The organism is Pseudomonas sp. MWU13-2105 (genome assembly GCF_023242315.1).
GTDB lineage: Bacteria > Pseudomonadota > Gammaproteobacteria > Pseudomonadales > Pseudomonadaceae > Aquipseudomonas.
In genome coordinates this window covers 57672-173014 of sequence record NZ_JALLIY010000004.1, presented here as the reverse complement: position 1 = coordinate 173014, position 115343 = coordinate 57672, and the positions used below count along the sequence as shown (strand labels likewise).

General features: G+C 63.3%; 94 protein-coding genes and 1 riboswitch. Of the genes, 47 read left to right on the top strand and 47 right to left on the bottom strand.

What is annotated here, in order from left to right:
* Window positions 1-37: 37 nt before the first annotated feature.
* On the bottom strand, window positions 38-580 hold the full coding sequence (gene orn, locus M5B96_RS07260) for an oligoribonuclease (protein WP_248796028.1): 543 nt from the start codon (window positions 578-580) through the stop codon (window positions 38-40).
* A gap of 110 nt (window positions 581-690) precedes the next feature.
* Between orn and rsgA the strand changes: the two genes are divergently transcribed.
* Window positions 691-1722: a small ribosomal subunit biogenesis GTPase RsgA gene (rsgA, locus tag M5B96_RS07255; RefSeq protein ID WP_248796027.1), complete on the top strand. Its 1032-nt coding sequence runs from the start codon at window positions 691-693 to the stop codon at window positions 1720-1722.
* Window positions 1723-1782: 60 nt separating this feature from the next.
* Here the strand turns inward: rsgA and motB are convergent, their stop codons facing one another.
* The gene (gene motB / locus M5B96_RS07250; RefSeq protein ID WP_248796026.1) at window positions 1783-2817 is read right to left on the bottom strand and encodes a flagellar motor protein MotB; all 1035 of its coding nucleotides are present in this window, start codon (window positions 2815-2817) and stop codon (window positions 1783-1785) included.
* Window positions 2818-2820: 3 nt separating this feature from the next.
* Window positions 2821-3672: a flagellar motor stator protein MotA gene (motA, locus tag M5B96_RS07245; RefSeq protein WP_248796025.1), complete on the bottom strand. Its 852-nt coding sequence runs from the start codon at window positions 3670-3672 to the stop codon at window positions 2821-2823.
* Between the two features lie 210 nt (window positions 3673-3882).
* On the opposite strand from motA, the gene M5B96_RS07240 reads away from it, so the two are divergent.
* From M5B96_RS07240 to M5B96_RS07225, 4 genes are all read left to right on the top strand, one after another.
* Window positions 3883-5421 carry an HDOD domain-containing protein gene (locus tag M5B96_RS07240; RefSeq protein WP_248796024.1) on the top strand — a complete coding sequence of 513 codons (1539 nt, stop codon included), beginning with the start codon at window positions 3883-3885 and terminating at the stop codon, window positions 5419-5421.
* 44 nt (window positions 5422-5465) lie between these two features.
* Complete coding sequence (locus tag M5B96_RS07235) at window positions 5466-6281, top strand: rhodanese-like domain-containing protein (protein ID WP_248796023.1); 816 nt, start codon at window positions 5466-5468, stop codon at window positions 6279-6281.
* A gap of 19 nt (window positions 6282-6300) precedes the next feature.
* Window positions 6301-7164: an archaetidylserine decarboxylase gene (asd, locus tag M5B96_RS07230; RefSeq protein WP_248796022.1), complete on the top strand. Its 864-nt coding sequence runs from the start codon at window positions 6301-6303 to the stop codon at window positions 7162-7164.
* 204 nt (window positions 7165-7368) lie between these two features.
* Entirely contained in the window at window positions 7369-9171 is a 1803-nt protein-coding gene (locus tag M5B96_RS07225) for a molecular chaperone (RefSeq protein WP_248796021.1), read from the top strand.
* A gap of 73 nt (window positions 9172-9244) precedes the next feature.
* On the opposite strand, the gene serB is transcribed toward M5B96_RS07225, so the two are convergent.
* Window positions 9245-10459: a phosphoserine phosphatase SerB gene (gene serB, locus M5B96_RS07220; RefSeq protein WP_248796020.1), complete on the bottom strand. Its 1215-nt coding sequence runs from the start codon at window positions 10457-10459 to the stop codon at window positions 9245-9247.
* A 133-nt stretch (window positions 10460-10592) separates the two neighbouring features.
* On the opposite strand from serB, the gene M5B96_RS07215 reads away from it, so the two are divergent.
* Entirely contained in the window at window positions 10593-12140 is a 1548-nt protein-coding gene (locus M5B96_RS07215; RefSeq protein ID WP_248796019.1) for an AhpA/YtjB family protein, read from the top strand.
* Window positions 12141-12345: 205 nt separating this feature from the next.
* Here M5B96_RS07215 and M5B96_RS07210 read toward each other — a convergent pair whose 3' ends face one another.
* The 7 genes from M5B96_RS07210 to M5B96_RS07180 form a co-directional block, all read right to left on the bottom strand.
* Window positions 12346-13050, bottom strand: coding sequence for a membrane integrity-associated transporter subunit PqiC (locus M5B96_RS07210; protein WP_248796018.1), 705 nt, complete (start codon window positions 13048-13050; stop codon window positions 12346-12348).
* Between the two features lie 177 nt (window positions 13051-13227).
* Window positions 13228-15486 (bottom strand): DNA topoisomerase IV subunit A, encoded by a 2259-nt coding sequence (gene parC / locus M5B96_RS07205; RefSeq protein ID WP_248796017.1) that lies wholly within the window; start codon window positions 15484-15486, stop codon window positions 13228-13230.
* A gap of 117 nt (window positions 15487-15603) precedes the next feature.
* Window positions 15604-17508, bottom strand: a complete 1905-nt coding sequence (gene parE / locus M5B96_RS07200) for a DNA topoisomerase IV subunit B (protein WP_248796016.1) — start codon at window positions 17506-17508, stop codon at window positions 15604-15606.
* Window positions 17509-17569: 61 nt separating this feature from the next.
* Window positions 17570-18178, bottom strand: a complete 609-nt coding sequence (locus M5B96_RS07195; protein WP_248796015.1) for a YqiA/YcfP family alpha/beta fold hydrolase — start codon at window positions 18176-18178, stop codon at window positions 17570-17572.
* Window positions 18179-18308: 130 nt separating this feature from the next.
* Window positions 18309-19127, bottom strand: coding sequence for a 3',5'-cyclic-AMP phosphodiesterase (gene cpdA, locus M5B96_RS07190; RefSeq protein WP_248796014.1), 819 nt, complete (start codon window positions 19125-19127; stop codon window positions 18309-18311).
* A 138-nt stretch (window positions 19128-19265) separates the two neighbouring features.
* Complete coding sequence (locus tag M5B96_RS07185; protein WP_121136163.1) at window positions 19266-19718, bottom strand: DUF1249 domain-containing protein; 453 nt, start codon at window positions 19716-19718, stop codon at window positions 19266-19268.
* On the bottom strand, window positions 19709-20326 hold the full coding sequence (locus M5B96_RS07180) for an NUDIX domain-containing protein (RefSeq protein WP_248796013.1): 618 nt from the start codon (window positions 20324-20326) through the stop codon (window positions 19709-19711). The genes M5B96_RS07185 and M5B96_RS07180 overlap by 10 nt, the downstream gene beginning before the upstream one ends.
* Window positions 20327-20531: 205 nt before the next feature.
* On the opposite strand from M5B96_RS07180, the gene M5B96_RS07175 reads away from it, so the two are divergent.
* The gene (locus tag M5B96_RS07175) at window positions 20532-21272 is read left to right on the top strand and encodes an RsiV family protein (RefSeq protein ID WP_248796012.1); all 741 of its coding nucleotides are present in this window, start codon (window positions 20532-20534) and stop codon (window positions 21270-21272) included.
* Here the strand turns inward: M5B96_RS07175 and cytX are convergent.
* Both cytX and thiC read right to left on the bottom strand, forming a co-directional pair.
* Window positions 21241-22530, bottom strand: a complete 1290-nt coding sequence (cytX, locus tag M5B96_RS07170) for a putative hydroxymethylpyrimidine transporter CytX (protein WP_248796011.1) — start codon at window positions 22528-22530, stop codon at window positions 21241-21243. The genes M5B96_RS07175 and cytX overlap by 32 nt on opposite strands.
* Window positions 22531-22724: 194 nt before the next feature.
* Complete coding sequence (thiC, locus tag M5B96_RS07165; RefSeq protein ID WP_248796010.1) at window positions 22725-24614, bottom strand: phosphomethylpyrimidine synthase ThiC; 1890 nt, start codon at window positions 24612-24614, stop codon at window positions 22725-22727.
* 146 nt (window positions 24615-24760) lie between these two features.
* A riboswitch (TPP riboswitch) is annotated at window positions 24761-24866 on the bottom strand.
* Window positions 24867-25053: 187 nt separating this feature from the next.
* On the opposite strand from thiC, the gene M5B96_RS07160 reads away from it, so the two are divergent.
* Window positions 25054-26493, top strand: a complete 1440-nt coding sequence (locus M5B96_RS07160) for a TolC family outer membrane protein (protein WP_248796009.1) — start codon at window positions 25054-25056, stop codon at window positions 26491-26493.
* Window positions 26494-26638: 145 nt separating this feature from the next.
* On the opposite strand, the gene waaA is transcribed toward M5B96_RS07160, so the two are convergent.
* Together waaA and M5B96_RS07150 are read right to left on the bottom strand one after the other, a co-directional pair.
* On the bottom strand, window positions 26639-27916 hold the full coding sequence (gene waaA / locus M5B96_RS07155; RefSeq protein ID WP_248796008.1) for a lipid IV(A) 3-deoxy-D-manno-octulosonic acid transferase: 1278 nt from the start codon (window positions 27914-27916) through the stop codon (window positions 26639-26641).
* A gap of 23 nt (window positions 27917-27939) precedes the next feature.
* Window positions 27940-28824, bottom strand: coding sequence for a LysR family transcriptional regulator (locus tag M5B96_RS07150; protein WP_248796177.1), 885 nt, complete (start codon window positions 28822-28824; stop codon window positions 27940-27942).
* 109 nt (window positions 28825-28933) lie between these two features.
* Between M5B96_RS07150 and M5B96_RS07145 the strand changes: the two genes are divergently transcribed.
* From M5B96_RS07145 to M5B96_RS07130, 4 genes are all read left to right on the top strand, one after another.
* Window positions 28934-29266 carry a DMT family transporter gene (locus M5B96_RS07145; protein ID WP_248796007.1) on the top strand — a complete coding sequence of 111 codons (333 nt, stop codon included), beginning with the start codon at window positions 28934-28936 and terminating at the stop codon, window positions 29264-29266.
* 177 nt (window positions 29267-29443) lie between these two features.
* A complete protein-coding gene (locus M5B96_RS07140) occupies window positions 29444-30619 on the top strand; it encodes an NAD(P)/FAD-dependent oxidoreductase (RefSeq protein ID WP_248796006.1) in 1176 nt (391 codons plus the stop codon).
* Window positions 30616-31428, top strand: coding sequence for an aldo/keto reductase (locus M5B96_RS07135; RefSeq protein WP_248796005.1), 813 nt, complete (start codon window positions 30616-30618; stop codon window positions 31426-31428). Before M5B96_RS07140 ends, M5B96_RS07135 begins: the two co-directional genes overlap by 4 nt.
* 41 nt (window positions 31429-31469) lie before the next feature.
* Window positions 31470-32435: a metal ABC transporter ATPase gene (locus tag M5B96_RS07130; protein WP_248796004.1), complete on the top strand. Its 966-nt coding sequence runs from the start codon at window positions 31470-31472 to the stop codon at window positions 32433-32435.
* A 162-nt stretch (window positions 32436-32597) separates the two neighbouring features.
* Here the strand turns inward: M5B96_RS07130 and hldE are convergent, their stop codons facing one another.
* Together hldE and msbA are read right to left on the bottom strand one after the other, a co-directional pair.
* A complete protein-coding gene (gene hldE / locus M5B96_RS07125) occupies window positions 32598-34019 on the bottom strand; it encodes a bifunctional D-glycero-beta-D-manno-heptose-7-phosphate kinase/D-glycero-beta-D-manno-heptose 1-phosphate adenylyltransferase HldE (RefSeq protein WP_248796003.1) in 1422 nt (473 codons plus the stop codon).
* Window positions 34020-34132: 113 nt separating this feature from the next.
* Complete coding sequence (gene msbA, locus M5B96_RS07120; RefSeq protein ID WP_248796002.1) at window positions 34133-35938, bottom strand: lipid A export permease/ATP-binding protein MsbA; 1806 nt, start codon at window positions 35936-35938, stop codon at window positions 34133-34135.
* Window positions 35939-36096: 158 nt separating this feature from the next.
* Here msbA and M5B96_RS07115 point away from each other — a divergent pair, with 158 nt between their 5' ends.
* Complete coding sequence (locus M5B96_RS07115) at window positions 36097-37302, top strand: O-antigen ligase family protein (protein WP_318654829.1); 1206 nt, start codon at window positions 36097-36099, stop codon at window positions 37300-37302.
* Between the two features lie 103 nt (window positions 37303-37405).
* Here M5B96_RS07115 and M5B96_RS07110 read toward each other — a convergent pair whose 3' ends face one another.
* The 10 genes from M5B96_RS07110 to glnE form a co-directional block, all read right to left on the bottom strand.
* Entirely contained in the window at window positions 37406-38029 is a 624-nt protein-coding gene (locus M5B96_RS07110; RefSeq protein WP_248796176.1) for a CatB-related O-acetyltransferase, read from the bottom strand.
* 4 nt (window positions 38030-38033) lie between these two features.
* On the bottom strand, window positions 38034-38915 hold the full coding sequence (locus tag M5B96_RS07105) for a glycosyltransferase (protein WP_248796001.1): 882 nt from the start codon (window positions 38913-38915) through the stop codon (window positions 38034-38036).
* On the bottom strand, window positions 38912-40060 hold the full coding sequence (locus M5B96_RS07100) for a glycosyltransferase family 4 protein (RefSeq protein WP_248796000.1): 1149 nt from the start codon (window positions 40058-40060) through the stop codon (window positions 38912-38914). Before M5B96_RS07100 ends, M5B96_RS07105 begins: the two co-directional genes overlap by 4 nt.
* 146 nt (window positions 40061-40206) lie before the next feature.
* Window positions 40207-41964, bottom strand: coding sequence for a carbamoyltransferase (locus M5B96_RS07095; RefSeq protein ID WP_248795999.1), 1758 nt, complete (start codon window positions 41962-41964; stop codon window positions 40207-40209).
* A gap of 180 nt (window positions 41965-42144) precedes the next feature.
* Window positions 42145-43599 carry a lipopolysaccharide kinase InaA family protein gene (locus M5B96_RS07090; protein ID WP_248795998.1) on the bottom strand — a complete coding sequence of 485 codons (1455 nt, stop codon included), beginning with the start codon at window positions 43597-43599 and terminating at the stop codon, window positions 42145-42147.
* A 39-nt stretch (window positions 43600-43638) separates the two neighbouring features.
* Window positions 43639-44445 (bottom strand): lipopolysaccharide core heptose(I) kinase RfaP, encoded by an 807-nt coding sequence (gene rfaP, locus M5B96_RS07085; protein ID WP_248795997.1) that lies wholly within the window; start codon window positions 44443-44445, stop codon window positions 43639-43641.
* Entirely contained in the window at window positions 44442-45566 is a 1125-nt protein-coding gene (locus M5B96_RS07080) for a glycosyltransferase family 4 protein (protein ID WP_248795996.1), read from the bottom strand. The genes rfaP and M5B96_RS07080 overlap by 4 nt, the downstream gene beginning before the upstream one ends.
* Window positions 45566-46627 carry a lipopolysaccharide heptosyltransferase I gene (waaC, locus tag M5B96_RS07075; protein ID WP_248795995.1) on the bottom strand — a complete coding sequence of 354 codons (1062 nt, stop codon included), beginning with the start codon at window positions 46625-46627 and terminating at the stop codon, window positions 45566-45568. The genes M5B96_RS07080 and waaC overlap by 1 nt, the downstream gene beginning before the upstream one ends.
* Window positions 46628-47662: a lipopolysaccharide heptosyltransferase II gene (gene waaF / locus M5B96_RS07070; RefSeq protein ID WP_248795994.1), complete on the bottom strand. Its 1035-nt coding sequence runs from the start codon at window positions 47660-47662 to the stop codon at window positions 46628-46630.
* A gap of 55 nt (window positions 47663-47717) precedes the next feature.
* Window positions 47718-50657: a bifunctional [glutamate--ammonia ligase]-adenylyl-L-tyrosine phosphorylase/[glutamate--ammonia-ligase] adenylyltransferase gene (glnE, locus tag M5B96_RS07065; RefSeq protein WP_248795993.1), complete on the bottom strand. Its 2940-nt coding sequence runs from the start codon at window positions 50655-50657 to the stop codon at window positions 47718-47720.
* 382 nt (window positions 50658-51039) lie between these two features.
* Here glnE and aceE point away from each other — a divergent pair, with 382 nt between their 5' ends.
* The 4 genes from aceE to msrA all read left to right on the top strand — a co-directional run bounded on the left by aceE (window position 51040) and on the right by msrA (window position 59425).
* Window positions 51040-53685 carry a pyruvate dehydrogenase (acetyl-transferring), homodimeric type gene (aceE, locus tag M5B96_RS07060; RefSeq protein ID WP_248795992.1) on the top strand — a complete coding sequence of 882 codons (2646 nt, stop codon included), beginning with the start codon at window positions 51040-51042 and terminating at the stop codon, window positions 53683-53685.
* An 11-nt stretch (window positions 53686-53696) separates the two neighbouring features.
* A complete protein-coding gene (gene aceF, locus M5B96_RS07055) occupies window positions 53697-55676 on the top strand; it encodes a dihydrolipoyllysine-residue acetyltransferase (RefSeq protein WP_248795991.1) in 1980 nt (659 codons plus the stop codon).
* 329 nt (window positions 55677-56005) lie between these two features.
* Window positions 56006-58699 carry a putative bifunctional diguanylate cyclase/phosphodiesterase gene (locus M5B96_RS07050; RefSeq protein ID WP_248795990.1) on the top strand — a complete coding sequence of 898 codons (2694 nt, stop codon included), beginning with the start codon at window positions 56006-56008 and terminating at the stop codon, window positions 58697-58699.
* A gap of 78 nt (window positions 58700-58777) precedes the next feature.
* On the top strand, window positions 58778-59425 hold the full coding sequence (msrA, locus tag M5B96_RS07045) for a peptide-methionine (S)-S-oxide reductase MsrA (protein WP_248795989.1): 648 nt from the start codon (window positions 58778-58780) through the stop codon (window positions 59423-59425).
* A 148-nt stretch (window positions 59426-59573) separates the two neighbouring features.
* Here msrA and M5B96_RS07040 read toward each other — a convergent pair whose 3' ends face one another.
* Window positions 59574-60410, bottom strand: a complete 837-nt coding sequence (locus tag M5B96_RS07040) for a 23S rRNA (adenine(2030)-N(6))-methyltransferase RlmJ (protein ID WP_248795988.1) — start codon at window positions 60408-60410, stop codon at window positions 59574-59576.
* Window positions 60411-60560: 150 nt separating this feature from the next.
* On the opposite strand from M5B96_RS07040, the gene M5B96_RS07035 reads away from it, so the two are divergent.
* Both M5B96_RS07035 and M5B96_RS07030 read left to right on the top strand, forming a co-directional pair.
* Window positions 60561-61055 carry a DUF2165 family protein gene (locus M5B96_RS07035; RefSeq protein ID WP_248795987.1) on the top strand — a complete coding sequence of 165 codons (495 nt, stop codon included), beginning with the start codon at window positions 60561-60563 and terminating at the stop codon, window positions 61053-61055.
* A gap of 170 nt (window positions 61056-61225) precedes the next feature.
* Window positions 61226-62494, top strand: a complete 1269-nt coding sequence (locus tag M5B96_RS07030) for an O-acetylhomoserine aminocarboxypropyltransferase/cysteine synthase family protein (RefSeq protein ID WP_248795986.1) — start codon at window positions 61226-61228, stop codon at window positions 62492-62494.
* Window positions 62495-62570: 76 nt separating this feature from the next.
* Here the strand turns inward: M5B96_RS07030 and putP are convergent, their stop codons facing one another.
* Window positions 62571-64055, bottom strand: a complete 1485-nt coding sequence (putP, locus tag M5B96_RS07025) for a sodium/proline symporter PutP (RefSeq protein ID WP_248795985.1) — start codon at window positions 64053-64055, stop codon at window positions 62571-62573.
* A 455-nt stretch (window positions 64056-64510) separates the two neighbouring features.
* On the opposite strand from putP, the gene putA reads away from it, so the two are divergent.
* The 6 genes from putA to trxC all read left to right on the top strand — a co-directional run bounded on the left by putA (window position 64511) and on the right by trxC (window position 78310).
* Window positions 64511-68464, top strand: a complete 3954-nt coding sequence (putA, locus tag M5B96_RS07020; RefSeq protein WP_248795984.1) for a trifunctional transcriptional regulator/proline dehydrogenase/L-glutamate gamma-semialdehyde dehydrogenase — start codon at window positions 64511-64513, stop codon at window positions 68462-68464.
* Between the two features lie 246 nt (window positions 68465-68710).
* Window positions 68711-70513 carry an acyl-CoA dehydrogenase gene (locus M5B96_RS07015; protein WP_248795983.1) on the top strand — a complete coding sequence of 601 codons (1803 nt, stop codon included), beginning with the start codon at window positions 68711-68713 and terminating at the stop codon, window positions 70511-70513.
* Window positions 70514-70615: 102 nt separating this feature from the next.
* Window positions 70616-72358 carry a potassium/proton antiporter gene (locus M5B96_RS07010; RefSeq protein ID WP_248795982.1) on the top strand — a complete coding sequence of 581 codons (1743 nt, stop codon included), beginning with the start codon at window positions 70616-70618 and terminating at the stop codon, window positions 72356-72358.
* Between the two features lie 36 nt (window positions 72359-72394).
* Window positions 72395-75745 carry a mechanosensitive channel MscK gene (gene mscK, locus M5B96_RS07005; RefSeq protein WP_248795981.1) on the top strand — a complete coding sequence of 1117 codons (3351 nt, stop codon included), beginning with the start codon at window positions 72395-72397 and terminating at the stop codon, window positions 75743-75745.
* Between the two features lie 99 nt (window positions 75746-75844).
* Entirely contained in the window at window positions 75845-77308 is a 1464-nt protein-coding gene (gene selO, locus M5B96_RS07000; protein ID WP_248795980.1) for a protein adenylyltransferase SelO, read from the top strand.
* Between the two features lie 567 nt (window positions 77309-77875).
* The gene (trxC, locus tag M5B96_RS06995) at window positions 77876-78310 is read left to right on the top strand and encodes a thioredoxin TrxC (protein ID WP_248795979.1); all 435 of its coding nucleotides are present in this window, start codon (window positions 77876-77878) and stop codon (window positions 78308-78310) included.
* Window positions 78311-78415: 105 nt separating this feature from the next.
* Here trxC and M5B96_RS06990 read toward each other — a convergent pair whose 3' ends face one another.
* On the bottom strand, window positions 78416-79189 hold the full coding sequence (locus M5B96_RS06990) for a ParA family protein (RefSeq protein WP_248795978.1): 774 nt from the start codon (window positions 79187-79189) through the stop codon (window positions 78416-78418).
* A 362-nt stretch (window positions 79190-79551) separates the two neighbouring features.
* Between M5B96_RS06990 and M5B96_RS06985 the strand changes: the two genes are divergently transcribed.
* The 21 genes from M5B96_RS06985 (at window position 79552) to M5B96_RS06885 (ending at window position 97684) form a co-directional block, all read left to right on the top strand.
* Window positions 79552-80271: a beta-ketoacyl synthase chain length factor gene (locus tag M5B96_RS06985; RefSeq protein ID WP_248795977.1), complete on the top strand. Its 720-nt coding sequence runs from the start codon at window positions 79552-79554 to the stop codon at window positions 80269-80271.
* Window positions 80247-81065, top strand: a complete 819-nt coding sequence (locus tag M5B96_RS06980; protein WP_248795976.1) for a lysophospholipid acyltransferase family protein — start codon at window positions 80247-80249, stop codon at window positions 81063-81065. Before M5B96_RS06985 ends, M5B96_RS06980 begins: the two co-directional genes overlap by 25 nt.
* Entirely contained in the window at window positions 81034-81306 is a 273-nt protein-coding gene (locus M5B96_RS06975) for a phosphopantetheine-binding protein (RefSeq protein WP_248795975.1), read from the top strand. The genes M5B96_RS06980 and M5B96_RS06975 overlap by 32 nt, the downstream gene beginning before the upstream one ends.
* Before the next feature lie 9 nt (window positions 81307-81315).
* A complete protein-coding gene (locus M5B96_RS06970; RefSeq protein ID WP_100940447.1) occupies window positions 81316-81570 on the top strand; it encodes an acyl carrier protein in 255 nt (84 codons plus the stop codon).
* Entirely contained in the window at window positions 81567-82112 is a 546-nt protein-coding gene (locus tag M5B96_RS06965; protein WP_248795974.1) for a hypothetical protein, read from the top strand. The genes M5B96_RS06970 and M5B96_RS06965 overlap by 4 nt, the downstream gene beginning before the upstream one ends.
* Entirely contained in the window at window positions 82109-83779 is a 1671-nt protein-coding gene (locus M5B96_RS06960) for an AMP-binding protein (protein ID WP_248795973.1), read from the top strand. The genes M5B96_RS06965 and M5B96_RS06960 overlap by 4 nt, the downstream gene beginning before the upstream one ends.
* Entirely contained in the window at window positions 83772-84506 is a 735-nt protein-coding gene (locus M5B96_RS06955; protein ID WP_248795972.1) for a glycosyltransferase family 2 protein, read from the top strand. The genes M5B96_RS06960 and M5B96_RS06955 overlap by 8 nt, the downstream gene beginning before the upstream one ends.
* Window positions 84503-85441: a glycosyl transferase gene (locus tag M5B96_RS06950; RefSeq protein ID WP_248795971.1), complete on the top strand. Its 939-nt coding sequence runs from the start codon at window positions 84503-84505 to the stop codon at window positions 85439-85441. The genes M5B96_RS06955 and M5B96_RS06950 overlap by 4 nt, the downstream gene beginning before the upstream one ends.
* A complete protein-coding gene (locus M5B96_RS06945; protein WP_248795970.1) occupies window positions 85422-86966 on the top strand; it encodes an HAL/PAL/TAL family ammonia-lyase in 1545 nt (514 codons plus the stop codon). Before M5B96_RS06950 ends, M5B96_RS06945 begins: the two co-directional genes overlap by 20 nt.
* Window positions 86959-87384 (top strand): acyl-CoA thioesterase, encoded by a 426-nt coding sequence (locus M5B96_RS06940; RefSeq protein WP_248795969.1) that lies wholly within the window; start codon window positions 86959-86961, stop codon window positions 87382-87384. The genes M5B96_RS06945 and M5B96_RS06940 overlap by 8 nt, the downstream gene beginning before the upstream one ends.
* The gene (locus M5B96_RS06935; RefSeq protein ID WP_248795968.1) at window positions 87381-88088 is read left to right on the top strand and encodes an outer membrane lipoprotein carrier protein LolA; all 708 of its coding nucleotides are present in this window, start codon (window positions 87381-87383) and stop codon (window positions 88086-88088) included. Before M5B96_RS06940 ends, M5B96_RS06935 begins: the two co-directional genes overlap by 4 nt.
* Window positions 88072-90486, top strand: a complete 2415-nt coding sequence (locus tag M5B96_RS06930; RefSeq protein WP_412548588.1) for an MMPL family transporter — start codon at window positions 88072-88074, stop codon at window positions 90484-90486. The genes M5B96_RS06935 and M5B96_RS06930 overlap by 17 nt, the downstream gene beginning before the upstream one ends.
* Window positions 90473-91720, top strand: a complete 1248-nt coding sequence (locus M5B96_RS06925) for an NAD(P)/FAD-dependent oxidoreductase (protein WP_248795967.1) — start codon at window positions 90473-90475, stop codon at window positions 91718-91720. Before M5B96_RS06930 ends, M5B96_RS06925 begins: the two co-directional genes overlap by 14 nt.
* Complete coding sequence (locus M5B96_RS06920; RefSeq protein WP_248795966.1) at window positions 91717-92451, top strand: class I SAM-dependent methyltransferase; 735 nt, start codon at window positions 91717-91719, stop codon at window positions 92449-92451. Before M5B96_RS06925 ends, M5B96_RS06920 begins: the two co-directional genes overlap by 4 nt.
* Window positions 92448-92930 (top strand): DUF3261 domain-containing protein, encoded by a 483-nt coding sequence (locus M5B96_RS06915; RefSeq protein WP_248795965.1) that lies wholly within the window; start codon window positions 92448-92450, stop codon window positions 92928-92930. Before M5B96_RS06920 ends, M5B96_RS06915 begins: the two co-directional genes overlap by 4 nt.
* Window positions 92927-94123 carry a beta-ketoacyl-[acyl-carrier-protein] synthase family protein gene (locus M5B96_RS06910; RefSeq protein ID WP_248795964.1) on the top strand — a complete coding sequence of 399 codons (1197 nt, stop codon included), beginning with the start codon at window positions 92927-92929 and terminating at the stop codon, window positions 94121-94123. Before M5B96_RS06915 ends, M5B96_RS06910 begins: the two co-directional genes overlap by 4 nt.
* Window positions 94120-94584 (top strand): hotdog family protein, encoded by a 465-nt coding sequence (locus M5B96_RS06905; protein WP_248795963.1) that lies wholly within the window; start codon window positions 94120-94122, stop codon window positions 94582-94584. The genes M5B96_RS06910 and M5B96_RS06905 overlap by 4 nt, the downstream gene beginning before the upstream one ends.
* Window positions 94577-95305, top strand: a complete 729-nt coding sequence (locus M5B96_RS06900) for a 3-ketoacyl-ACP reductase FabG2 (protein ID WP_248795962.1) — start codon at window positions 94577-94579, stop codon at window positions 95303-95305. Before M5B96_RS06905 ends, M5B96_RS06900 begins: the two co-directional genes overlap by 8 nt.
* Window positions 95305-96531, top strand: a complete 1227-nt coding sequence (locus M5B96_RS06895; RefSeq protein ID WP_248795961.1) for a beta-ketoacyl-ACP synthase — start codon at window positions 95305-95307, stop codon at window positions 96529-96531. The genes M5B96_RS06900 and M5B96_RS06895 overlap by 1 nt, the downstream gene beginning before the upstream one ends.
* 26 nt (window positions 96532-96557) lie before the next feature.
* Window positions 96558-97001: a hypothetical protein gene (locus tag M5B96_RS06890; RefSeq protein WP_248795960.1), complete on the top strand. Its 444-nt coding sequence runs from the start codon at window positions 96558-96560 to the stop codon at window positions 96999-97001.
* A 335-nt stretch (window positions 97002-97336) separates the two neighbouring features.
* Window positions 97337-97684 (top strand): DUF6124 family protein, encoded by a 348-nt coding sequence (locus M5B96_RS06885; RefSeq protein WP_248795959.1) that lies wholly within the window; start codon window positions 97337-97339, stop codon window positions 97682-97684.
* A gap of 161 nt (window positions 97685-97845) precedes the next feature.
* Here the strand turns inward: M5B96_RS06885 and M5B96_RS06880 are convergent, their stop codons facing one another.
* A complete protein-coding gene (locus tag M5B96_RS06880; RefSeq protein ID WP_248795958.1) occupies window positions 97846-98124 on the bottom strand; it encodes an addiction module antidote protein in 279 nt (92 codons plus the stop codon).
* Window positions 98125-98257: 133 nt separating this feature from the next.
* Complete coding sequence (locus M5B96_RS06875) at window positions 98258-99157, bottom strand: LysR family transcriptional regulator (RefSeq protein WP_248795957.1); 900 nt, start codon at window positions 99155-99157, stop codon at window positions 98258-98260.
* 118 nt (window positions 99158-99275) lie between these two features.
* Between M5B96_RS06875 and M5B96_RS06870 the strand changes: the two genes are divergently transcribed.
* On the top strand, window positions 99276-100553 hold the full coding sequence (locus M5B96_RS06870) for an MFS transporter (protein WP_248795956.1): 1278 nt from the start codon (window positions 99276-99278) through the stop codon (window positions 100551-100553).
* A gap of 55 nt (window positions 100554-100608) precedes the next feature.
* On the opposite strand, the gene gspM is transcribed toward M5B96_RS06870, so the two are convergent.
* The 15 genes from gspM to M5B96_RS06795 all read right to left on the bottom strand — a co-directional run bounded on the left by gspM (window position 100609) and on the right by M5B96_RS06795 (window position 115326).
* Window positions 100609-101073, bottom strand: a complete 465-nt coding sequence (gene gspM, locus M5B96_RS06865; protein WP_248795955.1) for a type II secretion system protein GspM — start codon at window positions 101071-101073, stop codon at window positions 100609-100611.
* The gene (gene gspL / locus M5B96_RS06860; RefSeq protein ID WP_248795954.1) at window positions 101070-102173 is read right to left on the bottom strand and encodes a type II secretion system protein GspL; all 1104 of its coding nucleotides are present in this window, start codon (window positions 102171-102173) and stop codon (window positions 101070-101072) included. Before gspL ends, gspM begins: the two co-directional genes overlap by 4 nt.
* Window positions 102170-103030 (bottom strand): type II secretion system protein GspK, encoded by an 861-nt coding sequence (locus M5B96_RS06855; RefSeq protein ID WP_248795953.1) that lies wholly within the window; start codon window positions 103028-103030, stop codon window positions 102170-102172. Before M5B96_RS06855 ends, gspL begins: the two co-directional genes overlap by 4 nt.
* A complete protein-coding gene (gspJ, locus tag M5B96_RS06850) occupies window positions 103027-103584 on the bottom strand; it encodes a type II secretion system minor pseudopilin GspJ (RefSeq protein WP_248795952.1) in 558 nt (185 codons plus the stop codon). Before gspJ ends, M5B96_RS06855 begins: the two co-directional genes overlap by 4 nt.
* A complete protein-coding gene (gene gspI / locus M5B96_RS06845) occupies window positions 103577-103942 on the bottom strand; it encodes a type II secretion system minor pseudopilin GspI (RefSeq protein WP_248795951.1) in 366 nt (121 codons plus the stop codon). Before gspI ends, gspJ begins: the two co-directional genes overlap by 8 nt.
* Window positions 103932-104402 carry a type II secretion system minor pseudopilin GspH gene (gene gspH / locus M5B96_RS06840; protein WP_248795950.1) on the bottom strand — a complete coding sequence of 157 codons (471 nt, stop codon included), beginning with the start codon at window positions 104400-104402 and terminating at the stop codon, window positions 103932-103934. The genes gspI and gspH overlap by 11 nt, the downstream gene beginning before the upstream one ends.
* A 3-nt stretch (window positions 104403-104405) precedes the next feature.
* The gene (gene gspG, locus M5B96_RS06835; RefSeq protein ID WP_248795949.1) at window positions 104406-104846 is read right to left on the bottom strand and encodes a type II secretion system major pseudopilin GspG; all 441 of its coding nucleotides are present in this window, start codon (window positions 104844-104846) and stop codon (window positions 104406-104408) included.
* 4 nt (window positions 104847-104850) lie between these two features.
* Window positions 104851-106062, bottom strand: a complete 1212-nt coding sequence (gene gspF, locus M5B96_RS06830) for a type II secretion system inner membrane protein GspF (protein WP_248795948.1) — start codon at window positions 106060-106062, stop codon at window positions 104851-104853.
* Window positions 106063-106064: 2 nt separating this feature from the next.
* Window positions 106065-107528 (bottom strand): type II secretion system ATPase GspE, encoded by a 1464-nt coding sequence (gspE, locus tag M5B96_RS06825; RefSeq protein ID WP_248795947.1) that lies wholly within the window; start codon window positions 107526-107528, stop codon window positions 106065-106067.
* Window positions 107525-109435: a type II secretion system secretin GspD gene (gene gspD, locus M5B96_RS06820; RefSeq protein WP_412548587.1), complete on the bottom strand. Its 1911-nt coding sequence runs from the start codon at window positions 109433-109435 to the stop codon at window positions 107525-107527. Before gspD ends, gspE begins: the two co-directional genes overlap by 4 nt.
* Window positions 109436-109975, bottom strand: a complete 540-nt coding sequence (locus tag M5B96_RS06815; protein WP_248795946.1) for a type II secretion system protein N — start codon at window positions 109973-109975, stop codon at window positions 109436-109438.
* Window positions 109972-110466 carry a cytochrome b gene (locus M5B96_RS06810; protein WP_263859470.1) on the bottom strand — a complete coding sequence of 165 codons (495 nt, stop codon included), beginning with the start codon at window positions 110464-110466 and terminating at the stop codon, window positions 109972-109974. Before M5B96_RS06810 ends, M5B96_RS06815 begins: the two co-directional genes overlap by 4 nt.
* A gap of 99 nt (window positions 110467-110565) precedes the next feature.
* Complete coding sequence (locus tag M5B96_RS06805) at window positions 110566-112023, bottom strand: lytic polysaccharide monooxygenase (RefSeq protein ID WP_248795944.1); 1458 nt, start codon at window positions 112021-112023, stop codon at window positions 110566-110568.
* A gap of 663 nt (window positions 112024-112686) precedes the next feature.
* Window positions 112687-113754 (bottom strand): uroporphyrinogen decarboxylase, encoded by a 1068-nt coding sequence (hemE, locus tag M5B96_RS06800; RefSeq protein ID WP_248795943.1) that lies wholly within the window; start codon window positions 113752-113754, stop codon window positions 112687-112689.
* 153 nt (window positions 113755-113907) lie between these two features.
* The gene (locus M5B96_RS06795) at window positions 113908-115326 is read right to left on the bottom strand and encodes an FAD-dependent oxidoreductase (RefSeq protein ID WP_248795942.1); all 1419 of its coding nucleotides are present in this window, start codon (window positions 115324-115326) and stop codon (window positions 113908-113910) included.
* Window positions 115327-115343 lie beyond the last annotated feature (17 nt).

Sequence of the window (115343 nt, the reverse complement as noted above, 5' to 3'; positions counted from 1 at the left end):
AGCTCCGCGCCCACACACAACAAGACCCGCCAAACGATCAGAACTTGATGAAGTGCTTGCGGTAGTGCTGCAACTCGGCAATCGACTCGCGAATATCGTCCAGCGCCAGGTGCGTGCTGCCCTTCTGGAAGCTGTCACGCACTTCCGGTGCCCAGCGTGCGGCCAACTCCTTCAAGGTCGACACGTCCAGGTTGCGGTAGTGGAAATAGTTTTCCAGCGCTTTCATATGACGGGCAAGAAAACGCCGGTCCTGGCAGATGCTGTTGCCACAGATCGGCGACTTGCCCTTGGGCACCCATTGCTCCAGGAAGGCGATGGTCTGCGCCTCGGCCTCGGCCATGTCGATGCGGCTGTCGCGCACGCGCTGGGTCAGCCCCGAGCCGCCATGCTGGCGGGTGTTCCACTCATCCATGCCGGCGAGAATTTCATCGCTGTGATGGATCGCGATCACCGGGCCTTCCGCCAGGGTGTTGAGGTCGCTGTCGGTGACGATAGTCGCCATTTCGATGATGACGTCGGTGTCCGGGTTCAGGCCGGTCATCTCCAGGTCGATCCAGATCAGGTTCTGTGGGTTTTGCATGGGTTGGCTCCTCGGCATAGCCGCACAGTTTAGCGCAGGCCGCGCTTGCCGGGCGTGCTAAACTCGCCACCGCTTGACCCTCCCCGCCGATTCAACGACACGGAACACCCATGGCCAAACGCCAGCTCAACCGCCGCCAGAACTGGCGCATCGAAAAGATCCAGGGCGAACGCGCCGCGCGCGCCGCGAAACGCGAGTCCCAGGCCGTGGAAGCGCTTGAAGGCGGTGACCTGGGGGCCGAACAGACGGGCCTGGTGATCGCGCACTTCGGCGTGCAGGTCGAAGTCGAGGCGCTGGAGGGTGAGCTAAAGGGACAGGTGTTCCGCTGCCACCTGCGGGCCAACCTGCCGGCGCTGGTGACCGGCGACCGGGTGGTCTGGCGTGCCGGCAACCAGGGCATCGGGGTGATCGTCGCGCAACTGCCGCGCAGCACCGAACTGAAGCGCCCGGACAGCCGTGGCCAGCTCAAGCCGGTGGCCGCCAACGTCGACATGATCGTGATCGTCTTCGCCCCGCTGCCCGAGCCCCATGCCAACCTGATCGACCGCTACCTGGTCGCCGCCGAACACGCCGGCATCCGCCCGTTGCTGCTGCTGAACAAGTTCGACCTGATCGACGAGCAGAACGCCCCGGCGCTGAATGCGTTGCTGGCAGTCTACCGGCAGTTGGGCTATCCGCTGCTGGAAGTCTCGGCCCACCACGGCAACGGCATGGAACAGTTGCAACAACAGCTGGACGGGCACATCAGCGTGTTCGTCGGCCAGTCCGGAGTCGGCAAGTCCTCGCTGGTCAACAGCCTGCTGCCCGAGGTGGACACCCGCGTCGGCCCGCTCTCCGAGCTGTCCGGCCAGGGTACCCACACCACCACCACCGCGCGGCTGTTCCACTTCCCCGGCGGCGGTGAGCTGATCGACTCCCCGGGGATTCGCGAGTTCGGCCTGGGCCACGTGAGCCGCGCCGATGTCGAAGCCGGCTTTATCGAGTTCAACGACCTGATCGGCACCTGCCGCTTCCGCGATTGCAAACATGACCGCGAGCCCGGCTGTGCCCTGCTCAAGGCCCTGGAAGATGGCCGTGTGCAACAACAGCGGATGAACAGCTACCGCTCGATCATCGCCAGCCTGCCGCAAGACAGCTACTGAAGCGCCCGACCGGGAGATAGAAACAACAAGGCCGCGATCATCGCGGCCTTGTTGTCTGGCTTATGAGCCCGTCTTGGGCTTGCCCGGCTCGTCCATCTTCAGCACCCCGTCCTCGAAGATGTTCAGGCGTTGCCGCACCTCATGGGCCGGCAATGGCTGCTTGTCGGCCGGCAGCGCGTTCGGGTCCGCCGGCACCTCGCCCGGCGCACCTTGCCCTCCGGTCGGCGCCGGCTTGGCCTCATCCCCGCCCTGTTCGCCTTCGATGGCCTTCTGCGCCTTCTTGGTCAACACCACGATATCGATGCGGCGGTTGACCGGATTGAACGGATCGGCCTTGTCGAACAGCGACGACGAGGCGTAACCCACCACCCGCGCCACCTGTGAGTCCGGATAGCTGCCGGCTACCAGGGCCCGCCGGGCCGCGTTGGCGCGGTTGGCCGACAGTTCCCAGTTGCTGAAGCCACCGGTGCCGGCGTACTGCTTGGCATCGGTGTGACCACTGACACTGATCTTGTTCGGCACCGCCTTGATGGTGTCGGCCATGGCCAGCAGGATGTCTTCGAAGTAAGGCTTCAGGCGCGCACTGCCGGAGTCGAACATCGGCCGGTTTTCCGCGTCCATGATCTGGATACGCAGGCCATCCGGGGTGATCTCGAACTTGATCTGGTCCTTGAACTTCTGCAGTTCCGGGCTCTCGTCGACCTTTTTATGCAGCTCTTGCATCAGCAGTTCCAGGCGCTCTTTCTCCACCTGCTCGGCCATGCTCTCGACCTGATCGGTGTCGACCGTGACCTTGTCCGGCTGCGGCTGGGATTTGACTTCCGGGCTGAGGGTCTTGTCCGGTGCCAGCACCGGCGAACCACCCAGGTCGATGATGTAGGGCGTACCGCTCTCGGAGAAGCCGATCGGGTCCTTGAAATAACCGGCGATGGCGATCTTCTGTTCCGGGGTCGCGGTGGACAGCAACCACAACACCAGGAAGAACGCCATCATCGCCGTCGCGAAGTCGGCGAAGGCGATTTTCCAGGCGCCGCCGTGATGCCCGCCGGCAAAGCGCTTGACGCGCTTGATTATGATCGGCTGATTGTTTTCCATGACTCAGCGACCGCGAACCGCTTGTTCCAGCTCGGCGAAGCTGGGACGGTGCTTCGGATACAGGACCTTGCGCCCGAACTCCACCGCCAGCGAAGGCGGCATGCCGGAAGCCGAGGCCACCAGGGAAGCCTTGATCGCTTCGTAGGTGTTCAGCTCTTCCTTGGCATCGTGGGTCAGGGAAGTCGCCAACGGACCGAAGAAACCGTAGGCGGCGAGAATACCGAAGAAGGTCCCGACCAACGCTGCACCTACGTGCAGGCCGATGGATTTCTGGTCGCCTTCACCGAGGGAGGCCATGGTCACCACGATCCCCAGTACCGCCGCGACGATACCGAAGCCGGGCATGGCATCGGCGACGCCGGTCACGGCATGGGCCGGATGCTCCAGCTCTTCCTTCATGGAAAACAGCTCCATGTCGAACAGCCCTTCCAGTTCATGGGGGGCCATGTTGCCGGAGGACATGATCCGCAGGTAGTCACAGATGTACGCCGTCATGCGCTCATCCTTGAGCACGGCCGGGTACTTGGCGAAGATCGGGCTGGCGGCGGCGTCTTCGATATCACCCTCGATCGCCATCATGCCTTCGCGGCGGCTCTTGTTGAGGATCTCGTAGATCAGCCCCAGTACCTCGAGGTAGAAGGTGTGGGTAAAACGCGAACTGAACATGCCCAAGGACTTCTTGACCACGTGCATCGTCATGTAGCCCGGGTTGGCCTGCAGGAACGCACCGAAGGCCGCACCGCCGATGATCATCACCTCGAAAGGCTGGATCAACGCGGCAATCTTGCCATGGGAAAGCACGTACCCGCCGAGCACGCTCGCGAATACGACAATGATGCCGATAATTTTAGCCATAGGTAGAGAGCACTTACTGAGTCGGGTTCAAGGTCATATTCGGAAGTTAATAAATCTCTTCTTCTACTTATCGGCAAAACTGCGCCAGACTATAGCCAGTTCAGGCGAAAAGCCAGAAAACCGGCCATGCGCCACCTTGTACGGCCGATTGCGCAGCGCCTGCCCAGCCCTTTACGGGCCTGTTAACAGTGATGGTGATCGCGTCCGAATATGGCTAATGAAACGACTGTCCCCACGCCAAGACCCAACACGCTGCAGGGCTGGATCAAGCTGCTGCAAGCCGTGCGCTTGCCCGTCCCCCAGGACAGTCACGACCGTGTCTGCCGTGCCATCCGTGACAGTCGCAGTTCACTGCGCGATATCGCCGAACTGATGCAGGACAGCCCGGCCCTGGCGCTGAGCGTGATCTGCGAAGCCAACCAGCACACCCATGGCAGCATGACCGAACCGGCGGAAAACCTTGAGGTGGCGATCAATCGCCTGGGGTTGAAGCGCACCGAGGAACTGCTGGCGCGCCTGCCGGCCAAGGCACCGGAAGAGATTCCCGTCGCCTTGCGCCAGCTCCAGCTGATCAGCCAGCACGCCAGCCAGCAGGCCAATGGCCTGTTCGCCGCGCGCCTGGCACGCCTCTGGCAGGACATCCATTGGGGCAGCCTGCTGTTTCTCTCACCGCTCTGGCCGCTGGCCCTGACCCACCCGAACCTGCTCGAGGACTGGGAATTGCGGGTGATTCACAAGAGGGAGTCGGCCGCCGCCGTCGAGCAGGAACTGTTCGGCGTGCGCCTGCTCGACCTGTGCCAGGCAATGGCGGATATCTGGCGCCTGCCGAACTGGGTCACCCAGGGCTATCATCTGCTGAAAACCGAATTGCGTACCCTGGCCAGGGCGCTGCACATCGCCCGTGACAGTGAGCACCGCCTGCACCAGCAACAGAGACTCGACGCCGATCCAGAGCTACGCCGCTGGCTGAACCAGCCCGCCAATACGGTGCTGCTGGCCAACGGCCTGGCCCTCTCGGCGCAACAGGCCTGGGACAGCCCGCACCACCTGCGCTGGCAATACCTGACCAGCCTGTACCTGCAACAGCCCATGGACGAGTTGCAGCAGCAACTGCACCAGCAGGCGGCGCAGAGCGCCAACCAGCACAGCATGCCGGATCTCTGGCACCCGGCCGAAGCCCTGATCTGGCGCGGCAGTATGCGCCGGGTCCACAGCGGCCTGCTCCCGGCGGCGGATCCCTCCCCCGAGGCCCTGGCGCTCTGGCGCAAACACTGTGCCGAGCTGCTCGCCGAGCCCAGCCGGTTCACCAACGCCATGCACCTGACCGGGGTCGCCCGTGACGCACTGAGCACCTGTGGCCTGCGCCGGGTGATGATCCTGATGGCCGACCGGACCCAGAGCACCTTGCGGGTGCACCAGATCGCCGGACTGGCGAAGGAGTCGGCGGGCCTGGTCCTGCAAGTCAGCTCGAGCCCGGTCCTGCAACGGTTGCTCAGCCAGCCGGCGCAGATCCGCCTGACCCCGGCCAACAATGCGCAATTCTCGGCCCTGCTGCCCGGCAACCTGCGGGCACAGTTCCGCGGCGAACACCTGCTGCTACGCTCCCTGAGCAACAATGGCCGGGTGGTCATGCTGGTACTGGCCGACCAGGGCGGCGGGCCCTTTTCGGAAAAGACCGTGCAGGCCTTCGGCAAAACCGCACAGTGCATCGAGAAGGCACTGCATGCCTTTACCAACCGTGGCACCTGACGCTGCGTTACAATCCTCCCTTTTTTGCGCCCTGGAGACCTCACATGCCTGACTTCTCTGGCTTGCCGCTGGTGATCGAGCCCGGCGACCTGCTGCCTCGCCTCGATACACCCGAACTGATCCTCGTGGACCTGACCAGCAGTGCCCGCTACGCCAGCGGACATATTCCCGGCGCACGCTTCGTCGATCCCAAGCGCACCCAACTGGGCCAGCCGCCGGCACCCGGCCTGCTGCCGCCGAAAGAACTGCTCGAAGCGCTGTTCGGCGAACTGGGGCATAACCCGAACGCGGTCTACGTGGTCTATGACGATGAAGGTGGCGGCTGGGCCGGACGTTTCATCTGGCTGCTGGACGTGATCGGCCACGCCCGTTACCACTATCTGGACGGCGGCCTGCACGCCTGGCTGGGCGAAGGCCTGCCTGTCGACAGCGACACCCCGGCCGCCGTCGGTGGCCCCGTGGCCCTGACCCTGCACGATGAACCCACCGCCACCCGCGCCTACCTGCAAAGCCGCCTCGGCGCCGCCGACCTGGCGATCTGGGACGCCCGCGGGCCGTTGGAGTACAGCGGCGAGAAAGTCCTCGCGGCCAAGGGCGGACACATCCCCGGCGCGGTGAACTTCGAATGGACTGCCGGCATGGACAAGCAGCGCCAGTTGCGCATCCGCCACGACATGCCACAGATCCTCGCCGAACTGGGCATCACCCCGGACAAGGAAGTGATCACCCACTGCCAGACCCATCATCGTTCTGGCTTTACCTATCTGGTCGCCAAGGCGCTCGGTTACCCGCGCGTCAAAGGTTATGCCGGCTCCTGGGGCGAATGGGGCAACCACCCCGACACCCCCGTAGAGATTTGAGATTTTCCAAGGATCATTGATGAAAAAGCGTTTGTTCATCCTCAGCCAGTACCTGCTGCCCCATCACCTGCTGTCGCGCCTGGCCGGCTGCATCGCCGAATGCCGCGTGCGCTGGTTCAAGAACGCCTTTACCGCCTGGTTCGCCAAGCGCTACCAGGTGGACATGTCCCAGGCGCTGGTCGAGGACCTGACCGCCTATGAGCACTTCAATGCGTTCTTCACCCGCGCCTTGAAAGACGGCGCGCGGCCGCTGGATGAGACCCCCGGGGCGATCCTCTGCCCGGCGGACGGCGCGGTCAGCCAGCTCGGTCCGATCGAACACGGCCGGGTGTTCCAGGCCAAGGGTCACAGCTACAGCGTCCTGGAGCTGCTCGGTGGCGACGCGGCCGCCGCCGCACCGTTCATGGGCGGCGACTTCGCCACCATCTACCTGTCGCCCAAGGACTACCACCGGGTGCATATGCCCCTGGCCGGCACCCTGCGGGAAATGGTCTATGTGCCAGGGCGGATCTTCTCGGTCAACCAGACCACCGCGGAAAACGTCCCGGAGCTGTTCGCCCGCAACGAGCGCGTGGTCTGCCTGTTCGACACCGAGCGCGGACCAATGGCCGTGGTCCTGGTCGGCGCGATGATCGTCGCCTCGATCGAAACCGTCTGGGCCGGCTTGGTCACACCGCCCAAGCGCGAACTGAAAACCGTGCGCTACGACGAAACCGCCCGCCAGCCCATTCATCTGGAAAAAGGCGCGGAACTGGGGCGTTTCAAACTGGGCTCCACCGCCATCGTGCTGTTCGGGCCACAGCAGGTACAATGGATTGAAGGGCTGGTCGCGGGCACGCCCGTGCGCATGGGCCAAGGCCTCGGCGCTCCCACCCAGGCTTGATGCACATCGGCTGTTGCGGACGCGCGGATTATTCGCGGGCCCGCAAGACCGGGACAGGGACAACGGGCCAGCGTCGGATTGGACCGGCAAGGCTGCAGCTGTCCCGCAACCCTGCTAGAGTCAAGGCATTATTTTGCCATCGTTTTTTGTCATCCTGGCCCGTCGTCGGCCCAGGTTGTTTCGCTGCCGGAGCTGGACCGCTACATGAGCAATCCGAGTCCCCATCTGTTGTTGCGCGCACCGACGCCCACGCAGTTGAGCCTGTCTTTCTGCGATGCGACACCGCGCGACCTGAAGCGCTGGATCGCTGGCCTGCCGAAAGCCAATCTCGGGGAAACCGCTCGCCTGCTGTATCAGGGCCTGGGCGAACTCAACCTGTTGCTGACCCCCAGCGAGAACCGCCTGCAACTGCTGGAACTGCTGCGCCCCGAGGTGTACTACGTCTGCAAGCACCTGGAACGGCACTTTCTCAACCAGTCCATCGTCCTCGATGAACGCCCGAGAAAAGTCGCCAACCTCTGCCAGGCCCTGCAAAACCACCTGGCCATCGGCTACAAGCAGATCGCCATGCGCGTGGCCTCAAAGGGTGGCAAGGACCGTACCCTGCTGACCACCGCCATCCAACGGGCCCTGCACTGCCTCAACGGCCCGCTGGTGCGTGCCAGCCAGCTCTACTGCCCGGTGCCGGAAGGTCTCTGGTTCGAGGTGCACCAGCTCTATCAAGTGGCCCTCGTCCATCAGGTACACAGCACGCCGGTGTTCGACGAGCAGGCCAGCCAGGCGCTACCGCTGAGCATCGAGAACACCTACGTTGTCGCCTTGCTGCTGGGATGCGCGCGCAGCAACCAGATGCGCCAGAACAACATTGCCCGACTCGCCGAAGTCCTCGAACCCTGGAGTGTCCAGGTCCGGCTGCAAAGCGCCGAGCAGGCGTCCAGCCTGTTCGCCGTGGCACCCGGCAGCGATACCCCGCCGCGCTATACGTCCTTGTTCAGCGCCGAACAATTGCCGGGCCTGATCGGGATCGACACCCTGGCCCTGGTCGAAAGCATCAAGCAATACCTCGAACTGCCCGCCGACCTGCGCAGCCAGTCGCGCCTGCAGGTCCCCAGCGGCTTGAGCCTCGACGTCCTGCAGCACCTCAGCGCCGCCTGGGGCGAAGCCGCCGAACGCACCTTCCAGCGGACCCCGGGCCAGGGCAACCTGACCTTGTGTGTCGGTATGAGCGCACTGCACTTCTACCTGGGCGGCCAGCGCTCCTTCAGCGATATCCTCAAGATCCCCTCGGCCAGCAAGGCGGCGCAATTCGCGGCGCTGTTGTCCAGCAGCGCCGAGAAGGATGCCTGGAGCCATGCCTTCGACGCCCAGCGCGCGGGCAGCGCCGACACGCTGCTGCCCTACGAAGAAATCCAGTATCAAACCAGCGATGTCGACAGCAGTCAGGCTGCCTTCAATAGCGTCGAGGACTTCCCCACCCATGCTCTGCTGATCATCAATCACAGCCCCGGCGGTTACTGCCTGGCCTGGCCCAAGGAGGTACCGGCACAGTTGCAGGCCGGCGAGATGGTCGGGGTCCAGGATCCGTCAAGCCAGGGCTGGAGCGTCGCCGTGGTGCGCTGGATACGCCAGGTACGCAGTGGCGGCACGCAGATGGGCATCGAACTGATCGCCCCGCATGCCCAGCCTTGCGGCCTGCAACTGGTACGCGGTGGCGACGGCAATAGTCAGTACCTGCGGGCCCTGCTGCTGCCGGAAATCAGCGCCATCGGCGTACCCGCCACGCTGCTGGCGCCGCGCCTGCCGTTCCAGGAAGGGCACAAGGTGATCATCAACAGCAACGGTGAGGAGCGCCGCGCCGGACTGAGCAAGCGCCTGAGCAGCACCGGCAGTTTCAACCAGTTCGAGTACCGCCTGCTCGAACAGCCGGTAATGCCCAAGACCGATCCAAGTGCTGGCGGCCTGGGCGTGGCCGAGGATGATTTCGGCTCGCTGTGGAAGATACTCTAACCAGGCCACTATCTTGTTGGAGCAGAGCCTGCTTCATTGCCAGTCAAGGCCGACACGATCCTTGAGCCTGGCTTCAGCGCGTCCCGTCGTGGTCACGCACCCCCAGCAGATACAGCACCCCATCCAGGCCCAGGGTCGAAATCGCCTGCTTGGCCGAATGCCTGACCAAAGGCTTGGCCCGGAACGCCACACCCAGACCGGCAATCGCCAGCATCGGCAGGTCGTTGGCGCCGTCGCCGACCGCAATGGTCTGCTCCAGGCTCAGGCCTTCCTTCGTCGCCAGCTCACGCAACAGATCGGCCTTGCGCTGGGCGTCGACAATCGGCTCGATGGCCACGCCCGTGCATTTGCCATCCACCACTTCCAGTTCGTTGGCGAAGACGTAATCGATGCCCAACTTCACCTGCAATTGCCTGGCGAAATAGGTGAAGCCGCCCGACAGGATCGCTGTCTTGTAACCCAGGCGTTTCAACTCGGCGAACAGCAATTCGGCACCTTCGGTCAGGCGCAGTGAGGCGCCGATGGCGTCCAGCACACTGACGTCCAGGCCCCTGAGCAATGCCAGGCGCTCCTTGAAACTGGCGCGGAAATCCAGCTCGCCAGCCATGGCCCGCTCGGTGATGGCCGAGACCAGCTCGCCGACGCCGGCCGCCTTGGCCAGTTCGTCGATCACTTCGGCCTCGATCAGGGTCGAGTCCATATCGAACACCGCCAGGCGCCGGTGACGCCGGTACAGCGAATCTTCCTGGAGGGCGATATCGGCATTCAGTTCCTGGGCCGCGTTGAGGAACTCGCGACGCAAGGCCTGCGGATCCGTGAGTTCGCCGTGCAAGGAGAGTTCGAAGCAGCTCTTGCCCAGGCCCGACGGCACGTCAGACGCTGCGTGCGCCGACAGACGGTCGATCCGCTCGACCTCCAGGCCGTGGCGCGCGGTGATCGACGTCACCCGCTGCAACTGCTCGGCGTTTACCTGGCGGCTCATCAGGGTCACGACATGACGCTTGCGCGTGGCGCTCGCCATCCAGTCCCGGTGCTCGGCCTCGGAAACCGCGGTGAAGCGCACCTGTTGCGCCTGCCCCGGGGCACTGGCTTCAATGTCCTTGCGGGCCGCCGAGGACTGCTCGGCATCGGTGAATTCGACCAGGATGCCGAACGCCAGGCTGCCATGGATAACCGCCTGGCGGATATCGAGAATGTTCACAGCAGCTTGTGCCAGCACGCCAGTCATGGCCGCGGTCAGACCCGGACGGTCCTCTCCGGTGATGCTGATCAGGACGATTTCGCGCAAAGCGCACCCCCGCTCGTTAAAAAAAACGCATTCTACCCACTTTCACTGACCATCGGGCACAGCCAGCGCTTTGCCGGTCTAGGGCCTCTCGTTATACTGCGCGTCAACTTCACGGACAAAAGAGCCGCGCTCAGTGAACCGGCCCACGCCAGTCAAAACCGATAACTTCTTCCTGCTGATCTTCCGGGCCTTGCGTCACCGCCGTGTACCGCTCGCCTTGCGCATTGCCAGCCATAACGTGATTCTCGTCGCGTTGGCGCTGGTGATCTATGCCTGCGTGATGGGATTGCAGTTCAAGGAAGCCATGCACCAGCAGGCCGATGCCCTCGGCCAGAGCCTGACCACCCAGACGGCCACCTCCGCCACGGAACTGCTGGTGTCCAACGACATACTCAGCCTCAACGTGCTGCTGAACAACCTGACGAAGAACCCGTTGGTGGCCCATGCGGCGATCTACAGCGTCGACAACCGCATCCTCGCCGAGGCCGGCCAGCGCCCGAAAAACGGCCTGCTGGGCGAAGCCGAAGGCTTGTACCAGACCAAGATCACCTTCCAGGACGTGACCGCCGGGCACCTGCGCATCAGCCTGGACATGGCCCAGTTCCAGCAACCGATGACCATCAGCCTGCAAAGCATGGGCATTCTCAGCGCGATCCTCCTGGCCCTGGCCCTGGCCTTGAGCCTGCGCCTGGGCCGGCATATCTCCACGCCGCTGCTGCAACTACGGGTCTGGCTGCGGGACATGGACGAACACACCCCGGCCACCCAGCGCCAGGATGAAATCGGCGACCTCGCGCGCCAGCTGCATTCGCGCTTCGCCCCGGTCAAGGCGGAGCCCGAGCCCGAGCCGGAAATCGACTACGATGAGCACGACTACGTCGAGGAAGAGGAGGCCGAAACGGCCTTCCAGGTCCGCAACCTGCGCGACCCGAGCTTCGACGAGACAGCGGCGGCGCCGACGCCCAAGCCGGCACCCCGACATATCGTCAGCAACGTGGAAGATGAGCTGGACGACGACGAAGACCCGTTCGCCGACCTGCGGGAAAGTCCGCGGGCCACGAGCAGCGCGACAGTGAAGCCACAGCCGGTGGTGCCGAGCCAGCCACAGCACAGCGCGGTGCTGGCAGTGCAGCTGGGTGCCCAGGACCAGTTGCGGCGCCTGCCGCGCGCGCGCCTGACGGAGCTGCTCGACCGTTACCGCGACTGCCTGGACCAGGCCGCCTCATTGTATGAAAGCGAGCTGCACACCCTGAACGACGGCAGCACCCTGATGCTCTTCCATACCGAAGACAGCGGTGATGACTACCTGACCAACGCCATCTGCTGTGGTGAGCTGCTCCGGGCGCTGGGCCACCAGTTGCAGATCGAAGTGGCTGACAGCGGCATTACACTGCAACTGCAGCTTGGCCTGACCTTGGGCGACGAGTTGTTCGGTCTGAGCCAGATCGACCTGCTGCTGACGGAAACCGCCCAAGATGCCCTGGCCCTGTCGCAACACAGCCGCAACCTGCTGCTGGTCGAGCGACGTATCAGTGATGACCCGCTGATTCGCCAGCGCGCGCGGATTCGCCCGATCGCCAGTCCTGAGGGGGCTTGCTGCGTGGAACGCCTGATGGAGCCGTATCCGTCGATGCTCGAGCGCCAGCTGGCGCGGATGCACGAGACCCGGGCCAAGAACTGATCGAGTGACGATCCGCCCCTGGACACTACAAAATCTGTGGGAGCCGGCTTGCCGGCGATAGCGCCTGCTGGATCACCGCACGGCTCACGCCCCTCATCGCCGGCAAGCCAGCTCCAGGGGCGAGGCATGACGATAGTCCGGCGTGAACACACAAACCCCAATAAAAAGCCCGCATCGAATGCGGGCTTTTTATTGGCTGGCTGTCTCAGAAGCGAAACACTTCCATATCCGTGCGAATCGGCGAAGCCATCGGGATCTTCGGCTTCTCGGGCCCGGCCTGCTTGGCCGGTGCCGGGGCTGGCGCCTTGCGGTTTTCCACCAGCGGTTGATTGGCCAGTGGCTTGAGCGCCACGCTCAACTGCTCGGCCAGGCGCTGCAACAGCTCGCCCTGGGCCTGCACCTGTGCCGCCGACGTACCGGTGTGCTGTTGCTCCAGGTGGACGATGCGGTTATCCCGCACCTGCCCGCGACGGTCGAGCAAACGCCACTGCGCATCGAGGATCGCCGGTTGCCGGGTACCCGAGTCCAACCGGGTAATCGACAACAATACCTGCACATCCGGGGTGCTCCCGGCAATCGCCGGGGCCAGGACCACGCGTTGGCTGTCCAGGCGCCAAGCCAACTGGCGTACCAGCAACTGATTGATATCGGACGACAGGCTCCCAGCCCAGCGACCGTCGGTCGCCGCCGTCAGGCTGCCATCGGGCTGGCGCTGCAGCAGGGTTTCACGTTGCAGGTAATCGGCCAGGGAGATCGGCCCGAGCACCACCGACATCCCCGCGCTTTGCTGAGGCTGGCCGGGCGTGCCGCTGTCCAGCTGATACAAGGAAACCGGCTGGTGCACGCTGCATCCGGCCAGGCCCAAGAGGCCCGTCAACAGCACAATAAAAGGAAGGCGCAGAACAGTCATCATCCCATCCAGGTGGCCGCCACAAGGCCCTGCCACAGTCTGATCCAAAAATTCGTTTGGGCACGCCGCCAGGCGGGTGCCGCAAGAGGCGCATATCATCCGTGAATATGCGCCCTGACTCCAGTGCCGTAGTAGCGATCTTCCTGCTAATAGGCTGAACGAACGCTCTAAACCGCTTTAACTGAGACCTTCTACCAACAAGGCATCGACCCGTTGGAAGCCCCGTGGCAGCTTGTTGCCGCGCCGGCCACGCTCACCCTTGTAGTGCTCCAGGTCGTCGGCCTTGAGCGACAAGGTGCGCTTGCCCGCCTGCAACACCAGGGTCGCGCCGTCCGGAATCACCGCCAGGTCAGTAACGTACTCCTCGCGGCTGGCCACGCGCTCACCGGGAATGCCGATGATCTTGTTGCCCTTGCCCTTGCCCAGTTGCGGCAGGTCGCTGATCTTGAAGATCAGCAGCCGGCCTTCGGTGGTCACCGCCGCCAGCCAGTTCTGCTCACGGTCGGCCACCGGTTTGGGCGGCATGACCTTGGAGCCGTTCGGCAGGCTCAACAGGGTCTTGCCCGCCTTGTTCTTGGCCTGCAGGTCTTCACCCTTGACCACGAAACCATACCCGGCATCGGAAGCGATGACATACAAAGCCTCGTCTTCGGGCAGCAGCACGCATTCGAAGCTGGCCCCCGGTGGCGGTGTCAGACGACCGGTCAGAGGCTCGCCCTGGCCTCGGGCCGAAGGCAAGGTATGCGCTGCCACCGAGTAGCTGCGCCCGGTGGAGTCGATAAACACCGCGAACTGGTTGGAGCGCCCCGCGGCCGAGGTCTTGAAACCGTCACCGGCCTTGTAGGACAGGCCCGTGGCATCAATATCATGGCCTTTTGCACAGCGAACCCAACCTTTTTCCGACAGAACGACCGTCACCGGCTCGGTCGGCATCAGTTCGTTTTCCGACAGGGCCTTGGCTTCGCTACGGGCAACAATCGGCGAACGCCGGTCGTCGCCGTAGGTTTGCGCATCGGCCAGCAGCTCGGTGCGGACCAGCTTCTTCAGCTTGGCTTCGCTGGCCAGCAGCGCTTGCAGCTTGGCCTGTTCCTTGAGCAGTTCATCCTGTTCGCTGCGCAACTTCATCTCTTCCAACCGCGCCAACTGACGCAGGCGGGTGTCGAGGATATAGTCGGCCTGGATCTCGCTGAGGTCGAAACGCGCGATCAACTCGGCCCGCGGGTGTTCCGCGGTACGGATGATGTGGATCACTTCATCCAGGTTGAGGTAGGCGATCAGCAAGCCGTCCAACAGGTGCAGGCGCTTCTCGACCTTGTCCAGGCGGAACTTCAGGCGCCGGCGCACGGTGTTGACGCGGAACGACAACCACTCCACCAGCAAGGTCCGCAGGTTCTTCAACTGCGGCTTGCCGTCGAGGCCGATGATATTGATGTTGACCCGGTAGCTGGACTCCAGGTCGGTGGTGGCGAACAGGTGTTGCATCAGTTCGTCGAGGTCGATCCGGTTCGAGCGCGGGATGATCACGATCCGGCACGGATGCTCGTGGTCGGATTCATCGCGCAGGTCGGCGACCATCGGCAGCTTCTTGGCCTGCATCTGCGCGGCGATCTGCTCCAGTACCTTGGCCCCGGAAACCTGGTGCGGCAAGGCATGCACGACGATATCGCCGTCTTCGATGCGATAGACCGCGCGCATGCGCACCGAGCCACGCCCGGTTTCGTAGATTTTCAGCAGGTCGGCTTGCGGGGTGATGATTTCCGCTTCGGTCGGATAATCCGGGCCCGGGATGAACTTGCACAGGTCCTCGACGCTGGCGCTCGGATCATCGAGCAGGTGCACACAGGCGCTGGCGACTTCCCGCAGGTTGTGTGGCGGCACGTCGGTGGCCATGCCCACGGCGATACCGGTGGTACCGTTGAGCAGGATATTCGGCAACCGCGCGGGCAACACCGCCGGCTCGTCGAGGGTACCGTCGAAGTTCGGCACCCAGTCCGCCGTGCCCTGGCCCAGCTCGCTGAGCAGCACTTCGGAATAGCGCGACAGCCGCGACTCGGTGTAGCGCATGGCCGCGAAGGACTTCGGATCGTCCGGCGCCCCCCAGTTGCCCTGGCCGTCGACGAGGGTGTAGCGATAGCTGAACGGCTGCGCCATCAGCACCATGGCTTCATAGCAGGCGGAGTCGCCGTGGGGGTGGAACTTGCCGAGCACGTCGCCGACGGTACGCGCGGACTTCTTGTGCTTGGCGTCGGCATCCAGCCCCAGCTCACTCATGGCGTAGATGATACGCCGCTGTACCGGCTTCAGGCCGTCGCCGATATGTGGCAGCGCGCGGTCCATGATCACGTACATGGAGTAGTTGAGGTAGGCCTGTTCGGTGAAGTCAGCCAATGACCGGCGTTCTACGCCATCCAGGCTGAGATCAAGGGAGTCGCTCATGCGGGCCTCATCAGTTCGTAGTCTGGCGCGGCGGCTGTAGCGCCGCGCAGGTGAATTCGGGGGTATTCAACAGGTGCGGGGCCGACAGCCGTGGTTCGCCGCCGGGGCAACCGCGCATCAGGCCAGGACCTCGGCCAGGTCGCCCTTGGATTCCAGCCAGGTCTTGCGATCGCCGGCACGCTTCTTCGCCAGCAACATGTCCATCATTTCCGAAGTGGCTTCGAAATCGTCCAGGGTCAACTGCACCAGGCGCCGGGTGTTCGGGTCCATGGTGGTTTCCCGCAGTTGCGGCGGGTTCATCTCGCCCAGGCCTTTGAATCGGGTGACCTGTGGCTTGCCGCGCTTCTTCTCGGCCACCAGCCGGTCGAGAATGCCATCACGCTCGGCTTCGTCGAGGGCATAGAAGATCTCCTTGCCCAGGTCGATGCGATACAGCGGCGGCATCGCCACGTAGACGTGACCGGCATCCACCAGCGGGCGGAAATGCTGGACGAACAGGGCGCAGAGCAGGGTCGCGATGTGCAGGCCGTCGGAGTCGGCGTCGGCGAGGATGCAGATCTTGCCATAGCGCAGTTGGCTCATGTCCGCCGCACCCGGATCGACGCCGATGGCCACGGCGATGTTGTGCACTTCCTGGCTGGCAAGCACTTCGCTGCCATCGACTTCCCAGGTGTTGAGGATCTTCCCGCGCAGCGGCAGGATCGCCTGGAACTCCTTGTCCCGCGCCTGCTTGGCAGAACCGCCGGCGGAGTCACCCTCCACCAGGAACAGCTCGGAACGCATCGGGTCCTGCCCGGCACAGTCGGCCAGCTTGCCCGGCAGCGCCGGCCCTTGGGTGATGCGCTTGCGCTCGACCTTCTTGCTCGCCTTCAGGCGTCGACCGGCGTTGTTGATCGCCAGCTCCGCCAGTTGCATGCCCAGCTCGGGGTTGGCATTGAGCCACAGGCTGAAGGCATCCTTGACCACTCCGGAAACGAAGGCGGCCGCTTCACGGGAGGACAGCCGCTCCTTGGTCTGGCCGGAGAACTGCGGTTCCTGCATCTTCATCGACAGGACAAAGGCAATCCGTTCCCAGACGTCTTCCGGCGCCAGCTTGACCCCGCGCGGCAGCAGGCTGCGGAACTCGCAGAACTCGCGCATGGCATCGAGCAGGCCTTGGCGCAAGCCGTTGACGTGGGTCCCGCCCTGGGCCGTGGGAATCAGGTTGACATAGCTTTCCTGGACGCTGTCGCCGCCTTCGGGCAACCACAACAAGGCCCAGTCCACCGCTTCCTTGTTACCGGCGAGGCTGCCGCAGAACGGCTCGTCCGGCAGGCGCTCGAATTCACTGACCGCGTCCACCAGGTAGGAACGCAGGCCGTCTTCGTAATGCCATTCGACCTTCTCGCCGGTGGCCTTGTCCTCGAAGCTGACCAGCAGCCCCGGGCACAATACCGCCTTGGCCTTGAGCACATGCTTGAGGCGGCTGACGGAGAACTTCGGCGAATCGAAATACTTCGGGTCCGGGGCAAAGTACACGCTGGTGCCGGTGTTGCGTTTGCCGACGCTACCGATCACTTCCAGCTCGGTGGCCTTGTAGCCGTCGGCGAAGGTCATCTGGTATTCGTTGCCGTCGCGCTTGACCCTGACCCGCACCTGGGTCGACAAGGCGTTGACCACGGAGATCCCCACGCCGTGCAGGCCGCCGGAGAACTGGTAGTTCTTGTTGGAGAACTTGCCGCCGGCATGCAGCTTGGTAAGGATCAGCTCGACGCCCGACACGCCCTCTTCCGGGTGAATATCCACCGGCATGCCGCGACCGTCGTCGGACACTTCCAGGGAATGGTCGGCGTGCAGGATCACCTGCACCGATTTCGCATGCCCGGCCAAGGCTTCGTCGACGCTGTTGTCGATGACTTCCTGGGCAAGGTGGTTCGGCCGACTGGTGTCGGTGTACATGCCCGGGCGTTTGCGCACCGGGTCGAGGCCCGAGAGGACTTCGATGGCGTCTGCGTTATAAGAGCTAGCGCTGGGAGTGGCCATGGGGTCTCGTCGTCAGTCGTCTATGAATGGGGTCATTCTCAAGGCTCCGTGCGTCAGGGCATCAGAGCAGCGAGAAATCGATCGCCTGGTATGTATCGGCACCGATGCCGGCAAAGCTGAGCAAAGCCGGCAATTGTTGGGCAAAGCCCTGGAAACTATGATCGCCGCCGGCCTGGATACGCAAGGCACAGGCCCGGTAATACTGCTGGGCGGCACGATAGTCCAGGGTTTCGTCGGCAGTCTGCAGCCAGACCTGGAAACGTTGCGGGTCCTGGGGGGCCGGGACTTCCAGTTCGGCCAGGGCCGTCACGTGATCGACGGTAAGGTCCCAGGTCTCGCCGCTGTAGAGGTTCTGCTGCGGACCGAGGTAGCCGTCGAACATCCGGTGCGGCGCCACCGCCGGGTTGACCAGCAACGCCTTCAGGCCATGGCGCTCGGCCAGGCACGTCGCATAGTAGCCGCCGAGCGAGCTGCCGACCAGCAGTGGACGACCGAGTTCGGCAATCGCCGTTTCCAGCTGGAGCATCGCCTGTCGCGGATGGTGATGCAAGGCCGGTACCCGCAGCTGCGCGTCCAGGCCCAGGCGTTCCATCAGTTGGATCAGCTGAGTGGCCTTCTTCGACAGCGGCGAGCTGTTGAAACCGTGGATATACAGGATCGAACCGGACATCTGATCTCTCTCCATTGGCTGGCTCCCGCACACAAGGGCCAGGCAGCGCACAGGCAAAGACGCGCAGTTTAGCCTGACTCCGGCGCGCTGACTCGCCTTGAGACGTTTCCTACCTGTTAAGCAGAAGTGATCAGTAGCCGGTACCGCCGTAATCGACCTCGAAATCGAAGCCGCGGACCCGCGAAACCGCCGTCTCCAACCGTCCGTCCGGATGCAGGCGCAGCCAGCGATAACCTGGCGCCTGGTCATCGACCTTGAAATTCTCGCTGCCCGGCGTGAACTGCACGCAGGTGGAGGGTGAGGCCAGCAGACGTACGCCGTTGCGCTCGCGGTCCAGTTCCTGGTGGATATGCCCCCAGAGCAGCGCGCGAACCTGGGGAAAACGGTCCAGCACGGCGAACAGCGCCTCGGGATTGCGCAAGCCGATGGGCTCCATCCAGGCACAATCGATGGGAATCGGATGGTGATGGAAACACACCAGGTGATGGCGCTGCGGCGCTTCGCTCAGCGATTGCGCCAGCAACTGCAGCTGTTCGTCCTGCAGATAGCCCGGTACCGAGCCCGGCACGGCGGAGTCCAGCAGGATGATCCGCCAATTGCCGATATCCACCACCGGTTCGAGCAGGTCGCTGTGATGAGCAGCCGCGGCCATTTCCGGTAACTCGTCGTGATTACCTGGGAGCCAGCGTGCCGGTGCGCCGATCACCTCGCTCAGCTCGCGGAACTGCCGATAGGAGGCCACCGTGCCGTCCTGGGACAAGTCACCGGTGGCCAGCAGCAGATCGACCCCGGGCTGTTCCGCCAGCACGCAGTCGATGACCCGTTGCAGGCTGTCGCGGGTATTCATGCCCAGCAGCGTGCCGTCCGCCTCGGCAAACAGATGGCTGTCGGACAGCTGCACCAGCAGCACGGTGTCCGCCGGGGTCGACTGGGTGGATAGGCTCGGCAAGAGGCTCTCCTGCAAAATACTGAGGGGGGCGTATTGGACGGTTCGGTTAGGAAATCGCGCCGCAGGCAATTATGGTCGGGGAATCGGCAAAGAGGAAATGGCTGAACCGGACACACTTCACATTTAACCGGATACAACCTAACGAACCGCCTCGAATTCATGGCCGCAAGCCAGGCAGTGACTCAACCACTCGCCGAGAAACACATTGAGCTGGGCTTTTTCGTCCGGCTGGTGCATGGCCGAGTTCGGATACGGATAGATACTGCGAAAGCGCCGGGCGTGCTCGGCACTGATCACCTCGGCCATGCGCGCGTCGTGGTAGACCTGCACCTGCAACTGTGGCACCGGCAACCACGGCAGGCTGTGTTCCTGGCGCACCAGCAAGGTGGTGGTGTAGGGATTATCCTGCAACACCTCCAGCGCCAGCACGCCAAGCATCTGCTCCCCCTGGGTCATGGCAATGCGCCGCGCGCGCTGCTGCTCGCGCATCTGCGGCAGCAACCGCATCAGGCGCGCATAGTTGGCCTCGCAGGCCGCTTGCAGCCCCGCCAGGTCAACCCGATAACGCTCGCGCAACAGACTTACGACCATAACCCCCTCACTTCAGCGCGGTTCAGTGCCAGCCATTGCAAGGCAATGATCGACGCCGCGTTGGCAATTCGTCCATCGCGCACGGCTTGCAGGGCATCTTCGAAGGCCCAGACCGTGGCACGGATATCCTCATTTTCTTCTGCCAGCCCATACAGGCCGCCAGCCCCTTCGGTGTCGCAACGCCCCAGGTACAGATGCACCAATTCGTTGCTGCCCCCCGGCGACGGAAAGTACCGCGAGATCGGCCACAAGGCCGTCAGGTTCAGGTCAGCTTCCTCCTGTGCCTCGCGGTGGGCAACCTCTTCCGGTTCTTCGTCCTTGTCGATCAGACCGGCGACCAGCTCGATCATCCAGGGATTCTCCGCCTTGCCCATGGCGCCGACCCGGAACTGCTCCAGCAGCAGCACTTCATCGCGCCGGGCATCGTAGGGCAGGACACACACCGCATCATGCCGGACAAAGACTTCGCGATTGATCGTATTGCCCATGCCGCCGTCAAAAAGCTCATGGCGCAGGTGCAACCGATCAAGTCGGTAGAAACCCTTGAAGCAGTTCTCCCGCAGGATGACCTCGACCGTGGTCGGGCTGGTCTTGGCGCTGTCCGTCATCATCTTCCCCATTGCGATAGCGAGGCTGTCCCTCGACTTCGCGCCATCCTAACGCGCCGAAGTGCCATGATGCAGCCCCTTTCCCCTCGCCGGGATAGACGGGCGCCCCTGAAACCTACTCTAATTAGCTTAGTGGCGAACCGAGTACGCCGCTGACAGTCGAAGCACGATCACTTGACCTTTCTTTCGCTGACGAAGGACACCCATGTCGTTTTTTAAAATCGCCGCGCTGACGGCCATCGCCTTGACCCTGGGCGCCTGCCAGAGCCTGTTCCAGCCGAGCCTGAAGACCCCGTTGAACGTCAAGAGCGACCCCTCCGAACAGATCAAGCCGGGCTGCAACAATCCGGATTGCCCGCTGGTGAACATCGATACCGTGCATTTCCCCGATGAGCCGCAACTCGACGCCGCGGTAGAGCGGGCATTGCTGCAAATGGGCCGCACTTCCGCCAACGGGCCGCTGCCGGCTTCGCTCAAGATCTATCGCGAAGAGTTCCTCGCCAGCGCCGCAAGCGGCCACAGCAGCTATTTGCAAGCCAAGGTACGCGAGCAGCATGACGGCTTGGTGATCGTCGAGCTCTCCAGCTACCTGGACGACGGCGGTGAACATGGCATGCCGGGGCGCGGCTTTCTCACCTGGTCGCGTCAGGAACAAAAGGTCCTGGGCTTGCAGGACATGCTGCTGCCGGGCGAGGAGGAAACATTCTGGAAGCTGGCCAAGGTGGCCCATAACAACTGGCAGATCAACAACCGGCTGGACCAGGACTTCATTGCGTCCTGGCCCTTCCAGAAAACCCCGAACGTCACCCTGGCCAGCGACGGCGTGATCCTCAAGTACAACGTGACGACCATCGCCCCTTACGCCATGGGCCTGATCGAACTGAACATTCCGTACCAGCGCCTCAACGGCGTGCTCAAGCCCGAGCGGTTCCCCGCCCGACGCTGAACGCCCGGCCGAGCAGCCCTTGCAGCAGCCCGGCCAGCAGCAGTGACGGCAGGGTAGCGCCCAGCTCCGGATGGAAGTTGGCCAGCAGGTGGTAGGTCGACACGCCCCCCAGCCAGGCCAACAGCGCCGGCCAGCGCAACAACGACGAAGCGCCCGTGGCGCTACGCGCGCGCAGGATGAAGTGATCCACCAGCACCACGCCGAACAGCGGCGCGAACACCGAACCGATCAACAGCAGGAAGTTCTGGTATTGCGCCAACGGCGCGAAGCAGGCAATCAGGGTGCAAAGCACGCCGATGGCCAGGGCCAGGTGTTCGACCTTCCAGCGCAGCAGGATGCCGCTGGAGACAGCCGCCGAGTGGATGTCGGCAAAAGCGTTTTCCGACTCGTCGAGCAGGATCAGCAACAGCGGAATGCCCAGCCCGGCACCGGCCAGGGCCAGCAACAAGGCATTGGTTTCACCGCTGGGGGCGAATGCCAGGGTGTAGGCCACTCCCAGGCTCATCAGCCAGAAATTGCCGATCAGAAAGCCCAGCGCGGTGCCGCCGAACACGCTTTTCGCGCGCTTGCCGAAGCGCGAGTAGTCAGCGATCAACGGCAGCCAGGACAGCGGCATGGCAATGGCGATATCGAAGCCCACGGCAAACGGCATCGAGCCGTCCCCGGCCTGGGCCCACAACGCCGCCAGGTCGGCCTTGGCGAACAGGTTCCAAGTCAGCCACAGGCAGGCCGCCAGCAACAGCCAGATACCCCATTTACGCAGGATCTTGCGCACAAAGGTCAAAGGACCGCTGACCGCCAGCAAGGTCGCCAGCGCGCCGAACACCAGGGTCCAGAGCAGCGGGTTGGCCAGCGGGCTGTCCACGCTGAACGCCCGGGCGCCCAGCAGGCTGGCGGCATCGCGCATGACGATGATTTCGAACGCGCCCCAACCCACCAGTTGCAGCAGGTTGAGCAACGCCGGCAGGCTCGCGCCGTAGTGGCCAAGGCTGAGCTTCAGCGCGGCCATGGAGGACAGGCCGGTGTCGCTGCCGATCACGCCGACCGCGGCCAGCAACAGCACGCCGACCAGGGTGCCGAGGAGAATCGCCAGCAATGCGCCGGACAGGCCCAGCCCCGGTGCCAGCAGGGCACCGGTTTGCAGGACCATCAGGCCGATGCCGAGGGAGAACCACAGGGAAAACAGATCGCGCGCGCCGAATACACGCTTGTCGGCGGGGACCGCGAGATCGGGTGAGTAGGTGCTGGGAGTGTTCAAGAGGGTTGGCCCAAGGGAAGGAGATAGGTGTTTTTTATCGTGAGAGCGTCCTTGCCCGTGCTATTGCCTTCGTGGGCAAGCTCCACTCCCACAGTTTTCCGTCGAGCACAAAACTCAGGCTCGACTCAAATCCTGTGGGAGCGGAGCTTGCCCGCGAAGAGGCCCTTACAGGCGCCCTATTACTTCAGGTCGCGTCAAACCTTCTGGTACAACTGGCTTCCTTCACGTTTAAAGCGCTCCGCCTGCTCCGCCATACCCTGGGCGGCCTCCACATCAACCGCTTCGATCCGCTGGTTGGCCGCGTATTCACGGACTTCCTGGGTAATCTTCATCGAGCAGAACTTCGGCCCGCACATCGAGCAGAAGTGCGCGACCTTGGCCGAATCCTTCGGCAGGGTCTCGTCGTGGTAGGCCCGCGCGGTGTCCGGGTCCAGGCCGAGGTTGAACTGATCTTCCCAACGGAACTCGAAGCGCGCCTTGCTCAAGGCGTTGTCGCGGATCTGCGCGCCCGGATGGCCCTTGGCAAGATCGGCGGCATGGGCGGCGATCTTGTAGGTGATGATCCCGGTCTTCACGTCATCCTTGTTCGGCAGGCCCAGGTGCTCCTTGGGCGTGACGTAGCAGAGCATGGCGCAACCGAACCAGCCGATCATCGCCGCGCCGATACCCGAGGTGATGTGGTCGTAGCCCGGCGCGATGTCGGTGGTCAGCGGGCCGAGGGTGTAGAACGGCGCCTCGTCGCAGCACTCCAGCTGCTTGTCCATGTTCTCCTTGATCAGCTGCATCGGCACGTGCCCCGGGCCTTCGATCATGCATTGCACGTCGTGCTTCCAGGCGATCTTGGTCAACTCGCCCAAGGTCTCCAGCTCGCCGAACTGCGCTTCGTCGTTGGCATCGGCAATCGAGCCCGGACGCAGGCCGTCGCCCAGCGAGAAGCTGACGTCGTAGGCCTTCATGATTTCGCAGATTTCGTCGAAATGGGTGTAGAGGAAGTTCTCTTTATGATGCGCCAGGCACCACTTGGCCATGATCGAGCCGCCCCGGGAAACGATCCCGGTGACGCGCTTGGCGGTCATCGGCACGTAGCGCAGCAACACACCGGCGTGGATGGTGAAGTAGTCGACGCCCTGCTCGGCCTGTTCGATCAGGGTGTCGCGGAACAGCTCCCAGGTCAGGTCCTCGGCCACGCCGTTGACCTTCTCCAGCGCCTGATAGATCGGCACGGTGCCGATCGGTACCGGCGAGTTGCGGATGATCCACTCGCGGGTTTCATGGATGTGCTTGCCGGTGGACAGGTCCATGACCGTGTCTGAGCCCCAGCGGATGCCCCAGGTCAGCTTGGCCACTTCTTCCTCGATCGAAGAACCCAGGGCGCTGTTGCCGATATTGCCGTTGATCTTCACCAGGAAGTTGCGGCCGATGATCATCGGCTCCAGCTCCACGTGGTTGATGTTGGCCGGGATGATCGCGCGACCGCGGGCGATTTCCTCACGGACGAATTCGGCAGTGATCTGTTTCGGAATGCTCGCGCCGAAGCTGTGCCCCGGATGCTGCTGGTTGAGCAGGCCGGCGGCGCGGGCCTCCTCCAGCTTGAGGTTCTCGCGGATGGCGACGTATTCCATCTCGGCGGTGATGATGCCCTGGCGCGCGTAGTGCATCTGGCTGACGTTGGCTCCGGCCTTGGCCCGGCGCGGGTTGTGCACGTGGGCGAAACGCAGCTTGGTCAGTTCAGGATCGGCCAGGCGCTGCTGGCCGAAGTTCGAGCTCAAGCCGGCCAGGCGCTCGGTGTCGCCACGGCTGTCGATCCAGGCCGAGCGCACATCGCCCAAGCCCTTGCGCACATCGATGGTCACGTTCGGATCGGTGTAGGGGCCGGAAGTATCGTAGACCAGCACCGGGGCGTTGATCTCGCCGCCGAAATCGGTCGGGGTCACATCCAGGCTGATTTCACGCATCGGCACGCGGATATCCGGGCGCGAGCCCTGCACGTAGATTTTCTGCGAACGGGTAAACGGCTGCACCGATTGCTCATCGACCTTGGCTGAATCGCTGAGGTTGGCGGTATCTTTTGCTTTTGTACTCATCACGGCTCTCCAGACGGTATCCAGGGGGATTGTCGGGACGAACCTGAAAGGCACGGACACACCAGGACTGGTGCTGTGCTCGGTCCTGGCAAACGCTGTTCGATTGTCGAACAACATCCCGGACAAAGCACAAGAGGACTCGCCGGGGGACGAGAAATCTTGTTCCCTACGCAGGCGCTAACCTGATCAGGTTCAACGGGATCCGGAATTATCCGATCTCAGCCTCATAGCAAGGCACCCCGACAAGAACCAGCCGAGTGTAGAGAAGACTGCGACATAATGCCATCTCGCCCTTATTCGTCTGGATAAATGGCAGATATGCAGGATTGTTGCCGAGCCGCCCCCGGCACTACACTCGCTACTTCTTGACGCTGGGCAAGCCGGGCAGTAGCCTCGGCCATCGCATTACCACCGTAATATTTACTCTAGGAATTGCCTCATGCTGCGCAAACTTTCACTGGCCCTGGCCGTGTCTTGTGCGACCAACGGATTGGTCTGGGCAGCTGAAACGCCCCTGACGGCCAAGACCGATCTGGTCAGCGTGTACCAGGAAGCCGTGGGCAACAACGCCGACCTGGCCGCCGCCCGCGCCAACTATGACGCGCAAAAGGAAGTCGTGCCCCAGGCTCGCGCCGGCCTGCTGCCGAACCTGTCGGCCGGTGCCAGTACGAACAATGTCCAGACCTCCATCGACCAGCCGTCGATGAACCTCAACCGCAGCGCCACGACCTACCAGGCGACCCTGTCCCAGCCGCTGTTCCGGGCCGACCGCTGGTTCCAGTACCAGGCCGCCAAGGACGTCAACGAACAGGCCGCCCTGCAACTCTCGGCGACCGAGCAGAACCTGATCCTGCAAAGTGCCGAAAGCTACTTCGCGGTGCTGCGCGCCCAGGACACCCTGGCCTCGACCAAGGCCGAGGAAGCGGCGTTCAAGCGCCAGCTCGACCAGTCCAACGAGCGCTTCGACGTCGGCCTGTCGGACAAGACCGACGTGCTGCAATCCCAGGCCAGCTACGACACCGCGCGGGCCAACCGGATCGTCGCCCAGCGCGCGGTGGCAGACGCCTTCGAAGCCCTGATCACCCTGACCAACCGTCAGTACAACGCGATCCAGGGCATCGTCCATACCTTGCCGGTGCTGGCGCCGACCCCGAATGACGCCAAGGCCTGGGTCGACACCGCGGCCCGGCAGAACCTCAACCTGTTGGCGAGCAACTACGCCGTCAGCGCCGCCGAGGAAACCCTCAAGCAGCGCAAGGCCGGCCATGCCCCGACCCTCGATGCGGTGGCCAAGTACGAGGCCGGCGACAACGACGGTTTCGGCCTGGGCAACCCCAATGCGCTGGGCCAGAGTTATGCGGGACCGGTGAAGCAGACCACCATCGGCCTGCAATTGAGTGTTCCGCTCTACAGCGGTGGCCTGACCAGCTCGCAAGTACGTGAATCCACTTCGCGCCTGAGCCAGACCGAGCAACAGCGTGAAGCCCTGCGCCGCCAGGTGGTGGAGAACACCCGCAACCTGCATCGCGCGGTGAATACCGATGTGGAACAGGTGCAGGCGCGCAAGCAGTCGATCATCTCCAACCAGAGTGCGCTGGAAGCAACCGAAATCGGTTATCAGGTGGGCACGCGCAATATCGTCGACGTGCTGGATGCCCAGCGCCAGCTGTACACCTCGGTGCGCGACTACAACAACACCCGCTATGACTACATCCTCGACAACCTGCGCCTGAAGCAGGCGGCGGGCACCTTGAACCCGGGCGACCTGAGCGAGCTGCAGCGCTACCTGAAGGCCGACTACAACCCGGACAAGGACTTCCTGCCGCCGGATCTGGCGAAGGCCGCCGCGGCCAATCTCAAGAGTAATCCGAAGAATTGATCGGGACCTTAAGAACGCCACGAAACCTGTAGGAGCAGGGCTTGCCCGCGAAGGGGCCTTACTGGCGCCAAAAGCTTCGCGGGCAAGCCCTGCTCCTACAGGACGTATTGCGGCCACAAAATCGTGTTCATCCTTGATTGAGGATCTAGCGCGACAGCAAGCGCCCCAACCCATCCAGCAGGCGCTGCAACGCGCCCTGGTTGGCCTTCATCACCTTCAGCCCCGCCTCGCCCATCTTCTGCGCATCACGCGGCAATTCGAACAGACGCTGCACCGCCACCGCCAGCCCTTCGGCATCCTCGACTTCCTGCAACGCCCCGGCCTCGCGCATCAACGCGGCGATCTCGAGGAAGTTGAACAGGTGCGGTCCGCTCAACACCGGCTTGCACAGCGCCGCCGGCTCCAGCAGGTTATGCCCGCCATTGGGGACCAGGCTGCCGCCGACGAAAGCGCTGTCGGCCAAGGCGTAGAGAAACAGCAACTCGCCCATGGTGTCACCGAGCAACACCGCGGTTTGCGCACCGACCGGCTCGCCACTGGAACGCCGCACCGTCGCAAAGCCCTGCTCCTGGCACAAGGCGAACACACTGTCGAAGCGCTCCGGATGACGCGGCACCAGAATCAACAAGGCGTTCGGATAGCTGTCCAGCAATTGCCGATGAGCCGCCAACACCACCGCGTCCTCACCCTCATGGGTACTCGCGGCGATCCACACCGGCCGTTCCTGCGCCTGCCATTGCCCACGCAGCTCGGCGGCGCGCACCAGCAGTTGCGGGTCGATGCTCAAGTCGAACTTGATCGAGCCCGTCACCTCGACACATTCGGGCCGCGCGCCCAGTTGCCGGAAACGCTCGGCTTCGGCTTCGGTCTGCACCGCGATGAGGCTCATTTCCTCCAGCATCGGCCGGGTCAGGCGGGCGAAGCGCCCATAGCCCCTGGCCGAACGCGCCGACAGCCGCGCATTGGCCAGCGCCACCGGAATCCCGCGCCTGGCGCACTGATGGATATGGTTGGGCCACAACTCGGTCTCCATGATCACCGCCAGCTTCGGCCGGGCCGCATCGAGAAAGCGCGCCGCCGCCCACGGCAAGTCGTAAGGCAGGTAGCAATGCTGGATCCGCGGCTCGTCGGCGAACAGCGCCTTGATCCGCTCGGAACCGGTGGGCGTCATGCAAGTGACCGTGATCGGCAGCTGCGGATACTTCGCCAGCAAGGCGCGGATCATTGGCGCGGCGGCAATGCTCTCGCCGACCGATACCGCGTGCACCCAGATCCCCTCCGGGCGCAGCGCCGGCAGGCCACGGGCAAAGCGCTCGCCGACGCGCCGGGCATAAGCCGGCGCCTTGCGCGCCCGCAGCCATAGACGCAACGCCACCAGTGGCAGCCCCAGATGAAACAACAAGCTGTAGAGAGTTCTATTCATGGCGACGGAGTTTATCGGCTTTTTCAACCAATCGCCTGCAAGTGCTCGGCAAAGCGTTCGGCCAACCAGCGCGCCGCCGGCCCCAGGGGTTCGTCGCGACGCCAGACCAGTTCCACCACCAGCGCCGGCGGTGTCCATTCGCTGCTCAGCTCGACCATCTGGTTCTGGTACGCCGGGTATTGCACCACGTGGCGCGGCAGCCAGGCCCAGCCCAGGCCGCGCATCAGCAGTTCGGCCATCACATAGAAGGAGTCCGCCCGCCAGACCTGCGGACTGAGCTGTTCTCCACCGGGATAACCGCTCTGTTGCGGGGCAATGAGCAATTGCCGGTGCCGGGCCAGTTGCTGGCGGTTGACTCGCCGCTGCGCGGCCAGCGGGTGATTGACCGCACACACCGTGACCATTTCGACACTGCCCAGCGCACGCCGCTCCAGGGTCTGCGGCATCTGGTCATGGTGGAACAGCAGGCCGAGGTCCGCGCGCCGCTCCACCAGCTTGCGCGCCACGTCGCCCTGGGCGCCGCTGGCCAGTTGCACCTCGACGCTGGGGTAATGCTCCGACAGCGCTTCCAGGCTGTCGAGCACCGGCTGATAGGGCATGGCCTCGTCCTGCGCCAGGCGCAAACATGCTTCTTGACCGCGCATCAAGGCCAGCGCCCGGCCATTGAGGCGATCGCACTGGCGCAAGACTTCCCGCGCCTCTTCCAGCAAGGCGGCCCCGGCCTCGGTCAATTTCGGCTGGCGACCGCTGCTGCGTTCGAACAGCGTCACCCCCAGATCGGTTTCCAACAGGGCGATTGCGCTGCTGACCGCCGACTGCGCCTTGCGCTGCTCGCGCGCCACGGCGGAAAACGAACGCTGCTCGGCAACACCGACAAACAGGCGCATCTGCTCCAGATTCCACTGAATACTCACGGGCAACCCATCTTATTTTCAGATAGGTAATGACTTTACCCCATCTGGTGAGTCTCTAGAATGCCCACCTTATCAGCAGGCCCAAATACGAGAGATCGCCCCCATGCATGCTTACTACTACCTGGCCATCGCCATCTGCGCCGAAGTCATCGCCACCGTCTCCATGAAAGCGGTCAAGGGCCTGAGCACACCGCTCCCCTTGCTGCTGATCATCGTCGGTTATGCCATCGCGTTCTGGATGCTGACCCTGGTGGTGCGCACGGTGCCGGTGGGCGTCGCCTACGCGGTCTGGGCCGGGATGGGCATCGTGATGGTCAGCGTCGCCGCGCTGTTTCTCTACGGCCAGAAGCTGGATATCCCGGCCATGCTCGGCATGGCCCTGATCGTGCTCGGGGTGGTAGTGATCCAGCTGTTCTCGAAGACCGCCGGGCACTAGGCCGTCACCAATGCCAATCGCTCAGAAAACCTGAAGCCGAGTGCGCTCTTGTGGCGAGCGGGCTTGCCCGCTCACCACAGGACCTTGCGCGACCTCAACTACCCGCACACAGCCCGGGCATGCTCTCTTCATGAGCCTGTATACTGCGAGCCTTGTCTTGAACACCGAGGTCGCCGCATGTCATCCGCTCTGTCCACCGATGTCCTGATTGTCGGCGCCGGCGTTGCCGGTCTCTGGCTCAACGCGCGCCTGCACCGCCAGGGCTTTTCGACGGTATTGGTGGAAAGCGCCAGCCTCGGCGGCGGGCAGAGCGTCAAATCCCAGGGCATCATCCACGGCGGCGCCAAGTACGCCCTGCACGGTGCCCTGAGCGGTGCCTCGGAAGCCATTGCCGACATGCCGCGGCGCTGGCGAGAAGCCCTGGCCGGCAACGGCGAGCTCGACCTGACGGGCGTGCGCCTGCTGTCCGAAGCCCACTATCTCTGGTCCCCCGGCACCCTGGCCGGCAACCTCACCAGCTTCTTCGCCAGCAAGGCGGTGCGCGGCCGGGTCGATCAGGTCAAGGGCGAGCAACTGCCGCCCGCCCTGCAAGACCCGCGTTTCAAGGGCAAGGTCTATCGCCTGGCGGAACTGGTGATCGACGTGCCGAGCCTGATCGCCCGCCTGGCCGAACTGGCCGGTGACGGCTTGCTCGCCGGCCACGCTATCGAGCCGCTGCTGGACAACCAGCAACTGGTCGGCCTACGGGTCGACGGCCGGGAGATCCACGCCCAGCGCATCGTGCTCAGCGCCGGTGCCGGCAACGCCACGTTGCTCAAGACCCTGGGCCTGAGCCAGCCGGCCATGCAGACACGACCCTTGCACATGGTGCTGGTCAAGGGCCCGAGCCTGAAACCGCTGTACGCCCATTGCCTGGGCGGCGGCCCCAAGCCGCGCATTACCGTGACCACCCATCCGGCGGCCGATGGCCAGTGGGTCTGGTACCTCGGCGGTGATATCGCCGAAGCCGAAGGCGTCGCCCGCGAGCCCGCCGCGCAGATCGCCAGCGCCCAGAAGGAGCTGGGCAACCTGCTGCCCTGGGTCGACCTGAGCCAGGCGCAATGGGCGACCTTGCGGGTCGAGCGCGCCGAACCGCTGCAATCGGGCCTGAGCCGTCCGGACAATGCCTTCCTCGCCGAGCAGGATCGCCTGTTGGTGGGCTGGCCGACCAAGCTGGCCCTGGCGCCGGACTTCGCCGACCGGGTACTGCAGAGCCTGGAACGCGACGGTATCCGCCCGGGCCCGGCAACCCGCTTGCCCGAACTGCCGAAGCCGAGCATCGCGCAAACCCCCTGGGAGCAACTGCTACCATGAGCCAGCCGACCCTGCACGACCTGCATCGAGCCCTCGGCAGCACCGGCCTGCGGGTCTCGCCCCTGGGCCTGGGCACGGTCAAGCTCGGCCGCGACCAGGGGGTCAAATACCCCCGCGGGTTCCAGATTCCCGACGACCAGCAAGCTCGCCACCTGCTCCAACTGAGCCGCGACCTGGGCATCAACCTGATCGACACCGCGCCGGCCTATGGCCGCAGCGAGGAACGCCTCGGCCCGCTACTGCGCGGACAACGCCAGGAGTGGGTGATCGTCAGCAAGGTCGGCGAAGAATTCGAAGCCGGCCAGTCGAGCCATGACTTCAGCGCCGCCCACACGCGGTTTTCCGTGGAGCGCAGCCTGCAACGTCTGGAAACCGACTTTATCGACCTGGTGCTGGTGCACTCCGACGGCAACGACCTGGCGATCCTCGAACACAGCGAGGTCTACCAGACCCTCGCGGCCTTGAAGGGCGAAGGCAAGATCCGTGCTTTCGGTTTTTCCGGAAAAACCGTCGAAGGCGGCCTGAGGGCCCTGGAACAAGGTGATTGCGCGATGATCACCTACAATCTGAACGAACAGGGCGAGAAGCCGGTCATTGACTATGCTGCCAGCCATGGCAAGGCGATCCTGGTGAAAAAAGCCCTGGCCAGCGGCCACGCCTGCCTGGCGCCGGATATCGACCCGGTGCGGGCCAGCTTCGAACTGCTATTTGCACAGCCCGGCGTTGCCAGTGCTATTGTCGGCACCATCAACCCGCTGCACCTCGCCGACAACGTGGCGACAGTGGCCCGGGTCATTCGCCAAAACTGATGCCGCCCAGGCGGCCGACCCCGACGCAAGAAGGAGCCGAGATGCCGCGGACGCTGATACGCAAGAACCCCAGCGACTTCAAGACCCTGCCGTTACTCGTCGAGGCGACACCCGAAGGCTTGTGCTACCAGAGCGTCGGGATGCCATTGAACTTTGCGCAAACCTTGCACAAGCGCAAACCGGTCACGGTGGACAACCCCGAGCGCTTCGCCCTGGAACTGGCCAATCTTGGCGTCTCGGTGCGGCTGACCCTGCACTGGCACAACCGCGATTACTGGGTGCTGGTCCGCCAGCGCCGCCAGGACCGCGGCGATGTGGTGCTCAAGCTGATTTCCGGTTATGTGCCGGCCCATGAACTGGCCATTCCGCTACTCACCGCGATTGCCGAAATCGCCGAGGAGTGCCTGCTGGAAACCCCGGAAGGTTGGCTCGGTGGCCGCTTCAACGACACCTGGTTGCCGACGCCCTACTCGGCTGCCCTGCATTACCGCGAAGCCCTGCCCTTTCGCCTGACCCCCTTGTCCGGCGCCGCGCGACCGGTACGCTGCGGTGCACAGCAACTGATGGAACGCCCGCGGACCTACGTGCACCTGCCCACGGCCTCATTGCAACTGATCTATGACCTGCGCCTGGATGTCCCGCGCGAAGCCAAGTCCCTGAGCCTGTTCCATGTCGACGAACGCCTGGAAAACGATCAGTTGGTGGCACGCCTGGACCGCGGCCGACCCGACCTGTACCTGATGCCACTCAAGGACGGGCAACCCTGTGCCGAGCTGTACACGCTGAAAAAGGATCAACTGTATCCGGCCAGCACCCGTGGCCTGTACCTGGCGGAAAGCTTTGCCCGACAGGAAGGCTGGGTGGTGCGCGAGGAGCGGATTCGCTGGAAGGACTGGGTCCGTCAGCAAGGGCTGGGAGAGCCGGAGAAAGATTCGAAAATCAAGCGCTTGACCGGCAAGGCCCGGCAGATCCTGCGCAAGATCGTGCCGCTGAAAACCGGGCGCTGACCATACACGGGAATCGCAAGACTCGACAGTCTCTACGCGGGTAAGCCCTGCTCCTGCAACCCTCTGTCGCCCACCCATTTCGGGTACGACAACATATTGTAGGAGCAACCGCGGCGAAGGCGTCGGCACGGGCCCGTGCGTATCGAACGGGCCTGACGCTTGTCAGTTGTTGCGGATCTTCTCGACAATCGCCGTGGTCGAGCTGTTTTCCACCAGCCCAAGCACCTTCACCGCACCGCCATAAGCCGTCACGATTGAGGCACCGACCACCTGGTCGATCCCGTAGTCCCCACCCTTGACCAGCACATCCGGCTTGACCTGGGCCAACAGGTTTTCCGGGGTGCCTTCAGGGAAGCTGATAACCCAGTCCACGGCCCCCAGGCCGGCCAGCACGGCCATGCGCCGATCAACGCTGTTGATCGGACGGCCAGGACCCTTGAGGCGGCTCACCGAGGCATCGTCGTTGACCGCGACGATCAACCGATCGCCCTGGGCCCGCGCCTGCTCCAGGTAAGTCACGTGACCGGCATGGAGAATGTCGAAGCAACCGTTGGTGAAGACGATCTTCTCGTTGTGCGCCCGCGCATCGTCGACCGCCAGCAGCAATTGCTCGAGGCCCAGCACACCGCGCTCGGAACCTTCCTCGCGCTGGATCGCCCGGCGCAATTCAGGCGCACTGATGGCCGCCGTACCCAGCTTGCCGACCACGATGCCGGCGGCCAGGTTGGCCAAGGCCACCGCGTGGGGCAGCTCTTCGCCGGCGGCAATGGCCGCTGCCAGGGTCGAGATCACCGTATCGCCGGCACCGGTCACATCGAACACTTCACGGGCCCGGGCCGGCAGGTGCAACGCCGGATGATCGGGGCGCAGCAGGGTCATGCCATGCTCGCCACGGGTCACCAGCAAGGCACCGAGGTCCAGCTCATGCATCAACTGGGCGCCCTTGGTCACCAGTTCATGCTCGTCGACGCAACCGCCGACAATGGTTTCGAATTCGCTGAGGTTCGGCGTGATCAGGCTCGCGCCACGGTAGATCGAAAAATCCTTGCCCTTGGGATCGGCCAGCACCGGAATGCCTCGCGCCCGAGCGGCCTGGATCAGCGCCTGGTGATTCTTCAAGGCGCCCTTGCCGTAGTCGGACAGCACCAGCACCTTGACGCCTTCGAGCAAGCCGTCGACTTCAGCCGCGAGGGCCAGGGCATCGGTGGCGAAGGGTTCTTCAAAGTCGATCCGCAACAACTGCTGGTGGCGGCTCATGACCCGCAGCTTGACGATGGTCGGCTGGTGCGCAATGCGCTGGAACAGGGCCCGGACCCCAGCCCCCTCGAGGCTGTTGGCCAGGCTGTCGGCGGCCTCATCGTCACCGGTGACCCCCACCAGCGATGCCGGGGCGCCGAGGGCGGCGATGTTCAGCGCAACGTTGGCGGCGCCGCCAGGGCGGTCTTCGATGTGCTCGACCTTGACCACCGGTACCGGTGCCTCAGGAGAAATCCGTGAGGTACCACCATGCCAGTAACGGTCGAGCATGACATCGCCGACCACCAAGACAGGGGCTTGATCGAATCGCGGCATGGACAACTTCATGGAGCAACCCACATAAAAAATGAACAGGGGCGCGATATTAACACAGGGTTAGCGAAGGCTTGCCTAGACAAAAACCGGGCGCAACGATCAGCATCGCGCGCCCTGCCAACGGATCAGATGATCCCGACGTGTGCCGGTTCGTCCAAGCCCATGGCATTGAGCCGGGCGTAGTAACCATTCTGGGCCAGCAGCTCGGCATGGGTGCCGCGCTCGACGATACGGCCCTGGTCCATGACCAGGATCAGATCGGCCTTCTCGATCGTCGACAACCGGTGGGCAATCACCAGGGTGGTGCGCCCTTGCATGGCATGATCCAGCGCAGCCTGGATATGCCGTTCAGACTCGGTGTCGAGGGCCGAGGTCGCTTCGTCGAGGATCAATAGCGGGGCGTTCTTGAGCAGCGCCCGGGCGATTGCCAGACGCTGGCGCTGACCACCGGAAAGCAGCACGCCGTTCTCACCCACGAGGGTGTCAAAGCCCTGCGGCAGTTGCTCGACAAAGTCCTTGGCATAGGCGTCCGCCGCCGCGGCCTCGATATCGGCCCGGGGAGCGCCGGCCAGATCACCATAGGCGATATTGTTCGCCACCGTGTCGCTGAACAGCGTGACATGCTGGGTCACCTGGGCAATGTGTCGACGCAGGTTCAGCAGTCGATAGTTTTCGATCTCCACGCCATCGAGAAGAATCTCCCCGCTGTCATGGTGATAGAAGCGCGGGATCAACGCCGCCAGGGTCGACTTGCCGCTGCCGGAGCGGCCGACCAGGGCGACCATCTGGCCCGGCGCGACACTGAAGCTGACATTGTCCAGGACCTGACGCTCGGTTCCTGGATAGGTAAAACTCAGGTTGCGTACTTCCAGACGGCCACTGACCGACTCGCGCTCCACGCTACCGGTGTCCACTTCCGGGGTAACGTCGAGTTGCTCGAAGATACTTTCAGCACCGGCCACACCCTTCTGGACCGTGGAGCTGACTTCGGACAACTGGCGAATCGGCTTGGGCAGCAAACCGGCCAGGGTGATGTAGGCGATCATGTCGCCGGCCGAGGCATCGCCGCGCAGGTAAAGCACCAGGAACAACAGCACCGCCATGGCGCTGTAGATCACCATTTGCAGCATGGGCGTATAGATCGCACCGGTACGGGTCATGCGCAGCTGCCGGTCGGTGTTGCTCAGGCTGGCCTTGAGGAAGCGTTTCTGCTCATAGGTTTCACCGCCGAAGCTGCGGACCACGCGATAACCCTGGATGGTTTCCGAGGCGACGTGCGTGACATCGCCCATGGCGACCTGGATTTTCTTGCTCTGTTTACGAAATTTCTTGCTCGATGTGCTGACCATCACTGCAATCAACGGCAGGATGGCAACCATCACCAGGGTCAGGCGCCAGTTCATCCACAGCAGCGAGAGAAACAGGAAGACCACGGTCATGCCTTCGCGGATCACCACCTTGATCGCGTCGGTCACCGCCCCGGTGACCATGGTCACGTTGAACGTAATGCGCGAGATCAGGTGCCCGGAGTTGTGGGTGTCGAAATAGCGATTGGGCAAGGTCAGCAGATTGTTGAACAGCTCCACCCGCAGATCGTGGACCAGCCCCAGGGACACTTTGGCCAGGAAGAAGTTACCCAGGTACGAGCCCAACCCTTGCCAGGCGGCGATCAGCACCAGCAACAGCGGCACCGCCTGCAGCAACTGCAGGTCGCGCAGGTAAGGCACCGAGGGAAACAGCGCCGCTTGCGGATCGGACAGGCCGTCGACGAAATATTTCAGAATATAGCCGAGCATCGGCTGGGTCGAAGCGAATATCAGGAAACCCACGATACTCAGGGCGAACATGCCGATATAAGGCCGTACGTAGCCGAGTAGGCGGAAGTATACTTTCAAGCTCGAGGGGCTTGCGCTGAGACTGGATTCGGTCATATTACGCGGCGATTATGAAAAAGGAGGCTGACTTTAGCACAGCTTCCCGGCTGTACCCGCACATGGCACAAGCAACAGTCCTGGGCCTCGACCAATGACATTGAAATGCCACCCACTTATGATGGGCGGTGATCACTCTTGTGGAATGACTTTCCTGCATGCAATCCAATCGCCTTACCTCTGCCTCAAACCGTATTTTCGACTTCCTGTGTCAATGGGTTCTCCCGCTGGGATTGCTGATCTTGCTTTCAGGGATGTTCTATCTCAAAAGTCGTAGCACGCTGGCTTCATTTTACCTCGGGCTGTTCGGTATTCCCTCGCTGCTGATGCTTTGCCTGCGCCCGAGGGAAATCAAGACCCTGCTGATGGAGCCGATTATTGTCGGGTTCCTGGCGCTCTGTATCTGGGTGTGCCTGAGCCTGCTGTGGAGCCCTCCTGAGAATCCGGATTTCGGATTAATGAAAATCCCCTTGCAACCCCTCATGCTCTTCGCCGGTTGCGCCATGCTGCTCCAGTACCGTGGCGAGGCCCTGAAACCCCTGCTGTTCTGCGCGGCGATCATTGCCCTGATCGCCACCATCAGCTACCTCGTGCTGTTTATAAGCACCTATGCGCCAGGTAAGCGCATGGTCGGAGGCGGGGCCTTCACCAACCCGCTGCTGAGTTCTCACCTGTTCGGATTTTTCTGTATTTACTGGCTGCACACCTGCATTACCAGCCGGCGCCTGTCAGTCCTCTGGTTCAGTGTACCGGCCATGGCAGTCATGCTGGCTGCGGTCCTGGCAACGGGTTCGCGAACACCTCTGGTGGCGCTTGCCCTGTCCATCGTGTGGCTCGGTGTTGTCAGCCGCAATCGAAGGGCCTTGGCATTAATCACCGGAATGCTGCTGTGTTCAGCAGCCATTCTGCTGTTATTCCCGGAGATACTGGGCGACCGCGGCAGCTCCTACCGACCACAGATATGGCAAATTGCCATAACGCGAATCGCCGAGCATCCCTGGATCGGTCATGGATACGACGCCGAGCTGAGCATCGATGTCGGCTTGGGATATCTGCTGGCGGAGCCCCACAACTTTGCTCTAGGAGTTCTCTACTACGTCGGTATTATCGGCATGATCCCCTGGGCCTTCGTGTTACTGTGGGGCCTGTTCAGCAGCTACCGGCAGCGTTTCCAGCCGCTGTTCGTCCTCGCCTCCAGCCTGCTGGTCTACGGCATTGGTGCCGGCCTGACCGAAGGCGGCGCAGTACTCACACGGCCGCGTGAACACTGGTTCCTGCTGTGGATCCCCCTGGCCCTGATCGCCGCGCTCAGCATCGCCAACCGCCGCCAGCAGCTGGCAAAGGACAAACAAGCTCAAATTTGAGTCACGCCCTGTTCGCTGGCAATCTGGCCGTTGTTAGCCATGGACGGCGAGAGGGAGCGACAAGTGAGCACGGGGCGTCAGGAAGATGTACGCCCCTCGCTATTCAAGAAGGCGTGCGTTGCCCGGCATAAGCCAGGAATCCAGCGATGTCGTCGCTACAGAGCTTTTCGGCCAGCCTCTGCACTTCTTCCTTCGGCCAACTCCACCAGGCACTTTGCAATAATGCCAGGCGCTGATCCTCGGAAAAACGCCACTTCACAAAGCGTGCGGGATTGCCAGCCACCACGGCATAGGGCTCAACATCCCGGGTCACCACCGCACCGGCGGCGACAATAGCACCGTCACCGATGGTGACGCCTGAAAGCAGCGTGCAATTGGAACAGAGCCACACATCGTTGCCGACCCTGACATCACCACGGGAACCGCCATAGTCGGCAATCCGCGAGGCCTGCGGCAACACGGCGGGGAACGGGAAAGTCGTCACCCAATCGGCGCGATGATGGCCGCCGAGAAAAATCTGTACGCCACCGGCGATCGAACAATAGGCACCGATACTCAAGGTCGTACCTTCATGCCAATCATGAACCTGCGGCACGCCATAGCTGCCGTAGCCATAATCATAGTCAGGGTACTGAAGGCGGAAGCGAGCGCCGCCCTGCTCGATCTTCGGCAGTTTGCGAATCGCACGCTTGGCGCGTTTTTCCCGATAGCGTTCAAGCCAGCCCACGCCGTTATCCCCTGTGTTGTCGCGAGAAAAACAAGCGACCCAAACCACGCCAGGTCTTGCGATCAAAGTATTTGAACGGAAGCTGCTTGAGCAACTCGCGAGCCAACGCCCTATCTCGATTGGCGGTTTTGACAAACATCGAATTCAGGAATTTATAACGGGCGATATCGTAACCGGGATGATCGCTGAACAGCCCATAGGTCTTGAGGATGTTGTTGATCATGAACCGGTGGTTCTTGTATGAGTTGGTCGCATGCTGGCGGTATTGGGCCATGACCACATTCAGCACATCGATGTAATAACCGGCATGGGTGATCTTGAGTTCGATGTACAGGTCCTCCAGGGGGATCTCCGGATCGAAGCCGCCGACCTTGTCCAGGGCCTCACGACGCAGCATCAGCGTCGGTGCTGGCGGAAACGGTTTGAGCCCCATGAACATTTCATCGAAGTTCAGGCGCCGGAACGGCAGGTCACGGTGCTGGCGCTTTTCCGACATCAGTTCGCCATTACTGTCGATGATTTCCATATTACCGGCGCAGATACCCACTTCAGGCTTATCGGCCATATAGGCAACCTGCGTGGCGATCCGCCCGGGAAACATGATGTCGTCCGAGCCGAAGGACACAATCAGGCTACCTTTGGTTCGGGCAATGGCACCATTGAGGGTGCGCGTCAGCCCCTGGTTCTGCTGAGTCCGGAAATCAAATCCATGCTCGGCCTGCAGCCGCGTAATGCGCTCGACGCTATCGTCCGTCGAACCATCGTCGACCACCAACAGCTCAATATTCGGGTATGTCTGGCCCAGCACGCTCAGAATGCTCTGCTCGATGTAGGGCCCATGGTTATAGGAAGCGATGACAACCGAAACCAGTGGCTGCTGACTCATGCCCGCCCCACCTCGCGCAGACTGCTTTCAATCAGGTCCTGGTACTTTTGCCGGAACTCCGTCAGGGTGTGATTCTCCTCCAGGTAACGGAAGACCTGCTCGCCCTTGGCGCGCAGTTGCTCGTCGCTCATCGCCAGATAGGTATCCAGCGCCGCAGCCAATTGCTCCACATTGCCCGGATCATGGGACAGGCCACCGGCGCCCTGCACCAGCGGCAACATCGCCGGAACGTTGGATGCGATGACCGGCAAGTGCCCACTCATGCCTTCCAGCAACGCCAGGCCCAAGCCCTCGGTCAGCGAAGGCATGGTCCAGATATCAAACGCCCGCACATACTTCATGGCGTCCTCGCGAAAACCGGTCAAATGCGCGCGCCCGGTCAGCCCCAGGCGCTCGATCTCGGCCCGCAAGTCCGCTTCGGCGCGCCCGGAACCGATAATCGCCACCTGCGCGTTCGGGTACTTGTCCTTGAGCAAGGCAAAAGCCTGTAGCAAATGGTCGTGCCCCTTGATCGGCACCAGGCGACCCAACGCGCCGATGATCCTCGGCTCGAGCGCAAGGCCCAACGCCTCGCGGGCCTGATCGCGAGGCAATTGCAACCTCTCGGACTGCTCGATATCGATGGCATTGGTGACAAACGTGGTGTTCTGCCGTGTAAAACCACAGTTCAGCCCCACGAGATAGTCCCTGACCGCCGCCGAAACCCCGACAAATCGCCAGTTCGGAGTGACCCAACGCCGATGGTGAAGTCGACGATAGAGGCGATCATACTCCTCAAAACCGTGGGCGATCCCGATGCACAAGGGGATTTTCAGCCAGCGATTGAGCACCAGCATCATGTTCAATGACTTGAACCGGTTGCAAATCACCACATCGAATTTTTGCTCGCGGCAGTACTTGTAGATCTGCCACATAGCTTTCAGGCGCAAGCCCTTGACAGCCTTATAGGGAAACTCGAAGTACTTGGAGTGATCCGCCACGCTCAAGGGCTGTCCGGGAGCCGGACGCCCCCGCAGAAACGCTGAAGTCACCTCGAAGCGCTCGGCCGGAAGCGATTTGATAATCTGCTCGGCCAGGTCGGCGAAGTCATTTTCCTTTACGTTGTAATCCGGCTGTAGCTGCAAGACCTTGAAACGAGACTTCATAATTCTCCATGCTGCGATGGTAGTGGCTCAGCGGCCCGGGAAGTGGATCAACAACGGCAACCTGCCGGCCTCACTGGGCCGGCAGCTCTGCTCGAGCCTACTGTGCAAGCGGCTGAGCACCCAGCAGCCGCCCAAAGCAGGAGATATCAACCCAGCGCGTCATAACCATTGGCGCCATCCTTGACCACCAGAATGTCTTCCATGATCAGGTACTGCAGGTCCGAACCGAAGAACATGTTCAACGCATCGGTGGGCGAACAGATCATCGGTTCGCCGCGACGGTTCAGCGAGGTGTTCAGCGATACGCCATTGCCGGTCAACACCTCCAGCGCCTTCATCATGTCGTAGTAGCGTGGATTGTATTCGCGCTTGAGCACCTGGGCCCGCGAAGTGCCGTCCTCATGCACGACTTCCGGCACGCGGGCCTTCCACTCTTCAGCCACTTCGAAGGTGAAGGTCATGAACGGCGCCGGGTGATCGATCTTGATCATCTGCGGCGCAACGGTGTCGAGCATCGACGGGCAGAAAGGCCTCCAGCGCTCGCGGAACTTGATCTGGTGGTTGATCCGATCCGCCACGCCGGCGATGCTCGGGCAACCGATGATCGAACGCCCGCCCAGGGCCCGTGGACCGAACTCCATGCGGCCCTGGAACCAGGCCACCGGGTTACCGTCGACCATGATCCTGGCGATCTGCTCCGGCATGTTCTCGAGCTTGCGCCACTTCGGCGCGTTCTCGTGACGCGCGCAAGCGGCGATCACGTCTTCGTTGCTGTAGGACGGGCCGAGATAGACATGCTCCATCTTCTCCACCGGCACACCGCGAGCATGGGACACATAGGCTGCCGCGCCCACCGCCGTACCGGCATCGCCGGAAGCCGGTTGCACGAACAGTTCCTTGACGTCGTCACGGGCAATGATCTTCTGGTTCAGCTTGACGTTCAGCGCACAACCGCCGGCAAAGGCCAGCTTGCCGGTGTCCTTGAGAATATCGCCCAGGTAGTAGTCGATCATCTGCAGCGAGATCTTCTCGAACAGCGCCTGCATGCTCGCGGCATAATGGATGTAGGGCTCGTCGGCAATATCGCCTTCGCGCTTGGGACCCAGCCATTCGATCAGCTTCGGCGAGAAGTAGAAGCCCTTGCCCTTTTCCTTGTAGCGGCGCAGACCAACGACGTTAGCGTAGTCGGTGTTGATCACCAGCTCGCCGTTTTCGAACGAGGCCAGGCGCGAGAAGTCATACTTGCTGGCATCGCCGTAAGGGGCCATGCCCATCACCTTGAACTCGCCGTCGAGCATTTCAAAACCGAGGAACTCGGTGATCGCGCCGTACAGGCCACCCAGGGAGTCCGGATCGAAGAACTCCTTGATCTTGTGGATCTTGCCGTTTTCGCCGTAGCCGAAGAAGGTCGTGGCGTACTCGCCCTTGCCGTCGATACCGAGGATCGCGGTTTTCTCTTTGAAACCGGAACAGTGGTAGGCGCTGGAGGCGTGGGCCAGATGGTGCTCGACCGGCTCGATCTTGACTTTCTTCGGATCGAAGCCCAGTTGCTCCAGGCACCAGACGATCTTGTTGCGATAGCGCTTGTAGCGGCGGTTACCCATCAGGATCGCGTCAAGGGCGCGATCCGGGGCGTACCAGTAACGCTTGGCGTAGTGCCAGCGGGCCTTGCCGAACAGGCTGATGGGGGCGAACGGTATCGCTACCACATCAACGTCGGACGGCTTGATACCGGCCTGTTCCAGACAGAACTTCGCCGACTCATAGGGCATGCGGTTCTTTGCATGCTTGTCGCGTACGAAGCGTTCTTCTTCGGCCGCCGCAATCAGCTTGCCGTCGATATACAGCGCTGCGGAGGGATCATGACTAAGGGCGCCGGACAGGCCGAGAATCGTCAATGCCACAGGGGTCTAGCCTCTCAAAGTCTACATGCAGGCGACAAGGCGCCCGAAAAAATCTGTTCCCACCAAAGGGGCGGCAAACAACTAAAGGGCGGGATTATAGCAAGGATTATCAATGCGCAGCTGACACAGGGCAGATGATCACCTGGTTTCATCTGCCCGCTTTGTCCTGCCGCCGACTCATCAGCCCTGGCGGAGCTCGGCCGCACGAGGCAAGCGCTGATCGACCAACTGATACAAGGCACTGTTCGCTGGCCAATTGCGCATGAAGCGCGCCCGATCACGGGCATAGGCCTTGGCGAAGCTGCGCAGCGAAATATGCTGGCGCATCGAATCCAGGTCGATCAGGGTCCAACGGCCGTCCTGCCAGAACAGGTTGTGCCCCTTGAAATCACCGTGGCTGATCCGCTCGCGGATCAACTCGGCAAACAGCTGTTCCAGTGCCTCGAGCTCGGCCGGCGGCACTTCGCCCGATTCCACGTACGGCGCAAAGCGTTCAATCACATCCGGCCCGGCCAGATGCTCGGTGAGCAGATAGGCGCGACTGCGCAACCAGAAAAACCGCCGCTCCAGCACGGCGAGCGGCTTCGGCGTAGCGATCCCGAGGAACGCCAGGCGATTGCCTTCACGCCAGGAATGCCAGGCCCGGCTCGGGCGCCAGAAACGCTTGAGCCAGTGACTGAAGCCCTTGATGTTGTAGCGCTTGAGCACCAGCGGACGGCCGCCGACATCGACCCGCCCCACCGTGGCCGTACCACCGTTCTTGTACAGCGGGCCCTGGGCAAGCAGTGCATCGGCTTGCTCCAACACCGGCGCCAACGCCGCTTCTTCTTCGCGACGAATCACCCGCAGGCCAAACGCCCCACGACGGACACTGAACAATGAGCATTCGCGGGCGACCTTGCGCATAAAATCCTTCAGGCGCCAGCCACGGACCTTGTCCACTTGCTTGAGCAAGGCCTCCAGCGGTAACGCATGCTCGCCATTGCCGAGCAGGTAATGCACCAGCAGTTCTTCGATAAAGGGTTCGATCGCCTTGGGCAACTGGGCAAAGAACACCCCGAGGTTTTCCAGCACTTTCTGCCGTGACAACGGCTGGCCTGCCTGCTCGACCTGAATCCCGGCACCGTCGATCAGATACAGCTTGCCGTCATGGCGCAGCAGATTGTCCAGGTGCAGGTCTTCCTGCCACAGGCCCTTGCCGTGCATCTGCGCAATGACGCCCAGCGCCTCGGCCAGCACCTGTTGCTGCTCATCGGCCAACAACGGCAGCGACTCGACCTTGCTCCAGGCCTCCCCCAGGCTCTCGGCGCCCTCGAGAAACTCGAACAACAACCAGCCGCCCTCGCCTTCTTTCAGGCCGTCGACCAACAACAGCGGCGTGCCCAGGCCCTGCTCGGCCAACAGCCGCACGCCGCGCAATTCCCGCTGGAAGTGCCGTGCCGCCTTGCCGCCCACCAGCAATTTGGCCAGCACCGTACGCCCACGCCAGACCCCGGCACCGACATAACGCTGACCGGGCAGCACCCGCAACAGGCTCAGCAACTGCAACTGCGCACTGCCGGCGGCGTCCGCCAGCTCAAGGTCCAGGGGCAATGCCGGAGCCCGTCCGGCGCTTTTCAATTCAGATAAACGCATCAACCACTTCCTTCGCCAACCGACACAAGCGCAACGACATCAGAGCGCGCCGCCGTAGCGCAGTTTGCGCCGGTAAAGTTTTTCCGCCTTGCGCTCCAGCAAGGCCAGCAGCCGCGCTTCATCGCGCAGGATCTGGCGCAACGGCTGGCGGAAATAGCCCTTCAGGAAGCGCAACCGGTCGCGCCGGGTCAGGCCGATATCCAGCACCGAGAAATAAAGTGCCGCCAGATCCTTGTTACGCCAGCGCGCAGGGATGGCCGCGCGGGTCTGGGCACGGTGCAGGTCGATGACCGAGAGCTTGAGGTCCTCGGCCGTCACCGGTTTGTCGGTATGCAGCAGGAAGTGGCAGATATAGCAATCGCGATGGTTGACCCCGGCGCGGTGCATCATGCCGGTCATGCGCGCCACCTCGGCGATCAGCGCGCGCTTGAGCCGCGGCGCCGGTGGCTGCTTGGGCCAGTCCATGCTGAAGTCTTCGAGACTGATGGTCGGCGCCAGTTCTTCGGTGACGATAAACGAATGCTGGTCCGCCGGGTTGCGGCCACGCTCGCCATAGGCCACGGCGGTCATGGTCGGCACCGCGACTTCCTGCAGGCGCTGGATCGCCCGCCACTCCTGGCCTGCGCCGAGGACCGGCAGCTTGGCAGTCAACAGGTTCTTGAAGATCTCGCGCCAGCCGATGCCACGGTGGATCTTGACGAAATAACCACGACCGGCGACTTCCGTACGCAGGGTACGTCGCGCCTCCAACTCACGGTAAACCACACCTTCCAGGCGCTCGACCTCGGCGAACGCATCGCGTCCGGCCCACAAGCGCTTGAACGGTTCGGCCAGGATCAACTTCATTGCGGTAGCTCCCCCAGGATCACATCCGCCGCGTACTGCGGCATGCTGTACAGGTCGGCCGTGTCGGCATAGACCAGGCCATGCTGGCTCCACGCCTGGCGCGCGGCCTGGTCGGACAACATCCGCTCCAGGTATTGATTGAGCTGGGACTGCTCGAAAGGCTCGTCCAGCACCAGGCCGCAGTCGGCCTCGGCAATGTAACGGGCATAACCGCAGACCGCGCTCACCAGCACTGGCAAACCGGCCACCAGGGCCTCAAGCAGCACCGTGCCGGTATTTTCGTTGTAGGCCGGGTGAATCAGCAGATCGGCGCCCAACAGGAAACGCGGGATATCGCTGCGCCCCATGAGAAACCGCACCTGCTCGCCCAAGCCCAGGGACGCACTCTGCATCTGGAAGGCCTTGGGGTCGTCCTGGCCGATGACAAACAGCCGGCTGCGCTCCTTCAACGCCGCTGGCAACGCGGCCAGGGCCTTGAGACTGCGATCGAGGCCCTTGGTCTTGAAGCCGGAACCGATCTGCACCAGCAGCAGCTCATCGTCCGCCAGCTTGAACTCACGGCGAAACTCGGCGCGGATCTCGGCGGCATTCGCCGGCGCCCGACGATCCAGGGCAATCCCCGGTGGCAACAGATGGAAGCGCTCCGGCGGGGTATCGTAATGTTTCATGAACAGCGGCTGCTGGACTTCGGAGATCATCAGGATTTCAGTCTTCGCGTCCCTGGTGAACACCGCCCGCTCATACTCGGCGAAATGCCGGTAGCGGCCCCAGAAACGGTACAACGAATGCCGCTGGTTCTGCGCCTTGTCTTCATAGCAACCGTCGGCGGCATAGTAGACATCCAGATCGGGCATCTTGTTGAAACCGATCAGCCGCGCCACCGGGCGCTTGGCCAGGTCATCCTTGACCCAGGCGCTGAACCTGGCGTAACGCCGATGATTGAACAACGCATTGACCGGCACCATCACCACTTCAAAGCCAGGCGGGATATCGCCCTCCCAGAACAGGCTGTAGACGCGGATCTGATGCCCACGCCGCTGGCATTCCAGGGCAATGCGCATGAAGTCACGCTGCAATCCGCCAAACGGAAAGTACTTGTACAGAACAAAAGCCAATTGCATCAGTGCCGCTCCTCAGCCATTAACAGCGCGCTCAATCGGCTTGCCACACGTTCGGGATTCAAGCGTGTGAAGCACAGAGGCAACTCGCGTTTCAGATCGAAGCGCTGCAGGTCCTCCGCTGTCGGAACGTAGGTGCATTTCTTTTGAAGACAAGGTGCGCAGGGAAAATTGCTCGCCAGATGGATCTGCGACCGACCATAGGCACCGGTCAGGATCGAGCTGGTCGGCCCGAACAGCGACAGCGTCGGCACATCCAGCGCGGCGGCCAGATGGCCGAGGCCGGTATCCACCGCCACGCAGGCCGTGGCATCGGCCAGTACCCTGGCGACCCCGGCCAGGTTCAGCTTGGGCAGCACCAGGACATGTTTCAAATTGCGCGCAATCCGCTCGGCCCGGGCCTTTTCCTCGGCATTGCCCCAGGGCAGCTTCACCGGCACGCCCAATTGCCCCAGGCGCACGGCCAACTCGCGCCAGTAGGCTTCCGGCCAATGCTTGGTGTCCCAGGTGGTGCCATGCAGGAACAGCACGAAAGGCGCCTTGCGCGGCAACTCGACCAGTTTGTCGACATCCAGGCCATAGTCGCCCATGCCCCTGGGCAGGTCATAGCCCAGCGCCAAGGCGAACAACTGGCGCATGCGATCAACCGCATGTTGATTCCGCGCCACCGCCAGGCGCCGCGAATAAAAACGGCTGGCCAGGGGTTCGCGGGCCGACTGTTTGTCCGGGCCGGCCACCGGGGCCTTGGCATAGCGGGTCAGCAAAGCGCTTTTCACCAGGCCCTGGGCATCGATCACCAGATCGTAAGGCTGGGCGCGCAAGCTCTCCTTGAACCGCCGCCACTCACCACTCTTGATCGTCTGCCAGATATTCTTGCGCCAGCGGCGGATTGCCACCGGAATCACCTTGTCCACCGCCGGGTGCCAGCTCGGCAGTTCAGCGAAGCCTTCCTCGACCACCCAGTCGAATCGGATACCGGGAATCGCCCGAGCAGCATCGGTGAGTGCCGGCAAAGCGTGAATCACATCGCCCAGGGAGGAGGTCTTGACCAGCAATACGCGCAATTAGTGAACCTCGACCGCAGTGCCGTGCAACCGTTGCAAGGCTTCGTTCACCGGGGTCGGCTCGAGCTGACGCAGGCAGTTGTAATGGCCGAAGCGGCAGGTCCGGTCGAAGCAGGGACTGCACTCCAGGCCCAGGCGGACGATTTCCACCCGGTCCGCCAACGGCGGGGTGAAACCCGGCGACGTCGAGCCGTAGACCGCCACCAGTGGTCGGTTCAATGCGGCGGCGACGTGCATCAGCCCCGAGTCGTTGGAGACCACTGCATCGGCACAGGACATCAGGTCGATGGCCTCGGCCAGGGACGTCCCGCCACTGAGGTTTACCGCCTCTTCCCGCAGTCCGGGAATCAGGCGCTGACGAATGTCTTCACCGACCGCATGATCGTTCTTCGAGCCGAACAGCCAGACCTGCCAACCCTCGCGAATCCGCGCCTCGGCGACTTTCGCGTAATGCTCGGACGGCCAGCGCTTGGACTCGCCGAACTCGGCTCCCGGGCACAGCGCCAGTACCGGACGGTCCAGGCTCAATTCGAACTTGGCCAGCGCGGCATCGCGGCTGGCCGGGTCGATCCGCAGGCTCGGGCGCGGATACGGTGTCGGCAGGCTCTCACCCGGTTCATAGGCCAGGGCCATGAAACGCTCGATCATCAACGGATAACGTTCCTTGTCCAGCTTACGCACATCGTTGAGCACGCCGTAGCGAAACTCGCCGCGCCAGCCGGTACGCTTCGGCACGCTGGCAAAAAACGGCACCAGCGCCGATTTCAGCGAGTTGGGCAGCAGGATCGCCTGGTCGTACTGGCCGGCCAGCGACTTGCCGATACGCCGCCGCGTGGCCAGTTCCAGGGCGCCGTGGCCGAGCGGAAAGCTCAAGGCAGCCCGGACCTCGGGCATGCGCTCGAGGATCGGGCGACTCCATTCCGGCGCCAGCACATCGATCTCGCACTGCGGATGACGCTGCTTCAGGCACTGGAAGAGTGTCTGAGCCATCACCATGTCACCGACCCAGCTGGGCCCAACGATCAGAATATTCATAGGCTTCCACAAACGATGCGGGGAGGCTTATGCCTCCCCGCCTCTAAAAGATCAATCAGCTTAGCCCCAGCTCGGTCCATATCCGCATGACGTCGCGGCGTTCGACCGCGAACTGATCGCCAGCGATCACCCCCGCCTCTTTCTGCAACGCCTGGCGGTGGGCGGCGGAACGATAGGCCTTGTAGGCCTCGCGCAGCAGGTTGGCATCCGTGGCGGGAATCAGCCCGGCCTGCTCCAGCCCTTCGAGAATGCGGATATTATCGGTATAGCGGAGTAACGCCGGGTGTGCTTTCGACCAAGCCAATGTCGCGTATTGCACCATAAATTCAATATCGACGATACCACCGGCATCCTGCTTGATATCGAAGGGCGCCGTGGCCTCGAAGGCATTGGCCGCCGTGCCCGCCGCGGTGGCCTTGCTCCCCAGGTTGTCGCGCATCTTGGCGCGCATCTCGCTGACTTCCTGACGCAAGGTCGGCAAATCCCGCTCGCGCCCCAGCACCGCCGCCCGCACCTTCTCGAATGCCGTGCCGACTTCCTTGCAACCCACCAGCACCCGGGCGCGGATCAGCGCCTGATGCTCCCAGGTCCAGGCTTCGTTCTGCTGGTAACGCTCGAAGGCACCCAGGGAGCTGACCAAAAGGCCCGATGCCCCGGATGGGCGCAAGCGCATGTCCACTTCATAGAGCTGGCCGGAGTTGGTCTGGGTGGTCAGCAGGTGAATGATCCGCTGGCCCAGGCGGGTGAAGAACTGCGCGGTATCGATGGGCTTGGCGCCGTCGGTCTCGGCATTCGGATCGCCGTCGTGGATAAACACCAGGTCCAGGTCAGAGCCATGGCCCAGCTCGATGCCGCCGACCTTGCCGTAGCCGACAATAATAAAGCCCGGATCGCACAAACTGCCGTCGACCCGGCGCGGCGAGCCGTGGCGGGCAACGGTCTGGCGCCAGGCCAGGGCCAGCACCTGCTCGAGAATCGCCTCGGCGAGCCAGGTGAGGTAATCGCTGACCTTCATCAACGGCAAGCTGCCGGAAATTTCCGAGGCCGCGACCCGCAGGCGATGCGCCAACTTGAAGTGCCGCAGGGCCTCCATCTGCTGTTCGAGGTCATCTTCCGGAATCCGCGTCAGGCGCTCACGCAGTTCAGCGGCCAACTCCGGCGCCAGCGGCGGCTTGAACAACCGGCCTTCGTTGAGCAACTCGTCGAGCAGCATCGGGAAGCGGGTGATCTGTTCGGCAATCCACGGGCTGGCGGCACACAAGGTCAGCAAGCGGCGCAGGGCACCAGGGTTTTCCGTGAGCAGCACCAGGTAGGCCGAACGCCGGGCCACGGCTTCCACCAGGGGCAGCACGCGTTCCAGCACCAGGTCCGGATCGGCATGTTCCACCGCCTGGGCCAGCAGCCGCGGGATAAAGGCATCGAGCCGCTCCCGCCCGAGACGCTGCATGGCGCGCAACTGCGGGCTGGTGCGCAGCGCCGCGAGTTGCTTCAGGGCCTTGGCGGCATCCTTGAAACCGCCTTCCTGCAACTGCCGGCAGGCCGCCTCTTCGTCCTGGGACTCTTCCCACAGCGGCAGCCATTCGCCGCCGACCATCACCTCGCCCTCGGCACCATCCTCTTCGTCCGGGTCGGCGATCACCTGGCGAAAATGCCAGTCGACCCGCCCGCGCCAGTGCATCAGCCGCTCATGGAACGCCGCCCAGCTGTCGAAGCCCATCATGAAGGCGATGCGCGCGCGGTCCTTTTCATCATCAGGCAGCATCTGGGTCTGGCGATCGGCAATCGCCTGGATCGCATGCTCGGTATAACGCAGGAATTCATAACCGCTGCGCAATTCGCCGATCACCGCCGGCGGCAGGTAACCCTGGCCTTCCAGGGTGCCCAGCACCTTCAACAACGGCCGTTGCTGCAGGCTCAGGTCACGCCCGCCGTGAATCAGCTGGAAGGCCTGGGCAATGAACTCGACCTCGCGAATGCCGCCGGAGCCCAGCTTGATATTCTCGGCCATGCCCTTGCGCCGGACTTCCTGCTGGATCAGCTGCTTCATGGTGCGCAGCGCCTCGATGGCCGAGAAGTCCAGGTAACGCCGATAGACGAATGGCCGCAGCAACTCCAGCAACTGCGCGCCCGCCACCTGGTCGCCGGCCACCACCCGCGCCTTGATCATCGCGTAGCGCTCCCAGTCACGCCCCTGATCCTGGTAGTACTGTTCCAACGCGTTGAAGCTCAACACCAGCGCACCGGCCGAGCCGTAGGGGCGCAAGCGCATGTCGACGCGGAACACGAAACCGTCGACGGTGATCGGGTCCAGGGACTTGATCAGGCGCTGGCCCAGGCGGATGAAAAACTCCTGGTTGTCCAGCGCGCGCTTGACCCCGACCGTCTCGCCACCTTCCGGATAGGCAAAGATCAGGTCGATATCCGAGGACAGGTTCAACTCCACCGCGCCGAGCTTGCCCATGCCGAGGATGACCATCGGCTGCGGCTCGCCGCTGCGCCGCCCGGTGGGCGTGCCGAACTGCTGGCAATGCCGCGGGTACAACCACTGATAAGCCTGATCGATGCAGGCGTCGGCCAGATCGGAAAGGTCGCGACAGGTCTGCACCAGGTCCGCCTGGCGCGTCAGGTCACGCCAGATGATCCGCACCTGCTGGCGCGTGCGCTGGCGGCGCAAGGCGCGACCCAGCTCATCCTCGGTTTCGACCGGTTGCAGCGCCGCGGCGACCTGCCCGCACATCTCCCCCGGCGCAAAACCGCGATCAAGGTCGCCGAACTGCGCCAGCTCCAGCAACATCAAAGGGTCACGCAGCGATTGTTCAATAAAGAAGTCGCTGGCCGCGCTGACCCGGGCGAACTGCGCCCAGCGTTGCGTGGTCCACTGGGCCAGCCCGTGATCATCCTCCAGGACGGCGACGGCGGCACGAAACGACTGCTCGGCGCGACTGGCGGCAGGCAGGAGAATGGCCGGCAGGTCGGCCAACGTTGGAAGGCTCATGGTCTATCCTTGGTGATCGAACAATCAGCCGCAGTCTGTGATAGCGAGAAACACGCTCTGGAAAGGACTGTCGAACAAAAGTTAGAAATAGCTGATAATGGTTATTTTTTGGCAGCGAACCCCAAAAAGATGCTCACCTTGATTATTTTAAAACCAACAATATCGATTACGTTCACAACATAGCAGGAAGTTTTCACGCGTCGATCTGTAGTTTTACTACTCGTCTATACATTCGAAAGGCTGAAATGGCCGACGATTTGTAGTAAAACTACAGGACTCCGGTACAACCTCCGGACATCCAAGAATTTATGTCGTCTGCCCACAAGGCCAGTCGCAAACTCAGGCAACCGATTCTGGAAGCCTTTCCGCCCTGGAGCAAGCCATGCAAGACCTCGATCCCGTCGAAACCCAGGAATGGCTGGACGCCCTGGAATCGGTTCTCGACAAAGAAGGCGAAGACCGTGCTCACTACCTGATGACCCGTATGGGCGAACTCGCGACCCGCAGCGGCTCGCAACTGCCCTACGCCATCACCACGCCGTACCGCAACACGATTCCCGTCACCCACGAAGCACGCATGCCTGGCGACCTGTTCATGGAACGCCGCATTCGCTCGCTGGTGCGCTGGAACGCGATGGCCATGGTAATGCGCACGAACTTGAAAGATTCTGACCTGGGCGGTCACATCTCCAGCTTCGCCTCCAGCGCCACCCTGTATGACATCGGCTTCAACTACTTCTTCCAGGCCCCGACCGACGAACACGGCGGCGACCTGATCTACTTCCAGGGCCACACCTCGCCAGGCGTCTACGCCCGCGCGTTCATGGAAGGCCGCATCAGCGAAGAACAGATGAACAACTTCCGCCAGGAAGTCGACGGTCAGGGCCTGTCGTCCTACCCGCACCCTTGGCTGATGCCTGACTTCTGGCAGTTCCCGACCGTCTCCATGGGCCTGGGTCCGATCCAGGCGATCTACCAGGCACGCTTCATGAAGTACCTGGAAGCCCGTGGCTTCATCCCGGAAGGCAAGCAGAAAGTCTGGTGCTTCCTCGGCGACGGCGAGTGCGACGAGCCGGAATCCCTCGGCGCGATCTCCCTGGCCGGCCGCGAGAAGCTGGACAACCTGATCTTCGTCATCAACTGCAACCTGCAGCGCCTCGACGGCCCGGTTCGCGGCAACGGCAAGATCATCCAGGAACTCGAAGGCGTGTTCCGTGGTGCCCAGTGGAACGTCACCAAAGTCATCTGGGGGCGTTTCTGGGATCCACTGCTGGCCAAGGACGTCGACGGCATCCTGCAACGCCGGATGGACGAAGTCATCGACGGCGAGTACCAGAACTACAAGGCCAAGGACGGCGCGTTCGTGCGCGAACACTTCTTCAACTCGCCGGAACTCAAGGCGATGGTTGCCGACCTGTCCGACGACGAGATCTGGAAGCTCAACCGTGGCGGCCACGACCCGTACAAGGTCTACGCGGCATACCACGAAGCGGTCAACCACAAGGAACAACCGACCGTCATCCTGGCCAAGACCATCAAGGGTTATGGCACCGGCGCCGGCGAAGCGAAGAACACCGCGCACAACACCAAGAAGGTTGATGTTGAAAGCCTGAAGCTGTTCCGCGACCGTTTCGACATCCCGGTCAAGGATGAGCAACTGGAAAACCTGCCGTTCTTCAAGCCGGAACCCAACAGCGCCGAAGCCCGCTACCTCAGCGAGCGTCGCAGCGCACTGGGCGGTTTCGTGCCGCAGCGCCGTGCGCAAAGCGTCAACATCCCGACCCCGCCACTCGATACCCTCAAGGCTATCCTGGACGGCTCGGGCGACCGTGAAATCTCCACCACCATGGCCTTCGTGCGGATCCTCGCGCAGTTGGTCAAGGACAAGGAAATCGGCTCGCGCATCGTCCCGATCATCCCGGACGAAGCCCGTACCTTCGGTATGGAAGGCATGTTCCGCCAGTTGGGCATCTACTCCTCCGTCGGCCAGCTCTACGAGCCAGTCGATAAAGACCAGGTGATGTTCTACAAGGAAGACAAGAAGGGCCAGATTCTCGAAGAAGGCATCAACGAAGCGGGCGCCATGAGCTCCTTCATCGCCGCCGGCACTTCGTACTCCAGCCATAACCAGCCGATGCTGCCGTTCTACATCTTCTACTCGATGTTCGGCTTCCAGCGTATCGGCGACCTGGCCTGGGCTGCCGGCGACAGCCGTACCCGTGGCTTCCTGATCGGCGGCACCGCCGGCCGGACCACGCTGAACGGCGAAGGCCTGCAGCACGAAGACGGCCACAGCCACATCCTCGCGGGCACCATCCCGAACTGCCGTACCTTCGATCCAACCTACGGCTATGAGCTGGCGGTGATCATCCAGGACGGCATGAAGAAGATGACCGAAGAGCAACAGGACGTCTTCTACTACATCACCGTGATGAACGAGTCCTACCAGCAGCCAGCCATGCCGGCCGGTGTCGAGGACGGCATCATCAAGGGCATGTACCTGCTCGAGGAAGACACCAAGGAAGCGGCTCACCACGTGCAACTGATGGGCTCCGGCACCATCCTGCGCGAAGTGCGTGAAGCGGCGAAGATCCTGCGCGAGCAATTCAATATCGGCGCCGACGTGTGGAGCGTGACCAGCTTCAACGAACTGCGTCGCGACGGCCTCGCCGTGGAACGCAGCAACCGCCTGCACCCTGGCCAGAAGCCGAAGCTGAGCTACGTCGAAGAATGCCTCAACGGCCGCAAAGGTCCGGTGATCGCCTCTACCGACTACATGAAGTTGTTTGCCGAACAGATTCGCCAGTGGGTCCCATCCAAGGAGTTCAAAGTCCTGGGTACCGACGGTTTCGGCCGCAGTGACAGCCGCAAGAAGCTGCGTCACTTCTTCGAAGTCGACCGTCATTTCGTGGTGTTGGCAGCCCTGGAAGCCTTGGCTGACCGTGGTGAGATCGAACCCAAGGTGGTGGCCGACGCCATCGTCAAGTTCGGGATCAACCCGGAAAAACGCAACCCACTGGACTGCTGAGGAGACACCCTGTGAGCGAACTCATTCGCGTACCTGACATCGGCAGCGGTGAAGGTGAAGTAATCGAACTGTTTGTGAAGGTCGGCGATCGCATCGAAGCCGACCAGAGCATCCTGACGCTGGAATCGGACAAGGCGAGCATGGAAGTGCCCGCGCCGAAAGCCGGTATCATCAAGAGCCTGAAAGTGAAGCTGGGCGACCGCCTGAAAGAAGGCGACGAGCTGCTGGAACTGGAAGTCGAAGGTGCCGCAGCCGCGGCCCCCGCGGCTGCACCAGCGCCTGTCGCCCAGGCCGCCGCGCCAGTTGCCGCTGCCGCACCGGCTGCCGCGCCAAGCTCCGCGCCGGCCGCCGCCACGGCCCAGCAAGTGCACGTGCCGGACATCGGTTCGTCGGGCAAGGCCCAGATCATCGAGATCTCGGTCAAGGTCGGCGACAGTATCGAAGCTGATCAATCCTTGATCACCCTCGAGTCCGACAAGGCCAGCATGGAAATCCCATCGCCGGCCGCCGGCGTCGTGGAAAGCATCAACGTCAAGCTCAACGACGAAGTCGGCACCGGTGACCTGATCCTGGTCCTGAAAGTCGCCGGCGCCGCGCCAGCCGCGGCTCCTGCCCCGGCCCAGGCAGCCGCCGCGCCGGCTGCCGCTGCAGCACCAGTTGCTGCAGCAACTGCTCCGGTTGCCGACAGCGTCCAGGACATCCACGTGCCGGATATCGGTTCGTCGGGCAAGGCCAAGATCATCGAAGTCTCGGTCAAGGCCGGCGACACCGTCGAGGTCGATCAATCGCTGATCACCCTCGAATCCGACAAAGCCAGCATGGAAATCCCGTCGCCGGCCGCCGGCGTGGTGGAAAGCGTTTCCATCAAGCTCGACGACGAAGTCGGTACCGGCGACCTGATCCTCAAACTGAAGGTCAAAGGCGCCGCGGCCCCAGCGGCCCCAGCCGCTCCAGCCGCTCCAGCCGCTCCGGCGGCGGCAGCTGCCGCACCGGTCAAGGCTGAAGCGGCACCTGTTGCAGCAGCGGCCCCGGCTGCCGCTCCGGCAGCCGCCCCAGCCAACCCGGGCGCCAAGGTTCACGCCGGCCCGGCGGTACGCCAACTGGCTCGTGAATTCGGCGTCGAACTGAGCGCGGTCAGCGCCAGCGGTCCGCACGGTCGCATCCTCAAGGAAGACGTGCAGGTCTACGTCAAGGCGATGATGCAGAAGGCCAAGGAAGCACCGGCCGCCGCGGCTGCCGGCGCAACCGGCGGGGCCGGCATCCCGCCGATCCCGGTGGTGGACTTCAGCCGCTTCGGCGAAATCGAAGAAGTGCCGATGACCCGTCTGATGCAGGCTGGCGCCGCCAACCTGCACCGCAGCTGGCTGAACGTGCCGCACGTGACCCAATTCGACTCGGCGGATATCACCGAGCTGGAAGCGTTCCGCGTGGCCCAGAAAGCCGTGGCCGAGAAGGCTGGCGTCAAGCTGACCATCCTGCCACTGCTGCTCAAGACCTGCGCCCACCTGCTCAAGGAACTGCCGGACTTCAACAGTTCGCTGGCGCCAAGCGGCAAGGCGATCATCCGCAAGAAGTACGTCAACATCGGCTTCGCCGTCGACACGCCGGATGGCTTGCTGGTCCCGGTGATCAAGAACGTCGAGCAGAAGAGCCTGCTGCAACTCGCTGCCGAAGCCGCTTCCCTGGCGGAAAAAGCCCGGACCAAGAAGCTCTCCGCCGACGACATGCAGGGCGCCTGCTTCACCATTTCCAGCCTCGGGCACATTGGCGGCACCGGCTTCACGCCGATCGTCAACGCACCGGAAGTGGCGATCCTCGGCGTTTCCAAGGCCACCATCCAGCCGGTCTGGGACGGCAAGGCCTTCCAGCCCAAGCTGATGCTGCCGCTGTCGCTGTCCTACGATCACCGGGTGATCAACGGCGCGGCCGCCGCGCGCTTCACCAAGCGCCTGAGCGACCTGCTGGCGGACATCCGCACCATCCTGCTGTAACCGCGATCCCGGTCTCTTCCCACGGAGAGACCGGAACCGTGCATCGATTTCCGAGCGCCACGCTCGTACCTCAACCCCGCCTCTTGGCGGGGCTTTTTTTGCTCGCTTTCCAAGCAATCCCGCAAACGATTCAGCAAACGCCACGCCTCCCGCGAAATACACGGGTTGCGAAGCCCGCTTATTGAAGAAATCGCCCCTTCTGCCGATACATTGAAGGCACGGAGCCACTGTTGTGCTTGTCAGCCTGACCCGCTTAATGCAACCTTGCCCAACACGCCAGAAAAACGGTCTTGACCCAGCGTGACCCGTACTCTTGAAGCGAGCTCTTAATGAAAAGCCAACCGGATGTCGCCAATAGATTGGCGGCCGAGGTAGTAACGCAATTGCCGGTGCCCTCGCGGCTCGGCATGCTGCGTTTCGAACGGCTGAATGAAGCAAGCTGGGCACTGCTGTTCCTCGACCCCAATTGCGAACGCCAGTTCGGCCAACCGGCCATCGAACTGTGCGCCCTGGTCGGCTCGCCCTATGCCAGCCTGATGGAGCCCGAAGCCCGTTACCGGCTGCACGACACCATCCAGCAGCAACTGGTCGACAGCCCGCACTACCTGATCCGCTACACCCTGCACACCACCCAGGGCCCTTTGAGCCTGCTGGAAGTCGGCGAGGCCTACAAGCAACACAACCGTCACCTGCTGCGCGGCTACCTGCTGGTGGTCGAAGGCCTGCTCGGCCAGGAGCCGACCCTGCCGACCAGCGACCTGGAGACCCAGAACAGCCGCCTGCAGATTGCCCTGGAACTGAACCAGCGCGCCCAGCAGGAACAGTTGCAACACCTGGACCGGGTACGCGCCCAACAGGACCTGATCCTGCGCCTCGCGCGCCAGCGCTACAGCGCGGGCAAGTCCCTGCTCGAAGCCGCCGAACTGATCACCCGTTGCGCCTGTGATATCTACGAAATCGACAGCGCGAGCATCTGGAACCTGGAAGGCGATCGCCTGGTGCCGATCTGCGCCTATCACCGTGATCGCCAGCAATACGTAGTGCCCGATATCATCGACGCGAGTGGTTTCCCCAATTACCTGGAAGCCCTGCACACCAGCCGCGCCATCGACGCGCACAACGCGATACATGACCCACGCACCCGAGAAATGGCCGAGAGCCTGAGGCCTCGCGACACCAACGCCATGCTCGACGCCAGTATCCGCATCGACGGCCAGGTGGTCGGCGTGCTGTGCCTGGAGCAGACCGGCAAGACCCGCGCCTGGCAGTCCGATGAAATCGCCTTTGCCGGCGAACTGGCCGATCAATTCGCCCAGGTCATCAACAATCACAACCGACGGGCCGCCACCAGCGCCCTGCACCTGTTCCAGCGCGCCGTGGAGCAGAGCGCCAATGCCTTCCTGCTGGTCAGCAGCGAAGGCGTGGTGGAATACGTCAACCCCAGCTTCACCGCCATCACCCAGTACAGCACCGAGGAAGTCCACGGCCAGAAGCTCTCCGAGTTGCCGGCCCTGGAGAACCTCAGCGAACTGCTGTTCGACGCGCCCTCGAGCCTGGCCAAGAGCAACAGCTGGCAGGGCGAATTCAAGAGCCGGCGCAAGAACCTGGAACCCTACTGGGGCCAGTTGTCGATTTCCAAGGTCTATGGGGACAATCGCGAACTGACCCACTACATCGGCATCTACGAAGACATCACCCAGACCAAGCTGGCGCAACAGCGCATCGAACGCCTGGCCTACACCGACAACCTGACCAACCTGGGCAACCGCCCGGCCTTCATCCGCAACCTCGACGAGCGTTTCGCCCGCGACAGCGACTCGCCCATCAGCCTGCTGCTGGTGGACATCGACAACTTCAAGCGGATCAACGACAGCCTCGGCCACCAGACCGGCGACAAGCTGCTGATCAGCCTGGCCCGGCGCCTGCGCAACAGCCTGAGCCCGAGCGGCAGCCTGGCGCGCTTCGCCAGTAACGAATTCGCGGTGCTGCTGGACGATACCGACCTGGAAACCGGGCAACAGATCGCCAGCCAGTTGCTGACCACCCTCGACAAGCCGATGTTTGTCGACAACCAGTTGATCAGCGTCACCGGCTCCGTGGGGCTCGCCTGCGCGCCGCTGCACGGCCGCGACCCGCAGACCCTGATGCGCAACGCCGGCCTGGCCCTGCACAAGGCCAAGGCCAACGGCAAGCATCAGGTCCAGGTCTTCACCGAAGCGCTGAATGCCGAGGCCAGCTACAAGCTGTTCGTCGAGAACAACCTGCGCCGTGCCCTGACCCAGAACGAGCTGGACGTGTTCTACCAGCCCAAGCTGTGCCTGCGCAGCGGCCGCCTGCTGGGCATGGAAGCACTACTGCGCTGGAATCACCCGGAACGCGGCATGATCCGCCCGGACCAGTTCATCAGCGTCGCCGAGGAAACCGGCCTGATCATCCCGATCGGCAAATGGGTCGCGCGCCAGGCTTGCCGCATGAGCAAGCAACTGACCGCCTCCGGGCTGGGCAAGCTGCAGGTGGCGATCAACCTGTCGCCCAAGCAGTTCTCCGACCCGGACCTGGTGGCCTCCATCGCCAGCATCCTCAAGGAAGAACAGCTGGCGCCGTCCCTGCTGGAGCTGGAGCTGACCGAAGGCCTGCTGCTGGAAGCCACCGAAGACACCCACCAGCAACTCGACCAGTTGAAAAAACTTGGCCTGACCCTGGCCATGGACGACTTCGGCACCGGCTACTCGTCCCTGAGCTACCTGAAGAAATTCCCGATCGACATCATCAAGATCGATCGCAGCTTCATCCATGAGATCCCGGACAACCAGGACGACATGGAAATCACCTCCGCGGTGATCGCCATGGCCCACAACCTGAAGATCAAGGTAGTGGCCGAAGGGATCGAGACCTACGAGCAACTGACCTTCCTGCGGCGCCATCGCTGCGACGTCGGCCAGGGCTACCTGTTCGACCGCCCGATCCCCGGCATCGAACTGATCCAGCAGCTCAAGCGTTACCCGCGCGGCCCTTTGGCCTGACAGCGCTGTAACACTCGGGCACACTGTTGGTCTATCTTCCTGTATCGCTTATCCCAACCTGACTGAGAGGACTGCGACATGGTCTTGCGCTCGGAAATACTGGTGAACAAAAACGTGCTCCCAACCAAAGAACAAGCTCTGCCTGGCCGCGAAACCCCAATGAGCGTGCCGGAAAAACATTTCGTCAATGGCAACCCGCTGCTGGGTCCGTTCCCTGGCAACGTCGAATTCGCGATCTTCGGCCTCGGCTGCTTCTGGGGCGCGGAACGGCGCTTCTGGCAACGCGAAGGGGTATATAGCACTTCGGTGGGTTACGCCGGCGGCTTCACCCCGAACCCGACCTACGAGGAAGTCTGCTCGGGCCTGACCGGCCACAGCGAAGTGGTGCTGGTGGTGTATGAGCCGGAAATCGTCAGCTACGAACAGTTGCTGGCGCTGTTCTGGGAACTGCACGATCCGACCCAGGGCATGCGCCAGGGCAACGATATCGGCAGCCAGTACCGCTCGGTGATCTACGCCACCAGGCCGGACCAGCTGGAAGCGGCACTGAAGAGCAAGCAGCTGTTCCAGGCCGAACTGAGCAAGGCCGGCCACGGCGCTATCACCACGGAAATCGACGAAGCGCCGACCTTCTACTATGCCGAGGCCTATCACCAGCAGTACCTGGCGAAGAATCCCGAGGGCTATTGCGGGATTCGCGGCACGGGCGTGACCTGCCCGATCTGATTGAACGCCCCCCTGTGGGAGCGGAGCTTGCCCGCGAAGCTTTTAGCGCTCTCACGGGCCTCTTCGCGGGCAAGCTCCGCTCCCACACAAGCCCTGCCCCCCACAGATTCCGATGCGCTCACGAGAGCGGGAAACCCCAAAGTCCGAGTTACTCGGCAATCAGCCAATCCATCCGCCAGTCGCCCTGGGTCTGCCCCAGCTTCTGCGCCAGCCACGGCAGCAACTCCCGCAACTCTTCCTCCAGCCCCCACGGCGGATTGGCAATCGCCAAGCCCGAACCGTTCAGGCTCGCCGGCGTATCCAGCGGATGCACCAGCAACTCCACCCGCAGCAACTTCGGCGCGCCGCTGCCCGCCAGGTCCTGATAGAAACGCTTCAGCGCGCGCTGGTCCTTGATCGGATACCAGATCGCCGCCACCGTCTGGCGCATGCGCCCGATGGCCTCCTTGAGCGATGCCGCACAACGCTGCATTTCATCCAGCTGTTCGAACGGCGGATCGATCAGCAGCACCGCACGCTTTTCCGCCACCGGCAGCAACGCCCGCGCCACATGCCAGCCTTCGCCCAGGTGCACCGCCACACGCCGGTCGCCCTTCATGTTGTCCTTGAGCAGCTTGCCGTCTTCCGGATGCTTCTCGTTGAGCAGGAGACGCTCGCGCTCACGGGTCAGGCGCCGCGCCAGCTCCGGCGAGCCGGGGTAGTAGCGCAATTCGCCATCCGGGTTCATCTCGTGCAGCACGCGCATGTAATCGGCGGTCACCGCGGGCAGGTCAGGCTCGCCCCACAAGCGGGCGATCCCTTCCAGGTATTCGCCGGTACGGCTGGCCTGGTCACCCTTGAGGTCGTACAGGCCGATGCCGGCGTGGCTGTCGAGATAGGCGAACGGCTGCTCCTTGCGTGCCATCAGGGCGATCAGGCGGGTCAGGATCAGGTGTTTCAAGACGTCGGCGTGGTTGCCGGCGTGGAAGGCGTGACGGTAGTTCATGGCGACTCCTGCGAAGGAGGCGAAGTTTACCTTGTGCCCGGGCCTACGTCAGGTCGCAGCGTACCGGTGGCATCGGAACTGTCCGACATATTCCCGGGGCGGCGCAGTGATAAGGTCGCTTTCCCGCCTATCGGAAGAAGGATCCGAGTCATGCCCGCCCGCTACGCCAAGATTGCCCTCACCCTGGCCCTCGCGGCCTTCGCTCTCATGGTCACCTTCAACAACATCACCGACTATGGCTCCAACTTCGCCTTTGTCCGCCATGTGCTGAGCATGGACACCACCTTCCCGGACAATGCCGCGATGTACCGCGCAATCAGCAACCCCGCGCTCTGGCATGCCGCCTATTGGCTGATCATCTTCGGCGAAGGCCTGAGCGCGCTGTTGCTGAGCTGTGGCGCGTGGTCGCTCTGGCGAGCGCGCAGGGCCGATACCATCAGCTTCGGACAGGCGAAGAAATGGGTCATCGGCGGCGCGACCGTGGGTTTCCTGGTCTGGTTCTTCGGTTTCATGGTGGTCGGCGGCGAGTGGTTCCTGATGTGGCAATCAGCGACCTGGAATGGCCAGGAGCCGGCCTTCAAGTTCTACATGGCGCTCCTCGGGGTGCTGATCTTCGTCAATCAGGCGGACAACGAGCTGACTTAAGCTGGGTCGCTTGCCGATTGCGCGCCAGTATCGGACACTGGCGCGCCGGTTTGCGGTCCGACTGCGGGCACGAAACCCAAGGTCATTGGCGACTCAGACACACGAGACCATTAAGCGACCGCACCTGCCTGGCAGTGCTCATTAATGGAATTCCACTGAGTCGAGACTTTATGAAAGACGCAACGATTGCGCTCCACCACGGTTTCAAGTCGGACCCGACCACCAAGGCCGTGGCCGTGCCCATCTATCAGAACGTCGCCTTCGAATTCGATAACGCCCAGCACGGCGCCGACCTGTTCAACCTGGATGTCCCGGGCAATATCTACACCCGGATCATGAATCCCACCAACGACGTGCTGGAGCAGCGACTCGCCGCCCTTGAAGGCGGCATCGCCGGACTGGCGGTGTCCGCCGGCAGCGCTGCGATCCACTACGCGATCCAGACCCTGACCCGCGCCGGCGACAATATTGTCTCCACACCGCAACTCTACGGCGGCACCTACACCCTCTTCGCCCATCTGCTGCCGAGTTTCGGTGTCGATGTGCGTTTTGCCCGCGACGACTCCGCCGAAGCCATCGCCGAACTGATCGACGAGAACACTAAACTGGTCTATTGCGAAAGCATTGGCAATCCGGCGGGCAATATCGTCGATCTCCAGCGCTTCGCCGAGGTTGCCCATCGGCACGGTGTACCCCTGATGGTCGACAACACCGTGGCGACGCCGATCCTGTGCAAGCCGATCCAGTTCGGCGCCGATATCGTCGTGCATTCGGTGACCAAGTACGTCGGTGGCCACGGCAACTCCCTGGGAGGGGTGATTGTCGATGCCGGCACCTTCCCCTGGGCCGACCACCCGGAAAAATTCCCCGGTCTGAACACCCCGGAAGCCGCCTATCACGGCGTGGTCTACACGGAAAAATTCGGTCCGGCGGCATTTATCGCCCGCGCCCGCACCGTACCGTTGCGCAACACTGGAGCGGCCCTGGCGCCAATGAATGCCTTCCTGCTGCTGCAAGGCCTGGAAACCCTGGCCTTGCGCATGGAGCGACATACCGAGAACGCACTCAAGGTGGCGCAGTTCCTCAAGGCCCACGAACACGTCGCCTGGGTCAGCTACGCCGGCCTGCCGGACCACCCGCACCATGAACTGGCGCTCAAGTACATGCAGGGCAAGCCTTCGGCGATCCTTTCGTTCGGCCTCAAGGGCGGCTATGAAGCCGGAGTACGCTTCTATGATGCGCTGCAGATCTTCAAGCGCCTGGTGAATATCGGCGACGCCAAGTCCCTGGCCTGCCATCCGGCCTCCACCACCCACCGGCAAATGAACGAAGCCGAACAGGCCAAGGCCGGAGTGAAGCCGGAAATGATCCGCTTGTCCGTTGGCATCGAGGCGATCGAGGACATCCTCGAAGACCTGCAACAAGCGCTACGGACCTGAAGCAAGACGGCCCGCCTCCAGAGGAGACGGGCCGTCTTCCGATCGACCGATATTCAGGGCCTCGGGCCCTCCTCGATCAATGCTCCAGGCGGAATTGTTTCTCCGCCGCATCGAAGCGTTGCAGCATCAGCGCCGAGGGCGTACCCATCCGGCTGACGATATAGATCGCCAGGCTGGCGAAGATAAAGCCCGGAATGATTTCGTACAGCCCCAGCAGGTTGAAGTGCTTCCAGACGATCACCGTGATCGCCCCCACCAGAATCCCGGCCAGCGCACCATTGCGGGTCATGTCCTTCCAGATCACCGAGATCAGCACCACCGGGCCGAACGCCGCGCCAAACCCGGCCCAGGCATAGCTCACCAGGCCCAGCACGCGGTTTTCCGGGTTGGCCGCCAGGGCGATGGCCACCAGCGCCACCAGCAACACCATTGCGCGGCCGACCCAGACCAGTTCCGACTGGGAAGCCGATTTACGCAGGAAGGTCTTGTAGAAGTCTTCGGTCAGGGCACTGGAACAGACCAGCAACTGACAGCTCAAGGTACTCATCACCGCCGCCAGGATCGCCGACAGCAACACCCCGGCAACCCAGGGATTGAACAGGATCTTCGCCAGCTCGATAAACACCCGCTCGTGATTCTCACCGACGGGACCGGCCACCTCGGGATGCGCCGAAAAGTAGGCAATGCCGAAGAAGCCCACCGCCACGGTACCGCCCAGGCACAGGATCATCCAGGTCATGGAAATACGCCGGGCCTTGGCGATCGACTTGACCGAGTCCGCCGCCATGAAACGCGCCAGGATATGCGGCTGGCCGAAATAACCCAGGCCCCAGCCCATCAGCGAGAGGATGCCGACAAAGGTGGTGCCCTTGAGCATGTCGAAGTTGGCCGGGTCCTTGGCTTCGATGGCGAGGAAGGTGGTGTCGACGCCGCCGGTGGCCAGCAGCACGATGATCGGCGTGAGAATCAGCGCAAAGATCATCAAGGTGGCTTGTACGGTATCTGTCCAGCTCACCGCCAGGAAACCGCCGATAAAGGTGTAGGCAATAGTCGCCGCCGCACCAGCCCACAGCGCGGTCTCATAGGACATGCCAAAGGTGCTTTCGAACAACCGCGCCCCGGCAACGATGCCCGACGCGCAGTAGATGGTGAAGAACACCAGGATCACCAGCGCCGCAATGATCCGCAGCAGGCCGCTGTGATCCTCGAAGCGGCTGGAGAAATAGTCCGGCAGGGTCAAGGCATCGCCATTGTGTTCAGTCTGTACCCGCAGGCGCCCGGCGACGAACAGCCAATTCAGGTAGGCCCCGACGATCAGGCCGATGGCGATCCAGCTTTCCGACAGACCGGACAGATAGATCGCGCCAGGCAAACCCATCAGCAACCAGCCGCTCATATCGGAAGCGCCAGCCGACAGCGCGGTCACCACGCTGCCAAGGCTGCGCCCACCGAGAATGTAATCGGAGAGGTTGTTGGTCGAGCGATAGGCCATCAGGCCGATCAGCACCATGGCGGCGATATAGATCACAAATGTGATCAGGGTTGGGTTGCTTACACTCATTGAAAAATCCCTGGCATTGTTTTTATTAAGCGCCGGTCCGACCGACGCAGAGAATGATGTTTGTCAGACGATTAAACGAGAAAGGCATTTATGACCGATATTTCCTCAGGAAAATCGCCGGCCCCGACCTACAACACATAGGAGGTTGCACTGCGGCGACGAATGCTATTCAACAAGGCGAATAAGGTGCAACCCATTTCTCCAGAATAAGTTGCACCTATTGGATTTTGCGTATTTTCCGACGCTTTCACGCCCCTTTTCAGTGCGAAAAATTCCCGGGACGCCCGGAAAAGCCCGAACCAGAGGCGACAAATACAAACGGGAAAATAATTCCTGATCTGCCGCCGTTTTTTCCTGCAAAAAATAGGTTGCACCCGGTTGCACCTAGGCCGAGCCAGCGCTACTCTTTCCGCCAGCTGATGCCACGCCATCGTGGTAACCATGAGGATAAGAAAATGGCTACGACCACCCTTGGGGTCAAACTCGACGACCCGACCCGCGAGCGCCTGAAGGCCGCGGCCCACTCGATTGACCGCACCCCCCATTGGCTGATCAAGCAAGCCATTTTCAACTACCTGGAAAAGCTCGAGAGCGGTGCAACCCTGGGTGAAATCAACGGTTCGTCCCGTGGCGACGCCGAAGACAGCGGCGAAGCCCCGAGCGACCACGCCCATCAGTGCTTCCTCGAATTCGCCGAAAGCATCCTGCCGCAATCAGTGCTGCGCGCCGCCATCACCGCCGCCTACCGGCGCCCGGAACCGGAAGTGGTACCGATGTTGCTGGAGCAGGCGCGCCTGCCGGCCGCCATGGCCGAAGCCAGCCACAAGCTGGCCGCCTCGATAGCCGAAAAACTGCGCAACCAGAAGAGCGCCGGCGGCCGCGCCGGGATCGTCCAGGGCCTGCTGCAGGAGTTCTCCCTGTCGTCCCAGGAAGGTGTCGCGCTGATGTGCCTGGCCGAAGCCCTGCTGCGCATCCCCGACAAAGGTACCCGCGACGCCCTGATCCGCGACAAGATCAGCACCGGCAACTGGCAACCGCACCTGGGCAACAGCCCCTCGCTGTTCGTCAACGCCGCCACCTGGGGCCTGCTGCTGACCGGCAAGCTGGTCGCCACCCATAACGAAACCGGCCTGACCTCATCGCTGAGCCGGATCATCGGCAAGAGCGGCGAGCCGATGATCCGCAAGGGCGTCGACATGGCCATGCGCCTGATGGGCGAACAGTTCGTCACCGGCGAAACCATCGCCGAAGCCCTGGCCAACGCCAGCCGCTTCGAAGCCAAGGGTTTCCGCTATTCCTACGACATGCTCGGCGAAGCCGCACTGACCGAGCACGACGCACAGAAATACCTGGCCTCCTACGAGCAGGCCATCCATTCGATCGGCAAGGCCTCCCACGGGCGCGGCATCTACGAAGGCCCGGGCATTTCCATCAAGCTGTCGGCCCTGCATCCGCGCTACAGCCGCGCCCAGTATGAACGGGTGATGGACGAGCTGTACCCGCGCCTGCTGGCGCTGACCCTGCTGGCCAAGCAATACGATATCGGCCTGAACATCGACGCCGAAGAGGCCGACCGTCTCGAACTGTCCCTGGACCTGCTCGAACGCCTGTGCTTCGAGCCGCAACTGAGCGGCTGGAACGGCATCGGCTTCGTGATCCAGGCCTACCAGAAACGCTGCCCGTATGTGATCGACTACGTCATTGACCTGGCCCGTCGCAGCCGCCATCGCCTGATGATCCGCCTGGTCAAGGGTGCCTACTGGGACAGCGAGATCAAGCGCGCCCAGGTCGAAGGCCTGGAGGGCTACCCGGTCTATACCCGCAAGGTCTACACCGACGTGTCCTACATCGCCTGCGCACGCAAACTGCTGTCGGTGCCGGAAGTCATCTACCCGCAGTTCGCCACCCACAACGCCCACACCCTGTCGGCCATCTACCATATCGCCGGGCAGAACTATTACCCGGGCCAGTACGAGTTCCAGTGCCTCCACGGCATGGGCGAACCACTCTACGAGCAGGTAGTGGGCAAGGTTTCCGAAGGCAAGCTGAACCGCCCATGCCGTGTGTACGCGCCGGTCGGCACCCATGAAACCCTGCTGGCCTACCTGGTCCGGCGCCTGCTGGAAAACGGCGCCAACACCTCCTTCGTCAACCGTATTGCCGACCAGTCCATCTCGATTCAGGAACTGGTGGCCGATCCAGTAGCCAGCATCGAGCAGATGGCAACCCTGGAAGGTGGCTTCGGCCTGCCGCATCCGCGTATTCCGCTGCCGCGTGACCTTTACGGTCGCGACCGGGCCAATTCCGCCGGCATCGACATGGCCAACGAACATCGCCTGGCATCGCTGTCCTGCGCCTTGCTGGCCAGCGCCCACAACGACTGGAAAGCCGCGCCGCTGCTGGGCTGTGTCGCCAGCAGCGAACCCCCGGTAGCAGTGCTCAACCCATCGGACCATCGCGACCTGGTCGGCTATGTCCAGGAAGCGACCGTCGAAGACGCCGACAACGCGGTGCAGTGCGCCCTGAACGCCGCGCCGATCTGGCAGGCCACCCCGCCGAGCGAACGCGCCGCGATCCTGGAGCGCGCCGCCGACCTGATGGAAAGCGAGATCCAGCCGCTGATGGGCCTGCTGGTCCGCGAAGCCGGCAAGACCTTCGCCAACGCCATCGCTGAAGTCCGTGAAGCCGTGGACTTCCTGCGCTACTACGCGGTACAGGCGCGCAACGATTTCAGCAACGACGCCCACCGCCCACTGGGCCCGGTGGTCTGCATCAGCCCGTGGAACTTCCCGCTGGCGATCTTCAGCGGCCAGGTCGCCGCGGCACTGGCCGCCGGTAACCCGGTACTCGCCAAACCCGCCGAACAGACTCCGCTGATCGCCGCCCAGGCCGTGCGCCTGCTGCTCGAAGCCGGGATTCCCGAAGGCGTGGTGCAACTGCTGCCAGGCCGTGGTGAAACCGTCGGCGCGCGCCTGGTGGGCGACGAACGGGTCAAGGGCGTGATGTTCACCGGCTCCACCGAGGTGGCGCGCCTGCTGCAACGCAATGTCGCCGGTCGCCTCGACAACCTGGGCCGACCGATTCCGCTGATCGCCGAAACCGGCGGGCAGAACGCGATGATCGTCGACTCTTCGGCCCTGACCGAACAGGTGGTGATCGATGTCGTGTCCTCGGCCTTCGACAGCGCCGGCCAACGCTGTTCGGCCCTGCGTGTGCTGTGCCTGCAGGAAGATTCCGCCGACCGCGTGATCGAAATGCTCAAGGGCGCCATGGCCGAATGCCGCCTGGGCAACCCGGAGCGCCTGTCGGTGGATATCGGCCCAGTGATCGACGCCGAAGCCAAGGCTGGCATCGAGAAACATATCCAGGGCATGCGCGACAAGGGCCGCACGGTCTACCAGGTGGCCATCGCCGATGGCGAGGAATGCAAGCGCGGCACCTTCGTGATGCCGACCCTGATCGAACTGGAAAGCCTCGACGAACTGCAGCGGGAGATCTTCGGCCCGGTGCTGCACGTGGTGCGCTACAAACGCAAGGACATCGACCCGTTGATCGCGCAGATCAATGCCTCCGGCTACGGCCTGACCCTCGGCGTACACACCCGCATCGACGAGACCATTGCCAAGGTGATCGACAATGTCCATGCCGGCAACGTCTATGTGAACCGCAATATCGTCGGCGCCGTGGTCGGCGTGCAACCGTTCGGCGGCGAAGGGCTGTCGGGCACCGGGCCGAAAGCCGGCGGGCCGCTGTACCTCTATCGTCTGCTATCGACCCGGCCTGCGGATGCCATCGAACAATCCTTCGCCCGTGGCGACGCCCTCGCCGCACCGGATGTGCGTCTGCGCGAAACCCTGCTCAAGCCGCTCAATGTCCTGCAAGCCTGGGCCGAGAGCCAGAAGCTGGCGGACCTCGGGGCGCTGTGCACGACCTTCGCGGCGCAGTCGCAAAGCGGCATCACCCGCGTACTCAACGGTCCGACCGGCGAGCGCAACAGCTACGCCATCCTGCCCCGCGAGCATGTGCTGTGCCTGGCAGAGATCGAAGCCGACCTGTTGACGCAGTTGGCGGCGGTATTGGCCGTGGGCGGCTCGGCGGTCTGGCCGGAAGGCGAGTCGACCAAGGCGCTCTGCGGGCGCTTGCCGAAAGAAGTGCAGGCGCGCATCCAGCGCGTGGCCGACTGGAGCAAGGACGAGGTGCTGTTCGATGCGGTGCTGCATCACGGTCATTCCGACCAACTGCGCGGAGTCTGCCAGCAGATCGCCCAACGCAGCGGGGCGATTGTCGGCGTGCAGGGCCTGTCCCAGGGTGAAACCGGCATTGCGCTGGAGCGCCTGGTGATCGAGCGGGCGTTGAGCGTCAACACCGCGGCGGCGGGCGGTAATGCCAGCCTGATGACCATCGGTTAAAACATCTGGCAGATGTGTCGAGCGGAAGATCGCCTTCGCGGGCAAGCTCCGCTCTCACAGGTTCAGTGCCAGGCCACCCTCTCTCTGACACGATAAAAACCCGTGGGGGCGGAGCTTGCCCGCGAAGAGGGTCGCCCAGGCAATACACCTCCCTGAATTCTGCCCCTCCATCACCCACATCAATCTTGCTAGGCAGCGCTTATTCAGCCACCTAGACTCGGCCCATTCCCCAACAGGTAGGCCGCCATGTCCGAGATGCTGCTCAGTTCCCGCAATCTGGCTTTTGAGCTGTACGAAGTCCTCGACGCCGAGGGCCTGACCCAGCGCGAGCGATTCGCCGAGCACTCCCGGGAAACCTTCGACGCAGCCATCGGCACCGCCCGCAACATCGCCGAAAAATTCTTCGCCCCACACAACCGCAAGAACGACGAAAACGAACCGCGCTATGAAAACGGCGAAGCGATCCTGATCCCGGAAGTGAAACCCGCCGTCGACGCCTTCCTCGAAGCCGGCTTTCTCAACGCCGCGCGCAGCTTCGAAGCTGGCGGCATGCAACTGCCGACCCTGCTGTCGCAAGCCTGTTTCGCCCACTTCCAGTCGGCCAACGCCGCCTCGACCTCCTACCCGTTCCTGACCATGGGCGCAGCGAACCTGATCGAAAGCTTCGGCAGCGACGAGCAGAAACGCCGCTTCCTGCAACCGATGATCGACGGCCGCTTCTTCGGCACCATGGCCCTGACCGAGCCCCACGCCGGCTCTTCGCTGTCCGATATCCGCACCCGCGCCGAACCGGCCGCCGACGGCAGCTACCGGCTCAAGGGCAACAAGATCTTCATTTCCGGCGGTGACCATCCGCTGTCGGAAAACATCGTGCACATGGTCCTGGCCAAGCTGCCGGACGCACCGCCCGGGGTGAAGGGTATTTCGCTGTTTATCGTGCCCAAGTTCCTGGTCAACGACGACGGCAGCCTCGGCCCGCGCAACGATGTGCTGCTGGCCGGGCTGTTCCACAAGATGGGCTGGCGCGGCACCACTTCCACGGCGCTTAACTTCGGCGATAACGGGAACTGCGTCGGCTATCTGGTGGGCAAGCCGCACCAGGGCCTGAGCTACATGTTCCAGATGATGAACGAAGCGCGGATCGGCGTCGGCATGGGCGCGGTCATGCTCGGCTACGCCGGTTACCTGTATTCCCTGGAATACGCCCGGGAGCGTCCGCAGGGTCGCCTGCCCGACAGCAAGGACCCGACCACCGCACCGGTTTCGATCATCCAGCACGCTGACGTCAAACGCATGCTGCTGACCCAGAAGGCCTACGTCGAAGGCGCATTCGACCTCGGCCTGTACGCCGCACGGCTGTTCGATGACACCACCACGCTGAGCGCCGAGGCCGAGCGTCGACAGGCCCATGAACTGCTCGACCTGCTGACGCCCATCGTCAAATCCTGGCCCTCGGAGTTCTGCCTCAAGGCCAACGAACTGGCGATCCAGATTCTTGGCGGCCACGGCTACACCCGCGAATACCCGGTGGAACAGTACTACCGCGACAACCGGCTGAACCCGATTCACGAAGGTACCCACGGCATCCAGTCCCTCGACCTGCTGGGGCGCAAGCTGGCGCAGAACGGCGGGGCCGGCCTGAAGCAGTTGATCCGACTGATCGCCGACACCGCGCAACGCGCCGCCGCCCATGCCGCCCTGGATGCCCTGCGCCAACCGCTGGAGGATTTGGTAGCGCGCCTGCAAAGCGTGACCATCGGCCTGCTGACGGACCTGGCCCAGGGCAAGGTCAACAGCAGCCTCGCCAACTCGGCGCTGTACCTCAAGGCCTTCGGACATACGGTCATCGGCTGGCGCTGGCTGGAGCAGGCGGTGCGCGCCGAGGAAGGCTTGGCCAGGGGCAACCCGGCGGACCTGGACTTCTACAAGGGCAAGCTGCAAGCCGCACGCTACTTCCTGACCTGGGAAGTACCGGGCTGCCATCACGAGCTGGCCATTCTCGAAGCGCGCGACGATACCTGCCTGTCGATGCAGGACGCCTGGTTCTAAAGCTTTTGACAGCGGTACATTTCAACAGGTTAGAATCGCTGGCACGCAGACTGCATGGTCAGTCTGCGCCCAGCCTTTGCAAGCTTTCCTGGAGTACTGCCTTTGAATGCGACGACCATCAACAGCCTGTTCTTGATCGGCGCGTTGCTGGTAGGCGCAAGCATCCTGGTGAGCTCGCTGTCCTCGCGCCTCGGCATCCCGATCCTGGTGATCATCCTCGCGGTGGGCATGACCGCCGGCGTCGACGGTGGCGGTATCATCTTCGACAACTACCCCACCGCCTACCTGGTCGGTAACCTCGCCCTCGCCGTGATCCTGCTCGACGGCGGCCTGCGCACGCGGGTCGCGAGTTTCCGCGTGGCGCTCTGGCCGGCGCTGTCGCTGGCCACGGTCGGGGTGCTGATCACCACCGGCCTGACCGGCATGGCCGCCGCCTGGCTGTTCAACCTGAACATCATCCAGGGCCTGCTGATCGGTGCCATCGTCGGCTCCACGGACGCCGCCGCGGTGTTCTCGCTGCTCGGCGGCAAAGGCCTCAACGAACGGGTCACCGCCAGCCTGGAAATCGAGTCCGGCAGTAACGACCCGATGGCGGTGTTCCTTACCGTGACCCTGATCGACATGCTCGCCAGCGGCCAGACCGGCCTGCACTGGAGCCTGCTCGGCCACCTGATTCGCGAATTCGGCATCGGCGGCATCATCGGCCTGGCCGGCGGCTGGCTGATGCTGCAACTGGTCAACCGCATCAACCTGGCCAACGGCCTGTATCCGATCCTGGTGATCAGCGGCGGCCTGGTGGTGTTCGCCCTGGCCAACGCCCTGCACAGCAGCGGCTTCCTCGCCGTGTATCTGTGCGGCCTGGTGATCGGCAACCGCCCGGTGCGCAGCCGTCACGGCATCCTGCACATGCTCGACGGCATGGCCTGGCTGGCGCAGATCGGCATGTTCCTGGTGCTGGGCCTGCTGGTCACCCCCCATGACCTGCTGCCCATCGCCCTGCCGGCCCTGGGCCTGGCACTATGGATGATCCTGTTCGCCCGGCCGCTGTCGGTGCTGGTCGGCCTGCTGCCGTTCAAGGCCTTCCATGGCCGGGAAAAGGCGTTTATTTCCTGGGTCGGCCTGCGCGGCGCGGTACCGATCATTCTCGCGGTGTTCCCGCTGATGGCCGGCCTGCCTCATGCGCAGCTGTACTTCAACCTGGCGTTCTTTATCGTACTGGTGTCGCTGCTGGTGCAAGGGACCAGCCTGCCGTGGGTGGCCAAACTGCTGAAAGTCACGGTCCCGCCGGAGCCCGCGCCGATCTCCCGCTCCGCCCTGGAAGTGCATGTCACCAGTGAGTGGGAGCTGTTCGTCTATCGCCTGGGCGCGGAAAAATGGTGCATCGGCGCCGCCCTGCGCGAACTGAAAATGCCTGAAGGCACGCGTATCGCCGCGCTGTTCCGCGGTCAACAACTGCTCCATCCGTCGGGTAGTACCACCCTGGAAGTCGATGACCTGCTCTGCGTGATCGGTCACGAACACAACCTGCCGGCCCTCGGCAAGCTGTTCAGCCAGGCACCGCAGCGCGGGCTCGACCTGCGCTTCTTCGGCGACTTCGTACTCGAAGGCGACGCCCAGCTGGGCGCGGTCTCGGCGCTCTATGGCCTGAAACTCGAAGGCGTCGACCCGAATACCCCGCTGGGCAGCTTCATCGCCCACAAGGTTGGCGGCGCGCCCATCGTCGGCGACCAGGTGGAGTGGAACAACACCCTCTGGACCGTCGCGGTCATGGACGGGAACAAGATCGCCAAAGTCGGCGTCAGATTCCCCGAAGGAAGTCGCCCGGGTCCGGGTCTCTTCCTCTAAACTGCCCACTTTCTTCACGTTGCTTGACCGGTACCTATGTCTTCCTTGCGCACTTTTCTTGTCATGGCCCTGCTGGGCCTGAGTCTTTCCGTCGGCGCGCTGCAAGCGGCCGAGCCGCCCACCCGTGAATCGGTCCAGCAAAGCCTGGACAAGATCGCCGACCGCAAGCTCGCCGACGCCGATCAAAAGGCCCTGCAGGCCGTACTGCAGCAGACGCTGACCTGGATGTCGAACCAGGACGACTATGAAAAGCGCCTGGCCGCGACCAAACAGCAGGTCGCCGATGCGCCGCGCCAGACCGTTGAAAACCAGCGCGAACTGGCGCGCCTGAAGGTGACCAAGGTGGTCCCGGTGGCGCAGCGTTATGCCAACCAGTCGGTGTCGCAGCTGGAACAACTGCTGACCGAGCGCACCACCCAACAGGGCGACCTGCAAAAAGCCCTGGCCGATGCCAACAGCCTGATCATCACCGCCCAGACCCGCCCCGAGCGCGCGCAGTCGGAAATCAGCAGCAGCCAGACGCGCATCCAGCAGATCAACAGCACCCTCAAGCAGGGCAAGGACAACGGCAAGACCCTCAACGCCGACCAGCGCAACCAGCTGAATGCCGAACTGGCCTCGATCAACGCGCTGATCCTGTTGCGCCGCCAGGAATTGGCCGGCAACAGCCAGTTGCAGGACCTGGGCAACAGCCAGCACGACCTGCTGATGGAAAAAACCGCACGCCTGGAGCAGGAAATCCAGGACATGCAGTCGCTGATCAACCAGAAGCGCCTGGCCCAGTCCCAGCAGACCGTCACCCAGCAATCCATCGAAGCGCAGAAGGCTGGCGACAGCAGCGTGCTGGCCACCGAAAGCGCCACCAACCTCAAGCTCTCCGACTACCTGCTCAAGAGCACCGACCGCCTCAACGAGCTGACCCAGCAGAACCTGCAGACCAAACAGCAGCTCGACAGCGTGACCCAGAGCGACCAGGCCCTGGACGAGCAGATCAGCGTACTCAAGGGCAGCCTGTTGCTGTCGAAGATTCTCTACAAGCAGAAACAGGCCCTGCCGCGACTGCAAGTGGACAAGAACCTGGCCGATGAAATCGCCGATATCCGCCTCTACCAGTTCGAGGTCAACCAGCAGCGCGAACTGATCAGCAGCCCGGCCACCTATGTCGACAACCTGCTGGCGACCCAGCCGCCGGAGCAGGTCAATGCGCAACTGCGCAGGACCCTGCTGGACCTGGCGGTAACCCGCAGCGATCTGCTCGAACGCCTGAACCGCGAACTGAGCGCCCTGCTCAACGAATCCATCACCCTGCAACTGAACCAGAAGCAACTGCTCAGTACCGCCCAGAGCCTGCGCGCGACCCTGGACGAGCAGATGTTCTGGATTCCGAGCAACAAGCCCCTGGACCTGGACTGGATCGAAAGCGTGCCGGCACGCCTGCAAAAGCAGCTCACTACCCTGCCCTGGGCCTCCAGTTTCAGTGAACTGACCGATGGCCTGGCACAACATCCGCTGCTGTTCCTGCCCCTGCTGCTGTTGATCGGTGCCCTGCTGTGGCGGCGCAAGTCGCTGTATGCGCGCCTGAGCAAGGTGCACAAGGATATCGGCCACTTCAAGCGCGACAGCCAGTGGCACACGCCGCTGGCGATCCTGGTCAACGTCGCCCTGGCGATGCCGATCACCCTGGCACTGGCGCTGTGCGGTTACGCGCTGCAGATCGACGCCCGCGGCCAGAACGCCAGCCTCGGGGCCGCGCTGCTGCAAATCTCCCTGGCCTGGCTGGTGTTCTACACCGCCTACCGGATTCTCGCGCCGGGCGGCGTGGCGGAGCTGCATTTCCGCTGGGAAAAGCCCCAGGTCGATTTTCTCCAGGGCTGGATTCGTCGACTCGGCTTCGTGGTCCTGGCACTGGTGGCCATCGTTTCCGTGGCTGAGCTGCAACCGGCCTCACTGGCCGACGATGTGCTCGGCATCGCCGTGGTCCTGACCTGCTACGGCCTGATGGCCTTGCTGCTCAGTCGCCTGCTGCTGGGCACGCCGAACCACGGCAGTGCCTCGCTGTTTCGCAAACTGATCGGCGTGCTTTTCACCGCCATGCCCATCGCGCTGTTTATCGCCGTGTGCTTCGGCTACTACTACACGGCCCTGAAACTCAGCGACCGGCTGATCGAGACCCTTTACCTGCTGATGCTCTGGCTGGTGATCGAGGCGACCTTCGCCCGCGGCCTCGGGGTCGCGGCCCGGCGCCTGGCCTACCAGCGCGCCTTGAGCAAACGCCAGGCGGCCAAGGAAGCCGGCGATGGCGAACTGCAGATCGAAGAGCCGACCCTGGACATCGAACAGGTCAACGAACAATCCATGCGCCTGATCCGCCTGGCCCTGCTCGGCGGCTTCGTCGCGGCCCTGTACTGGGTCTGGTCGGACCTGATCAGCGTATTCTCCTACCTGGACAACATCACCCTCTACGAATACACCAGCGGTACCGGCGCGACCATGAGCATGGTGCCGATCAGCATCGGCAACGTCATCGGTGCCCTGGCGATCATCGGCATCACCTTCGCCCTGGCGCGCAACCTGCCAGGCCTGCTGGAAGTGCTGGTGCTGTCCAAGCTCGAACTGGCCCAGGGCAGCGCCTACGCCACCACCACCCTGCTGTCCTACGTGATTGCCGGTATCGGCTTCGTCTCCACCCTCTCAACCCTCGGCGTGAGCTGGGACAAGTTGCAATGGCTGGTAGCGGCGCTGTCGGTGGGCCTGGGTTTCGGCATGCAGGAAATCTTCGCCAACTTCATCTCCGGCATCATGATCCTGTTCGAGCGTCCAGTGCGGATCGGCGACACCATCACCATCGGCACCCTGTCGGGCACGGTCAGCAAGATCCGCATCCGCGCCACCACCATCACCGACTTCGACCGCAAGGACATCATTGTCCCGAACAAGACCTTTATCACCGGGCAACTGATCAACTGGTCGCTGACCGACACGGTTACCCGCGTCACCCTCAAGCTCGGCGTCGACTACGGCTCGGACCTCGACCGGGTCAAGGAGCTGCTGCTCAAGGCCGCCCGGGACAACCCGCGGGTACTGAAGGAGCCCGAACCCCACGTGTACTTCCTGAATTTCGGCGAAAGTACCCTGGACCACGAACTGCGCATGCACGTGCGCGACCTGGGCGACCGCAACCCGGTGGTCGACGAGGTCAACCGCTTCATCAACCGCGAGTTCAAGAAAGAGCACATCAACATCTCGTTCCGGCAGATGGAGGTCTATCTCAAGAACCTGCATGGTCAGGAATACAAGCTGGTGCCGGTGGAAGGCGAAACGCCGGCTCCCGTGTCGACGGCGCCGGCCAAGCCGGAGCAGTTGCCGCCACCGGACAAGCTTGACTGAACGCCGGCCCACGCGGCGCTCATGCCGTTTGCATGAGGCCGCTGGCGTCTGCCGGCTAATCCCAGCAGAATACTCGGACATACTGCTGGAGCCGGCCGTTTGAAAGCCCTCGACGAACTGACCTTCGATAACCGCTTCGCCCGCCTGGGCGACGGGTTTTCCACCCATATCCTGCCCGAGCCCCTGGACAACCCGCGCCTGGTGGCGGTGAGTCCGGCGGCCATGGCCCTGCTCGACCTGGACCCGGCCATTGCCGGGGAACCGGTATTCGCCGAGCTGTTCGGCGGGCACAAGCTCTGGGCCGAAGCCGAGCCTCGGGCGATGGTCTATTCGGGGCATCAGTTCGGCTCCTACAACCCGCGCCTGGGTGACGGTCGCGGGCTGTTGCTGGGCGAGGTCTACAATGACGCGGGCGAACATTGGGACCTGCACCTCAAGGGTGCCGGGCAAACGCCGTATTCGCGCATGGGCGACGGCCGCGCGGTGCTACGCTCCTCGATCCGCGAATTCCTCGCCTCCGAAGCCCTGCATGCCCTGGGTATTCCCAGCAGCCGCGCGCTGTGCGTGATCGGTTCCGACACGCCGGTATGGCGCGAGAAACAGGAGCGCGGCGCCATGGTCCTGCGCATGGCTCCCAGCCATGTGCGCTTTGGCCACTTCGAGTACTTCTACTACACCAAGCAACCGGAACAGCAGAAGCAGCTTGGCGAGCACGTGCTGGCGCTGCACTTCCCCGAGTGCCTGGAACAGCCGGAGCCATACCTGGCGATGTTCCGCGAGATCGTCGAACGCAATGCCGAACTGATCGCCAAGTGGCAGGCCTACGGTTTCTGCCATGGCGTGATGAACACCGACAACATGTCGATCCTGGGCATCACCTTCGACTTCGGCCCGTTCGCCTTTCTCGATGATTTCGATGCGCACTTCATCTGCAACCACTCCGATGACCAGGGCCGCTACTCGTTCAGCAACCAGGTGCCGATCGGCCAGTGGAATCTCAGCGCCCTGGCCCAGGCCCTGACGCCGTTCATCAGTGTCGAGGCGTTGCGTGAGGCGCTGGCCCTGTTCCTGCCGCTGTACCAGGCCCACTACCTCGACCTGATGCGCCGCCGCCTCGGCCTGACCAGCGCCGAAGACGACGACCTGAAGCTGGTGGAAAACCTGCTGCAACTGATGCAGGCCGGCGGGGTCGACTACAGCCTGTTCTTCCGCCGCCTGGGGGATGAGCCGGCCGCACTGTCTACCGCGCGGCTGCGCGATGACTTTATCGATCTCAAGGGGTTCGACGCCTGGGCCGAACGCTACAAGGCCCGCGTCGCCCGCGAAACGGATCAGGACGAGTCCCGGCGCAAAGCGCGGATGCACGCGGTCAACCCGCTGTATATCCTGCGCAACTACCTGGCGCAGAAGGCCATTGATGCGGCGCAAAGTGGCGATTACTCAGAGGTTCGGCAACTCCACGAGGTGCTGAGCAAGCCGTTCGACGAGCAACCGGGTATGGAACGCTACGCCGAACGGCCACCGGAGTGGGGCAAGCATCTGGAGATCAGTTGCTCGTCGTGAGGGCTCATGCCTCTGGCTCGATAGCGCTGACGACCCGGCAAACGATGTCCATCATGGTGACATCGTCCAGCCGCTCTATGAACTTGGCGGAACCGTCTCGAACGCGCTGTTCGATATCGAAACTGCGCACTTGATTGCAGACGGCGACGCCGTTGGTTTTGCCTACGCACCATCAACCTATCTCCCCTCCGACCGGATCGCCTTCGCGAGCCCATGCAGTCTCGGCATTCAACTCAACGATCTCCTCGGAACCTTGAAGCAGCTCGTCCAGGGAATAGCGTTTACGAACCGGATGAACCATCGGCCTTGCGACCAACTCACCGTCGACCACTGTCAGCTCAAGCTGCGCTCCTTGGCCTCCCAAATGCGTTTCTCAGCAATGACACCCATGCAATGCCCTTATCGCAATTTGCCATTGGTCAACTCGACTGACGGTACGCCCTCTCATACTGGATTCGCGGGTCGAACACCGGCGGCTAAAAATGTCAGGGCATGCAACAAAGCTTGATAAAACCAACTCCCGGCTCCAGATAGAGAGCATTGGCCACTTCCCTGGAGCCCTCGCTCATGCCCGATTCCCTGTTGATCCCCTGCCCCCACTGCAACGGCCTCAACCGCATCCCCGCCGAGCGCCTGGGCGACCAGCCGAAATGCGGGCGCTGCAAAGCCGCGGTCTTGCTGGACAAACCGTTCGAATTGAAACAGAGCGACTACGCCAGCCAGATCAAAGGCGATCTGCCATTGCTGGTGGATGTATGGGCGGACTGGTGCGGGCCGTGCAAATCCTTTGCACCGGTGTTCGAACAGGCGGCGGCCCAACTGGCCGGCAAGTGCCGCCTGGCCAAGCTCGACAGCGAGGCCAACCAGCAGTTGTCGGCACAGCTGGGGATTCGTTCGATTCCCAGCCTGATCCTGTTCAGAAATGGCCGGGAAGTGGCGCGCCAGAGTGGCGCCTTTCCCTTGCCACAGCTGATGGCCTGGCTGCGCAGCCAGGGCGTCTGAGAGCCGCACGCCCACTGTCGGCTTGCCCGCGAAACTTTTAGTGCTCTCACGGGCCTCTTCGCGAGCAAGCTCTGCACATTCAGCCTTGGCGGGCGGGTATTGGCATCAAGCGTTGTTTTCCAGCAATGCGTGCAACTCGACGAACTGCTGGGTCAGCTTGTGCCGCGGATCGAAGTGGATCAGTGGCTTGTTGGCCTCGTGGGACTCGCGCATTTTCACCGAACTGGCCAGATACACCGGTAACACCGGCAATCCTTCGGCGATCAGGCTGTCGAGCATCTGCTGCGGCAGGCTCGCCCGTGCCTGGAACTGGTTGACCACGATCCCTTCCACCTGCAGGCCTTCGTTGTGGTCTTCCTTCAACTCTTCGATCTCGGCCAGCAGGCCATACAGCGCCTGGCGGGAAAAGCTGTCGCAATCGAAGGGAATCAACACGCGATCGGCGGCAATCAACGCCGATATCGCGTAAAAGTTCAGCGCCGGCGGCGTATCCAGGTAAATGCGGTCGTAATCTTCGGACAACTCATCCAACAGTTTGCGCAGCTTGTTGATCTTGTGCTTGGCTTCAAGTTTGGGCTGCAGGTCAGCCAGTTCGGCCGTGGCCGTGATCACGTGCAGGTTGTCGAAGGGCGTCTCGTAGATATCCACCTGGTTTTTCTTCGAGAACGGCCCGGACGAGAGGATCTGCTTGAAGAAGTCGGCGATGCCCATGGGGATGTCGTCGCCGGTGAGCCCGGTGAGGTATTGCGTGGAGTTGGCCTGGGCATCGAGGTCCACCAACAGGGTCCGATAGCCCTCGCTGGCGCTGACCGCCGCCAAGTTGCAGGCAATGCTCGACTTGCCGACCCCGCCTTTCTGATTGAACACCACACGCCGCATGACAAGACCTCCGTGTATCAATGGATCACCGAGTGTAGAGGGCTTGGCCGCTGCCGCGCCACCTTGGCGGGACAAGGATGACCTATCAGTTCGTCATAACGTCACGAATTCAGGGTAATTCCCCTATAAGTCGCGAAATCACTGACAGACGTATCAAAAAAACTACGAATAATAGCCAGTTGCTAGCCCACCCTTCGCATTTGGCAAATTTAATCGTGCAAAATGTGACCAAAAATTTGCTACAGGCCTTGCGCACCGGGATAATGCGCGCCACTCGGCCATCGCGCCACGCCAGGGTTGGTAGGGGTTCAAGGATCAACCATCAGCGTTCAAGGAAGCCCGCAGGGGCGGGAAGACATTCAGTGATCAACTTCAACATCGCCCAATGGCGCGCCTGGGCCCCGGGCCTGGAAAGTGCGGACGACTGGCAGGCCTGGAGCCGCCAGCCCTGCGTACCCGCACCCAGCGATGCGGCACCGGATGTGTCCTTCCTCCCAGCCATGCAGCGCCGCCGCCTCAGCCGCCTGGCGCGCATGGCGTTCAGCGTCGGCTGGCCGCTGGCCGAGGGGCACGCGCAACTGCCGCTGGTGTTCATCTCCCGCCACGGCGAAACCCCGCGTACCTTCGAGATCCTCTGCGACCTGGCGGCCGATCAGCCATTGTCGCCGACCCAGTTCAGCCTGTCGGTGCACAACGCGGTGATTGGCCTATGGTCGATCCTGCGCGGAGAAACCAGCGAAATGACCGCCCTGGCCGCCAACGGCGACGGCCTCGAGCACGGCATGCTCGAAGCCGCCGCGCTGCTCGCCGAAGGCGCCCCGGCGGTCCTGCTGGTGATCACCGAAGAACAACCGCCCGAAGCCTACCGCCACTGGATCGACGACGTGCCGTTCCCCTACGCCCTCGGCCTGCTGCTGACCCCAGGCGACGAGTGGCAACTGTCCCTCGAAAGCGGCGCGGACGAACAGCGCCACAGCGAGTGGCCCCATGCCCTCGATCTGTTGCGTACCCTGCTCGGTCAACACACCTCCTGCCAACACCGATGGAAGACCCGGGTATGGAACTGGCAACGCCGAGCATGAGCAAGCCCCGCGACGCCTACTACTGGCGCTTGCTGGCCACCGCCTTGAGCTTCGCCCTGTTCGGGCTGGGCGGCCTGTGCCTGCGTCTGGTGATATTCCCCTTGCTCGGCTGTCTGCCGGGCAATGCCGAACGCCAGCGCCAGCGCGCGCGACAAACGGTCAGCCGGCTGTTCTGGCTGTTCATCCGTTTCATGGCTCGCAGCGGCGTACTGACCTATGAAGTCGAAGGCGCGGAAAAACTCGGACGTCCCGGGCAGATGATCATCGCCAACCACCCGTCGCTGATCGACGTGGTGTTCCTGATCGGCCTGGTGCGCCACACCAACTGCGTGGTCAAGCAGAGCCTCTGGCAAAACCCCTTCACCCGCGGGCCGCTGCGCGCCACCGAATACATCAGCAACGACGGCAGCCTGGACATGCTCGACGCTGCGGCCGGCGCCCTGCAAGACGGCCAGACCCTGATCGTTTTTCCCGAAGGCACCCGCACCACCCCGGGCGCGGCACCCGCCTTTCATCGCGGCGCCGCCGCGATTGCCCTGCGGGGTGCGAGAATCATCACCCCGGTCGTGATCAAGGTCAGCCCCACCACCCTGACCAAGGCTGAACCCTGGTATCGGATTCCGCAACGCCGGGTGCACTTCAGTTTCCGGGTCGGCGCCGATATAGACCCACAAGACTTTGCCGCGCAGGGCCCCGCGCCCCAGGCCTCGCGCAAACTCAACGATTATCTGCACCATTACTTCATTAAGGAGCTCGCCTCAGATGAGCGATCCAACCCCTGCCCTGCACCTTGAGATCAAAGAGCTGATCATCGAGGCCCTGGGCCTGGAAGACATCAGCGCGCAAGACATCGGCAACGAGCAAACCCTGTTCGGCGAAGGCCTGGGCCTGGATTCGGTGGATGCCCTCGAACTCGGCCTGGCAATCCAGAAGCGCTACGGCATCAAGATCGATGCGGACGCCAAGGACACCCGCGACCATTTCTCCAACGTGGCCAGCCTTGCGGCTTTCGTCACGGCAAAACAGGCAGCGTGAGGCCGTACCATGCAAACCCGTGACGACATCTTCAACACCCTGCGCGATGCCCTGGTCGAACTCTTCGAACTGGAACCCGAACGCGTCACCCTCGACAGCAACCTGTACCAGGACCTGGAAATCGACAGCATCGATGCCGTTGACCTGATCGACCATATCAAGCGTCAGACCGGCAAGAAAATCGCCGCCGAGGAGTTCAAGTCAGTGCGCACCGTCAACGATGTGGTCGAGGCGGTCTTTCGCCTGGTGCAACCGGCCGCATGAAACGCCTGATCGGCCTGGGCCTGCTGCTGGCGGGCCTGCTGTACCCCTTTGCGGTGTATTTCGGCATGGAGCATTTCGCCCCCTGGCAGTTCGGGCTGTTGCTCGGCGGCCTGTGGTTGGCCCGAGCCCTGACCAGCAAGCGGCGCCCCGGAAGCCTGTGGATGGCCCTCTGCGCCATCGCTTTCTGCGGCCTGCTCGCGGTACTGAACAGTCCGCTGTTGCTGCGCTGGTACCCGGTGCTGATCAGCGCCTTCATGCTCGGGCTGTTCGGCCTGAGCCTGAAAATCGGCCCGCCGATGGTCGAGCGGCTGGCCCGTTTGCGCGAGCCGCGGTTGCCGGAGGTGGCCATCCACTATACGAGGCAGGTGACCCGCGTCTGGAGCCTGTTTTTTCTTTGTAACGGTCTGATTGCCGCCGCCCTGACCCTCTGGGCGCCGCTGAGCTGGTGGACGCTGTACACCGGCCTGATCTCCTATGGGTTGATGGGTTTGCTGTTCGCCATTGAGTGGCTGGTACGACAACGGGTAAGAGGCCGCGCATGAACTGGATAAACCTTGAGCAGTTGTTGCTCAAGTCGCACGAATCGCGGGCAGTCACCCTGGAGCCGCCGCTGGATCATGCCGGTCTGGCGCAGCGGGCGTTGAGCCTGGCGGCCGGCTTGCAGGCCCGTGGCGTGAAGCATATTGCCGTGCATCTGGAAGATGCCGGGGAACTGGCCGTCGCCCTGCTCGGGGCCTGGCGCGCCGGTGCCCGGGTGCTGTTGCCCGCCGACTTGCAAGAACAGACCCGCCAGCGCTGGGCAGCGGATGTCGACCTGTGGCTGAGTGACAGCCACGCCCTCGAAGACCTCTGCCGCGAAGCGCTGAGCCCGGCCGCGCTCGATCTCGATGAGTGCCGCCTGAGCCTGTGTACCTCAGGCTCCAGCGGCGAACCCAAGCGCATCGACAAAAGCCTGCGCCAACTGGCCAATGAAGTCCTGGCCCTGGAACAACTGTGGGGCGCCGACCTCGACCAGGCGTGCATCATCGGCAGCGTCGCCACCCAGCATATCTACGGTTTGCTGTTTCGCGTGCTCTGGCCGCTGTGCGCCGGCCGCACCTTCGTGCGCAAGCAACTGGCCTTCCCGGAAGACTTGCAGCGCGCCAGCCGTGAACAGCCGCAGTTCGCCTGGGTCGCGAGCCCGGCCCTGCTCAAGCGCATGGGCGACAACCTCGACTGGCCGGCCCTGAGCCTGGTGCGCCGGGTGTTTTCTTCCGGCGGCGCGCTCCCGCCCGAGGCTGCGTCCGGCCTGCGGCAACGCTTGCGGCAATGGCCGACGGAAATTCTCGGCAGCTCGGAAACCGGCGGTATCGCCTGGCGCCAGGGTAACCCGCTGTGGCGTCCCTTCGCCGATGTGCAACTGAGCCAGGATCCGGACGGTGCCTTGCGGGTGGCGTCGCCTTACCTGCCGGCCGGTCATGTCGAGCAAACGGCGGACGCGGCACGCTTCGAAGCCGACGGTCGATTCGAACTGCTGGGACGACTGGACCGCATCGTCAAACTGGAAGAGAAACGCATCTCCCTGCCGATGCTGGAACAGGCCCTGATGGAACACGAGTGGGTCGCCGAAGCGCGCCTGGGCGTGGTGCAGGAAAACCGCGCCTACCTCGGCGCGCTGCTGGTGCTCTCCGACCAGGGCCTGCACAGCCTGCGCAACCAGGGCCGGCGGGCATTGACCGAGGCCCTGCGCAAACACCTGCTCAAACATTGTGAAGCCCTGGCGCTGCCACGCCGCTGGCGTTTGCTGCGGCAGATGCCACTGAATTCCCAGGGCAAATTGCCGCAAGCCGAAGTCCAGGCCCTGTTGCAGGCCCCGCGCCCCAAAGGCCCGGAACTGCTCTCACAACACGAGATGGACGGAGAATGGCTGTTGCATTTGGTCGTCCCGCTGGACCTGGCCTACTTCAGCGGCCACTTCCCGACGACTCCGGTGCTGCCCGGCGTGGTGCAAGTGGATTGGGCGCTGGAGCTGGGTCGCCAGCGACTCGAGCTGCCGGAAAAATTCGCCGGCATGGAAGTGCTGAAGTTCCAGCAACTGGTGCGTCCGGGCGACAGGCTCGAACTGAGCCTGCGTTTCGACCGTGAACGCAGCAAACTGCATTTCGCCTTTCGCAATGCGGCCGCCGCCTGCTCCAGCGGACGCATTGTGCTGGAGGCGGCCCATGCATAAGCCCTGCGCAATCATCCCGGTTTACAACCATGAAGCCGCCGTACCCGCGGTAATCGAAGCCCTGCTGCGCATCGGTTTACCCTGCGTGTTAGTGGACGACGGCAGCAGCCCGGCCTGCGCGGCGGTGCTGGAACGACTCGCCGAACACGAACGCATCACCCTGGTGAAACTACCGGTCAATCGGGGCAAGGGCGGTGCGGTCATGGTCGGGCTGCGGGAAGCCACGCGCCTGGGCTTCAGCCACGCCCTGCAAGTGGACGCCGACGGCCAGCACGACCTGAGCGACGTCACGAGCTTCCTCGACGCCTCGCGCCGCCATCCCGAGGCGCTGATCTGTGGCTACCCGCAATACGACGAGAGCGTGCCCAAGGGCCGGCTCTACGCCCGCTACCTGACCCACGTATGGGTCTGGATCAACAGCCTGTCGTTGCAGATCCGCGACTCCATGTGCGGCTTCCGGATCTACCCGCTGCCACCGGTACTGGCGTTGATCGACTCGGCGAAGCTGGGCAAGCGCATGGACTTCGACTCGGAAATCCTCGTGCGCCTGGCCTGGCGCAACCAGCCCATGCGCTGGCTGCCGATCAAGGTGCATTACCCCCGGGACGGTCTCTCGCACTTCCGTATGTTCCACGACAACGCGCTGATTTCCAGCATGCACACCCGGATGTTCTTCGGCATGCTGGTGCGCCTGCCGAGCATCCTCTGGCGACGGTGGCGGGCATGAGCGAAGCAGACAAACACTGGGCCGACCATCAGGAGCGCGGCAGCTTCTGGTTGATGAAACTCACCGCCTTCGGCGTCAGGGTCCTCGGCCGCCGGGTGCTCAGCCCGGTGCTGCACGGCATCGTCCTGTACTTTTTCCTGTTCGGCCGCGATGCCCGGCAGAGTGCCTGGCACTACCAGCAGCGCCTGGCTGACTGGAGCGGCCAAGGCGCCCTGCGGCCGACCCGCATGAAGGTCTTCCGGCAGTTCATGGCCTTCGCCGACTCGCTGCTGGACAAGCTCGACGTGTGGAACGGCAAGCTGCGCCTCGAGCAACTCGAGATCATCGATCCGGCACGGCTCCGCGATCAGTTGCGCGGCGCACGCGGGCAGATGCTGGTGGGCGCCCACCTGGGCAACCTGGAAGTCTGCCGCGCGCTCGCCGAACTGGGGGAAAAGGTCACCATGAACGTGCTGGTGCACACCAAGCACGCCGAGCGCTTCAACCGCCTGCTGGGCGAGGCCGGCGCGAGCAACCTGCGGCTGATCCAGGTCAGCGAGCTGGATCCGGCGATCATGCTGCAACTGAGCCAGCGCCTGGAGCGTGGCGAGTGGCTGGCGATTGCCGGCGACCGCGTACCGCTGCATGGCGGGCGCCACGTGCGGGTGGATTTCCTCGGCCAGCCCGCCGCGTTCCCACAAGGCCCGTGGCTGCTGGCCGGATTGCTGAAATGCCCGGTCAACCTGCTGTTCTGTGTGAAACTCCGGGGTCGCTACCGCATCACCCTCGAAACCTTCACCGAGACGGTGCAGTGGAAACGCAGCGACCGCGAACAGGTGATCGCCCACTGGGCCGCCCGTTACGCCGAGCGCCTGGGCCAGTACTGCCTGCAGGCACCGCACCAATGGTTCAATTTCTACCCTTTCTGGAAATCCGATGACAACGCATCCGCTTGAGCCGGTCACCTTCGGCGAACTCCCGCTGCGCATCGAAGACGTGCTGGCCCTGGCCAACCGTCAGGTGCCGACGCAACTGCAAGGCGACCCGGCGTTCCGTCGGCGCATTGCCAAGGGCGCGCAGTTCCTTGACTCGCTGCTGGACAAGGAAGGCGTGATCTACGGCGTCACCACCGGCTATGGCGACTCCTGCGTGGTGGCGGTGCCGTTGCAGCATGTCGAGGCCCTGCCACGCCACCTCTACACCTTCCACGGTTGCGGCCTCGGCGATCTGCTCGACCCGCAGGCGACCCGCGCGGTACTGGCGGCGCGCTTGCAGTCGCTGTGCCACGGTGTGTCCGGCGTGCGCGTGGAACTGCTGGAACGCCTGCAGGCCTTCCTCGACCTGGATATCCTGCCACTGATTCCCGAAGAGGGCTCGGTTGGTGCCAGCGGCGACCTGACGCCGCTGTCCTACGTGGCCGCGACCCTCTCCGGTGAACGCGAAGTACTGTTTCGCGGTGAACGCCGCCAGGCCAGTGACGTGCACCGGGAACTCGGCTGGGACCCGCTGGTGTTGCGGCCCAAGGAAGCCCTGGCGCTGATGAACGGCACTGCGGTGATGACCGGCCTGGCCTGCCTGGCCTTTGCCCGTGCCGACTACCTGCTGCAACTGGCGAGCCGCATCACCGCCCTCAACGTGGTGGCGCTGCAAGGCAATCCGGAGCACTTCGACGAGCGTCTGTTCGCCGCCAAGCCGCACCCGGGGCAGATGCAAGTGGCCGCCTGGTTGCGCAAGGACCTGGCCATCGACGCGCCAACCGCGCCGCTGCACCGCCTGCAGGATCGCTACTCGCTGCGTTGCGCACCGCATGTGCTCGGCGTGCTGGCCGACAGCCTGGGCTGGTTGCGCGCATTTATCGAAACCGAACTGAACAGCGCCAACGACAACCCGATCATCGATGCCGAAGAGGAGCGCGTGCTCCATGGCGGGCACTTCTACGGCGGGCATATCGCCTTTGCCATGGACAGCCTCAAGACCCTGGTGGCCAACGTCGCCGACCTGCTTGATCGGCAGCTCGCGCTGCTGGTGGACGTACGCTACAACCACGGCCTGCCGAGCAACCTGTCCGGCGCCAGCGCCGAACGCGCGATGCTCAACCATGGTTTCAAGGCCGTGCAGATCGGCGCCAGCGCCTGGACCGCCGAGGCGCTGAAAAACACCATGCCGGCCAGCGTGTTCTCGCGCTCCACCGAATGCCACAACCAGGACAAGGTGAGCATGGGCACCATCGCCGCCCGCGACGCGATCCGCGTGCTGGAGCTGACCGAACAGGTCGCCGCTGCCACCTTGCTCGCCGCCAACCAGGGTGTCTGGCTGCGCAGCCAGGCCAGCGATGCGCGGCCGCTGCCGCCGGCCCTGGCGGCGATGCACCAAGCCCTGGCCAGGGACTTCCCGCCGGTGATCGAAGATCGCGCCCTCGAAGCCGAACTGCGCCTGTGCCTGAAACGCATCGCCGAGCAACACTGGAGGCTGCATGCGTAGCCGCGGCGTACTGCATGTCGATACCGAGATCCTGGTGCCGTTCTTCGACGTCGACAGCATGCATGTGGTCTGGCACGGCCATTACGTGAAGTACCTGGAAGTCGCCCGCTGCGCCCTGCTGGACCATATCGGCCATAACTACACGCACATGCTCGAATCCGGCTACGCCTGGCCGGTGATCGACCTGCAACTGCGTTATGTGCGCGGGGCGGTGTTCGGCCAGAAGATCAATGTGCGGGCCAACCTGGTGGAGTGGGAGAACCGCTTGAAGGTCAACTACCTGATCACCGACCTGGCCAGCGGCGAACGCCTGACCCGCGCCAGCACCGTGCAGGTGGCGGTGGAGATCCAAAGCCGCGAGATGCAACTGGCCTCGCCAAAAATCTTCGTCGCCGCTGTCGAAAAGGTGCTGGCATGAACATCCAGGTACGCCACAAAACCTGTAGGAACCGGCTTGCCGGCGATGGCGTCGGCAGGCTCACTACAAGGCTCAAGGGCCTTATCGCTGGCAAGCCAGCTCCTACACGGTTCGCTTGCCTGCTGAGCCTGCTGTTCTGCCTGGGCCTGCCCGCCCACGCCTCGGCCTTCGACCTGCAGCAACTGAGCGAGCAACTGGCCAGGCCCTCGGTGATCCACGGCAACTTCATCCAGGAAAAACACCTGCGCGCCCTGCCGCAACCGCTGACCAGCAAGGGCAGCTTCGTCCTCGCCAAGGACCACGGCCTGCTCTGGCTGCTCAAGACCCCGTTGCAGCAGGACTACCGCATCAGCACCAAGGGCATCGCCCGCCGCGACCCCAGCGGCTGGCAAATGGTCCCGAACAAAAGCGCCGGGGCCGAGCAGAACCGCCTGTTCATCGCCGTACTGCAAGGCGACAGCACTGGCCTGCAACGGGATTTCGAACTGCAACTACAAGGCGAGGCCCGGCACTGGCAACTGACCCTGATTCCGCGCTCGGAGCTGCTCAAGCAGATCTTCACCCGGATCAATATCGACGGCGGCGAGCTGGTGCAGCGCATCGAACTGCTGGAAACCCAGGGCGACAGCACGCTCCTGCGCATGCAGGACAGCAGCGCCGACCAGCCCCTGAGCGACGCGGAGCAGCATGACTTTGCCGAGTGAACGCCTGCTCCCGCGCCTGTTCCTGATCCTGCTGCTGGCGGTGTTGGCCCTGGCTGGCTGGCAATGGCGCCATGGCGCGCCGCTGTCGGCCGACCTCATGGAACTGGTCCCGGGCTCGGCCCCCAATGCCCTGGAGCTCAAGGCCGAACAGCGCATGCAGGAACCCTTGAACCGGCAAATGCTGGTGCTGGTGGGCCAGGCCGACCGCCAGAAAGCCATTGCCCTGGCTCGGCGCCTGGGTGAGCGCTGGCAGGCCAGCGGACTGTTCGAAAGCGTGCAGTGGAGCTTGCAGGCCGACCTCCCGGCCTTGCGTGCACAACTGCTGGCCAGCCGCCTGGCGATGCTCGCCCGCGCCGACCGGCAACAACTGATCGACCAGCCGGCGGCGTTTATCCAGCAACGGGTCCAGGCGCTGTTCGATCCCTTTGCCGGGATCAGCCTGGTACCGAGTCAGGATGACTGGCTCGGCCTGACCGGACGTATCCAGGACAGCCAGCCGAAACCCGGCGCGGTGCAATTCGATATCGGCAGCGGTGCGCTGATCGCCGAGGCCGATGGCAAAAGCTGGGTGCTGTTGCGCGCCCACACTCGCGGCAACGCCTTCGACATGAAGCTGCCGGCGCAGGTCGCCGAACTGCTCAAGCAAGGTCGCGAAGAGGCCGCGCGCGATGACGCGCAACTGCTCGCTGCCAGCGGCCTGCTGTATGCCGCCGCCGGCCAGCAACAGGCGAGCCGGGAAATCACCTGGGTCGGCGGTGGCGCCACCTTCGGCATTCTCCTGCTGTTGTTGCTGGCCTTCCGGCGCTGGCGGGTATTGCTGGCCTTCGTCCCGGTACTGGTGGGCATGCTGTTCGGCACAGTGGCCTGCGTGGCGCTGTTCGGTCACCTGCATGTGATGACCCTGGTACTGGGTGCCAGCCTGATCGGCGTGGCCGTGGACTACCCGCTGCACTATCTGTCCAAGAGCTGGAGCCTGAAGCCCTGGCACAGTTGGCCGGCCCTGCGTATCACCCTGCCCGGGCTGAGCCTGAGCCTGGCCACCAGTTGCATCGGTTACCTGGCCTTGGCCTGGACACCGTTTCCGGCCCTGACCCAGATCGCCGTGTTCTCCGCCGCCGGCCTGCTCGGCGCCTACCTGACCGCCGTCTGCCTGCTGCCGGCGCTGCTCAAGGGCGCCGACCTGCGTCCAGCGCAATGGCCTCTACGACTTTGCGAAGTCTTGCTGAAGGTACGTGAAGCGCTGCTGCGCAAGGTCGGCAGCCGGCTGCTGCTGGCGCTGCTGATGCTGTTCTGCGCCGCAGGCCTGTGGCAGCTGACGAGCAAGAACGATATCCGCCAATGGGTCGCCGCGCCGCCGCAACTGTTGGCCGACGCCCAGGCGGTCGCGCGGATCACCGGCTACCAGCCCACCAGCCAGTTCTTCCTGGTGCGCGGCGCCGATCAACAACAATTGCTGGAGCGCCAGGCCGCACTCGGCGAACGTCTCGCGCAACTGGTGAGCCAGGGCAAACTGCAGGGCTATCAGTCGCTGGACCAGGTGGTCAGCCTGCCCCGGGAACAGCGGCAACTGCAGGACTCGCTCAAGCAACTGGCGAATTTCTGGCAACCCTTGCTCGACCTCGGCGTGCCGGCCGCGGCCCTGCAAAACGAATTGGCCCAGTTGCAAGCCCTGCCGATCCAGGATATCGACAGCGCCCTCCAGGGCCCGCTGTCCGAACCCTGGCGCCTGCTCTGGCTCGGCCCGCAGGCCGACGGCGTGGCCGGCATGGTCAGCCTGCGCGGCCTGAACAACCCCGAGTTGTTGCGGGCGCAAGCCGTGGATCTGCCGGGGGTGCAACTGGTGGACCGGCTGGGCGACTTGAACAAGGTCTTCGCCGCCACCCAGGTCAGCGCCGCTGAACTGAAACTGGCTTCCTGCGTGCTGATCGTGCTGCTGCTGATCCTGCCGTTCGGCCTCGGCGGCGCCCTGCGGATCGTTGCCCTGCCGCTGCTGGCGGCCCTCTGCAGCCTGGCCAGCCTCGGCTGGCTCGGCCAGCCGCTGACGCTGTTCAGCCTGTTCGGCCTGCTGCTGGTGACCGCCATCAGCGTCGACTATGCGATCCTGATGCGCGAACAGATCGGCGGTGCCGCCGTCAGCCTGCTCGGCACCTTGCTGGCCGCCCTGACCACCTGGCTGTCGTTCGGCCTGCTGGCGATTTCCAGCACGCCAGCGGTGAGCAACTTCGGCCTGGCGGTGAGCCTGGGACTGGCCTTCAGCTTCCTGCTCGCGCCCTGGGCCGCACGCCCGACCGACCTGACCGCGACACCGCAAGCCGATCACTCGGACACCACTGTCGAGTCGAGCCCTATCCCTTCGAAACCATCGAACCCCGCAAGGAGCCTGTGTGCCAATGATTGATATGGAACGTCGCGAAGTCGTGGTGATTGGCGCAGGCCCTTCCGGCGCCATCGCCGCCGCCTTGCTCAAACGCAACGGCCACGACGTGCTGATCGTCGAGCGCCAGCACTTCCCGCGCTTTTCCATCGGAGAAAGCCTGCTCTCGCATTGCCTGGACTTCGTCGAAGAAGCCGGCATGCTCGACGCCGTCAACGCCGCCGGGTTCCAGCTGAAGAACGGCGCGGCCTTTGCCTGGGGCGAACACTACAGCGCCTTCGATTTCGGCAAGACCTTCAGCAATGGCAAGCCGAGCACCTTCCAGGTCCAGCGTGCCGACTTCGACAAACTGCTGGCGGACCAGGCCGCCCTGCAAGGTGTGGAAATCCGCTACGGCGAGGAAATCGTCAGCGTTGATTTCGACCTGCCACAACCGCAGCTGCGGGCCCGTCGCGAAGACGGCGGCGAATACCTGATCGAAGCGCGTTTCGTCCTCGACGCCAGCGGCTACGGCCGGGTGCTGCCGCGCCTGCTCGACCTCGAAGCGCCGTCGAGTTTCCCGCTGCGCCAGGCGGTCTTCACCCACATCGAGGACCGTATCGAACATCCCGCTTTCGAGCGGGAAAAGATCCTGATCACCACCCATCCGCAACAGCGCGATATCTGGTTCTGGACCATCCCCTTCAGCAACGGCCGCTGCTCCCTCGGCGTGGTCGCCGCCGCCGAGCATTTTGCCGGACGCAGCGAGGACCTGGATGCCTGTCTCAAGGGCTTCGTCGCTGAAACCCCGAGCCTGCAAGCCGTACTGGAAAACGCCGTATGGGACACCCCGGCACGGACCATCGGCGGCTACTCGGCCAACGTAAAAACCCTGCACGGCCCGGGCTTCGCCCTGCTCGGCAACGCCGCGGAATTCCTCGACCCGGTGTTCTCCTCCGGCGTGACCATCGCCATGCGTTCGGCGAGCATGGCCGCCGGCCTGTTGCATCGTCAGTTGCAAGGCGAAAGCGTCGACTGGCAGACCCAGTTCGCCGAGCCGCTCAAACGTGGTGTCGACACCTTCCGCTGTTACGTCGAAGGCTGGTACGCCGGGACCTTCCAGGATGTGATCTTCCATCCCGGCAGTTCGCCGGAAATCCGCGCCATGATCAGCGCAATCCTCGCCGGCTATGCCTGGGACGAGCGCAACCCCTTTGTCAGTGAACCCCGGCGCCGTCTGCGGATGCTGTCGGAAATCTGCGCGAGCACCCCGACATGAGCCCCCCTTACCTGAGCGACACTTACGTCGAGGAAACCCGTTTCGGCTTCTGGTTCCTGCGCAGCCACACCTGGCAACACCACGTACTGCGGGTGGCGATCAACGACCTGCGCGGCCTGTTCAGCGAGGCCCTGCCGACCAACCCGGTGATACTCGATGCCGGTTGCGGCCAGGGCAAGTCCTTCCAGTATCTGCAGCAGGTCTTCGCTCCGGCGCGACTGATCGGCCTCGACGCCGATCCCCACAGCCTGAAACTGAGCGGCGAAGAGGCGCAGCGCCGTGGCCTGGAAGTCGAGTTGATCGGCAGCGACTGCGCGACCCTCGAGGTGCCGTCGCAAAGCGTCGATCTCCTCTTCTGCCACCAGACCTTCCATCACCTGGTGCAGCAGGACCGCGCCCTGGCGGAGTTCTATCGGGTGCTCAAGCCGGGCGGTTACCTGTTGTTCGCCGAGTCCACCGAAGCCTATATCGATACCTGGGTGATTCGCTGGCTGTTCCGCCACCCGATGCATGTGCAGAAAAGCGCGGCGCAGTACCTCGACATGCTCCGCGACCAGGGTTTCGAATTCACCCCGCGGAACATCTCCTACCCTTACCTGTGGTGGAGCCGGGCCAAGGACTTCGGCCTGCTGGAACGCCTGCGCCTGAAGAACCCACCGCCACCGGGCCAGCGTGAGGAGACCCTGGTCAACGTGGTCGCGCGCAAACCCTTCGGCGAGTGCGGCGAATGATCCGCGCCCTGTTGCTGGGCTGCCTCCTGCTGCTGAGCGCCTGCGCCAGCCGCGCGCCGCTGCCCGTGCACGCACCGAGCCTGGCCTTGCCGCTGCAATTGCATATTGAGCGCGAACAGGCCGGACAGCGCCAGGACTGGCTGCTGGTGATCCAGCGCGAGGCCGGCGGCCTGCGCTGGTCACTGATGGACCCCTTGGGCATTCCCCTGGCCCGCCAACGCCTGTCGAACGGCGAATGGCAAGCCGACGGACTGTTACCGCCCAATCCCCAGGCGCGTGAATTGTTCGCCGCATTGCTGTTTGCCCTGACCCCGGATGCCGAACTGACGGGTAACTACCCGAGCGCGCAACGCCAAGCCACGGAGCGCGTTCTCGATGCCCGCTGGCGAGTCAGTTATCGCCAGCCGCTGGAATTCACCCTGAGCCTGCCGGACACTCTGCACTACCGAATCAGTCCGTTGAGCGAGGCTGCCCCATGACCGCCTATCTGAACGCCCTCGGCGTGATCTGCGCGCTGGGCCGCGACAAGTCGAGCGTGGCACGCAAGCTGTTTGCCGGCGACTGCTCGGGCATGCGCCCGGAAAGCGGCTGGGTGCCCGAGCGCATCCTGCCGGTGGCCGCCGTGCAAGGCGAACTGGCTGCGATTCCCGTCGAACTGAGCGCCCAGGCCAGCCGCAACAATCAACTGCTGATGGAGGCCACGCTGCAAATCGCCGGGCCGATCCGGCATGCCATCGACACCTATGGTCGCGAACGCATCGGCATCGTCCTGGGCACCAGCACCTCGGGCATCGACGAAGCCAGCCATGGCATCGCCAGCTACATGAACGAGGGGCACTTCCCCGATGGCTACGACTACCAGCAACAGGAACTGAGCGCCCCGGCGACCTTCCTCGCCGACTGGCTGCAACTGCGCGGCCCGGCCTACGTGATCTCCACCGCCTGCACCTCCAGTGCGCGGGCACTGATGAGCGCCCGGCGCCTGCTCGACCTCGGCCTGTGCGACGCCGTGCTGTGCGGCGGGGTCGACAGCCTGTGCCAGCTGACGCTCCGCGGCTTCAGCTCGCTGGAAGCGGTGTCGGCGCAACGCTGCAATCCGTTTTCGCTGAACCGCAACGGCATCAATATCGGCGAAGCAGCGGTGCTGTTCCTGATGACCCAAAGCGCCGACAACGGCCCGGCCATTGCCCTGCTCGGGGCCGGGGCCAGTTGCGACGCCCACCATATTTCCGCCCCTGACCCGACCGGCCAGGGCGCCGTGCAGGCCATGGGCAAAGCGCTGAAGCAGGCCGGCCTGCAACCGCAAGACATCGGCTATATGAACCTGCACGGCACCGCCACGCAGCACAACGACGCCATGGAAAGCCTGGCGGTGTCCAGGTTGTTCCCGGCCAGCCTGCCCTGCTCCTCGACCAAGCCGATGACCGGCCACACCCTCGGCGCCGCCGGCGCACTGGAAGCAGCGTTCTGCTGGTTGAGCCTGAGTGCCGACAACCCGACCGCCGCCCTGCCGCCACACATCTGGGACGGCCAGGCCGACCCGGCACTGCCGCCCCTGAACTGGGTCAAGCCGGGCGATTGCCTCCCCCCCCATCCACCGCGCCGCCTGATGAGCAACTCGTTTGCCTTCGGCGGCAACAATGTCAGCCTGATTATCGGAGACGCCCCATGATCGATTGGCCGCTCGCCGAATTGCTGCCCCATGCCGGGGACATGATCCTCATCGACCAGGTCCTGTCCTGCGACGAAGAACAGATCCACACCCGCCTCACCGTGCGCCCGGACGGCCTGTTCAACCGCGAGGACGGCAGCCTGCCGGCCTGGGTCGGGATCGAACTGATGGCCCAGAGCATCGCCGCCTATGCCGGCTGCCGCGCCCGTGGCGAAGGCAAGCCGGTGGAGCTGGGTTTCCTGCTCGGCACGCGCAAATTCGACTGCAACGTGGAACACTTTCCCGCCGGCAGCGAACTGCGCATCCATGCCCTGCGTTCGCTGCAAGACGACAACGGCATGGGCGTGTTCGAATGCCACCTGACCGGTCCCGACATCCATGCCAGCGCGCGCTTGAACGTGTTCCGACCGCCCCAGGCCGCCGCTTATCTATCCGAATCACAGGAGTCGCGTCATGACTGAATCCATCCTGGTCACCGGCTCCAGCCGCGGTATCGGCCGTGCAATCGCCCTGCGCCTGGCCCGTGCCGGTTTCGACCTGGTGCTGCATTGCCGCAGCGGCCGCGCCGACGCCGAAGCCGTGCGGGTCGAAATCGAAGCCTTGGGGCGCCAGGCCCGCGTGCTGCAATTCGATGTGTCCGACCGTGAAGCCTGTCGCACCCGCCTGGAAGCCGACGTCGAAGAACATGGCGCCTACTACGGTGTGGTACTGAACGCCGGCCTGACCCGCGACGGCGCTTTCCCGGCGCTCTCCGAAGAGGACTGGGACCTGGTCCTGCGCACCAACCTCGACGGTTTCTACAATGTGTTGCACCCGGTGATGATGCCGATGATCCGTCGTCGAGCCCCTGGACGGATCGTCTGCATCACCTCGGTGTCCGGGCTGATCGGCAACCGTGGGCAAGTCAACTACAGCGCCTCGAAGGCCGGCCTGATCGGCGCCGCCAAGGCCCTGGCCATCGAGCTGGGCAAACGCAGGATCACCGTCAACTGCGTCGCCCCGGGCCTGATCGACACCGCCATGCTCGATGACAACGTGCCGGTCGAAGAGCTGTTGAAAATGATCCCGGCGCAACGCATGGGCTCCCCGGAAGAAGTCGCCGGCGCGGTGAACTTCCTGATGTCCGCGGAAGCCTCCTACATCACCCGGCAAGTACTGGCCGTCAACGGAGGCCTGTGCTGATGAAGCGCGTCGTCGTCACCGGCATGGCCGGCATCACCTCCCTGGGTAGCGACTGGGCCAGCATCGAGGCCAACTTCCGCGCCAACCGCAGCGGCATCCGCTACATGACCGAGTGGGAGCGCTTCACTGAACTGAACACGCGCCTGGCCGGGCCGATCGATGATTACGCGGTGCCGTCGCACTGGACCCGCAAGCAGCTGCGCAGCATGGGCCGGGTCTCGCGCTTCGCCGTCGGCGCGGCGGAAATGGCCCTGGCCGACGCCGGCCTGCTGGGCAACGAGATCATCCGCGACGGGCGCATGGGCGTGGCCTGTGGCTCGTCCACCGGCAGCACCGACGAGATCAAGGCCTTCGGCATGATGCTGATCAACTCGGTGGCCGAGGGGCTCAACGCCAACTCCTACGTGCGCATGATGCCGCACACCACGGCGGCGAATATCAGCATCTTCTTCGGCCTGACCGGGCGCCTGATCCCCACCTCCAGCGCCTGCACCAGCGGCAGCCAGGGCATCGGCTATGCCTACGAGGCGATCAAGTTCGGACGCTTGCCACTGATGTTGGCCGGTGGTGCCGAGGAGTTGTGCCCCACCGAAGCCATGGTGTTTGACGCGCTCTACGCCACCAGCCTGAAAAACGCTGCGCCGCAGAGCAGTCCGCGGCCCTACGACAGCGACCGCGATGGCCTGGTGATCGGCGAAGGCGGCGGCATGCTGGTACTTGAAGAACTGGAACATGCCCTGGCCCGCGGCGCGCATATTCATGCGGAAATCGTCGGCTTCGGCAGCAACGCCGACGGCCAGCATGCCACGCGCCCCGAGCAGAGCACCATGCGCCGGGCCATGGAGCTGGCCCTGGAAGACGCCGGCCTGACGGCGGACGCCATCGGTTATGTGAACGGCCATGGCACCGCCACCGAACAGGGCGATATCGCTGAAACCCTGGCCACCAGCAGCCTGTTCGGCAGCCGCATGCCCATCAGTTCGCAGAAGAGTTTCCTCGGCCACACCCTGGGCGCCTGCGGGGCGCTGGAATCCTGGTTCAGCATCGAGATGCTGAACCGTGACCACTACATCCACACCTTGAACCTCGACCAGATCGACCCGCAGTGCGGCGAGCTGGATTATTTGCGCGGCGAGTTCCGGCAGATGAGCAACGAGTATGTGATGAACAACAACTTTGCCTTTGGCGGCGTCAACACCTCCCTGGTGTTCCGACGCTGGCGCTGATCTTTTGACCTACTGGAGAAAACGGAATGTCTTCCCTGCTTCGTGCCGCACTTGTCACCCTGGCCCTGCTGACCCTGGCGGGCTGTACCAGCAAACCCATTGTCAACCCGAGCCGCACCCTCACCCCAGAGGTCCAGGCCAGCCAGGACCAGGTGAAACAAGCGATTGTCACGGCCCTGGGCAAACGTGAGTGGAGTGTACAGCGCGTCAACCCGGGCCAGGTCCAGGCCGAGATCACCGTGCGGGAGAAATTCCACGTCGAGATCGACATCAACTACAGCGCCAGCGGCTACACCATCGTCTACCGCGACAGCAGCGGCATGGGCTACCAGGACGGCAAGATCCACAAGAACTACCTGCGCTGGGTGCGTTTTTTGGACCAGGACATCCTCGCCGAGCTGCGTGCCCATCATGACCAGCCGTCGGCGCGTGCGATGGGTGTTGGCGAGGCGCAGCCGCTTTCCCAGTAATGGTGTTGAGGGATAATCTGGCGAAGGTTCAGTCAGCTGAAACCTGCTGGTTGAGCTGAGCACGCGCCCCCTTTAGGAGCCGGCTTGCCGGCGATTGCGATGTGACAGACAGCATCGCTATCGCTGGTTGGCCAAGATCCTATGGGCTAGGTTGTATGCAGTGGCGCTCTTGAGGACGCCATCGCCGGCAAGCCGGCGCCTTGGTGGCTGTGCGCGGGTGGCCTTCGGGCCAGCCGATGTCCCTGACATTTCGGTCTTGCAGGCCCGCGTACAGCTGCCACCCATCATCTGCAAGTGATGTTTAGGTAGCTCCATTTTTTGTCAGTAGCTTGACCATGAGCAAAACCACTCCCGCACCACCTGTCCAAGATCCCAACGCTTTCCCTTCTGCCGACCGGTTCAAGGATCAGGCCGCCATCCAGCGGGCTCTTGATCACTATCTGCCCAACCCAGCACCGGCATCTCCGGATACTATCCGGCTATCCAACACCAAACCTGGTCGAACCTTGGAGGAATCCCTGGTTCACGTCTCCGAGCTGCTGACCTGCGCGGCGGCCACTGCCTACGAGTCCGGCGATGGACTCAGTGGCTCCAAACGAGCGCTGGCGTTCTCGGCCATGCATCTGGTGGAAATGGCGAAAGCCGAGCTGGATCAGTCATTGGACAATCTGCCACTGCACTAGACGGTTACACCCTTGTGGCGAGCGGGCTTGCCCGCGTTGGGGCGCGAAGCGGCCCTAAAACCGGCGGACTCGGTGTATCAGGCAGTCCGAGATAACCGATTTTGCGACTGCTTCGCAGCCGAGCGCGGGCAAGCCCGCTCGCCACAAAACCGCGCTCGGCTTCAAACCTTCCTAACAACGGATACCTGAAGCTTGAATCCCAACGCCCGTATGACCTGCAAAAAGGTCCAGAACTCAAGTTCACCCTCTTCCGATAGCAACAACCCCGCGCCCTGCGCGATCTGCGGCATACCGCACGCCCGGGCCAGAACGACCAACGCATCGGCCATGAACACAGAGTCATCACCCGCCTCTTCCAGGCAGGCACTCAAGTAATTCGCTCTGTCCTGCGGGGTCTTGAGATAGTCAGCAGAGTCCCATTCAGAGAATTGCCCAACCATGTGTTTTGCTCCTTCGTCAGTCGTCGCCCGCGCAACGGTGTTGGAAAAACGACCGAACTATGCAATCCACAAACAACAAGCTGATAGCGCAAAACTGTAAGCAAAAACTCTTTGCTGAATCCCACTTCAGATCTCAGACCTGTGGCACCGCTCGACGCGTCAGCAACTCGATAAATGCCTTGGCCATCGGTGATTTCTGGTCCTTGCGCTGCACCAGCCACACCGCCGACACCGCATCCGGGTCAAGCAAGGGCCGATAAACCACTCCGTCGATCCGAATCCGCTGATAGGACGCCGGCAGCACCGACACCCCCAACCCCGCCGCCACCAAGCCAATGATGGTCATCGCCTCCCCCGCCTCCTGGGCAAAGTGCGGGCTGAATCCTGCCTGTCGCGCCAAGGTCAGCAACTGCGCATACAAACCACTGCCGTAACTGCGTGGAAAAAATACAAAGGGCTCCAACGCCAGCTCGGACAAATACATCCCCTCCTCACTGCCGCCGGCCAACGGGTGCTTGGCACTGAGCACCGCCACCAACGGCTCATGCATCAACTCCACGACACTCAAGGCCTCCGGCAGCGCCAAAGGCCTCATCAAGCCCACCTCGATGGACTCGTCCATCAAACCATCGGCAACCGTCTTGCTGCTCATCTCCCGCAGGTTCAAATGCACCGCCGGGAATGCCTGGCGAAAGGCAAAGATCGCCTGGGGAATGGTCGAGTTGAACGGTGCCGACGAAGTAAACCCGATCTTCAATTCCCCCAGCTCCCCCAACTGTGCCCGCCGCGCCACATCCGCCGCCTTGTCCACCTGCGCCAGCACCAACCGCGCCTCTTGCAGGAACAAACGCCCCGCCTCGCTCAGCTCGACCCGACGATTGGTCCGGTCAAACAGCCGCGCCCCCAGCTCCTGCTCCAGCGCCTGGATCTGCTGGCTCAGCGGCGGTTGGGAAATCCCCAGCACCTCGGCGGCGCGACCAAAATGCAGTTCTTCGGCCACCGCGATGAAGTAGCGCAAATGCCGCAATTCCATGAACACCTCATCAAGTCGTAAAACCTATCAAACAGGTCGAACAATATATTGGAAAGAATAGTTAGCCAGCTATATGCTTTTTCCATTGCCTGACCGGCTGCTCCCTCCGAGGTCCCCCGTGAAAACTGCTGTTGCTCCCCTCGCCCACGAGATTCCCCCCAGCGCGCTGGACGATGTGGTCGCCGAACTCAACGAAACCTATATCGAAAAAGGCACCCCGGCATTTATGCGCACGGTGCTGGCGCTGTTCTCCGGCGGCTTCGCGACCTTTGCCCTGTTGTACTGCGTACAGCCGATGATGCCGGTGCTGTCCAAGGAGTACGGGATCAATGCCGCCCAGAGCAGCCTGATCCTCTCGGTGGCCACCGCCCTGCTCGCCATCGGCCTGCTGATCACCGGGCCGATCTCCGACAGCCTCGGGCGCAAGCCGGTGATGGTGGTGGCGTTGTTCGGTGCAGCCTTGTTCACCATACTCGGCGCATTGATGCCCAACTGGCAGGGCGTACTGGTAATGCGGGCCCTGGTGGGGCTTTCCCTCAGCGGCCTGGCGGCGGTCGGCATGACCTACCTGAGCGAGGAGATTCACCCCAGCCACATCGGTCTGGCGATGGGCCTGTATATCGGCGGCAATGCCATCGGCGGGATGAGCGGGCGCCTGATCACTGGCGTGCTGATCGACTTCGTCAGCTGGCACACCGCGATGCTGGTGATCGGTGTCCTGGCGCTGATCGCGGCCACGGTGTTCTGGAAGATCCTGCCGCCGTCGCGCAACTTCCGCGCCAGCACTTTCAATACTCGCAGCCTGATCGACGGCTTCACCCTGCACTTTCGCGATGCCGGCCTGCCGTGGCTGTTCCTCGAAGGCTTCCTGCTGATGGGCAGCTTCGTCACCTTGTTCAACTACATCGGCTACCGTCTGTTGGCCGAACCCTATGGCATGAGCCAGGCGTTTGTCGGCCTGCTGTCGATCGTCTACCTGTCGGGCATCTACAGCTCCGCGCAGATCGGCGCCCTGGCCGACAAGCTGGGCCGGCGCAAAGTGCTCTGGGGCATGATCCTGATGATGCTGGTGGGCATCGTCCTGACCCTGGTCACCCCGCTGCCGGTGGTGGTATTCGGCATCCTGCTGTTCACCTTCGGTTTCTTCGGCGCCCACTCGGTGGCCAGCAGCTGGATCGGCCGGCGGGCGCTGAAAGCCAAGGGACAAGCCTCGTCGCTCTATCTGTTCTGCTACTACGTCGGCTCCAGCGTGGCCGGGACCCTCGGTGGGGTGTTCTGGCACTACGGCGGCTGGAACGGCATCGGCCTGTTTATCGGCGCGCTGCTGGTGGTGGCCTTGCTGGTGGCGTTGAAACTGGCGCGGTTGCCAGCGTTGCCGGGTAATGTGAAAGCCTAGTCACAAGACTGGCGCGGGCCAAGGCACGGGGCTTGATCCACAGGGAAACGGTCCCTCAATCAGCACGCCACGCAACCTGCGCCAGCAACAGCTGGTCGCGTTTTTCCAGGCTCAACGACTGCAGCACCGCACCCGATTGCTCGGTCTGGTCCAACCACTGCAGCAAGGCCAATGCATTACCGCTCAGCGTGACCCGCAGTGACTGGCCGGCCTGGTCCAGTTGCTGCAATTCCAACCCCGCCACCGTCACCGTTTCACTAAGCCGGGTCGACAGGGGTTGCGCGGAGATTGAGCGCTGACTCGTGGGTTGGGCGCGCTGGACTTCAGTCGCCAGCAACAGGCGCTGCTGATATAAGCGCCCGGCCTTTTCCAGACGCTGTTGCGCCGGCTGCCAGACGCCACTGAACAGGCTCACCACGGTCAGGAAAATCGCCAGTCCGATCAGCATCCGTCGATCCCGCAGGCTGAGCCCCAGCCACCTTTGTCTCAGCGTCGCCGGCACGGCCAGTGATCCGATCATCCGCTCTTCTCCTCCAACGTCAGCAGCGCTTGCACCCGCTCGCGATCCTTGCTGGCGCTGCCCAGCCTGATCGGCAAGCCGCTGCCCTGGCCGCGCTCGCGCAAGCGCTCAAGATCGCTGAAGCTGCCTGCCGTCAGTAGCAGCGTCCAGCCCGTGCCGGCCCGGTATTCGATTCGCTGAACTTCAACGCTGCTGCCTCCTAGCACCTTTTCGATCAACTGCAGCAGACGGCCCATCTGGCTGCCTGGTTGCTCGCTCCACCCCTGCAAAGCCTTGAGCTGGGCCGCCAGGTCGACAATCCGGGTCTGCTCGGGATACAGGCTCTGGAAGCGTCGCACGCTTTGCTCGTACAACTGCCCCGCGGCGTTTTCCAGATAGTGGGCACGTGCCAGGGTAAAACCCCAGGACACCGCGAACAACGCCAGCACCGACAACACCAACGCACCCCAGGGCCAGCGCGCCGACACCCGGCGAAACTCACCTTGCAGCAAGTCCACCGCATGCAAATGACCGACCGTCAACAAAGCCATGATCTCCCGCTGTCGCTCAGGGCCCATCCTGCACAGCTCGTCCGGCAGCCTCGGACGCAGCACGTCAAGGTCCTCGGATGACAGCGCAAGCCGGGCCTCGATAGCCCCAGCCAATAACCATCGCCCGCCCCACCAGACGCCATAAGCCTGATCATCCGGCAACAAGTCGGCATCCACCTTGACGCTGACCACCTGCAACCCCGACGACCGCAATAACGCCAGGATCGCCTCGAAGCGTTCCTTGTTGATCGCCAGCAGCGGATAGCGCGAATCCTTGGTCGCCACGCCGACCGCGATATGCAAACCATCCAGTTCCTCTGCCAGGCGCTCCTCGACGGCATAGGCCAGCGCCTGGACCGTGGGCTTGCGTCGACCAGGCCAGGGCTCGCTGCGCAAGCCACTACAGATTTCCACCGGCAGGATCACTCGTACCGCTTGCCCCGACAGGAACGTCGCCGCCTCAACCAGGGTCACACTGCGGTACCCGCCGTCCGCCTGCCAGTAGCCAACCGGCCAGGTAGCGTCGCAGGCCGCCAGGCCTTCGGCAGTGAGATAAAGCCAATTGCTCATAACGGGGTTTCACCTTGAGTCGGGGCCAGGAAGCGGCGTTGCAGGACACGCAGGCGACGGCTGTCGCGAGGCCGCTCCAGATCGCTGACCAGCCGCAGTCGCGCCGCCCCCGCGCCGACCTCGACCGTGACCCGGAACCAGCGGCTGTCGACACCCAGGCCATGGCTGGCAATGCCCAGTCCATCCAGCCCCGGTGCTCGGGTAAATTCATGGGCATCGGCATAACCTTCCAGCGGGCGCCGGGCGACAAGCTCCCGGGCACTGGATGCGGTCATACCTTCCAGCGTCGCCAGCAACGTGGCCGTGGTGGTATTGACGTTCAGCGTCGCCTCGGGCGGCAGCAACGCGATGAAGGGTTGCAGGCGCTGCAAAAGGTCCAGGTCGACTCCCGGCAACAGCCGCAACTGGCTACTGTCAGTGACCTCGGTGCCACGCAGCGGCGCCAGGTCGAACGCCGGGATCTCCAGCGCCGCAAGCAGCCGGCTCCAGCGCTCCAGGCTGATTTCATCGGCCTTGCCGGGCAGGAGCAGGCGACTCAGGTTGAACCGCCCGGCCAGGTCTTCGATCCCGATCCGGACCTCGACACCCGACAACTCGAACGGCAGCGACGGGCGCGCCCAGGGTTGGGCCAGATGGATCGTCTTCGCCTCAAGCGGCTCCGGCGCCAGCAACAACTCCCGCGCCCAGCTCTCCGCAGCGAGGGCCCACTGCAGCAGTTGTACCTGATGAATATGCTGCGCGCTGCTTTGCAGTGCCCGCGTGTGACTGCGCAACAGGCCACCCACCACGACCAGGGCCAGGGTCATGATCAGCAGCACGCTGATCAGCGCCACACCGCGCTGACCGATTCGGTTCATGAACCCTCCGGCAGCAGGATGACGCGGCGGATCTGCTCGAAACGGCCCGCGGACAAGGTGATTTCCAGCGCACGCGGCTGCACGCCGGCACGGCCCGGCGTCGACGCCCCGTCACTGCGCCAACCGGCCTTGTCCATATACAGCCGCCACTGCAAGGCACGGACGCCCTTGAGCACCTGCTGTTTGTGAGTCTCGGGCAAATCAAGGCTGCGGTGGTAGCGCCACCAGGTGCCCTCTTCGAGGCGATAGGCAACCTCCTGGCGCTCGCTGCGGGGTTCATCCAGCGGATTGCGCGCATTGACCCGTTGCAGGTTCAACTGCCCCGCGCTCAGCGTCACGGCCACACCCTCTTTCGGGATCGTCGCCTGCATGATATCGCGTTCCAGCAGCGCCAGCGCCCGCTGCAGGCTGCGCAAGCCCTGCTCATGCGCGCTGACCCGGGCCTGGGTGATCAGCACCCCTTCGTACAACCGATAACTGGCCAGGCCGATCAGGCTGAAAATCGCCAGGGCAATCACCAGTTCGACCAAGGTGAAGCCAGCCTGTCTATTCATCCCGGGCCCGTAGCCAGGTGCTGGCGTGGTGCAGCAGCGGCCCGCCGTCAGCCAGTCGCACCTCGATCTCGACCTTCAGCAAGCGCGGATCAGAGGCCTGCGTGACCACCTGCTCCAGACGCCATTCACGCCGATCGAAACGCTGGCGTTGCGTCTGTCGGCCCTGGGCCGGCGGGGCTTGCAGGCGCAGTTCATTCAACTGATTGTCCGCCAGCCAGGTGGCGAACAAACGCTCCTGCAACGTACCACCCTGGCGCACCACGAACTGGCTGGCGGACAGCACGGTGGCCGCCAGCACGGCAAAGATCGCCAGGGCGATCATCACCTCCAGCAAGGTAAACCCCGACTCAGCTTTCATCGATGGCCGGATCGCCGAGGCCGTCACCGGACACACTCAACCAGCGCCGCTGCGCGGATTCGTAATGCAGGGTGAAGGCACTCATTTCATCGCTGCTCAACACCAGCAATTGCGGCTGGTTCACCCGGTCGCCCAGTTTCAGCGGACGGCCTTCCAGCTCCAGGCGAAAATACAGGCCGTCGGGCAAGCGATAAGCCGCCCCCGCCGGGCGCCAGTCAGGGCGTTCGAAGACCATCACCTGATAACCCTCGGCACCGATCCGCAGGCCATATTCCTGGCTGTTGGCCACCGCGTACTCACGTAACTGCTGCAGCAGGTGCACCAGGGCTCCGGCCTCCTGGCGAGCCTGGCGCACCGGGCTGGGGTTCATGCCCACGGCAATCATGCCAGCCAGCACGCCGATCACCACCATGGACACCAGCAACTCCAGCAGGGTGAAACCACGGGAACGTCCGGGCATGGATCAATCGCTCCAGTTGCCGATATCGGCGGCAAAGTCTTCGCCGCCGGACACGCCGTCGGAGCCAAAGGAATACAGGTCATAGCCCTTGGTCCGGGTGCCGGGGCTCAGGTATTGATAAGGCGTGCCCCAAGGGTCGACCGGCAGGTTTTTCAAGTAGCCCTGGGGATTCCAGTTGCGCGGTTCCGGCACGCCCAACGGGCGTTTGACCAACGCTTCCAGGCCTTGCTGGGTCGAGGGATACCGGAAATTGTCGAGCCGGTACATTTCCAGCGCGGTGCCGATGGCCTTGATATCGGCGCGGGCCGCGGTGACCTTGGCCTGGTCCGGACGGCTCATGAACTGCGGCAGGACCATCGCCCCGAGCACGCCGATTATCACCACCACGACCATGATTTCGATCAGGGTGAAACCACCTTGCCGCTGTGTTCCAGAGATTTTCATAAGATCAGTTCACCAGTTGGTTGAGGCTAAGGATCGGCAACAGAATCGCCATGACAATCAGCAGCACGATGGCCCCCATGAGCACCAACATCGCCGGCTCGAACAGGCTCACCACCAGGGCGATCCGCGCCGCGAGGGTTTTCTCCTGCTGCTCGGCGGCGCGGGCGAGCATGCTGTCGAGCTCGCCCGCGCGTTCGCCGCTGGCGATCATGTGCAACATCAACGGCGGGATATCGCCGCTGCGCTCCAGGCCACGGGTCAGGGTCCCGCCCTCGCGCACCGAACGCGCGACCTCGCCCATGCGCGCGCGAATCGGCAGGTTGCCGATCACTGCCGCGGCGATTTCCAGGGCGTCCACCAGGGGCACGGCGCTCTTGCCGAGCAGCGCCAGGGTGCTGGCGAAACGGGACGCCTCCATGGCCTTGAGCACACCGCCGAGCAGCGGCGCGCGCAGCAACCCGGCATGCCAGCGCCAGCGCACGACGGGGCGAGCCAGCGCCCAGCGCAGCAGCAGGACCAGCCCTGCCAGTCCCAACAACAGCAGCCAACCGTAACGCTGCAGGCCGCTGCTCAGGGCAATCAAACCCTGGGTCAGCAGGGGCAAGGCCTGGCCGTTGTTGATAAAGACCTTCACCACATCCGGCACCACATAGCCGAGCAGCCCGGCGACGATAGCCAGCGAAGAGCACAGCAGGATCAGCGGATAGACCAACGCCATCTGGATCTGCTGTCGGGCCTGCTGGCGGGCCTCGGTGTATTCGGCCAGCTGTTCGAGCACCGCGCCCAAGTGCCCGGAGCGTTCGCCGGCGGCAATGCTCGCGCGGAACATGTCCGGGAACGCCTTGGGGAAACCGGCGAGCGCCGATGCCAGGTCATAACCTTCCATGACCCGGCTGCGCACCGCGGCCAGCAGATTGCCGACCCGACGCTTTTCACTCTGCGCCGCCACCGCCCGCAGCGCCTCCTCCAGCGGCAAGCCGGCCTGGATCAGGGTCGAGAGTTGCAACGTCAGCAAGGCCAGTTCGCCGGCCTTCAAGCCGGCCCTGCCCTGGGCGCCGTTGCCTGTCCCGGTGTGGCTACGGACGCTTTTCAGCTGCGTGGGTAACAGACCACGTTCGCGCAGCAACTGCCGGGCATGACGCGGGCTGTCGGCCTCCTGCCGGCCGTGACAGCGACGACCGTTGGCATCCTGGGCTTGATAATCGAAAGCCGGCATCCTCAGTCCTCCTGGGTGACGCGCAGCAGTTCATCGAGGCTGGTGCAGCCTTCGAGAACCAGTCGTTGGCCATCCTGGAACAGGCTGCGCGATGTCGTCCGGGCTTCGCGGACCAACTCGGGTTCGCTGGCGCCGTTGTGGATAAGAACCGCCAGGGCCGGAGTGATGCCGATCAGTTCGTAGAGCCCGATACGACCGCGATAGCCTTGCTGGCAGTGCTCGCAGCCCGTGGCCCGGAACAGCCTCGGCGGATGGCTCGCCTCGACACCCAGGCGCTGGCAGGCAGCCGCATCCGCCACATAGTCGCTCTTGCACTCGCGGCACAGAGTGCGTACCAACCTCTGGGCCAACACCCCGACCAGGGACGAGGCCAGCAGATAGGCATCCACGCCCATGTCCAGCAGCCGAGTGACCGCGCCCACCGCGCTGTTGGTGTGCAGGGTCGACAACACCAGGTGCCCGGTCAGCGACGCCTGCACGGCGATCTCGGCGGTTTCACGGTCGCGGATCTCCCCGACCATGACCACGTCCGGGTCCTGTCGCAAAATCGCCCGCAAGCCACGGGCAAAGGTCATCTCGACCTTGGGATTGACTGGCGTCTGGCCGATGCCCGGCAAGTGATATTCGATAGGGTCTTCGACGGTGAGGATATTCCGGGTCTGATCGTTGAGGCTGCTCAGCGCCGCATACAGGCTGGTGGTCTTGCCCGAGCCGGTGGGGCCGGTGACCAGGAAGATGCCATGGGGTTTGCCGAGAATGCGCTGGAAACGCTCCAGGGCGTCCGCCGGCATGCCCAGACGCTGCAAGTCGAGGCGCCCGGCCTGCTTGTCCAGCAGGCGCAGGACCACCCGCTCGCCGTGGGCCGAGGGCAAGGTGGAAACCCGTACGTCGACTTCATGCCCGGCCAGCCGCAAGGCGATCCGCCCATCCTGGGGCACGCGCTTTTCGGCGATATCCAGCCGGGCCATGACCTTGATCCGCGATACCAGCAGGTTCGCCAGTTCCCGCCGCGGCTTGAGCACTTCACGCAACTGGCCATCGATGCGCATGCGCACCGACAAGCTGTGCTCGAAGGTCTCCAGATGCACATCCGAGGCTTTCTCGCGCACCGCCTCGCCGAGCAGCGCGTTGATCAGGCGGATGATCGGCGCGTCACCTTCCTGCTCCAGCAGGTCGGCGGTCTGTGGCAGTTGGTCGGCCAGGCTGCTCAGGTCGAGTTCGTCATCCAGGCCCTGGGCGACCTGCTGCACGGCGCTATGCCCATCGCTGTAGGCCGTGGCGAGGCGAGCGGCGAACAGCGACTCATCGAGCAGTTGCAAGGGCAGTTCGCCGGGGAACAGGCGCCGGGCCTCGGACACGGCGCTCAAAGGGGTGTCGGCGCGGATCGACAGGCTCGCGCCCTCGCCTTGCGACTCCAGCAAGACCCCGTAGCGGCGGGCAAAGCCGAATGGCAAGCGCGGCTTCATGGCGTCCCGACCTTCCGTCGGCGCAGGTCTATCGACGGCGCCGTGTCGTCACCGTCGAACAGTTGCCGGGCCTCGCGCGGCAACAACAGTGAGTTGCTCTTCCCGGTGGCAGGCCGGCTGAGCTGGCGCAGGCTGTTGTAACGCTGCTCGCTGACTTCGGCGATGTCCTCCCGGGAGCGGACGATGGTCGGACGCAGGAACACCATCAGGTTGGTCTTCTCGTGTTTTTCACTGCGCCAGCGGAACAAGGCCCCCAGGTACGGAATATCGCGCAGCAGCGGTACGCCGCTGTCCTGGACACGAACGCTGTCCTTGATCAGCCCGCCGATCACGATGATCTCGCCGTCGTCGGCGAGGATGGTGCTCTTCAGCGAACGCTTGTTGGTGATCAGGTCATTGGTAATCTCCGCACTCTTGGCGAGTTCGGAGTTTTCCTGTTCGACCTGCAGGCGCAGGGTCGAGCCTTCGTTGATATGCGGGCGGATCTTCAGCTTGATCCCGATATCATGGCGCGTGACCGTAGTGAAGGGCCGGTCGGTGCCTGTACCGGAGGTCTGGTAGGAGCCGCTCTGGAACGGCACGTTCTGCCCCACCAGGATCTCCGCCTCCTGGTTGTCCAGGGTCAGCAGGCTGGGGGTGGACAGCACATTGTTGTGGGTGTTGCTCGCCAGTGCGGAGACCAGCATGCCGAAGCGATCGTTGCCGACGCGCAGCACAGCACCATCGGGAAGCGTAGTCTTGGGGTCACTGAACTTGGGCAGGGTAATACCGGCGCCGGCAAACAGGACCCCGCCCTGGGCACTGCCGGACTCGCCGCCCCACTGCACCCCCAGGGCTTCGTTGATATCCCCGGAAATCTCGACAATCGCCGCATGGATCAACACTTGCGAACGCGGCAGGTCGAGTTGCCGGACAATGTTTTCCAGGGTGCGGACCTGGGTCGGCTCGGCGATCAGCACCAGGGCGTTCTGGCTTTCATCGGCCTTGACCACGGCCTTGCCGGAAACCGCGTCCCGGCTGCTGGCGGCCGCCGTTTCCTGACCGAGCCCCTGGCCCATGGCGTCCAGTACTTCGGCCAACTGCTTGGCATCACTGTGACGCAGGTGGATCACCCGGGCATTGTCGGCCACGGCCGCCGCCGGGGTGTCGAGGGAGCGGGCCAGGTCACCCAGTCGCTTGCGCACATCCCGGGTACCGATGATCACCAGGCGGTTGTTGCGCGAATCGGCGATGACCTGGCTCCCCGATTCGGCACCTTGCCGGCCCAGGGCTTGCTCCATCATCCGCGCCAATTCATTGGCCAGCCCATGACGCAACTGGATGACGTCATGGGCATTCTTCTGGCCCAGGTCCAACTGCCGGACGATCTTCGCGATGCGCCGGACATTCGCCGCGCTATCGGTGATGACCAGGGCATTGGCCGACGCCGACGGACCGATATAACCATTGACCGAGACCAACGGCCGCACCAGCCCGGCGATATCCGCCGCGACGCTGCTGCCGAGCGCCACCACCTCGGTGACGAACTGACCACTCTGGGCGTTGCTACTGGCGGCGCTGCTGGCACGGGTGCGGGCATCGGCCACGGGGACGATGAGGATGCGCTCGCCTTCATCGATCACCGTGAAGTTATGCGCGTCGAGCACCGAATAGAACAACCGCCGCACCCCTTCGCGGTCCAGGGCCTGCTCGGAGAGGACCGTGATCCGCCCCTGCACCCGCGGGTCGAGCACCACGGTGGTGCCGAGAATCGAGGACATTTCCCGCACCACATCGCGCAATTCGGCATCGTTCATCGCCAGTTGCCATTGCGGCTCCTCGGCCAGCACACCGGAGGGCAGCATCAAACTGACAAGCAGGCTCAAGAACCTCAGGCGGCGCCGACCGGGGTTGTAAGATCTGTTCATTTACTCACTCTGACGCGGCGTGGCCGTCGGTCGAAGATAAAGGGCCGAAGCCGCGGCGGCGGCGTCAGGAGCCGGGTCCTTGAGCACCCGCAAGGTGGTACGAGCCGGCGGCTCCAGCACCAACAATTCCTCGCGGCCATTGCGCCAGAGCAGCACCCGGCCGCTCTCGATCCGGCGCAGGACGCTGCCGCCCGGCAGGCTTTCTCCTACCCGGTAGATCCGCTGGCCGCTGGCCCCCGCCAGCAGTGCACGGGTGTCGCCCGTGCTGGAGACAAAGCTGGCCTGCAGCTTCAGCGGTTCGCTACTACGGGCCAGGGACTCCTGGGCCACCAGCCCCATCACCGTGGCCAGCGCGGCATGGTTGAGTGGCGTGCGCTCGGCCGCCATCGAGCGATTGATGACCTGCACCGTGGGGACTGTTGGCAACGCCTGACGGAAAACCCGCTCGCCCCACAACGACAGCGCGGCATAACCCAGCGGCAACGCACACAACGCCAGGCTCAGGAAGCCCATTGCGTCCCTGAGGACTCGCCCACTCACCAGAGCATCCGCCTGAGAATTCGATAACCGGAAACCTCATGACGGATAACCGCGTCGATATGCAAAACCACCAGGACCGAGAGAACGACGCAGGCAACATCATGGGCCTTTTTGAAAGCGGCAACGCGTTCGGCACTTTCAATCGGCGCGGGTATAAGGAGAACGTTAAATATATTGATCTCCCGATCCATCATCATGACCCCGGTCGCCAATACCACGCTCGTCACTAGATATATAAATTTATGAACACAAAAAGCCGTCCACTGTGCGAGCGTTCGATCAGTCTGCTTTCCCTGAAAAAAACAAAGAAAAACCCGGACAACAAAAAATGGAATAAACACGGCCGTGATCGATACATTAAAAAAGCCGACGGTTTCTTTGAGCACCACAGGGGTGTCAAACAAAGCCACATAAAAACCAGTAATCAACGCCCATAAAATAACGGCGGCTGACAACCAGTGAAGAAAAATCCGTGTTCTAGAGTAAAACAATTGTGCTCACCCAAAACCAGGCAACAACAGCCATCAACGACATCGCCCATCAATCGAATACGCCGGGCTGCTGGGCAGCCCGGCGCTGAACACCAAGGCTTACTTGGCGATCCAGGCATCTCGCCAGCTCGGCCCGACACCGGGTACATAATGGTGGCTGTTGATCTTGCACCAGGCGCCTGCGGGGAACGGCAGGCATTCGTAGACGTTACCCTCCGACAGGACCTTGGTCCCGGACTGATAATTGGCAATCCCCTGCGGATAGACGAAGTCGTAATCCTGGCTGCCGCCCTCGCCGCCGAGCTCCACGGCGGCCAGGTCCTGACGGGTGGTACGACCGTCGACGGTCACGCCGACCAGCTTGAGCTCATGGGCGCCCGGCTCGCTGCGCACATCCACGCTCAGTTGGCTGCTACCGGCTTCCACAAGCTGCGTCATGCTACCCACCGGCTTGTTGGCGGCATCGAAGACCGTGGCCTCGATGTTCATTTTCCGGTTGGTGAGCACCGGGAACGGCATCGTCAGGCGTCCTTCGGTGAGTTCAAGACCGCTGCCGAGGGTGGAAATCTTCATCTCGGCATCGGCGTCTTCCTGCATCTGCACATCGAGTTCAAAGCGATTCACCCCGCTTTCGGCCTTGGCGAACAGCTTGTTCACGCCCTTGACCGGCTCGATTGCACCGTCTTCGCCACGGACACCGGCACGGACCAGCGTCTGGCCCTGGTTGACCTGCTCGGCGAGCTTGAACGCCCAGTTCTCCGGCTTGCCTTCGTCGTCGTTGGCAATAGTGATTTCAGTGCTGTAGGCGGAGCTTTCACCCTCGCCGGTCATGGCCCGGGCCTTGACCTTGTCAGCGGCCAGCAGGGCCTGGATCGGTGTGATGTTACCGACGGTTTTCCAGCCATCCGGTGCCTGCTCCTCGGCGACGATATTCACGTCGACCACGTTATGGAACGCACCGCCGGTGTCATTCACCGTCCACATGCCGAGGATCACGTGATGCCCGCTCTTGTCGGCCGGGATCTGGCACTCGTGCTTCTCGCGCGCCGGACCGTCGCTGCCCTGGGGCTGGTCGGTAGGCAGGCGGCCGCCGGCGTCGACGAAGCAGAACGGGGTCAGGTCGAAGGACGAGCGGGCCAGGGGCCGGTTGGGGTTCCAGTCGTTCCTGGTAATGAAGTACTCATACTTGGTCGCCGGATGAGTGGCCCTGTAGTACCAGTCGAAGTTGATCGTACGATCGAGGATTTCGGTCTTGTACCAGCGGTTGGCCGACTGCACATCCAGGGCGGAGAACAGTTCGATCCCACCACTGGCAATCTTGCCGTCAGCCACCCCGCCATTGGGAAAACCCTTGGTGGTTTCACCAACACTTTGCGGCTCGTACTGCGCTTGACCGCAATCCTTGTTCAAGCCCTTCTGGCAAGCAAAGGCCCGGGACGGAGGATCATTCAGGTAACCGTGCGCGGCGACCTGCTGCGACGCGACCAGGGTCGCGAGCACCGCCAGGGAAGACACACACCCCGACGCCCTGCCAAGTGCCGATATCTTTCTTTTCATTCGATTCAACTCCAGACTTATCCTATATATCGGGTCGCCAGACATCCCTCCAAGATGAACAACGCCCTTTTACTTCCATCGGTGCTCAATCAATCCGCGCCGCCATCCTGACAACAAAGATCAACCTCGAAAGTTCCATGCCTCATCAAAGGCGTCGCTTCTTGAGTTTCTTGAAAACACTATTCTTACGAAGACACTTTCACCCGCCGGACAAACGCCAGCGCCGTATAAATGGTCACGCTAAAAAATACCGACTATCAGAAATCCGGAGTCTTGGGTGCTTCTCCGAAAATTGAATACCGGAGTACACATTGTACGAACTTGCATTTTTTTATATGTAGGAAAGGTCCTGTGAAGATGCGCGACAGCTCTGCACTTCACTTATTCACACGAGCGCCCTGATTTTGCCTAAGACTTTGTAACGAGACACGACTACCCCCAAAAACCTCGAACAAATGTCTCCGTATTTACGTTCAGAAAAAGAATACTCCGACACCCCTCTGCCGGAAGGCTTACGGACACCTCGATAACCCGGCAGTCATCCGGCCGACGCGCCGAATGCGTGGCAGCCCATGAGCCAGTAGCATCAAGAAAAGCAAACCAGCGAAGGGCCAGACGCAAAAACCCCGCCAAGGCGGGGTCATTGGGGATGCGGGGGAAGAATCAGCGATGATACTGCGCGGAAAACTCGTGCACGGCGTTGATAAACGCACCGGCATGTTCCGGGTCGACTTCCGGCGTGATGCCGTGGCCAAGGTTGAACACATGACCGGAACCTTCGCCGTAGCTGGCGAGAATCCGCGCCACCTCGCGACGGATGGCCTCGGGCTTGGCGTAGAGCACGGTCGGGTCCATGTTGCCCTGCAGCGCGACCTGCTGGCCGACGCGACGACGGGCTTCACCCAGGTCGCAGGTCCAGTCCAGGCCCAGCGCATCGGCGCCTGCCTCGGCGATGCTTTCCAGCCATAGGCCGCCGTTCTTGGTGAACAGGATCACCGGGACCTTGCGCCCTTCGTGTTCGCGGATCAGGCCGCTGACGATCTTGCGCATATAGGCCAGGGAAAACTCCTGGTAGGCCGCCGCCGACAGGTTGCCGCCCCAGGTGTCGAAAATCTGCACGGCCTGGGCGCCGGCGAGGATCTGCCCGTTGAGATAGGAGGTCACCGACTGCGCCAGCTTGTCCAGCAGCAGGTGCAGGGCCTGGGGGTTGTCGTAGAGCATGGCCTTGGTCTTGCGGAAGTCTTTCGACGAGCCGCCTTCGACCATATAGGTGGCCAGGGTCCAGGGGCTGCCGGAGAAGCCGATCAGCGGCACACGGCCATTGAGCTCGCGGCGAATGGTGCTGACCGCATCCATGACATAACCCAGGTCCTTCTGCGGATCGGGAATCGGCAGGGCCTCGATATCGGCCAGGGTACTGATGACCTTCCTGAAGCGCGGGCCTTCGCCCGTTTCGAAGTACAGGCCCTGGCCCATGGCGTCGGGAATGGTCAGGATGTCGGAGAACAGGATCGCCGCGTCCAGGCCCGGATAGCGGTCCAGCGGCTGCAGGGTGACTTCGCAGGCGAACGCCGGGTTCATGCACAGGCTCATGAAATCGCCGGCCTTGGCGCGACTGGCGCGGTATTCCGGCAGGTAGCGACCGGCCTGGCGCATCATCCACACAGGGGTGACGTCCACGGGTTGCTTGAGCAGGGCGCGAAGGAAACGGTCGTTCTTCAGGGCAGTCATGTCGGCATCCGCAAAAAAAGTGCGGGCATTTTCTCAGAGCGCGACGCAAAAGGCACGGCAAGAGCCGTGCCTTTTGTCTATCGGGTCAATTTGTCGCGGATATCAAGGACGACACAGCTCCCACAGGTATTGCATTCCAATATTGAGAGCGGATCAGACGCCCAGGTAATCGAGGATCCCTTCAGCGGCATTGCGCCCTTCGAAGATCGCCGTCACCACCAGGTCGGAACCGCGCACCATATCGCCACCGGCAAAAATCTTCGGGTTGCTGGTCTGGTGCTTGAACTGCGCCTGTTCCGGAGCCACCACGCGGCCCTGGCTGTCGGTCTGGATACTGAACTGCTCGAACCACGGCGCCGGGCTCGGCCGGAAGCCGAAGGCGATGACCACGGCGTCGGCCGGGATGATCTCCTCGGAGCCCGGGATCGGCTCGGGGCTGCGGCGGCCACGGGCGTCCGGCTCGCCGAGACGGGTCTCGACCACCTTCACGCCCTCGACCTTGTCTTCACCGACAATCGCGATCGGCTGGCGGTTGTAGAGGAATTTCACCCCTTCTTCCTTGGCGTTCTTCACCTCTTTGCGCGAGCCGGGCATGTTCGCCTCGTCACGCCGATAGGCACAGGTCACCGACTTGGCGCCCTGGCGGATCGAGGTACGGTTGCAGTCCATCGCCGTATCGCCACCACCGAGGACTACGACCTTCTTGCCCTTCATGTCGACGAAATCTTCCGGCGACTTTTCAAAGCCCAGGTTGCGGTTGACGTTGGCGATGAGGAAGTCCAGGGCGTCATACACCCCCGGCAGGTCCTCGCCGGCAAAGCCGCCCTTCATGTAGGTGTAGGTGCCCATGCCCATGAACACGGCGTCGTATTCGGCGAGCAGTTGCTCCATGGTCACGTCCTTGCCCACCTCGGTGTTGAGGCGGAACTCGATGCCCATGCCGCTGAAGACTTCGCGACGATTGCTCAGCACGGTCTTTTCCAGCTTGAACTCGGGGATGCCGAAGGTCAGCAGGCCACCGATTTCCGGGTTCTTGTCGAACACCACCGGGGTCACCCCGCCGCGCACCAGCACGTCGGCACAGCCCAGGCCCGCCGGACCGGCACCAATGATCGCGACGCGCTTGCCGGTCGGTTTGACCTTGGACATGTCCGGACGCCAGCCCATGGCGAACGCGGTGTCGGTGATGTACTTCTCCACCGAACCGATGGTCACCGCGCCAAAACCGTCGTTGAGGGTGCAGGCACCCTCGCACAGACGATCCTGCGGACAGACCCGACCGCAGACTTCCGGCAGGGTGTTGGTCTGGTGGGACAGCTCGGCGGCGGCGAGGATATTGCCCTCGGCCACCAGCTTCAGCCAGTTGGGAATGAAGTTGTGCACCGGGCACTTCCATTCACAATACGGGTTACCGCAACCCAGGCAGCGGTGGGCCTGGTCGGCCGACTGCTGGGGTTTGAAGGGTTCGTAGATCTCCACGAACTCTTTCTTGCGCTGACGCAACAGTTTCTTCTTCGGATCCTTGCGCCCGACATCGATGAACTGGAAGTCGTTACTCAGACGTTCAGCCATGTTAAAACCTCATCAAA

Excerpts from the sequence above, each read along its gene's own strand:
- M5B96_RS06965 (WP_248795974.1), top strand. The coding sequence starts at position 81,567 with ATGAAACGCCTGATCGGCCTGGGCCTGCTGCTGGCGGGCCTGCTGTAC.
- M5B96_RS07015 (WP_248795983.1), top strand. The coding sequence starts at position 68,711 with ATGTCCGAGATGCTGCTCAGTTCCCGCAATCTGGCTTTTGAGCTGTAC.
- M5B96_RS06945 (WP_248795970.1), top strand. The coding sequence starts at position 85,422 with ATGACAACGCATCCGCTTGAGCCGGTCACCTTCGGCGAACTCCCGCTG.
- M5B96_RS07030 (WP_248795986.1), top strand. The coding sequence starts at position 61,226 with ATGAAAGACGCAACGATTGCGCTCCACCACGGTTTCAAGTCGGACCCG.
- M5B96_RS06940 (WP_248795969.1), top strand. The coding sequence starts at position 86,959 with ATGCGTAGCCGCGGCGTACTGCATGTCGATACCGAGATCCTGGTGCCG.
- M5B96_RS07130 (WP_248796004.1), top strand. The coding sequence starts at position 31,470 with ATGCCGCGGACGCTGATACGCAAGAACCCCAGCGACTTCAAGACCCTG.
- M5B96_RS06875 (WP_248795957.1), bottom strand. The coding sequence starts at position 99,157 with ATGGAATTGCGGCATTTGCGCTACTTCATCGCGGTGGCCGAAGAACTG.
- M5B96_RS07145 (WP_248796007.1), top strand. The coding sequence starts at position 28,934 with ATGCATGCTTACTACTACCTGGCCATCGCCATCTGCGCCGAAGTCATC.
- gspG (WP_248795949.1), bottom strand. The coding sequence starts at position 104,846 with ATGAAAATCTCTGGAACACAGCGGCAAGGTGGTTTCACCCTGATCGAA.
- M5B96_RS07180 (WP_248796013.1), bottom strand. The coding sequence starts at position 20,326 with ATGACGGACAGCGCCAAGACCAGCCCGACCACGGTCGAGGTCATCCTG.
- M5B96_RS06960 (WP_248795973.1), top strand. The coding sequence starts at position 82,109 with ATGAACTGGATAAACCTTGAGCAGTTGTTGCTCAAGTCGCACGAATCG.
- M5B96_RS07115 (WP_318654829.1), top strand. The coding sequence starts at position 36,097 with ATGCAATCCAATCGCCTTACCTCTGCCTCAAACCGTATTTTCGACTTC.
- M5B96_RS06975 (WP_248795975.1), top strand. The coding sequence starts at position 81,034 with ATGAGCGATCCAACCCCTGCCCTGCACCTTGAGATCAAAGAGCTGATC.
- M5B96_RS06885 (WP_248795959.1), top strand. The coding sequence starts at position 97,337 with ATGAGCAAAACCACTCCCGCACCACCTGTCCAAGATCCCAACGCTTTC.
- gspD (WP_412548587.1), bottom strand. The coding sequence starts at position 109,435 with ATGAACAGATCTTACAACCCCGGTCGGCGCCGCCTGAGGTTCTTGAGC.
- asd (WP_248796022.1), top strand. The coding sequence starts at position 6,301 with ATGAAAAAGCGTTTGTTCATCCTCAGCCAGTACCTGCTGCCCCATCAC.
- gspL (WP_248795954.1), bottom strand. The coding sequence starts at position 102,173 with ATGAGCAATTGGCTTTATCTCACTGCCGAAGGCCTGGCGGCCTGCGAC.
- M5B96_RS06805 (WP_248795944.1), bottom strand. The coding sequence starts at position 112,023 with ATGAAAAGAAAGATATCGGCACTTGGCAGGGCGTCGGGGTGTGTGTCT.
- M5B96_RS06920 (WP_248795966.1), top strand. The coding sequence starts at position 91,717 with ATGAGCCCCCCTTACCTGAGCGACACTTACGTCGAGGAAACCCGTTTC.
- putA (WP_248795984.1), top strand. The coding sequence starts at position 64,511 with ATGGCTACGACCACCCTTGGGGTCAAACTCGACGACCCGACCCGCGAG.
- M5B96_RS06905 (WP_248795963.1), top strand. The coding sequence starts at position 94,120 with ATGATCGATTGGCCGCTCGCCGAATTGCTGCCCCATGCCGGGGACATG.
- rsgA (WP_248796027.1), top strand. The coding sequence starts at position 691 with ATGGCCAAACGCCAGCTCAACCGCCGCCAGAACTGGCGCATCGAAAAG.
- M5B96_RS07080 (WP_248795996.1), bottom strand. The coding sequence starts at position 45,566 with ATGCAATTGGCTTTTGTTCTGTACAAGTACTTTCCGTTTGGCGGATTG.
- mscK (WP_248795981.1), top strand. The coding sequence starts at position 72,395 with ATGTCTTCCTTGCGCACTTTTCTTGTCATGGCCCTGCTGGGCCTGAGT.
- glnE (WP_248795993.1), bottom strand. The coding sequence starts at position 50,657 with ATGAGCCTTCCAACGTTGGCCGACCTGCCGGCCATTCTCCTGCCTGCC.
- gspH (WP_248795950.1), bottom strand. The coding sequence starts at position 104,402 with ATGCCCGGACGTTCCCGTGGTTTCACCCTGCTGGAGTTGCTGGTGTCC.
- M5B96_RS07050 (WP_248795990.1), top strand. The coding sequence starts at position 56,006 with ATGAAAAGCCAACCGGATGTCGCCAATAGATTGGCGGCCGAGGTAGTA.
- msrA (WP_248795989.1), top strand. The coding sequence starts at position 58,778 with ATGGTCTTGCGCTCGGAAATACTGGTGAACAAAAACGTGCTCCCAACC.
- M5B96_RS06890 (WP_248795960.1), top strand. The coding sequence starts at position 96,558 with ATGTCTTCCCTGCTTCGTGCCGCACTTGTCACCCTGGCCCTGCTGACC.
- M5B96_RS06855 (WP_248795953.1), bottom strand. The coding sequence starts at position 103,030 with ATGAACCGAATCGGTCAGCGCGGTGTGGCGCTGATCAGCGTGCTGCTG.
- parE (WP_248796016.1), bottom strand. The coding sequence starts at position 17,508 with ATGGCCACTCCCAGCGCTAGCTCTTATAACGCAGACGCCATCGAAGTC.
- orn (WP_248796028.1), bottom strand. The coding sequence starts at position 580 with ATGCAAAACCCACAGAACCTGATCTGGATCGACCTGGAGATGACCGGC.
- putP (WP_248795985.1), bottom strand. The coding sequence starts at position 64,055 with ATGAGTGTAAGCAACCCAACCCTGATCACATTTGTGATCTATATCGCC.
- parC (WP_248796017.1), bottom strand. The coding sequence starts at position 15,486 with ATGAGCGACTCCCTTGATCTCAGCCTGGATGGCGTAGAACGCCGGTCA.
- msbA (WP_248796002.1), bottom strand. The coding sequence starts at position 35,938 with ATGACCGAATCCAGTCTCAGCGCAAGCCCCTCGAGCTTGAAAGTATAC.
- M5B96_RS07235 (WP_248796023.1), top strand. The coding sequence starts at position 5,466 with ATGCCTGACTTCTCTGGCTTGCCGCTGGTGATCGAGCCCGGCGACCTG.
- gspM (WP_248795955.1), bottom strand. The coding sequence starts at position 101,073 with ATGATCGGATCACTGGCCGTGCCGGCGACGCTGAGACAAAGGTGGCTG.
- M5B96_RS06910 (WP_248795964.1), top strand. The coding sequence starts at position 92,927 with ATGACCGCCTATCTGAACGCCCTCGGCGTGATCTGCGCGCTGGGCCGC.
- hldE (WP_248796003.1), bottom strand. The coding sequence starts at position 34,019 with ATGAAGTTGTCCATGCCGCGATTCGATCAAGCCCCTGTCTTGGTGGTC.
- waaA (WP_248796008.1), bottom strand. The coding sequence starts at position 27,916 with ATGAATAGAACTCTCTACAGCTTGTTGTTTCATCTGGGGCTGCCACTG.
- M5B96_RS07240 (WP_248796024.1), top strand. The coding sequence starts at position 3,883 with ATGGCTAATGAAACGACTGTCCCCACGCCAAGACCCAACACGCTGCAG.
- rfaP (WP_248795997.1), bottom strand. The coding sequence starts at position 44,445 with ATGAAGTTGATCCTGGCCGAACCGTTCAAGCGCTTGTGGGCCGGACGC.
- M5B96_RS06935 (WP_248795968.1), top strand. The coding sequence starts at position 87,381 with ATGAACATCCAGGTACGCCACAAAACCTGTAGGAACCGGCTTGCCGGC.
- gspF (WP_248795948.1), bottom strand. The coding sequence starts at position 106,062 with ATGCCGGCTTTCGATTATCAAGCCCAGGATGCCAACGGTCGTCGCTGT.
- M5B96_RS07040 (WP_248795988.1), bottom strand. The coding sequence starts at position 60,410 with ATGAACTACCGTCACGCCTTCCACGCCGGCAACCACGCCGACGTCTTG.
- gspJ (WP_248795952.1), bottom strand. The coding sequence starts at position 103,584 with ATGAATAGACAGGCTGGCTTCACCTTGGTCGAACTGGTGATTGCCCTG.
- M5B96_RS06795 (WP_248795942.1), bottom strand. The coding sequence starts at position 115,326 with ATGGCTGAACGTCTGAGTAACGACTTCCAGTTCATCGATGTCGGGCGC.
- waaF (WP_248795994.1), bottom strand. The coding sequence starts at position 47,662 with ATGAATATTCTGATCGTTGGGCCCAGCTGGGTCGGTGACATGGTGATG.
- M5B96_RS06900 (WP_248795962.1), top strand. The coding sequence starts at position 94,577 with ATGACTGAATCCATCCTGGTCACCGGCTCCAGCCGCGGTATCGGCCGT.
- M5B96_RS07035 (WP_248795987.1), top strand. The coding sequence starts at position 60,561 with ATGCCCGCCCGCTACGCCAAGATTGCCCTCACCCTGGCCCTCGCGGCC.
- trxC (WP_248795979.1), top strand. The coding sequence starts at position 77,876 with ATGCCCGATTCCCTGTTGATCCCCTGCCCCCACTGCAACGGCCTCAAC.
- M5B96_RS06970 (WP_100940447.1), top strand. The coding sequence starts at position 81,316 with ATGCAAACCCGTGACGACATCTTCAACACCCTGCGCGATGCCCTGGTC.
- M5B96_RS07105 (WP_248796001.1), bottom strand. The coding sequence starts at position 38,915 with ATGAGTCAGCAGCCACTGGTTTCGGTTGTCATCGCTTCCTATAACCAT.
- motA (WP_248796025.1), bottom strand. The coding sequence starts at position 3,672 with ATGGCTAAAATTATCGGCATCATTGTCGTATTCGCGAGCGTGCTCGGC.
- M5B96_RS07175 (WP_248796012.1), top strand. The coding sequence starts at position 20,532 with ATGTCGTTTTTTAAAATCGCCGCGCTGACGGCCATCGCCTTGACCCTG.
- M5B96_RS06980 (WP_248795976.1), top strand. The coding sequence starts at position 80,247 with ATGGAACTGGCAACGCCGAGCATGAGCAAGCCCCGCGACGCCTACTAC.
- M5B96_RS06930 (WP_412548588.1), top strand. The coding sequence starts at position 88,072 with ATGACTTTGCCGAGTGAACGCCTGCTCCCGCGCCTGTTCCTGATCCTG.
- M5B96_RS06915 (WP_248795965.1), top strand. The coding sequence starts at position 92,448 with ATGATCCGCGCCCTGTTGCTGGGCTGCCTCCTGCTGCTGAGCGCCTGC.
- gspE (WP_248795947.1), bottom strand. The coding sequence starts at position 107,528 with ATGAAGCCGCGCTTGCCATTCGGCTTTGCCCGCCGCTACGGGGTCTTG.
- gspI (WP_248795951.1), bottom strand. The coding sequence starts at position 103,942 with ATGAAAGCTGAGTCGGGGTTTACCTTGCTGGAGGTGATGATCGCCCTG.
- M5B96_RS07090 (WP_248795998.1), bottom strand. The coding sequence starts at position 43,599 with ATGCGTTTATCTGAATTGAAAAGCGCCGGACGGGCTCCGGCATTGCCC.
- M5B96_RS06895 (WP_248795961.1), top strand. The coding sequence starts at position 95,305 with ATGAAGCGCGTCGTCGTCACCGGCATGGCCGGCATCACCTCCCTGGGT.
- aceE (WP_248795992.1), top strand. The coding sequence starts at position 51,040 with ATGCAAGACCTCGATCCCGTCGAAACCCAGGAATGGCTGGACGCCCTG.
- M5B96_RS06990 (WP_248795978.1), bottom strand. The coding sequence starts at position 79,189 with ATGCGGCGTGTGGTGTTCAATCAGAAAGGCGGGGTCGGCAAGTCGAGC.
- M5B96_RS07135 (WP_248796005.1), top strand. The coding sequence starts at position 30,616 with ATGAGCCAGCCGACCCTGCACGACCTGCATCGAGCCCTCGGCAGCACC.
- M5B96_RS07210 (WP_248796018.1), bottom strand. The coding sequence starts at position 13,050 with ATGACTGTTCTGCGCCTTCCTTTTATTGTGCTGTTGACGGGCCTCTTG.
- M5B96_RS07185 (WP_121136163.1), bottom strand. The coding sequence starts at position 19,718 with ATGGTCGTAAGTCTGTTGCGCGAGCGTTATCGGGTTGACCTGGCGGGG.
- thiC (WP_248796010.1), bottom strand. The coding sequence starts at position 24,614 with ATGAGTACAAAAGCAAAAGATACCGCCAACCTCAGCGATTCAGCCAAG.
- M5B96_RS07160 (WP_248796009.1), top strand. The coding sequence starts at position 25,054 with ATGCTGCGCAAACTTTCACTGGCCCTGGCCGTGTCTTGTGCGACCAAC.
- motB (WP_248796026.1), bottom strand. The coding sequence starts at position 2,817 with ATGGAAAACAATCAGCCGATCATAATCAAGCGCGTCAAGCGCTTTGCC.
- M5B96_RS07195 (WP_248796015.1), bottom strand. The coding sequence starts at position 18,178 with ATGTCCGGTTCGATCCTGTATATCCACGGTTTCAACAGCTCGCCGCTG.
- M5B96_RS06950 (WP_248795971.1), top strand. The coding sequence starts at position 84,503 with ATGAGCGAAGCAGACAAACACTGGGCCGACCATCAGGAGCGCGGCAGC.
- M5B96_RS06880 (WP_248795958.1), bottom strand. The coding sequence starts at position 98,124 with ATGGTTGGGCAATTCTCTGAATGGGACTCTGCTGACTATCTCAAGACC.
- M5B96_RS07225 (WP_248796021.1), top strand. The coding sequence starts at position 7,369 with ATGAGCAATCCGAGTCCCCATCTGTTGTTGCGCGCACCGACGCCCACG.
- M5B96_RS07140 (WP_248796006.1), top strand. The coding sequence starts at position 29,444 with ATGTCATCCGCTCTGTCCACCGATGTCCTGATTGTCGGCGCCGGCGTT.
- M5B96_RS06955 (WP_248795972.1), top strand. The coding sequence starts at position 83,772 with ATGCATAAGCCCTGCGCAATCATCCCGGTTTACAACCATGAAGCCGCC.
- M5B96_RS07100 (WP_248796000.1), bottom strand. The coding sequence starts at position 40,060 with ATGAAGTCTCGTTTCAAGGTCTTGCAGCTACAGCCGGATTACAACGTA.
- hemE (WP_248795943.1), bottom strand. The coding sequence starts at position 113,754 with ATGACTGCCCTGAAGAACGACCGTTTCCTTCGCGCCCTGCTCAAGCAA.